This window comes from Mesorhizobium ciceri biovar biserrulae (assembly GCF_001618845.1).
Taxonomy (GTDB): Bacteria; Pseudomonadota; Alphaproteobacteria; order Rhizobiales; family Rhizobiaceae; genus Mesorhizobium; species Mesorhizobium ciceri.
In genome coordinates, this window is sequence record NZ_CP015064.1 from 4,188,118 (window position 1) to 4,298,803 (window position 110,686).

Genomic DNA, 110,686 nt, shown 5'->3' on the forward strand with positions numbered 1-110,686 from the left:
CGCCCAGCGCCATGTCGTCATTGGCGCAGACGATGGCGTCGGGTTTGCCGTTGGCGGCAAGGCCAGCCTCGGTCACCGACAGCGCCTCGGCGCGGGCGAAGTTGGCGGTCTGCTCGAAGACGATCTGATACTTGTCCTTCAGAGGATCGAGCACATTGTGCACGCCCTTGTTGCGGTCGATCGCCGGGCCGGCGCCGGGCTGGCCCTGCAGATGGAACAGCTTGGCACCGTTGGGAAACGCCGCCACCACGGCGTTGGCTTCCGCCTCGCCGCCCTTCACATTGTCGGCGCCAACATGGGCGAGGATGCCCTCGACGCCGTCTACGCGGCGGTCGATCGTCACCACGGGAACGCCGGCCTTGACCGCTTCCTCGATGGCCGGCGCCAGGGCGTTGACGTCGAGCGGCGAGATGACGATGGCGTTGACCTTCTGCACCAGGGCGGCCTCGATGTCGGCGGTCTGCTTGGTGGCCGAGTTCTGGCCGTCGCTTTCGGTCAGATTGACGCCTTGCGTGGCGGCTTCCGCCTTGATCTCGTTCAGCATGTGCACGAAGAACGGAAAGCCGAGACTGGGCACCGAGCCAAGGATAGTGAGCTTGTCCTGCGCAAACACAGAAGGCGCGGCAACCATCATGGCGCCGAAAGCCGCGGACGACAGCAGGAATTCACGTCTGTTCATGGGATCCTCCTCCACAAGAACGCACGACCCGAAAACCGGGATCGGTTTCAGGAAGGATCATGCGTCGGTTCAAAGTGTGGAGCATCCTCCCTGCGCCCGAAAACGCATGCCGCTCCAGCTGGCCGCCGCTGTAAAAAGAGCCTCCCACCGACGCCTGCGCAGGGATGCTAACCCAGGGCCAACCATTTGTGCAACATCGATATAACAGCGGTGCCAGGCAAATTATCGGAATTGTCGGATTTTGGATTTCCGGCGTGGGGGCCGCTTTGTCGGAAGACCTCCATTGCAAGGCCGCCCCTCTGCTTCTCAATCCAGGAACGCCAGAACACGCTGCCAAAGCAGCGCCGCGGCTGTGTCGTTGTAGTCGGGCAGAGCTGGATCCGAGAAATAATGTCCCGAGTTTGGATAGCGGAAGATCCGCACATCGGTTTGCGCGGCCTCGGCGGCGTGCTGCCAGGCGCGGACATCCGGCTCGGGGAAGAACGGATCGGTGTCGGCGACATGCAATTGAACCGGCAGGCCGGGCCGGATGTTCGCAGGCACGGTTGCCAGCCCATGCAACAGCAGCACCTTGGCCGTCAGCGGCCGCAAGGCCCAGACTGACGCGACCACGCCTGCACCCATCGAAATCCCCGCCAGCACCGTATCGCCGGGCGTCGAGGCCAGGGCATCGCGCGCCCTTTGGCAAATGACCTCCCAGCCGATCCGCGCCTTGATCGCGAAGCCTTGCTCGAGATCGTCCGTCGCCACGCCCCCATAGAGGTCCGGCAGCGAAACGGCGTGACCGGCGGCGCCCAGCTTTCCAGCGAGATGCCGCTCGTGCTCGCGCAGCCCCAGAACCGAATGAAACAGGATTATGTTCGCGGACATCCGGTCATGATACCTGCCGGCACATGCCGTCTCAACGGCTGGGTACGTCATGAGGCGTGCGGCTTCCATTCTCCCGGCGTGGCACTACTTTGGACTGAACCCAAAGCACTCGACTGGAGAACAACATGAAGCCGCAAATCATCTGCCATATGCTGGCATCCCTTGACGGCAGCCTCCACCCCAGCCGCTATACCTCGAGCCCCGATGGCACCCGGGCCGAGTGGTCGAGCCTCTACGAGCATATCCATAATGATCTCGCGGCTGATGCCTGGATCGTCGGGCGCGTCACCATGGCCGAGATGAGCAAGGCCGGCGCGCATCCGCCGGCCAATGCCGGCAAGGTCGACCGGCCCTATCATTTCGCGCAAATAGGTGCGGGCAGTTATGCCGTGGCGCTCGATGCCTCGGGCAAGCTTCACTTTTCCAAACCCGACATCGGTGGCGACCATGTCGTGGTGCTGCTTGGGCGCGACGTTGCCGACAGCCATTTGGCAGAGCTTGCCGCCGACGGCGTGTCCTATATCGTCGCGGAAACCGGCGATATCGATCTCGCCGCCATGCTTGAGGTCCTCGGACGCGAACTCGGCATAAGCCGGCTGCTGCTCGAGGGCGGCGCCAGCATCAACGGTTCCTTCCTCGCCGCCGGGCTCGTCGATGAATTGAGCCTTCTCGTTGCACCCGCGATCGACGGGCGGGCCGCCAATCAGGGTTTCGTCGAGTTCGGCGAGAGCGGCCTGGCGGGCAAGACGCAGCTGTCCCTGAAGAGCTGCGAGGCGCTGGCGCATGGGCTCGTCCATCTGCGCTACGCGGTCAGCCCTGGAGCATAATCCCGAAAGGTCGCGGCGTGGCCCAGGGTCTCCGCGACGGAGCTGCGCTCCTGCTTCGTCTAGGGAGGGATGACGAAGTCAGAGACTTCAGCTCACCTCGAGCGTTGCTAAGCGCATCAATACCGCATGGCGTCGAGATCGGCGATCAGCGTCGGGCCGGTGGGGTGCCAGCCGAGCCGTGCCTGGGTCAGAGCGCTGGAGGACGGCAGATCCATCGGCGCGAACATCGCCATCCAGCCGAAATGCTCCGCCGCCTTTTCCGGCGCAATGGAAACCACCGGCAATTTCAAACCCCGGCCGAGCGCCTCGGCGATAGCGCGCACTTCGACACCTTCCTCGCCGACCGCGTGATAGCGCGCGCCCGGCTGCCGCTTTTCCACGGCGAGCCGGTAAAGCCGCGCCGCATCGAGGAGGTGGCCCGCGGAGTAGCGATTGCGGCCTTCGCCGACATAGGCCGAGACGCCCCTTTCACGCGCGATCTCGATGAGCGGCGTGATAAGGCCTTGCTTGACCGGATTGTGGACCTGCGGCAGCCGCACCACCGACACATTGATGCCGGCGTCCAGCAAGGCATTGCCGGCCAGCTCCGAGGCGATGCGCGGATTGGGATGACTGGCGTTGAAGACGTCCTCGATCGCCAACTGGCCATGTCCGGGGCTGCCCATGCCGACGCCGGAGGTGATCACCAGCGGCCGGTCGGAGCCGGCGAGCGCGGCGCCCAGTGCCGCGATGACGCGTTTGTCCTTTTCGCAATTCTCGGCAAACCGCGAAAAGTCGTGGTCGAATGCCGTGTGGATCACGCCGTCCGCCTTGGCCGCGCCATCGCACAGCCCTTCGGGCTCCTCGAGCGTTCCGCGATGCACTTCAGCACCGGCGGCGGCCAGCGCCTCGGCGCCGGCGTCGGAGCGGGTCACGCCGACCACCTGGTGGCCTGCCTTGATGAGTTCGGGAACGATCGCCGAACCGATGAAACCGGTCGCGCCGGTGAGAAAGATACGCATGCAAAATCTCCTGTACAGTTGCCTGCGTAATATTGCTGGTCTATTATTCTATTAAAGTAGTGATCTTATCGTGGTATAATGGCTAACAGGATGCCTTCCAATTCCGGCTCACTAGCAGCGTTCCTCAAAGACCGGCGTACCCGGCTTGATCCCGCATCATTCGGGTTTTCCGGACGCAGACGCACGCCGGGGCTGCGCCGCGAAGAGGTCGCACAGCGCGCCAACATCAGCCCGACCTGGTACACATGGCTGGAACAGGGCCGCGGCGGCGCACCCTCGGCCGATGTCCTCAACCGCATCGCCAAGGGGCTGCTGCTGACCGAGGCGGAGCGCGAACATCTTTTCATGCTCGGGCTGGGGCGCCCGCCCGAGGTCCGCTACAGGGGCGTCGAAGGCGTCAGCCCCCGGCTGCAGCGCCTCATCGACACGCTCGATGCCAGCCCCGCCATAGTCAGGACCGCCACCTGGGACGTCGTTGCCTGGAACCGTGCCGCGAGGGTCGTGCTGACCGACTACAGCACCCTGCCCGAGGGCGAGCGCAACATTCTGCGCTTCATGTTCCTCAGTCCCCATATCCGCGCCAGGCAGCACGACTGGCAAAACCTCGCCCGTTTCGTGGTGGGCGCGTTCCGGGCCGATGCGGCACGCGCCGGCGCTGTCTCCGAGGTGCGTGAACTCGTCGACGAACTCTGCAGCGCCAGCCCCGAGTTTGCCGCCCTGTGGCGGGAAAACGGCGTGCTCAGCCATGGCGACGGGACAAAGCGCCTGAAGCACCCGGAACTTGGCGATATCGAGCTGGAATATTCGGGCTTCGCGGTCGACGGCCGGCCGGATCTGAGCCTGACCGTCTACAACCCGGTCGACAGCGCCGTCGCCGACCGCATCCGCGCGCTGGCTCTCGCCCGGCACCCCAAAGAGTAAGGGCAGGACGACCCATCCGCTGCGATGACGCCCGCCCTCAAGCGCGCTCGCAGACCGCCTTCAGCATCTGCAAGGTCGGACCCCAGTAAAGATTGGCATGCGGACGGATTGCCGGTTCGGCGAAGTCGCTGAGCGTCAGCGTCAGCAGCGTCCCCCCATCCACCGGCGCGAGATAGAAGCTGACCACCGTGTGGTTTTCGGGCACGTCCGCCAGCCGCGAGGCCGACAGCGTGCTCCAATAGCTGTAGGCGAAGCTCATTCCCGGCTCAAAAGTGCGGATGGTGCCGTGGTTTTCGAACGGTATTCCGTGCAGCAGTCCGCGCATGACGATCGCGCCGCCGGCCTGCCCTTGCAGGCTGACGGTCAACTCCTCGTCGGACATCCATTGCGGGATCATTTCTGGCGTCGTTAGTATCCGCCAGACCTTGGCCGGCACGGCACCGATGACGACGGTCTTGGTTATCGGCGCAGCGGACTCACTCATGGGGTGCAGATTATAGCGGATGCGGCGGCGACAATATCGCTGTTCCAAGCGGTACGGATGCCGCCATTGCCCCTTGCCCTGTATAGGAAGACAGCACCACGCTTGCGAAGCCATTGCAGCCCGTGGCATCTGTCGGCTCCACCAGCGCAGGCGGCACCATGACACCACGGCAGACACGGCAGAGCGGCAGGCAGGCGGCGCCCGGCGTCAGTCTCAACCGGGCGCTGTCGAAGCTCGGCCTGTGCTCGCGCACGCAGGCCGAGGTGCTGATCGCCGAAGGCCGCGTGCGTGTAGGCGGCAAGGTGGTGCGCGATGCGGCGCTGCGCGTCGACCTCGACCGCGACCGCATCGTCGTCGACGACAGGCCGGTGGTTGCCGAGCGCAAGGTCTACCTCATGCTCAACAAGCCGCGCGGGCTGGTCACCACCCGCGACGACCCGCAGCAGCGCGACACCGTCTATGCCTGCCTCGAAGGGCTCGACTTGCCCTTCGTCTCCCCGGTCGGCCGCCTCGACAAGGCGAGCGAAGGCCTGCTGCTGATGACCAACGACACCCGGTTTGCCAACCGGCTGATGGACCCGGCTTCGCATCTGCCGAAAACCTATCACGTGCAGATCGGCACGGTACCGGATGCTCCGATGCTGGAGACGTTGCGCGCCGGCGTGATCGTCGACGGCGAGGTGCTCACCGCGAACGCGATCGAACTTTTGCGCAGTGGCGGCCGCACCGCCTGGCTGGAGATCGTGCTCGACGAAGGCCGTAACCGCCACATCCGTCGCCTGCTCGCCGCGCACGGCGTCGAGATCCTGCGCCTCATCCGCATCGCTATCGGCCGCCTGCCGCTCGGCGACCTCGCCAAGGGTACGGCACGGCATTTGACAGCAGAAGAGTTGGCGCTGCTGAGGGGGTAAGCAGGGCGTGCCACTGGTGCAGCCGCACGGCGATCCTTCCTGACGGAAAGCTGTCAGGAGGCCTGGCCTATAGGTCGGATGGGAGCCGGCCACGGCTTCAACGATCAGGGAGCCAATGCAATGAATTTCGTCTCCGTCCGCATCATCACGTCGGACGTCCAGCGTCTCGTTCACTTCTACGGTGAGATCACCGGCATGCCCGTGACGGTGTACACGGAAGACTTCGCCGAACTGGCGACGCCGACCTGCACGCTGGCGATCGGCAGCACGCGCACCTTGATGCTGTTCGGCGGCGACATCGCCCGCCCCGCCGACAACCACACCGCCATCATCGAGTTCCGCGTCGGCGACGTCGATGCTGAATTCGCCAGGCTCTCGGACCTCCTCAGGAATATCACTGTGCAGAAGCCGACCACCATGCCCTGGGGCAACCGCTCGCTGCTGTTTCGCGACCCTGACGGCAATCTGGTGAATTTCTTCACGCCGGTAACCGCTGAGGCGATCAGGAAATTCAACAGATAGGCGTAAGCGGCGCCGCTGGCCGAAGCTGCTCTATTTCTGGTTCCATTTCCGGATGACCGGCTCGCTCAAATCATGCTCGTAGCCGAGCACGCTGATGCTGGCCGTATCGAGCACCAGCAGCGCGCCGCCTTCCGGCGGCAGCCCGATCCAGCGCGCCGCCAGCACGCGCAGAAAATGCGCGCTGGAAAACACCAATATGCTGGCATTGGCCTCGCGCAGCCCAGCGATAATCCTGTCGGCCCGCGCGCCGACATCGGCCGCCGTCTCGCCCTTTGGACACCCATCGCGAAACACATTCCAGCCGCGGCGCTCGGCCAGGATCTGTTTTGTCGTCAGCCCCTCATAGGCGCCATAGTCCCACTCCTGCAGATCGTCCTTCTTGACGCTCTGCGCGCCGAAGCCGGCCAGTACGCTGGTGTTGTAGGCGCGCTGCGACGGGCTCGACCATACCGCCGAAAAAGACAGGCCCTCGAGCCTGTCCGCGAGACCCCGCGCGGCGGCCTCGCCAACCGGGCTCAACGGCATGTCGGTGCGGCCGGTATGCTGCCCCGAAAGGCTCCATGCCGTCTCACCATGCCGGACCAGATGGATTTGGGGATACGGGTTGCTCATGGACTGCCTTTCAATGTCACCCGCACCTTAGGCGACGATGCGGCAAAGGGGAATCCGCTTGGTACAAAACTGCGTGGTCGCCTGGCCTTGATCCGCGGCGGGGCCGGCCCTGTGATCGGCCCGAGGCCGCAACTATATCAAGGCCAGCCTCCACAAGGCTCCCGCCACCTCAAGGGCATTGGCCCTTGCGCAACAGGTCATGTCATCATGTACAAACATTTGCTCATCGCCACGGACGGATCGGAACTGGCCGACAAGGGCGTTACCCACGGCCTGACATTGGCCAAGGGCCTCGGCGCCTCTGTTACTTTCATCACCGTCTCCGAACAATTCCCGATCTTCGCCTGGGGCGGCGCCATGGCCGGCTACGCCGCCGGCGATGAACTGGCCGCCTATCAGGAAGAGGCGCGCAAATACGCCAAGGAAGTTCTTGACAAGTGCAAGGCATCGGCCGACGCCGCCGGCGTCTCGGCGGAGGTCGTGCATGTCGAGGACAAGCGGCCCGCCGAAGCCATTCTGGAACTGTCGCAGGCCCTGGGCTGCGACCTGATCGTCATGGCTTCGCACGGCCGCCGCGGACTAGGCAAGCTGCTCCTCGGCAGCCAGACGGCGGAAGTGCTGTCCTACACGGAGATCCCGGTGCTGGTCGTGCGGTAGGGCTACTACGGATCGCGCTCTATCGGACCGGGTAATGACAATGTCGTTACGCTGTGCTAGATATGCGCAACGAAGGAGCCGTCCATGCCAACGTCACATCATCCGGTGCCGAAGAGCGTTCCGCTCAACATCCGCGTCAAGCCGGAAGTTCGCAATCTGATCGACCGCGCAGCCGAATTGCTCGGTAAGAATCGCACCGACTTCATGCTTGAAGCCTCGCAACGCGCCGCTGAGGAAGCGTTGCTCAACCGTCTCGTGTTTACCGTCGAACCGGATGTCTACGCTGCGTTTCTGGCACGCCTCGACGCGCCGCCGCAGCCCAACGACCGATTGCGCCGCACGATGACGACAAAGGCTCCGTGGGAAGCTGCGTGACGCTGTCGGTCCCGGTTCCACTCGCGGATCATCACGAACTCGGGGAATTTTCGTCGGGCATTACAGCGCTCGACGATTGGTTGAAAAAACGTGCTCGCACCAATCAAGCGGGCGGTGCATCCCGGACCTATGTGACTTGCAAAGGCAACCGTGTGATTGGCTACTATGCCGTTGCCAGCGGCGCCGTGAAAATGGTCGAAGCTTCCAGCCGTTTCCGGCGCAACATGCCCGATCCGATCCCCGTCGCAGTGCTAGGCAGGTTGGCCGTAGACCAAGCCTATCACGGTCGGGGCATCGGTCGGGCGCTGGTAAGGGATGCCGGTCTACGAATTCTCCAGGCTGCTGAAATACTGGGCATCAAAGGCATAGTGGTGCATGCGATTTCCGACGATGCCCGAGCTTTCTACATCACCATCGGGTTCGAGCCCTCGCCGGTCGAGCCGTTGACACTCATGGTCACGCTCGCTGATCTCAGCGAAAGCATTGGCTGACGACTTCCTGCCAGTGCTCTGGGGAAGTCCGGCGCCTAGAACAGCAACTCCCCCACGAGATAGACCCCAAGCGCCAGCAACCCCGCGAAGAACACTTTGCGGAAGGTTTCGACGCTCATCTTCTGGCGCAGCGCCTGGCCGGCGAACATGCCGGCCAGCGCCGGCACAAGGGCTGCGACCGACCCCACCAGTTGCGCACTCGGCGACGCCAGGGCGCCTGCCTTGAACAACCCGATGGCGAGCGCCGCCGTCGACACGGTGAAGGACAGGCCGAGCGCCTGGATCAGGTCTTCTTTCTCCAGCCGCAGCGACTGCAGATAGGGCACCGCCGGGATGACGAAGACGCCGGTGGCGCCGGTGACCAGCCCGGTCGCCACCCCGACCAGCGGTGACATCAAGGCTTCGCGGCGCGCCGGCGTGGTGAAGCCAAGCTTGAGCAGGCCGAGAATGGCGTAAAGCACCAGCGCCGCACCGAGCCCGGCCGAGGCAACGCCAGAGTGTGTGCCGGTGAGCAGGCCGGCGCCGGCAACGGTGCCAAGCATCACGCCGGCCATCATCGTCCACAGCCGCTTGCACAGCCGGCCGAAGGATGGGCCGGTCAGCAATTGCCAGAGGTTGGTAACCAGCGACGGGATCAGCAGCAGTGCCGCGGCCTGTGCTGGCGGCATCGTTACCGCCAGCAGCCCCATCGCCACGGTCGGCAGCCCCATGCCGACGACGCCCTTGACGAAGCCGGCGGCGAGGAACACGGCGCCGATCCAGGCGAGGATGCCGGCGCTCAGCATGATCGTATCTTCAGGGCCGGATCAGTCATGCAGCAGCATATCGGTTGCGTCGGCATTCGGGCTGGCGGCCTTTGCCGGCGCCGCATCGCGGCTGGTGGATACGACCGTCGCCGCGCATCCCCGCAGGCCTGATCCCGCTCGCGCCATGGCAAGGCCGGCCACGGCAATGGCCAGCACGATCGCCGTGCTTTCAAGAATGCCGAGCCGCCCTGATGTTCGTTCGTTCATCGCAATTCTCCTTCGAAACTGTTTGACGAAAATCCTGGGCGATCACAATGTGGAAGTTGCGCTGCCAGCCTTCGGCCAGGACGAAGGCTGGTTGGCCGACCGCCTTCCCGGCGCTGAATATTCGCAGGAGCAAGAGAATGCGCTTCGATCTGGTCGATCTCCGCCTGTTCCTGCTGGTCGCCGAACGCGGCAGCATCACCCATGGCGCCGAGCTTGCCGGACTGGCCTTGGCGTCGGCCAGCGCCCGCATCAAGGGCATGGAGGAGCGGCTCGGCGCGCCGCTGCTGGAGCGCCGGCGCCGTGGGGTGGTGCCGACGGCGGCCGGACAGGCGCTGCTGCATCATGCGCGCGCCGTGCAGAACCAGATCGAAGCGATGGCCGGCGACCTCGCCGCCTATGCCACCGGCCTGCGCGCCCGCGTCCGGCTGATGGCCAACACCGCCGCCACAGCCGAGTTGCTGCGCGAGATCCTGCCCGCCTTCCTTGTCGCGCACCCCGGCATCGACATCGAGCTCGACGAGCGCCCCAGCCATGAGATCGCGCAAGCCGTGGCCAGTGGTGCGGCCGATCTCGGCATCGCCGCCACCTGGGCCGGCCTTGCGCACCTCGAGCAGAAACCGTTCTTCATCGACCGGCTGGTGGTGATCGCCGCGCGAAACCGGCCCGGCCTTGAAGGCCGCACCGTCAACCTCACTGAGCTTCTCGGCGAATCTTTCGTCGGCCTCAGCACCGGCCATGCGCTGCAGGAGCACATCGCCCGCCAGGCGGCCCGCCTTGGCGGCCATCTGCATGTCCGCATCCGCGTTCCCGGCCTCGACAATGTCTGCCGGCTGGTCGCGCAAGGTGCCGGCATCGCCATCGTGCCGGAAAGTGCCGCCCGCCGCTCGGCGCGGACGCTACGCACACTGCGGCTGACCGATGATTGGGCAACGCGCCAGCTCAACCTCTGCGCCCGCCGCTTCGACGAGTTGACACCGCAGGCAAAATTGCTCGCGACAGCGCTGGCGTGAGCCGGACAGCGAGCACCTATCCTCATCAGCGCTGAATCATTGCCTTGCTTTTCAAATATTCGTGACGTAGCTTGTTTGCACATTGGCAAAAAAATCGCCAAACTTTTTTCCTTTTGTGAAAGACGGGGACTTTGCGGGAACATCTCGATCTGACCGATCGGCGGCTGGTCAAACAGCTGTCGCAGGACGCCCAGCCGGGCATCAACCGGATCGCCGAGATATTGGCGATTTCGGTGCCGACGGTGCGCTCGCGGCTGCGCAACCTGCTCGACCGCAACCTGCTCAAGATCGTCGGGCTGCTGAACCTGACCGAGCGCCCCGAGCTGATCTCCGCCATTGTCGGCATCAATGCCCAAGGGCGCGGCCGGGCCCGCGAACTGGCGCAGCGCATTGCCGAACTGCCCTTCGTCAACTCGGCTTCGGTGGTCACCGGGCGCTTCGATATCATCGTCGACGTGACGGTGGCCGGTGACGTCGCCGACCTCTACCGCGTCACCAGCGAACTGATCCCCGGCGCCGGCGAGCCGGGCGAAGTGGTGCGCAGCGAGACCTTCGTCGTCATGGCGTCCTGCAACAAATGGGTCAGCCTGCCGGAAGGCTGCTGGTCGGACGATCGTAAGGAGCCGGCATGAAGATCGCGGTACTCGGCGGCCTTGGCCTGCAAGGCCGGGCGGCAATCGCCGACCTCGTCGCCAGTGACGGCGTCGAGGAAATTGTCTGCGTCGACACCGCGCCGGACGGCCCTGCCCGGCTTGCCGGCCTGACCGATCTTGCCCGCGTGCGCTTCGTGGTGCCTGAGGGCGCGATCGGCCAGGCCCTGGCCACTGTGCTTGATGATGTCGACGCCGTCATCGACCTGTTGCCGCAGCCGCTGATGCGCGAGGCGGTAACGGCCGCGATTGCCACGCGCACGCCGCTGGTCACCACCAACTACGCCAAGTCGATCGCCGACCTGGCGCCGGCCGCCGAACAGGCCGGTGTCTCGATCATGACCGAATGCGGGCTCGACCCCGGCATCGACCTCGTGCTCTACGCGCGCGCCGCCAGGCAGTTCGACTCGATTTCTTCGATCGATTCCTATTGCGGCGGCATCCCCGAGCCGAAGGCGATGGCCAAGCCGCTGTGCTACAAGGTGAGCTGGAATTTCGACATGGTCCTGGTCAGCCAGAACCGCGACAGCGTGATGATCGAGGACGGGAACCGTGTCGCAGTGCCTGCCGGCCAGCAGCACGACAATCCGTTCATCCATGAAATCGAGGTTGCCGGCCTCGGCAGGCTCGAAGCCTTCCCCAATGGCGACGCGCTGCACTATGTCGAGATGCTGGACGCCGCAAAAGGGCTGCGCCGCTCCGGCCGCTACACACTGCGCTGGCCGGGATGGTCGGCCTTCTGGGCGCCGTTGAAGGAACTCGGTTTCCTCTCTGAGGACAAGGTGCCCGGCACCTCCAACAGCCCGCGCGAATTCCTTGGCCGGCTGCTCGGCCCGCAATTGCAATACGGCCCCGGCGAAAAGGATCTTTGCGTGATGCGCAATGTCTTTTCCGGCCTCGAAGGCGGCCGCGCCAAGACGGTGACGTCGGACCTGATCATCGAACGCGATCTCGTTTCCGGCCTGTTCGGCATGAGCCTCGGCGTCGGCTATCCCGCCAGCATCGTGGCGCAGATGCTGGCGAGGGGCGAGATCACCAGACCCGGCTTTTTGAACCCGCTGCTGGATGTGCCCGACATCAGGTTCTTCGATGAATTGGCCAGGCGTGGCATCACGGTTTCCGAGACGGTGGCACGGGACTGAGGCGAAAGATTTTCGAACGGTGGCTGCCGCCGGCAACGGCGCTGCCGCTCAAAAAGGAGCCCAAGGAGAACCGCGGGCACACATTAACGACAACAGGGAGGAATACCGAAATGAAGATTGCCAGACTTTTCATCGCCGGAAGACTTTTCATCGCCGGGCTTGCGCTCGCCGGGCTCACCGCTGCGGCCAGTGCGGGTACGCTCGACGACATCACCAAGCGCGGCGAATTGCGCGTCGCCGTGCAGACCCAGGGACCGCCCTTCTCGCTGGTCGGCGCCAATGGCGAACGCACCGGCAGTTCGGTCGAACTGGCCGAACTGATGGCCAAGGAAATGGGTGTGAAAATCACCTTCCTCGACTTCGACTGGGATGGTTTGATCCCGGCGCTGCTGTCGGGCAAGGCCGACCTGCTGGTCGCCGACATGACACCGACGCTGGCGCGCGGCATGAAGGTCGCCTTCACCACGCCTTACATGTACACGGGCAGCACCGTCTTCACCAAGGCCGACAGCAAGTTCAAGACCACCGAGGACTGCAAGGCCAAGGGCACCAAGATCGCCGTGCTGCTCGGCGCCACCGGCGAGAAGGAAGCCAAGAACGCCTTCCCCGATGCCGACATCAAGAGCTACAAGGGCGGCGGTCCGCTGCTGCTTGACGCTGTCAACAACGGCCAGGCCGATTGCGGCGTCAACGACGTCTCGGCGGTCAAAGGCCAGTCGACCGCCTATCCGGCCGGCACCTTCACCATCATGCCGGACCTTCTGTCGAAGGAGCCGCTTGCCTTCGCCACCCGCTATGATGAGCCGGACCTGTTGATCTGGATGAACCTGTTCCTCAACCAGGTCACTATCGACGGCCGCCTGCAGAAGAACCTCGACTACTGGGTCAATTCCGACGCCTGGAAGAAGGATCACTAAGCAGCGATAAATCCAGGCGGTTTCGCGCGCATCTTAAACGCCGCGAAGCCGCCCGGAATTTCGTTTCATCTGTCGTTGCCTGCGCTCTGGGGATTTCACCCAACGATGCTCGAAAATTTCAGTTTCCGCACCATCGTCGAATACCTGCCGTTGTTCGGACAGGGCCTGGTCACGACCGTTTGGCTGTCGGCGCTGTCCTTTGTCGGTGCGCTCATCGTCGGCATCGTGCTGTGCGCCATGAATCTGCAGCGCGGCTGGCTGTTTCGCGCCCCGGCCAAGGCCTATATCGATGCGGTGCGTGCCACGCCCTTGCTGGCGCAGCTCTATTTTCTTTATTTCGGCCTGCCCCGGCTCGGCTTCGTTCTGCCGGAACTCGTCGTCGGCATCCTCGCGCTGTCGCTGAACAGCGGCGCCTATATCGCTGAAATCATTCGCGCCGGTATCCTGTCGATCCCGCGTGGCCAGGTCGAGGCCAGCGTCGCTTCGGGCATGACCTATGTCCAGCGCATGCGCCTTGTCGTCCTGCCGCAAGCCTTCAAGGTGACGATCCCGCCGCTGCTCGGCCAGGCGATCGTGCTGGTCAAGGATTCCGCCCTTCTGTCGCTGATCTCGGTTTCCGAACTGACGCGCGCCGGCCAATTGCTCGCCTCCGACCGCTTCATGCCGGCGGAAGGTTTCCTCACCATCGCCGCCTTCTATCTGCTGCTCTATTACGGCCTGAAAGGACTGGCTGGGCTCTCCAGCCGCTGGCTCGGCACAGCGGGGGCGCGGACATGATCTGGCAACAACTGCAAAGCCTCGCCGGCTCCTATCCACTGGCCCTGCGCGGCCTCGGCATGACCGTGTTGCTGTCGCTGATCAGCCTGGTGCTCGGCACCATGCTCGGCTTCGGCCTCGGCATCTTGCGCACCGGCGGCAACCGGCTGATCTCGGGCTTGATCGGCGCCTGGGTCGACCTGATCCGCGGCACGCCGTTCCTGGTGCAGATCTTCCTGATCTTCTTCATCCTGCCGGAGTTCGGCATCGAGCTCGACGCCTTCACCGCCGGCATCATCGCGCTGACCAACCTCGCCGCCTGCTTCATCTGCGAGATCGTCGTCGCCGGCATCCGCTCGGTACCGACCGGCCAGGTCGAGGCGGCACTGGCGTCCGGCCTGTCGCGCTGGCAGCGCATGCGCCAGGTGGTGCTGCCGCAGGCCATGCGCATCGTGCTGCCGCCGCTGGTCGGGCAGTATGTGCTGCTGATCAAGGATTCTTCCGTCGTCTCGGCCATCGGCCTCACCGACCTCACCCGCGTCGGCTGGCTGGTGGTGCAGCGTGTGCCCAACGGCCTGCTGGTCTTCTTCCTTGTCGGCGCCGGCTATTTCATCGTCTGCTATCCGCTGATCATGCTGGCCCGCCGGCTGGAGCAGCGCATGGGCGCGGCGCATGGCGAGGTGCAGTTGTGACTTCCAACCTCAAAGGTCCAGAAAACATGACCAAAACGGGCCTTGCCAAAACCGGCATGATCGACTTTCGCGGCGTCAACAAATGGTTCGGCTCGCTCAATGTGCTCAAGGACATCACGCTCAGCGTCGAACCGCGCGAAGTGGTCGTCGTCTGCGGCCCGAGCGGCTCGGGCAAAAGCACTCTGATCCGCTGCGTCAACGGCCTGGAGGCGATCAAGAACGGCGACCTCGTCGTCGACGGCCAGCGCCTGGGCGACCCCGCCACCAACATGACTCAGCTGCGCACCGAGATCGGCTTCGTCTTCCAGTCGTTCAACCTCTACCCGCACAAAACCGCGCTCGAGAATGTGACGCTCGCTCCTATCCATGTCCGCAAGATCCCGCGCGCCGAAGCCGAAAAGGCCGGCCGCGAATTGCTGGCCAAGGTAGGCCTCGCCGACAAGGTCAATGCCTATCCAGCACAGCTCTCCGGCGGCCAGCAGCAGCGCGTGGCGATCGCGCGTTGCCTCGGCATGCGGCCCAAAATCATGCTGTTCGACGAGCCGACCTCGGCGCTCGATCCCGAGATGATTTCCGAAGTGCTCGACGTCATGGTCGCGGTCGCCGAGGAAGGCATGACCATGATGGTGGTGACGCACGAGATGGGCTTTGCCCGCAAGGTCGCCCAGCGCGTGGTGTTCATGGACGCCGGCGCCATCGTCGAAAGCGGCACGCCCGACGAGTTCTTCTCACACCCCAAGACCGACCGCAGCCGCGCTTTCCTGAGCAAGATTCTGCGGCACTAAAGGCGGGCGGTCAGGTCGCCTCTTCCGCGCTGCCGCCAATCGCAAACGCTGCCGGGCCACCGCGCCGCCTGAGCAGCGCGATGGCGAGGAAGGCGATGACCCCGCTCGCGGCGACGACCACCAGCACCCACAAGGAATTGGCGACGGATGTTCGTGTCATCATGAAGGCGAGCGCGAACGGCGCGAAGGCCGAGGTGAACTGACGGGCGGCGCTCGCCCATCCCAGCCGCGCGCCATAGCCTTCGCGGCCGAAGAGTTCGAGCGGCAAGGTGCCGCCGACGATGCTGGTGAGGCCGGAGCCGAGGCCGAACAGGAACACGAACACGAAGGCGCCGGGCAGCCATGGCGTGGTCAGCAACAGCGCACACAGCCCGGCCGTGAGCAGTGACGCGGCAATGACGGCAAGGTGCGTCTGCTGCAGCCGCCCGCCAAACAGCATGTTGATCAACCGGCTGGCGACCTGCGCCGGCCCGAACAGGGTCGAGACGAAGAGGCCTGCGGTGCCGAGCCCAAGGGCCGCCGTCAGCGGCACCATGTGGATGAGGATCGCCGACAGCACGAAGCCCTCGGTGGCGAACCCCGCCAGCATCAGCAGGAATGCGGCCCGGCCGCGCCGCGCATCGAGCGGCATTCCCGCTTCATCGGGAGCGGAACCGCGCTCATGCGGCGTGACCGTCGCCTGCCGGCGCGACAGGCGCATCAGCCAGGCGTGGATCGGCAGGCATAGGCCGAGATTGAGAGCGGCGAACAAAAGGTAGACCTCGCGCCATGTGAGATGCGCATGCAGCGCCGAGGTCAGCGGCCAGAACAGGGTAGAGGCAAACCCGGCGATCAGCGTCAGATGGGTGATGCTGCGTTGCGGCCGGGGAACCCCGACCTGCACGATCGCCACGAAGGCAGCGCTGTAGAGGACGAAGCTGGAGGCCAGTTCCATCGCCAGCAATCCCAGAACGAAGCTCACGCGGCCGGGTGCGACGGCGCACAGCGCCAGCGCCACAGCCGCCGCGACCGAGCCGACGGTCATGATGCGGCCGGCGCCGAAGCGGTCGGCCCACCGCCCGGCAGTCGGCGCGAACAGGCTGCCGGCAAACAGCGAGGCCGACAGGGCTGCGAATACCCAGCCTTCCGTGAGCCCGAACTCGCGTGCCATTGCCGGCGCCAGGATCGAGAAGCTGTAATAGAGCGTGCCGTAGCCGATGATCTGGGTCAGCCCAAGCGCCCAGATTGCCTTGCGCAGGACGGATCGGTCAGGCATCGATGCCGGCCGATACGGCTCTTCTCGGCTCGGCATCGGTTGCGCAGCCGCAACCCGACGCGCCCGTTGTCTTGGCGGCCGCATCCCTGACGCAGCAGGCATCGACAGCGGCGGGAGCAGGCCCGCCACAGCAGCCGGCGCTTTCCGATACCGTCGCGACACCGACGGCGCTGCACACGCCGGTCTCCGGCAGCACCAGCCGCACCTCGCGGGCCGCGGCATGGTCTCCGGCAATATCGGCCACCACCGAGCGGACCTGCTCGTAGCCGGTCGCCATCAGGAAAGTCGGGGCACGGCCGTAGGATTTCGAGCCGACGATGGTGAAACCGGGTTCGGGATGCGCGAGTTCCGCAATGCCATGCGCGGGAACCGTGCCGCATGAGTGGAAGTTCGGATCGATCAGCGGCGCCAGTGCCGGCGGCGCTTCGACGACGGGATCGAGCGCGATGCGGATTTCGCCGAGGAACGACAGGTCTGGCCTGAAGCCGGTGGTGACGACGATGCGGTCCACGGCCATGCTGAACGGCTTGCCGGCGAGGTGGGCGTCGACGGCAAGCTTCTCGCCTTGCGTCTCGATGCGTTCGACGGCGAAGCCCGTCAGCATGTTCAGCCTGCCGTCCGCCATCGCCTGCCTGGCGGCCAGCCCGAGCGCACCACGTTCCGGCAACTGGTCGTTCAGCCCGCCGCCGAGCAATCTCTCGATGCTGGCGTGCCGCAGCGCCCAGAAGATCTCGGTGCCAGGCGCGCCATCCTGCAGTTCCATCAGCGCCAGGGCGACGTTGATGGCCGAGTGGCCGCCGCCGATGACCAGGACGCGCTTGCCCGCATAATCTTCTCTCGCCTTGCCGACCACGTCGGGAATGCCATAGGCGATGCGCGCCGACGCCGCGCCTTCGCCGGCAACCGGCAGCCCGTCGATGCCGATCGGGTTTGGCCGCCACCATGTTCCGGATGCGTCGATGACGGCGCGTGCGAGAAAGCGGTGCTCACCGCCGCCATCGCGGTAGCGGATGACGAAGGGCGCGTCCTTGCGGCCTTCATTGGCGACCTTGTCGTGCCCCTGACGGGTGATCGCGGTGACCTCGGCGCCGAGCTTCAGATTGGCGGCGATCGCCGGAAGCCGGCCAAGCGGCGCCAGATAGTCGCGCACGATCTCGCCGCCGGTCGGCAGGCCCTGGCTGTCCGGCGCCGTCCAGCCGGAGCGGTCGAGCAGCGCCCGCGCCGCCGCGTCGATGTTGTATTCCCAAGGCGAGAACACCCGCACATGGCCCCATTCGAGCAGTGCGGCCCCAACACTTTCGCCGCGCTCCAGGATGAGCGGACGGATGCCGCGCTCGACCAGATGCGCCGCGGCGGCAAGGCCGACCGGGCCGGCGCCAATTACCGCGACGGGAAGGTTTGCCATCATGTCCATAGATTCGATCCTTCCGGTATGTTCGAATTATAAGCGCAAAAAAATCAGGCCAGTGCTTTGCCGACGGCGGGCGCGCAGACAGCATCCGCGCAGCACTCGTCGGCGAGATAGCCGATCAGCGCATTCATGCCGGGATAGTTGGCGCGGCAGATCAGCGTCGTCGCTTGCCGTTCCTGCGTGACAAGCCCGGTATCGACCAGCCGTTTGAGGTGATGCGACAGCGTGGAGGACGGAATGTCGAGCCTGCCCTGGACGCTGCCGACGGCAAGCCCGTCATCACCGGCCCGCACCAGGATGCGATAGAGCTGAAGCCGCGTCGGATTGCCGAGCGCTTCAAGCTGCGCGGCTGCTTTTTCGAGTTTCATGGAAATAAGCTACGCGGCACTTTTCGCGCCGTCAACCCAATTTCAAAAATTATGGAAATAGCATCAGCCGGCGCGCTTGCCCGAGGCGTAAATGACCACCTCGCCATCCTCCTTGGTGAACGTGCCGATGTCCGGATTGGGCAGAATGTCCAGCACCTTTTCCGACGGCCGCGCCAGCACGACGCCGAGCGGACTGACGACGATCGGCCGGTTGATCAGGATCGGATGTGCCAGCATGAAATCGAGGATCTGCTGGTCGGACCATTTCGGGTCGGCAAGGCCGAGTTCGGCATAGGGTGTGCCCTTCTCGCGCAGCAGGGCGCGCGGTGTAATGCCCATCGCCGCGATCAGGTCGACCAACCTTTCGCGCGATGGCGGCGTCTTCAGATATTCGATCACCTCCGGCTCCTCGCCCGACTGGCGGATCATGGCCAACGTGTTGCGCGACGTGCCGCAATCGGGATTGTGGTAGATGGTGATGGTCATTTCGAGGTCCTCTCAGCCGACATGGTATTCCGGACGGCGCCGCCCATCTCGTACCAGCCCTTGCTGCGGTTCACGATCCACACCACCGACAGCATGACCGGAACCTCGATGAGCACCCCGACCACAGTGGCAAGGGCCGCGCCAGAATTCAGCCCGAACAGCGCGATCGCGGCGGCCACCGCCAGCTCGAAGAAGTTCGACGCGCCGATCAGCGCCGATGGTCCAGCCACGCAGTGTCGTTCGCCGCTGAGGCGGTTGAGCAGATAGGCAAGACCGGAATTGAAATAGACCTGGATCAGGATCGGCACCGCCAGCAGCACGATCACCAATGGCTGCGCGATGATCTGCTCGCCCTGAAAGCCGAACAGCAGCACCAACGTCGCCAGCAAGGCAACCAGCGACAGGGGCTGCAGCGTGGCAAGCAGGGCCTCAAGCCCGGCCTGTCCCCTCGCTGCCAGCAGCCGGCCACGAACCAGTTGCGCGACGATCACCGGCGCGACGATGTAGAGTGCGACCGACAGCATCAGCGTGCCCCATGGCACGGTGATCGCCGACAGGCCGAGCAGCAGGCCGACGATTGGCGCGAAAGCAACGATCATGATAGCGTCGTTGAGCGCTACCTGCGACAGCGTGAAATTCGGCTCGCCGCGCGTCAGGTTCGACCAGACGAAAACCATCGCCGTGCAGGGCGCCGCGGCAAGGATGATCAGCCCGGCAATGTAGGAATCGATCTGCACGGCGGGCAGCCACGGCCGGAACAACCAGCCGATGAAGAGCCAGCCCAGCAGCGCCATCGAGAACGGCTTCACCGCCCAGTTGATGAACAGCGTCACGCCGATGCCGCGCCAATAGGTGCCGACCTTGGCCAGCGAGGCGAAATCGACGCGCAAGAGCATCGGCACGATCATCAGCCAGATCAGCACGGCGACAGGAATGTTGACCCTGGCGATCTCGGCCAACGCGATGGCGCCGAACACGCCCGGCAGCAGATGGCCAAGCGCGATGCCCGCGACGATGCACAGTGCCACCCACACCGTCAGATATTTCTCGACGAAGCCGATGCCGGGCCGCACCGCCTCAGCTGTGTTCAGAGCATGATCGGTCATGATGGCTTCCTTGTTCGAACGGCGCGCGGCGGACAGTCACAAGCCCCTCAGCAGTCACAGGTCACGGCATTGATGACCGGGCGGCAGAGCTCCGGCGCGCCATTGCAGCAATCTTCCATCAGATAGGCCAGCAGGTCGCGCAAGCCGGTCATGTCGGCGACATAGCGCACGGTCCTTCCGTCGCGTTCGGGACGGATCAGCCCGGCATGGGCGAGCACCTTCAGATGCGCCGACATGGTGTTCTGGACCGTGTCCAGCCTCGTTGCGATCTCGCCGGCTGGAATGCCTTCCGGACCGGCACGCACGAGCAGCCGGAAGACATCCAGCCGCGTCTCCTGGCCAAGTGCGGCCAGCGCGTTCAAAGTGCCCTTCCTATTCATATATCCGAATCCTTGGATTTATGGATTCGTGAATATCGACTCCCCCGCGATCTGTAAAGGGTGTCCGCCGCTATGATGTGACGGCAAGCACCTTTCCCGTATCGTGCTGGCGCACGAAGTCCACCCGGGCACCATCCCAGTGGTAGCTGTAGTGGCGGCCCTGCACTGGAACGGCAATGACGTCGGGCCAGAAGATGCCGATGCAGCCACCGCCCGGCATGCGCACGCTGTTCCACACCAGCCCGTCGCTGCCTGCTGCCCGCAGCGCCCGCCCTTCCGCCTGCGAGGCGGAATAGTCGTCCGGGTCGAGCACGCCGGGCACGGCGTTGACGTCATCGAGATCGCGGTCGACGTTGCCGATCAGCACGCGGAAATCCGCCGTCCAGCCCGGCCCTTCGTCTGTGGCGCGCATGAATTTCTGATGGTGGTGAATGGTCTCGGCCAGCGCCACCTCCTCGCTGTCACCCGCATAATAGATCCCGTAGCTGCCATCCGAGAAGCGGCCTGGTCTGAGCGTCGAGCAATGCACGAAGGGCGCCATCACGAAACTGGCGCCGGGGCCGGAAATCCGCCTTGCGGCCGAAACCTTGCCGAGATCGCCGATCTCGAACCTTATGCGTGGGTTTGTCTTCGCCTCGACGGCAGCAAGCGCCTCCCAGTCGCGCGGGTCGGCAATGTCTTCGAACAGGTCGATCGGTGGGTGGATGGAACGGATGATGCGGAAGGTCTGGTGCCAGTCGACGCGGCGACGGACCGCAAGCCCACTCACCATGCACCACGCTCCGCATCGAGCCATTCGCGCATCGCCGAGAGATCGGAGATTTCGCCGCGCAGCATCAGGTCGAGCGCCGACTGGCCGCCAAAGGTGGCATTGGGCTTGCGGATCCAGGCATAGCCGCGCGCCGGCTCCGTGAAAAGGTAACGCAGGCCCTTATGGATGCCCATCAGGTGCGCCATGCGGGTGCGCAGGTCACGGTCGATCCTGCCGACGCCACCTTCCTTCGCCCCAGTCTTCCAGCGTGCCCAGGTGCGCGCCGACATGCCGCCGAGCAGGATGCAGGCCTCCAGGTCGGTGAGATTCCAGGCCTTGAACAGATTGACCGTGGTGCGCGCCAGCGCGCCCGCTTCTTCATCCGAGATAGCGGCTCCGAACGTGGCCGGCGTGGTGACGATGGACTGAAGCTGCATTGCGTTCACCTTGCTGATTGGCAGATATATAGCATGTATTTGCCAATTGGCAAGAATGCGGAGATGGCAAGGCTTGGCTGCAAAATGAAAGGGCGCGGCCCACACCGCAGGCCGCGCCCTTTATTGCATCACACTGTACGGTGCCTACTCAGCCGCCTCATACCCCGCGATGCCCTTGATCTCGAGGAAATCCTCAAGTCCGTATTCGGCATATTCGCGGCCATTGCCCGACTGCTTGTAGCCGCCGAACGGCAGGCCGGCGTCCCACTGGGGATAGTTGATGTAGACATTGCCGGTGCGCATGCGCGCCGCGACTTCGCGCGCCTTCTTCATGTCCTTGGCCTGGATGTAGGAGGCGAGGCCATAGACGGTGTCGTTGGCGGTCTCGACCACCTCGTCGACGCTGTCATAGGGCATGATCGCCAGCACCGGCCCAAAGATCTCCTCGCGCGCGATGCGCATGTCGTGGGTAACGTCGGCGAACACCGTCGGCCTGACATAGTAGCCGCGGTTGAGTTCGGCCGGACGGCCGGGGCCGCCGGCGACCAACGTCGCACCCTCGTCGATGCCGGCCTGGATCAGGTCCTGGATCTTGTCGAACTGAACTTGGCTGACGACCGGGCCGAGCTTGGTGCCGGCAGCGTCGGCCGGACCGACGGTGAATTTTTCCGCCGCAACCTTGGCATAGCCGGCCGCCTCGTCATGGCGCTCGCGCGGCACGAACATGCGCGTTGGCGCGTTGCAGGACTGGCCGCTGTTGCTGAAGCAACCGGCCACGCCCTTGCTGACCGCGCTTGCGAGGTCGACGTCGGGGAACAGAATGTTGGCCGACTTGCCACCAAGCTCCTGATGCACGCGCTTGACCGTGTCGGCGGCGGCCTTGGCCACCAGGATGCCGGCGCGGGTCGAACCGGTGAACGACATCATGTCGATGTCAGGATGGCTGGACAACGCCTGGCCGACGCCCGGTCCGTCGCCATTGACGAGGTTGAAGACGCCCTTCGGCACGCCGGCCTCGTCGAGGATCTCGGCGAAGATGATGGCGTCGAGCGGCGCGATCTCGGATGGCTTGAGCACCATGGTGCAGCCGGCGGCGAGCGCCGGACCCACCTTGCAGGTGATCTGGTTGAGCGGCCAGTTCCACGGCGTGATCAGCCCGACGACACCGATCGGCTCCTTGACCACGAGATGATTGCCCTTCACGTGGCGGAATTCGAAAGCCTTCAGCGTCTCGGCCATTTTGGTCAGATGCGCCAGCCCAATGCCGACCTGGCTGTCCAACGCCATCTGGCGCGGCGCGCCCATCTCGCGCGACACGGCAACCGCAAGATCGCCACTGCGCTTCTTGTAGACCGCGATGATGCGATTCAACAGGTCGAGCCGCTCGCTAACTTCGGTGAAACCAAAGCTGTTGAAGGCGCGCTTGGCGGCAGCCACCGCCTTGTCGACATCGGCCTTTGAGCCGAGCGAAATCTGCGCAAAAGCGTCCTCATTCGAGGGATCGATGACGTCCAATGTGTTGGGCACAACAGGATCGACCCACGCGCCATCGATGTAGAACTGCAGATTGTGTGACATGGTTTTCTCCTTGGCCGCATGGTCGCGCCGGGCCGTCATATCTGGCTGGAGATAACGATGCACAAACGCCGCTGTCAAACACAACCCCCGAAGTGGTTGAGCCAGTGCGGCAGTGATTGAGCCAGAGCGGTTGGGCAGCAACCGGCTTGGTGAGGATGGACTACAGCAAGGTATGCCCGGCCTCGACCAGAAACCGCCTCGCCGCGGCCTGATCCGTGGCTTTCACCAGGAGATGGTCGCCATCGAAAGTGGACACCACGAAGATGCCCAACCCGTTTTCCGACAACGGCCTGATGACCGACAGCACGATACCGGTTTCGTCGAAGGCGAACGGGCCCAGGAGCTTGAAGGCCACCCAGTCGATATCCTGCTTGACGGCATGCGGCACGCGGTCCTGCAGGCAAACGATCGAAAGCTCGTCGTCGGTCCTTGTGATGCTGACGAAGCCTGGTCCGTCCGCCCAACCGGGAATGGTTTCGCCCGCCGCCAGCCGGGAAACCGCGTAAGACCCCGGGAGTTGCTTAAGCCTGACCTTGGCAGCCATTATCGAAATCCTTCCTCAGATCGCCGGTGATCCCGCTAGCCTCTTGCTCATATAGACCGTCATGCCGCCCATGAACGGCTCGTCCCGATCCACGATATAGCCCTGCCTCTTGTAGAGCGATACGTTCGCCTCGAACGCGCCATTGGTCAGCAGGCGAAGCTCGTCGCGGCCCGACTCGATCGCCTTGCGCTCGGCCCACTCCAGCAACAGCCGGCCAATCCCCCTGCCCTGCGCATCCGGTGCGACACAGACATTCTCGATCCACAGGTGATCCTCGGCCAGCATGGTTTCAATCAGTCCCACGATCCGATCATCCTCGACGGCGAGATCGAACGGATGCTCGGCAACAGCCTTCTCGTAGTCGGCGCGCATCGGCAGAGGCTCGCGGCCGATCACCGCTACCCATTTGGCATAGGCGGCGCGCACGATATCCCGGATCGCGGCGGCGTCAGCGGGCGCGGCCGGCCGAAGCCGGATGGACGAATTGTTGGTCATCAAACTGCTCCAGACATGAAAAATCCCGCCGGCGGTTTCGCGGGCGGGGCTGGAAACGAAAGAACCGGGTCTATCCTGCCGGTCTTTGTCGTCGCGCAATCAGCTTGCCGCTCCGCACTGTGCAGGGGCGACGTCGCTTGGTGTTGGCGGGCGCGAAAACGAACATGGCGCCAAGTTGGAACAGGAAGCGCGGCGATGTCAAGGCGACCGCTCGATCGACAGTGTCTCGCATGGCGACAAGGTTCTGGTCCTCGCGCCCGCAGGGCATAGAATCGCTATATGCTTTGTGCCAACGGCAGCTAATCGATGGGCGAACTATGACCGGGACGCTGAACAAAGCGGTGCGGATGGTGGCCATCCTGAACCTGGCCTATTTCGGGATCGAATTTGCCGTAGCCGTTTGGATCGGATCGGTATCGCTGTTCGCGGACAGCATCGATTTTCTGGAGGACGCATCCGTCAATCTCCTGATCATGGTCGCGTTGGGCTGGACCGTCCGCAATCGAGCGCGGCTCGGAATGGCGCTGGCCGGGATACTTCTGATCCCCGCTTTGGCGACCCTTTGGACAGCCTGGGAGAAATTCAACATTCCAATTCCGCCAGCTCCCGTTCCGCTAACGCTCACAGCGGCTGGCGCGATGCTCGTCAACCTGTCGTGCGCGCTCATGCTCGCTCGCTATCGCCATCACAGCGGCAGCCTCACCCGCGCCGCCTTCCTGTCGGCGCGCAACGACGTCCTGGCCAATGTGGCAATCATTGTCGCCGGCCTGGTCACGGCATTTGTGTGGAATTCGGCCTGGCCAGATATTGTCATTGGGCTGGCAATCGCCATCATGAATGCGGATGCTGCCCGCGAGGTTTTCACGGCCGCAAGACGCGAGTTCGCAGAAGGCCAAATTTCAAACTGAAACGCTGCCGCCCGATCCGCGCACGATCCCCTCAACTCCTGCGCCGTCGGCCGGAATGGCTACCCGGTCGTCGAGTGCCCTCAGCCTGCGCCTGGCTCTAGCGATCGATCCTTGCTTCCTGTTGCGGAGAATAGCGCGCTCCCTGTACGGCGATCGCCGAGACCGCGTCCTCGATGTCGGCAAGATCGTTCGCCGTCAGCGCGACAGTGACCGATCCGATGTTCTCTTCGAGGCGATTGAGCTTGGTGGTGCCGGGGATCGGAACGATCCAGGGCTGTATCTGCCAAGCGCGGGAGCGATATCGGAGAATGGGCTTTTCAGCCTTGGAACATCGGTCATGGTGGTCTCCTTCGTAGAGTTCGGGCGTTGAACTCGGCGCCACGCGCCGATACCTGGTCAAATCCCGTATTGTTCGTCGCTGACATGCTCCAACCAGTCGACGACCTTGCCGTCGAGCGCTTCGGCGATAGCGATGTGGCTCATCGCCGTGGTCGGCGCGGCGCCATGCCAATGCTTCTCTCCGGGCGCGAACCAGACGATGTCGCCGGGCTGGATCGATTCGATCGGGCCGCCCTCGCGCTGCGCCAGGCCGGCGCCCGACAGGACGATCAGCGTCTGGCCGAGCGGATGCGTGTGCCAGGCGGTGCGCGCGCCGGGCTCGAAAGTCACGGTGGCGCCGCCGACCCGGGCGGGCTCGCTGCCCTTGAACGGCGCGTCGATACGCACCGCACCGGTGAAATAGTCGGCCGATCCCTTGGCCGATGCCTGAGAGCCGTTTCGCGTGATGTCCATGGTTTTGTCCCTTCCTGGCAACAGCCATGACACGACCCGCCCGGCTTTAAAGACGGCCGGAGGTGCCCGGTGTGATAACGCCTATCTAGGGTCTGCGATTGGTGCCGATTAGGTGCTATATCCAGCATGATCTTATGAAGGGGGCTCATGAATGCCACGTGACAACCTGAATGAGCTAACCGCCTTCCTCGCTGTGGCGCGCGAGGAAAGCTTCACCAGGGCGGCGGCCAAGCTCGGGGTTTCCCAATCGGCGCTCAGCCACACGGTGCGGGCGCTGGAGGAGCGGCTGGGTGTACGGCTCCTGACCCGCACCACGCGCAGCGTGTCGCCCACCGAAGCCGGGGAGCGGCTGCTTCGCACCGTCGGGCCGCGGCTGGACGAGATCGAGACCGAGCTCATTGCCTTGAGCGCATTGCGGGAAAAACCCGCCGGCACCATCCGCATCAGCGCCGGTGAGCACGCCGCCGATGCGGTCCTGTGGCCGGCGATCGCCCCGCTGCTGCCCGACTATCCCGACATCAAGGTCGAGATCATCGTCGACTATGGACTGACCGACATCGTCGCCGAGCGCTTCGACGCCGGCGTGCGGCTGGGCGAACAGGTGGCGCGCGACATGATCGCGGTGCGCATCGGCCCCGACATGCGCATGGCGGTGGTCGGCTCGCCAACCTATTTCGCTACCCGACCAAAGCCGCGCACGCCGCAGGACCTGACCACCCACAATTGCATCAATCTGCGGCTGCCCACCTATGGCGGGCTCTATGCCTGGGAGTTCGAGAAGGCCGGACGCGAGCTGAAGGTTCGGGTCGAAGGCCAGCTTGTGTTCAACACGGCCGCGCTGCGCATGAACGCGGTGCTCGCCGGCCTCGGCCTTGCCTATCTGCCTGAGGAGCAGGTGACGGCCCATCTGGCCAACGGCCGGCTGGTGCGTGTGCTCGCCGACTGGTGCGGGCCCTTCCCCGGCTACCATCTCTATTACCCCAGCCGCCGGCAAGCCACGCCGGCCTTCTCGCTGCTGGTCGAAGCGCTGCGCTACCGGGGCAAGGAGTAAGTCGGTGAGCAGCTTCCACCCGGCTTTGACTCGCCGCCGCCTGCGGTGACTATCCCCGGAAATGGTCGCGGAACCATTTCCGCGGCACCGCGTTCACTGCGGTTAACTGGAACTCCTATACGTGGCGCAAGTGACGAAAACCTCGAGCTCGACCTTTGATCTGCCCCACCAAATCCTCGATAATCTTCCCGTAGCAATCTACACCACCGACACCGAAGGCAAGATCACCTATTTCAATCGGGCCGCGGCAGATTTCGCTGGGCGCGAACCCGAGCTCGGAAAAGACCAATGGTGTGTGACGCACAAGCTGTTCACGACCGACGGTGAAGTGTTGCCGCATGACCAATGCCCGATGGCTGTCGCGCTAAAGGAGAACCGGCCGGTCAGAAACCAGTCGGCTATCTCCCAACGCCCGGACGGCACGCGTGTGCCGTTCCTTCCCTATCCCACACCGCTTCATGACGAGCAGGGCAGACTGGTCGGCGCCGTCAATATGCTGTTCGATCTCACTGACCGCCATCATGCCGACGAGGCCAGGCATCATCTGTCAGCCATCGTGGAGTCTTCCTTCGATGCCATCGTCAGCAAGGATTTGAACGGAGTCATCAGGAGCTGGAACTCAGCCGCCCAACGTCTGTTCGGTTACACCGCCGACGAAGCAATCGGAAGGTCGGTAACTATGCTGATACCGGACGACCATTTTGGACGAAGAGCCGCGCATATTGGAGCGCATCCGCAAAGGCGAGCAGGTCGAGACCTACGAAACCATCCGCCGCCGCAAGGACGGCAGCCTTGTGCCCGTATCCCTGACAATCTCGCCGGTGCGCAACGCCGTCGGGCAGATCGTCGGCGCCTCGAAGATCGCCCGCGACATATCAGTAGCCAAGGAGAACGAATATCGCATCCGCATGCTGATGCGCGAGGTCAACCACCGGGTGAAGAACCAGTATTCCGTCATCATCTCGATGATCCGGGAGACCAGCAAGCGGTCATCGACGCCGGCCCAGTTCGAACGTCAGGTGCGCGAGCGCATCATGGCGTTGTCGCTCTCGCATGACCTTCTGGTTTCCGGCGACTGGAAGGGCGCCACGATCTTCGAACTGCTGCTTGCGCAGGCCAAACCGTTCGGCAACGAGGAGCGGATCTCAATGTCGGGCCCTTCCCTGACGCTGAGCCCCAATGCCGTCCAGTACCTCGGCATAGCGTTTCATGAACTCGCGACCAATTCCGCTAAATACGGCGTCCTTTCGGCCGCAGAGGGAACGATAACGGTGCAATGGAAGGTAACCGGACTGGTCGGCCAGAAACAGTTCCAGCTGATCTGGAAAGAGAGAGATGGTCCTGAAGTACAGACGATCGGCCATGGTGGTTTCGGCAGCGTGGTGCTGCGGCGCGTCGCTCCAGCCGCGGTGAGCGGCACCGGTGTTCTCGAGCATGATAGCCACGGTGTCACCTGGACGCTGCAAGCACCGTTGACCCAACTTGAGGCCTCGGTTGACAGCGAGCACGTTGATCAGCGTGCGTTGGACCAGGTGATGAGCGGACACGAATTCGGAATTGTTCCCTGAACTTGGGCACTGGCAACAGGACTACGGCCCGCTATGTGTTGCTTTTATTGTACGTCCTGGCCTTCAGCCCTGTCGCAATATGGCGGGCATCAGCACCGGAGCCATCGCCGTGACCGTGACCGACCTCTATCGAGGCTACATCGCCTGCCTCAACAATCAGGACTGGCAGAAGCTGCATCGCTTCGTTCATGACGAGGTGCACTACAATGGCGACCGCGTCGGACTGTCGGGTTACCAGGACATGCTGGAGCGCGATTTTCGGGAAATCCCAGACCTCTATTTCGATATCCAGTTGCTGATCGCCGAACCGCCGTTCCTAGCCAGCCGGCTTCAGTTCAACTGCACGCCGAAGGGAACCTTCTTCGGGCTCCCTATAAACGGCAGGAAGGTGTCCTTCAGCGAGAACGTCTTCTATGAATTCCTCGACGACCGGATCAGGAACGTCTGGTCGGTGATCGACAAGGCCGCGATCGAGGCGCAGCTTTAATCCAGGTCGCCCAGAAAGCGACGTCTGCGCGGCAGCGTCCGTGGATCGTTCGTAAAAATCGATCATTCTAACGAAAATAATTCGTTGGAAAGATTGGTTTAGGAATGGCATTCTCCCGGCATACTCGCCTGGAGCATTGCATTGTCTTCCGTTTCCCACTTCGCGAACGATATTCCAAAAAGCGCGTTTCCTGCCGATGTCGCGCAAGGGCGAAAATCCCTTAGCTGGAATGGCATCGTCCCCGGCATCGTGCTGGTCACGATGATCACTGCCGTCGCCTTCTCGGCGCGCAATGTTTCCGGCTTCGCGCTGTTCAGTCCAATGATCCTCGCCGTCGTCGCCGGCATGATCTACTCCAACGTGCTCGGCACGCCCGTGCACGCCAAAGCCGGTATCGCATTCTCGCAAAAGCGCCTGTTGCGCTTCGCCATCGTGCTGCTCGGCTTCCAGCTGACGCTCGGCCAGGTGGTCTCGATCGGCGCCGGCGGCGTCGGCATTGTCGCGGCGACGCTTGGCGCCACCTTCGTTTTCACCATCACGCTTGGCCGGCTGATCGGCGTCGACGCCAAGCTGGCGCAGTTGATCGCCGCCGGCACCTCGATCTGCGGCGCTTCGGCCATCGTCGCCACCAACATCGTCACCGATGCGCGCGACGAGGACGTCACCTACGCCGTCGCCTCGATCACCTTGTTCGGCACCGTCGCCATGCTCGGCTTCCCGCTCATGGCGCCCATGCTCGGCCTCGACCAGCACGCTTTCGGCCTGTGGGCCGGCGCCTCGATCCACGAGGTGGCGCAAGTCATCGGCGCCGGCTTTCAGAACGGCACCCAGTCCGGCGAGATCGCCACCGTCGCCAAGCTGACCCGCGTCGCCATGCTGGCGCCGATGGTCGTCGCGCTCGGCCTGATGGCGCGCGGCAGGAGCAGCAGTGAGGTGGCGGCGCGGCCGCCCATGCCGTGGTTCGTCGCCGCCTTCGTCGCTGTCGTGGCGTTGAACAGCTTGGTCACGGTGCCCACCGAGATGAAATCGGCAATGGCGCTCGCCACCACCATAATGCTGACCATGGGCCTGGCCGCCATGGGCCTGCAGGCCGACATCTCTCAGCTGCGCTCGCGCGGCCTGCGCCCGCTGGCGCTCGCCTTCTCGGCCTTCCTGTTCATCGGCTGCTTCAGCCTGATGCTGGTGAAGTTCGTAGGCTGATCAGTCCTCGAACGAACTCGCCGCGGCATAGATCGCCGCCAGCGTCTCGATGCCGGCCTGGTCGGCCTTGTCGAAGCGGCCGGGCAGCGGGCTGTCGAGATCGAGCACGCCGAAGACGCCTTCATCGTCCTCGAGCAGCACCACCAGTTCCGAGCGCGAATCGGCATCGCAGGCGATGTGGCCGGGAAAATCATGCACGTCCTTGATCAGCATCGAGGTGCCGAGTTCGACCGCCGTTCCGCACACGCCCTTGCCGACGGCGATGCGCACACAGGCCGGCTTGCCCTGGAACGGCCCGAGCACCATTTCCTCGTCCGACTGCAGGAAATAGAAACCGGCCCAGTTGAGGTCCGGCACCATCTGGAAGATGAGTGCTGCGGTGTTGGCGGCGTTGGCGATCGAATCGCGCTCACCCTCGAGCAGCGCCTTCAATTGGGTGGCGAGGTCGCGGTAGAACGTGGGCTTGTCTGAGGTGTCGATGGCCTTGGCCGCAAACATGAACGTGTCTCCGTGTCGGGGATGGCGGTTCGTCCGATCGCTTGCCAAAGTCCGGCGAGCTCCGCAGCCAGACGGCCGCCTGGACAGTCTAGCGTGGATTGCGTCCCCTTCGAAAGCCGCAAGATCATGATTGCCTCCCGGGACTGAGCCGGGCGACTGCGTAAACTTTGCGATGATCATCTTGAGAATCGTAGCGGCCCCGATCGGGGCCGCCATTCACATCTCCAACAGATCGGACAAGTCCTGGGTTTTAGTAGCCGCCCATGCCGCCACCGCCGCCACCCGCAGGTGCTGCATCCTTGGCCGGAACGTCGGTGATCATCGCTTCGGCGGTGATCAGAAGGGCTGCGATCGAACCGGCATCCTGGAGTGCGGTGCGCACCACTTTCGCCGGATCGACGATGCCTGCCTTGATCATGTCGACATAGACCTCGTTCTGGGCGTCAAAACCCTGATTGTGGTCCTTGCTGTCGGTGAGCTTGCCGACGACGATTGAGCCTTCGACGCCGGAATTCTCGGCGATCTGGCGGATCGGCGCTTCGAGCGCCCGCAGCACGATCGTGATGCCGGCCGTGACATCGGCATTGGCGCCGGTCAGGCCGCCAAGCGCCGAGCGGGCACGCAGCAGAGCGACGCCGCCGCCGGGCACGATGCCTTCCTCGACCGCCGCGCGGGTGGCGTTCAGCGCATCGTCGATGCGGTCCTTCTTTTCCTTGACTTCCGACTCGGTGACGCCGCCGACGCGGATGACGGCAACGCCGCCGGCGAGCTTGGCCAGCCGCTCCTGCAGCTTTTCCTTGTCGTAGTCTGACGTCGTCTCCTCGATCTGGCCCTTGATCTGAGCGACGCGCGCCTGGATGGTCGCCTTGGTGCCGGCACCGTCGATGATCGTGGTGGTGTCCTTCTCGATCAGCACGCGCTTGGCGCGGCCGAGCATCTCGATGGTGACGTTTTCAAGCTTGATGCCGAGATCTTCCGAGATCATCTGGCCTGATGTCAGCACGGCGATGTCTTCCAGCATCGCCTTGCGGCGATCGCCGAAGCCAGGCGCCTTGACGGCCGCGACCTTGAGGCCGCCGCGCAGCTTGTTGACGACCAGCGTCGCCAGAGCCTCGCCCTCGACGTCCTCGGAGATGATCAGCAGCGGCCTGCCGCTCTGCACCACCGCTTCGAGGATCGGCAGCATCGCCTGCAGATTGCCGAGCTTCTTCTCGTGGATGAGGATGTAGGGTTCTTCCAGCTCGACGCGCATCTTGTCGTCATTGGTGACGAAATAGGGCGAGAGATAGCCGCGGTCGAACTGCATGCCTTCGACGACGTCGAGTTCGGTCTCTGCGGCCTTGGCTTCCTCGACGGTGATGACGCCGTCATTGCCGACCTTGTCCATAGCCTTGGCGATCATCTCGCCGACGCTGGCATCGCCATTGGCGGCGATGGTGCCGACCTGCGCGATCTCGGCCGACGACTTGACCTTCTTGGCGCGCGCCTGGATTTCCTTGACCACGGCGGAAACCGCCTGGTCGATGCCGCGCTTCAAATCCATGGGATTCATGCCGGCGGCGACCAGCTTGGCGCCTTCGCGCAGGATCGAGGCGGCCAGCACCGTGGCGGTGGTGGTGCCGTCACCGGCGAGGTCGTTGGTCTTCGAGGCCACTTCGCGCACCATCTGGGCGCCCATGTTCTCGAACTTGTCGGCAAGCTCGATTTCCGTGGCGACGGTGACGCCGTCCTTGGTGATGCGCGGCGCGCCGTAGGCCTTGTCGATGATGACGTTGCGGCCCTTGGGGCCGAGCGTGACCTTCACCGCATTGGTGAGGATCTCGACGCCGCGCAGCATGCGGTCGCGCGCGTCGGTGGAGAATTTGATTTCCTTGGCAGACATGATTTTTATCCAGTACGTTCGGAGAAAATAAGGTCAGGCAGCTTTCTTGGCGGCCACGGTCTTGTCGGTTGCAGCGGTCTCGCCCTTGTCGATGATGCCAGTCTCGTCCTTGTCGATGACGCCCATAATGTCGGCTTCCTTCATGATCAGAAGGTCCTCGCCGTCGATCTTGACCTCGGTGCCCGACCATTTGCCGAACAGGATGAAGTCGCCGGCCTTGACGTCGAGCGGAACAAGCGCGCCGTTTTCGTCGCGTGCGCCAGGGCCGACAGCGATGACTTCGCCCTCCTGCGGCTTTTCCTTGGCAGTGTCGGGGATGATGATCCCGCCCTTGGATTTGATATCGCCTTCGGCGCGACGAATGACGACGCGGTCGTGGAGTGGCCGAAATTTCATGGGAACTTTCTTTCTGGGGGCCGGCACAGGCGGCCACGCCCCTCCTCTATAGACGCGTTGGCACTCGATAGATAGGAGTGCCAAAAATTATTCGCGTACCAAATTAAATATTCAAAAGTATTATTTCAGCTGGCCGTTTCGTGATATCCGCAGAATGTCAAATAATTCAAAAGATTGAATTTTGCCGATCGAGTGCCTATTTATAGGACAAGTTCACTTTCACGATTTCAGGCACAAGGGAGATTTCTTCGATGGCCGAAGGCAATCAGACGATCATGGAAAAAGCTGAAGCCCGCTTTGTCGACAAGCAGAAGAAGACAGCGGAGAAAAACAAGGCGACCGCCGAATATATGTCCGAGGCAAGAGCCAGGGAGATCAAGACGGCAAGGCTGAGGGAGCTTCGGCTGGCCAAGGAAGAGGCCGATCGTATCGCCGAGGCCCTCAATCCGACGCCGAAGAAGAAGCGGGTGACCAAGAAAGTTACGGAGGCCAAGACATGAGCCTCACCTTCCCCAACCGCAGCCGCAGCTATGACGAGGCGGGCCAGCGCATCCGTTTCGTCGGCCATGACGGCATGTTCCAGATCTCGTTCTCCGTCGCCGCCGACGCCATGGCCAAGATGCGGCCGGGAACCGCGGCCGATGAAGCCGGTTATCTCCAGACATTCGACACCGAGAGCAGCGCCATCCGCGAAGTGGCGTCGAAGGCCTACGACCGCACCCACAAGAGCATGTATGTGCTGACGGCGTCCGATTTCGGCTGATCAGTCCATTGCATGTCGCTCAAAACGACGATTAAAGATCCATCCCCTCGACCATCGCGCGTATCTTCGCAGCCTTTTCGAAATGGTCGAGGCGGTGGGTTCTGATCCACCATTCGGCGGCTTCCATCAGGAGTTCGGGGTTGTCGTTTCTGTTGGCGAAAAACGCATAGAACGACACGCCGACGCCGGCCCCCTTCTCGGAGATCTTGGTCGCAAATCTCCAGTATCTTCTGCTTCAGGCTGGCTCTCACGGGAATCCCTTGATTTGCGGTGCGGCAGGCTTCCGCCGGCGGGCCGCTACGGATCAGGCCTTGCGCTCGGCCCGTTCGCGGCGTTTGACATCGCGGACATTCATCTGCACGACCATGTCCTCGGCCTCGCGCGGCCCCATCCCGACCATCACCTTTTGCCGGACCACCGCAGGCTGGCCGGTGAAGACATCGATGATGCTCCAGCTCTGGGGAAGCTCCATACGCAGCGTGTAGCGGTTGGCCATGCCGGTCAGCCTTGCATCGTGAAAAACACGGCGCCCAGGATCAGCACCGTCCAGGCGACGACCGACAGTTTCAGCACCATGCCGCCATGCACGGCCAGAAGCTTCCGCAGGTGCGACACACCTGCCGACGAGGCCGGTGCCGCCTCCAGGGCGGCAGGAGCCTTGAGGCCAAGTTTTCCAAAGACGGGCAGCAGCGACGGTTCACGCACGAAAGGCCTCGAATGTCAGGAAAAAGCGAAGCAAGAACGCTCGGCTCCCTTCCATACCACTCTTTTCGCGTGTGCCGGCATGCCAAATGCAAGACAGGACTGCTTTAACGTCCGGTCCGCACCGCCTTCGTAACGCACAAATCTATTCGTGGGGACTGACTGCCCTTGGGGCAGATTGGGATTGCTGTTCGACACGAAATTTTGGAGGCCTCGCCTCGGAATCGAACCGAGGCTTCAGAGATTTGCCGTCTCCAGCGTAGCCGCTCCGCCACGAGGCCATGGCTGTTGAAGTAGCGGCCAAATATTTACGGAAAGGTTAATCCCGAGGGACTGTTCAGAATTTTCGGCACGATCTTCAGACCGTCCGCCAGCACATATTGCGGCCAGGTTTGCTGCCCGGCAGCGCCAACCCTTTGCCGGACCTCGCATCCCGCGCACGCTGCGATCCTTCACGCCTCAAGCGGCAGCCCGCCCCGTCTCGACCGAGGGCCTCCAGCACTGCGACTGGCGCTCTTCCCCTGAGCTAAGTGCTGCCGGCGCTGCTTTAACCCGCGTTTGCATTCGAAGGAAGAGAGCAGAGGCCCAACCAGCTTTTCCCTTGAACGGCGATCCAATCTGGTCTAGCCTCAGCTGAGAAAAGGTTTTCTCAAACAATTTCAGTCGGGCTCGGCCACCTGCCGGGCCTCTTTCAGATCGGGAAGAGAAAACCTTTTTCCAACTAAGGACTCTCGGCGCGATGCCATCGGACGATCTGCCTGTTCCGGTCTTTTCCAAGCCAGTCACCTTGCGTGACGTGGCCGCGCAGGCCGGAGTCAGCGTCGCTACCGCATCCAAGGCGCTCAACAGCCAGGGCCGGATGACAGCCGAGACGCGCGAACGCATTCGCGAGACCGCCCGGCGGCTTGGCTTCCGGCCCAACAGCCTGGCGCAAAGCCTGCTCCGACGCCGCAGCTTCACCGTCGGCCTGCTCACCAACGATACCTATGGCCGCTTCTCGCTGCCGCTGATGTCGGGCATTTCGGACGCGCTGGTCGACAATGGCGTCTCGGTGTTCCTGTGCAATGTCGAGGAGGATCCGCGGCTGGGCCAGATGCATGTCGACGCCATGCTCGACAAGCGCGTTGACGGCATCATCGCCACTGGCAAGCGCATCGATCGCCATCTGCCCGTCGACCTCTCCAATCTGCGCGTCCCGGTGATCTATGCCTTCACGCAGCCCGACCCCGACGCCGTTGCATTCGTCTCGGACGATGTTGGCGGCGCCCGGCTGGCCGTCGAGCATTTTTGCCGGCTTGGCCGCAAGCGCATCGCCCACGTCACCGGGCCGGCGAGCTTTGCCGTGGTACACGCGCGCGTTCAGGCTTACCGCGACGTGCTCGCCGAAAACGGCCTGACGGTCAGCGAGCCGCTGCTCGGCTCCTGGTCGGAAGCCTGGGGTCACCAGGCGGTTGCGCAACTGTTCGACGGCAAAAGCGAAAGGCCGGACGCGGTCTTCTGCGGCAACGACCAGATCGCGCGCGGCGTCATCGATGCTCTGCGCGAACGCGGCCTCGACGTCCCCAGTGATGTCGGCGTCATCGGTTTCGACAATTGGGAGATCGTGGCCGAGGCGACGCGCCCGCCGCTGACCTCTGTCGACATGAACCTGGTCGCGCTCGGGCGCGAGGCCGGGTTGACCCTGCTTTCGCTGGTCGGCGGCAAGCCCGCCGCGCCCGGCATTCGAAAACTGCCGTGCCGGCTGGTGGTGCGGCAGTCATGCGGCCATCCGCCGGGTGGCTGAAAACGAAGCGCCGCGCAATCGGCGCCAAGCCGCGGACCGCGGCCAACCTTGGAGGAGGAGAACATGAGGAACCTGATTGCCAAACTGGCCCTGGCCGCTGCCGTTCTGGGCGGCGGTCTCGGCACTGCCGCCGCCGAGACGGCCAACATATGGGTGCGCGCCGACGGTTCGAATTTCATGCCGAGGATCGTCGATGCCTACAACAAGGCGCACACCAACCAGGTCAAGCTCGATATCATCCCCAATGCCGAGATCATCCCCAAATACGGTGCCGCGGCCGCCGGCGGCACAGCGCCCGACGCGCTGTCGCTCGACCTGATCTACACGCCCTCCTTCGCCGCAGCCGGCCAATTGGAGGACATCACCGACTGGGCAAAGTCCCTGCCCTATTTTGCCAGCCTGTCGCCGGCGCATGTGAAGACCGGCACCTACAAAGATCACATTTACGGCCTGCCCTTCTCCGCCGACGCCTCGGTGCTGATCTGGAACAAGAAGCTGTTCAAGCAGGCCGGCCTCGATCCCGAAAAAGGCCCGGCCAACTGGGCCGAGATCGCGGCCGATGCCGAGAAGGTCAACGCGCTCGGCGGCAACATCAAGGGCTTCTACTTCTCCGGCAATTGCGGCGGCTGCAACATCTTCACCTTCACGCCCCTGATCTGGGCGTCTGGTGGCGACATCCTGAGCGAAGACGGCTCGAAGGCGACGCTGGACAGCCCGCAGCTGCGCGGCGCCATCGATCTCTACCGCTCGATGGTCAAGAAGGATCTGGTACCGGCAGGCGCACAGACCGACACCGGCGCCAATTTCTTTGCCGCCTTCGCCGCCGGCAATATCGGCATCTCGCCGTCCGGCGCCTTTGCCATCGGCGCGCTCAACACCCAGTATCCCGACATCGATTACGGCGTCACCTTCCTGCCGGGCAAGGACAGCGGCTGGTCGTCCTTTGCGGGCGGCGACAATTTCGTCGTCACCAAGGGCACCACGAAACTGCCCGTGGTGAAGGAGTTCCTCGACTTCGCCTATTCGCTCGAGGGCCAGACCATCCTTGCCAAATACGGAAGCCTGCCGGTGCGCGGCGACATCGCCAAGGACGCGTTGAAGGATCTCGATCCGCGCTACCAGATCGCCGCCGAAGCCATGGCCAGGGGCAAGACGCCCTATTCGGTGGTGTTCAACGACCTGATCAACTCCGCCAACGGCCCGTGGACGCAGATGATCAACGAGGTCTTCTTCGGCGACGATGTCGATGGCGCGATAGCCAATGCGCAGGAAACGATGCAGTCGATCATCGACCAGGCGCCGCAGAAGTAGCGGACGCCTGCCGGCCGCCCGCCTGTCTCCCTGGGCGGGTGGCCGGATACCGCATCGCCAACGGCAGGGCTATCGCGTTGAGAAAAGACCCCCTCATCCGGCCGCTTCGCGGCCACCTTCTCCCCGCTGGGGAGAAGAGGCTGGCACCATCCCCGGCAACCTCCTCTCCCCTCGGGGAGAGGTCGGATTGCCCCGAATTGCTCTCTTCAATTCGGTTGGCAATCCGGGTGAGAGGGTTCTTTGCCAATGTCCCAATAGCACCGAGCGCGCAGCCATGACCGTCATCACCGCAGCAACCCCTGCCCCGCCCCGCGCCCGCAAGGTCGCCAGCCGCCACCAATGGATCGGCCTGCTCTATGTCGCGCCGGCTGTCGCGCTGGTCGTCGTCTTTTTCCTGATCCCGCTCGGCATGACGGCGTGGATGTCGCTGCACAACTGGCCGCTGATGGGCGAGCACAGCTTTATCGGCCTCGGCAACTATGTCGCCATCCTGCGCGACACCCGGTTCTGGAACGCGCTGCGCTTCACCGCCTACTACACCGTGATCGTCACCATCGCGATCTTCGTGGTGGCGTTTCCGCTGGCGCTGTTCGTCGAAAGGCCGCGGCCGCTGACCAATCTCTACCGTACGATGTTCTTCATGCCGGCGGTTGTCGGCTTTGCCTCGGCCAGCCTGCTCTGGTCATGGCTGTTGAACGTCGATTCCGGCCTGTTCAGCCCGGCCGCCTACGACCTTGGCCTGATCGACAGGAAGTTCAACCTTTTGGCCACCTTCCAGCCGGCCTTCTGGTCGATCATCGCCATGGTCGTCTGGAAGGTCGCCGGCTTCACCATGATCATTCTGATGGCCGGCCTGCAATCGATCCCGCAGGATCTGCAGGAGGCGGCCGTCATCGACGGCGCCGGTCCGTTCGCCAGGTTCAGGGCGATCACTTTGCCGCTGATGCGCCGCACGCTGGCGCTGGCCCTGATCCTGTCGGTCGCCGGCTCGATCCTCGCCTTCGACCAGTTCTACATCATCCTGCGCGGCGGCCCACGCAACCAGACGCTGACGGCGGTCTACTGGATCTTCAACCAGTCCTTCGTGTCGTTCAAGCTCGGCTACGGCGCGGCTTTGTCGATGGTGCTGCTGGTGATCCTGGTGGCGCTCAGCCTCGTCCAGCTGTGGCTGCTGCGCAAGCCGGAGGGGCTCGACTGATGGCGCAGGCCGCTTCCCGCAACCGCCGGCTCTTGAGCCGCATCGGCGAGCATTCGACCGGCATCGTCGCCTCGGTGCTGTTTGCCGCGCCGATCGTGTGGGCGGTGCTGTCGGCGTTCAAGCCAGCGGCCGAAGCGCGCCTGCCGCCGCTGCCGCCCTGGCCGACATCAGGCTTCTCGCTGGAGAACTACGCCACGCTCAACAGCTTCGGCGACGGGCTGTGGGTCTCGGCGCAAAACAGCATCTACGTCTCGGTGATGACCGTCGTGCTGTCGGTCGCCGTCAGCGTGCTGGCCGGCTATGGCTTTTCGCGGTTCCGGTTTCCGTTCAAGAACCTGTTCTTCATCCTCATTCTGTCGACGATCATGATCCCGTTCCAGTCGATCCTGACGCCGATCTTCCTGGTGCTGACCAAGCTTGGCCTGCACAACACGCTGACCGGCCTGGTCGGCGTTTATGTGACGCTGCAACTGCCGTTCTCGATCTTCATGATGCGCAACGCCTTCGACGCGGTGCCGCGCGAGATCGAGGAAGCCGCCCGCATGGACGGCGCCGGCAATCTCACCATGCTTTGGAAGGTGATGCTGCCGCTGGTCTGGCCGGGCGTCGTCACCATCGCCCTGTTTGCCTTCCTCGGCGCCTGGAACGAATTCCTCGCCGCCCTCGTGCTGATGACCGACCAATCCAAATTCACGCTGCCAGTGATGATGACCGCACTGCAGTCGGGCCGCTTCGGCGCCATCGACTGGGGCGCGGTGCAGGCGGGCGTCACCGTGATGATGGTGCCGTGCCTCATCCTGTTCCTGGCGCTGCAGCGCTTCTACATCCGCGGCCTGATGGCCGGGGCCGTCAAATAGAATGGAGTAAATTCATGACCGCATCGCCATCCGCAAAAACCGGGAAACCGAAGCTCGCCTTCCGCCCGCTGCTGGTGCCGCAGGTCGACGTGCACGGCTTCTGGGGCGATCGCGCCGACGCTGTCGCCGCCCGCACCGCCGATATCCTTTACGAGCGCTGCGTGGAGGCCCGCATGCTGGAGCAGATCGATCCGGACCGTCCCTCGCCCGGCATAGTCATCCCCTTCCATTCGCCCTCTCCCGACGAAGCCGACCGCCAAGGCGCGGAATTCACCGGATCGACGGTGACCACGCAGATGTTCTGGGATTCCGATCTCGGCAAGACGATCGAGACCGCGGCCTATTCGCTGTACCGGCGCAAGAATCCCGAACTGGAGAAGAAGATCGACGCCGTCATCGACATGTATGGCAGGCTGCAGCAGGAGGACGGCTATCTCTCCAGCTGGTACCAACGCATCCAGCCCGGCAAGCGCTGGACCAATCTGCGCGACTGCCACGAGCTCTATTGCGCCGGCCATCTGATCGAGGGCGCGGTCGCCTACTACCAGGCGACGGGAAAACGCAAGCTGCTCGATATCATGTGCCGCTATGCCGACCACATCGCGTCGGTACTCGGCCCGGAGCCCGGCAAGAAGAAGGGCTATTGCGGCCACGAGGAGATCGAGCTGGCGCTGGTCAAGCTGGCACGGGTGACCGGCGAGCGGAAATATATGGAGTTGGCCAGATACTTCATCGACCAGCGCGGTCAGCAGCCGCATTATTTCGACGAGGAGGCCCGCGCCCGCGGCGCCGACCCGAAGGCCTATCATTTCAAGACCTATGAATACAGCCAGTCGCATATCCCGGTGCGAGAACAGAACAAGGTCGTCGGCCATGCTGTCAGGGCGATGTACCTCTATTCCGGCATGGCCGATATCGCGACCGAATATGGCGATGATACGCTGCGAGCAGCACTCGACCTTCTGTGGGACGATCTCACCACCAAGAGTCTCTACATCACTGGCGGACTGGGGCCGTCGGCGCACAATGAGGGCTTCACCAGCGACTACGACCTGCCCAACGAAAGCGCCTATGCCGAGACCTGTGCGGCGGTCGGCCTGGTGTTCTGGGCCAGCCGCATGCTCGGCATGGGGCCGAACGCGCGCTACGCCGACATGATGGAACGCGCCCTCTACAACGGTTCGATCTCGGGCCTGTCGCTCGACGGCTCGCTGTTTTTCTACGAGAATCCATTGGAAAGCCGGGGCAAGCACAACAGGTGGAAGTGGCACCGCTGCCCGTGCTGCCCGCCCAATATCGGGCGCATGGTCGCCTCGATCGGCAGCTATTTCTACAGCCTGGCCGACGATGCGCTGGCCGTCCACCTCTATGGCGACTCGACCGCGCGCTTCGATATATCGGGCGTCCCGGTGAGCCTGACGCAGGTCAGCAGCTATCCCTGGGACGGCGCCGTCGACATCATGCTCGAACCGCGGGCGCCGGTCGAGTTCACTTTGCACCTGCGCATTCCCGCCTGGAGCGCCAGTGCCGGGTTGAAGATAAACGGCGAAGCCATCAGGCTGGCGGATATCACCAGCGACGGCTACGCCGCGATCAAGCGGACATGGAAAAAGGGCGACAATGTCCGGCTCGATCTCGAAATGCCGATCGAGCGGCTTTATGCCAACCCGCAGGTGCGCCAGGATTCTGGCCGCGTCGCGCTGTCACGCGGCCCGCTGATCTATTGCGTCGAGGCATCAGACAATGACAGCCAGCCGCATCGCCTGACGCTGCCGCGGACGGCCACCATCGAAGCGCAGCACCGGCCGGAACTTCTCGGCGGCGTGGTGACGCTGTCGACCGCGGCACTTGCCGATGTCTCCGACGGCTGGCAGGACGGGCTCTACAGGCCCGAGCCGCCGGCCACCGCCGAGACGCGACTGACCGCCATTCCCTATTTCGCCTGGGACAATCGCGAGCCCGGCGAGATGCTGGTATGGCTCAGGGACGGCTGAACGAGGTCGGTGTATCGGCGATGACCGATCCAAGCTCAGCCGCGGTCGATGCCGCGGTTTCGGGCTTTTGGTCCATATAGCGCAGACGCAGGCGCAGGAATGGCGCCTCGACGCAGGTATAGCTGAGATAGCCGATCGGGATCGTCGCCACGAAGCACAATGCGGACCAGAGGCATGCGACGTAGAAATTGCTGATGCTCATGACATTCGTGTCTATGAACGCTGCCAATTGCATGACGAAGAACAGGTGCAGAAGATAGATCGAATAGCTGTAGGCCCCAGCCTTCTCCAGTACCCTGAATGGCGGGCTTGTTCGCTTTCTCGAAAAGCTCGTGTCGTAGTAGGCGATGCCGAATGAATAGGCTGTCGCCTCCAGGGTCGGCAGGATGATCCATATCCAATGAGGCGACGGATAGCGGCCCAGTTGGTAAAATCCGCCGGCTGCATCGAACCACCAGAAGAACCCCGAAAAAGCCATGAGAACGGCCAGCGCCAGCCAGTGTTGGTTCTTCGCGTGGGCACGCAGGTGAAAGGCAAGAATGCCGGCCAGGAACTGATCCGCATGGCCTATGATGGTTGCGGACGCCGCCGACTGCACTTCGCCGATCTGCACATACAGGACGGACCTCAGCACAATGGCTGCCGCGATGAACAGCAAGGGCGCGAACACAAACCGCCTGGATACCATCAGCAAGAACGGCAGCAACAGGTAGAAGTGCGCTTCGATCGTTATCGACCAGCCGCCATTCGGGAGGGTGGGAAAAAGAAACCCCAATCCGACGCCCGTGAAATACCCGTCGAGGGACTGGCCGGCCACGTACCTGCGGCAGGCCTCGATGCATAGCACGACCAGGAGAAGCGGAAGCAGCCTGAGGGCCCTGTTGGCAAAGAAGGGCAGATAGTTGATCTGCTTTCCATCGAGCAGCTTGGCGAACAGGTAGCCGGAAAGCGCCATGAACAGGGAAACGCCAGTATGCCCTTCATCCAGAACGCTGAAGATAGGAAGAGCCGGCACGAAGTCATAAGGCACGGGGCCTTCAGGAGAAGCATGAAGGAAATGCCAGGTAAAGACAAGAAAAGCCGCCAGGCCACGAACATGATCCAGCGCTGGGTAGTGCTCTCCGGTCGAGGATTTCATGATTGGCCCACGCGCACCGTGTCCTGCGCCGGTGTTCAGGTCATCGTTGGCCCAGAACTGTTTTCAATTCATTAAACCTTCACTGCGGAGACTTCCGAAATCAGAGATTTGCTTCGCAAGGTGCTGTGGCCTGCAAGCATCCGGAGCCAAACACGACTGAAGCGTGCCGCGTCTGAGCGGATCACTTCTGGGCGGATCACTTCTGAGCGACGGTCAGCCCGATCTCTTCCGCCACCAGTTCCTGCAGCCGCCACAGATTGCGGTCGCGGATGCCGCAGGCTTCGAGGTGGCGGATCGTCTCGAATAGATATTGCGCGCCCGAGCCCCAATGACCGACGGCTGTCACCAGCGTCGCCGCGATCGCCTGCTTGTCGAGCTTGCCGGCATAACGCGGATTGGCGGGATCGACGACGAAGCCAAGCGCGCGACATGGGCCGCCTTCGGTCCTGACCTGCAGCCAGCGCGGCACGTTGACGGCGGGCAGGATGGTCATTTCGCGGCGCAGCAGCGCTTCGAGGTTGGCCGCCACCGGTTCCGCGATCTCGAACACCACGCCCTGGCACTGGCCGCCGCGATCGAGCGCCATCATCAAACCGGGCTGCTCGACCGTGCCGCGAAAACGCTGCACCGTGAAGCAGAACGAACGATGCCAGCCGCTGGCCACCGCGCGTTCTCCGCCCCTCACCTCGCCGGCGGGCTTCCACAGCAGCGAGCCATAGGCAAATAGTTTCAGCGGCCCGGCCGGAGCGCCGGCCAGCACCTCGTCGCGGATACGCGCATAGTCGGCATCGGTCATGTGAACCATGCCCGGCGTCGGCCCGGCATCCTCGACAGCACGCATAGTGCGCGCGACCAACGCCTCGGTCAGCGCCATCGGCGTGTTGCGCGGCACGGACTTGCGCGGCGATATGGCAGAAATCGGCTGGTTCATTTCATACCCTCTACCGTCGCCGTCATGTTGCCGAAGGCAGAGGGATTCTCAAGGGTCCATGTGACCGGCGCAAAATTCAACGGCCGATGCCGGGCGGGTGACCCTCCCGCCCGGCATCCAATCATTCTAGTGCTTGGTGCTCTTGCCGCCGATGGGGATGCGCCTCATCTTGTTCTGTGCCTTCTCGGATTTCGGCAAGGTGACGAACAGCACGCCGTTGCGGAAATCGGCAGCGACCTTGTCTTCTTCGACTTCGAAGCCGATCGGAATGCGACGTTCGAAGCGGCCGTAGAATCGCTCGGAGAACTGACGTTCCTTGTCGTCGGTTTCGGCGTGTTTTTCACCGCGCAACGTCAGGACGCCGTCATCGAGCAACACCTCGATGTCCTTTTCCTCCATGCCGGGTATCTCGGCGGTCACGCGGATTTCCTTGTCCGTTTCCGAGATTTCCACGCTAGGCCAGCCACCGCCCGCTGAAGAGAGCCCGCCCAAGGATGGAAGACGTGAACCGAAACCGCGGAACATGTCGTCAACAAGGCGGTTCATCTCGCGATGCAGGCTCATGAATGGGTCCTGATCGCGGTCGCCTGAGAGGGTCTGAACCTGGTTCGGATCGCGACCCCATGGCATCAGATCACGAATGGTCATTGCATTTGCTCCTTTCTTGATCCTGTCTATCGTTCGTTTGCATGCTCTGGTTGCCATGCTCGGACGATGCGCGTCTGCGCCATTGGCGCTCCGGTCCCGTTGGAAACGCCTGGATCAGTGGCGGGGGCTCGCGCACCTGAGCCTGCCCGAGGGCCACCGCCCCTGACCCGCGCGGCGCCCGTGAAGCCGGCGCCTCGTCGGCACTGGTGCGGAGGATTTTGGACTCCGTCGCGGGTGGGTCAAGACCTCGTAATGTAATGTGATTGGTGCATGCAGGTGCCTGCGTCACCGGTGCTGTCCACATCAGTCGTGCCCTTCGATCGGCACTTCGCGAAACAGTGGTCAACCGCCGGCTTGATGTCTGCTGGACCGGAGCCGCCTCGGCCTCAACGCGCGGCTGGTCGGCTGGATCGGCGGTCTCGAGGACAGGGAACAATGCCGCTGGCCGGCCGTTCTGTTCCTTGCCGGAGGATGCCATGAACGACGCGTCGGCAAAGCCCGCTGGCCCCGTCCTTTCATCGGCGGAGCGCGTCAACACGCTGTCGCATTTTCACCGCGCCGAGATCGCTCGCATGGCGGGATGGCGCGACCGGCTGGACAGGACAACCAACTGGGCAATCACGGTGGTGGCGGCGCTGCTTTCGGTATCGCTGTCGACGGCCAGTGCGCATCACGGCGTGCTGCTTTTCGCCATGCTGCTGATCCTGCTGCTGCTATGGATCGAGGCGCGCCGCTATCGGTTCTTCGATTTCTATAGGGCGCGCGTACGCCAGTTCGAGCGCCACTATTTCGCGCAGATCTTTTCCCCACAGCCCGACTTTGCCTCGGACTGGCTGCTCATCGTCGGGGAAGGCCTACGCGCGCCGAAGTTCCTGCTGTCGCAGCGCGTCGCGCTGGCCCGTCGGCTGCGGCGAAATTACATCTACCTGTTCCTGATCCTCTTGCTGGCCTGGGTGCTCAAGATATCCACGCCCAGCCTTCAAACCGTGGGCGTCAGGACCGGCTTTGCCGGTTCGCTTCGCGAAGCCGTAGACAGCGCCGCCCTTGGCCCCGTTCCCGGTGTGGCGATCGTGGTTGTCGTGGCCGCATTCTATGTCGGGTTGCTTGCCATCGTCTTTTTCACGGCCGATAACGACGGCGAACTGTCCTTTGGCGACGTGCATGTTTGACGTTGATGCCCGGCAACACGCCGCTGCAACGCAAACGGCGGCCCGCGCGCTGAGATGGTCGGTCCGCCGAGACGTTTGAGGGAACGGAACTTCGCGCCTAGATGCCGAAGAACTGCTTGCCAACCATGTAACCCAGTGCCGCCACGACCAGCGGAAACAGCGCCGGCGCGGCTTTGCCCAGAAGGGAGACCTGCGGGTCCTTCGCCGGCGTATGACGTGCATTGCCGAGATTCTTGGTCATTGCTTGCCTCAGGTTCGAAAGACTCATTAGCAAATGCTGATTAACAGCATGACCGCATTAACGGCTTGATAGGAAATCAACTCTGATCAGATGCAAATTCTAATGATCGGCACATGGACGGCAAAGACGCGCTGCCCTATTTGGCGGCGTTCGAAGCATTGACGGGGACGCGCGGCCGTTCGCGGCAATCGACAAAAACACGCCCGAACAACAAGATGGCTCAGGAACTCGATTTAGCAGGTGAGCGCCAGCTCCGAAGCCGGTGCAGTTCATCCGCCGTCTCGCCCGAGCTTCGTGTTGATAGCTCGGGGTCGAACGCATGTCCGCGGCGTAGGCAGGCCGCCTCCCGTCAAAAAATTCGCAAACCAATGTCGGACTGGCTAGGCTTCGTCCGTCCTTGGGGTATCGAACAGGCATTCATGAAAGGATCCAGCAATGCCCGGCACCGTACGTTTGCACCGCGTTCTGACGACCAGCCCTGAAAAGGTCTATCGCGCCTTCGTTGAAGCGGACGCGCTGGCCAAGTGGCTTCCGCCAAACGGCTTCACCTGCACGGTCCATAATTTCGAGGCAAAGGTCGGAGGCACGTTCAAGATGTCGTTCCGCAATTTCACCACCGGCGACAGCCACGCCTTCGGCGGCGAATACCTTGAACTCGTTCCGGGCGAGCGCCTGCTCTACACCGACAGGTTCGACGATCCCAACCTGCCCGGCGAGATACGGGTGACCGTGGTCTTGAAAAAAGTGTCGGTCGGCACTGAAATCGACATTACCCAGGCCGGCATTCCGGACGTCATTCCGGTCGAGGCCTGCTATCTCGGCTGGCAGGAATCGCTCAGAAATCTGGCAAAGCTCGTCGAGCCCGAGATCAATCAATAGGCTGCGGATGGCCGGGAGAACGGCCGTTTCTGGCCTGCCGAAGCCTGAAACTTGGACTGTGGCGGGAACTGCCCTTTGTCGCTAGCAATTCATCATTGCGGCACCCCTGTGCCTGGACGTGTCGATGAAGAATGCAGCGGAGGTTGAAAAAGCATGACTCTGACCAACCGAGACATCGTCGAGTTGACGGCGTGGCGGCGCCAGCTGCACCAGTATCCGGAAATCTCGAATGAAGAGGAGAAGACGGCAAAGGAGGTCGTCGCCTTCCTCGCCGATACGGGGCCGGACAAGGTGCTGACACAGCTCGGCGGGCACGGCGTCGCGGTCACATATGACAGCGGCAAAGCAGGGCCGACGGTGCTGTTCCGTTCGGAACTCGATGCCTTGCCTATCGAAGAACTTTCAGGCGTGCCGCATGCGTCGCGCGTGCCGGGCAAGTCGCATATGTGCGGCCATGACGGACACACCGCCATCCTGGCATCCCTCGGCCGGCAGTTGGGGCGCGAGCGGCCTGCAAGCGGCCGCGTCGTGCTGATGTTCCAGCCGGCGGAGGAAACCGGCAATGGCGCAGCCGGCGTCGTTGCCGATCCCCGCTTCGGCGAGATCGCGCCGGATTTCGCTTTCTCGCTGCACAACCTGCCTGGCGTGCCGTTCGGCGAGGTGCGGCTCAAGCCCGGCGTGGTCAACTGTGCGTCACGCGGCATGCGCATCGTGCTGGAGGGCAAGACCGCCCATTCGTCCATGCCGGAGACCGGCACCTCGCCGATGCTGGCGATCAGTGAGCTGATGCCGGCGCTGCCGGCGCTCGGGCGCGGAACCTTCGCCGACGACGACTTCTCCATGCTGACCGTCACCCATGCCGCGATGGGCGAAGCCGTGTTCGGCATCGCGCCTGCTCATGCGCAGGTGTGGGCAACGCTGCGCACCCGGCGTGACGAGCGCATGGCGAACCTTTGCGCTGCTGCCGAAGCACTGGTCGCCAGGATCGCCGGCGAGCATCGCCTTACCGCCCGCTGGGACTATCACGAGATCTTCGTCGCCAGCGTCAACGCGCCGGACGCGGTGGAGCATCTGCGGCGCGCGCTCGATGAAGAGGGCGTATCGCACGGCGAAGAGGCCCTGCCGATGCGCGCCTCGGAAGATTTCGGCCTGTTCGGCCATAGTGCCAAGTCGGCGATGTTCTTCCTCGGTGCGGGCGAGCGGCACCCCGCCTTGCACAATCCCGACTATGACTTTCCCGACGACCTGATCCCGATCGGGTCGAGGATCTTCATGCGCACGGCACGCAATCTCCTGGGCTGACCTCCGCCAACTCCAACGCCGAAAGGAACATGCAATGCCAAAGATACCGAAGAACACGATTTGCCTTTGGTTCGACAAGGACGCCGAGGCTGCGGCGCGCTTCTACGCAGAGACCTTTCCCGACACCAGCGTGGGCGCCGTTCACCGTGCGCCGAGCGACTTTCCGTCCGGCAAGAAAGGCGACGTGTTGACGGTCGAATTTACCGTCGCCGGCATTCCCTGCATCGGATTGAACGGCGGCTCCACATTCAAGCAGAACGAGGCCTTCTCGTTCCAGATCGCCACCGACGATCAGCAGGAAACCGACCGCTACTGGAATGCCATCGTCGGCAATGGCGGCCAGGAGAGCGTGTGCGGCTGGTGCAAGGACAAATGGGGCGTGTCTTGGCAAATCACGCCGCGCACGCTGACCGAGGCCATGGCGGCCGGCGGCGAGGAAGCCAAACGCGCCTTTGATGCGATGATGGAGATGACAAAGATCGACGTCGCGGCGATCGACGCAGCCCGGCGCGGCTGACCTCGATCGGGGCTGAGTTGCTATCTGACCTTGATGACGACCTTGCCCTTGGCGCGTCCTGTTTCGACATAGGCCAGCGCCTCATTGGTCGCCTCGAAGGGAAATATCCGGTCGACGACCGGGCGGATCGCGCCGGATTCGATGAGCGATGCGATCTTGCTCAGCTGCTCGCCCTGCGCCCACATGAAAAGGAACGAGAACGTCACGCCACGGCGCTTGGCTTTCGCTCGAATACCGCGGCTCAGCAGGCGAAGCACCAGCCTCAGCACCACGTTCAGTCCCTTTTCCCTGGCAAATTCCGGATCCGGTGGGCCGGAGATGGAGATGAGCTTGCCACCCGGTTTCAGCACATTCAGTGATTTTTCAAGTGTCTTGGCGTCCTGGCTGTTCAAGACGACGTCGTAGCCCGAAAGGACTTTCTCGAAATCGTCTTTCCTGTAGTCGACGACGATATCGGCGCCGAGCCCCTTGACCAGACCGGCACTCGCCGCGCTGGCGGTGGTCGCAATGGTCGCGCCGAGATGCTTTGCCAGTTGGATGGCGAATGTCCCCACGCCGCCGGAACCGGCTTGAATGAAGACCTTCTGTCCCTTCTTCAGCTTGGCCCTTTCGACGAGCGCCTGCCAGGCGGTCAGGCCGACCAGCGGGATCGAGGCCGCCTCCTCCATGCTGAGGTTCCCGGGTTTCAGGGCCACGTCGGCTTCATCCATGGCTATGAACTCGGCGAACGTCCCGATCCGGCCATCGCGCGGCCGCGCATAGACGTCGTCGCCGAGTTTGAATTTGCGGACTTTCGATCCCACGCGCACAACCCTCCCGGCCACGTCGTGACCCAGGATAAAGGGCCGGCGATAGGGCAGGATCAGCTTGAACTCTCCGGTTTTGACCTTGGAATCGAGCAGGTTCACCGCCGCTGCGTGGACCTCGACCAGGACATCGCTGTCCCCGAGTTTCGGCTCCGGCATTTTGGCTAGCCGCAGAGTGCCGTTCTTGCTGTACTTGTCGACGACGAATGCCTTCATGGCAGTGACTTTCTGAGAGTGATTTTGGTGTGTCGCATGTGCGTGAAATCCTCTGCTCGCTGCGTTCAAACGGGCAGGCGGAATTGTTTCCGCAGGCTCTTGTCGAATATCCCCGCGGGAGCAAAGCGACGCAGCAGGCTGACCTGGCGCGCAGCCTTGCCGGCGGTGTAGCGCCGTTGCGGACGGGCATCGGTCGCTGCCTTGACGACCACTTGCGCCACCATTTCCGGCCGGTCGGCGACAGGCATCACGTCGCGAAGCAGCGCTTCCAGCGTAGCGCGGGCCTGATCGTATTCCTGCAACGGCGAATCCCGCTGGATCCCGTTCTGGTCGAAGACAGTACGAACGAATGCCGGCTCGATGACCGAAACGCGGATGTTGAAGGCGCGAACCTCGTGGTCGAGCGATTCCGAATAGCCCTCGAGCGCGTGCTTGACCGCCGAATAATGCGCTGAATACGGCGCCGGCACCAGTCCCAGCACAGAGCCGATATTGATGATGCGCCCCTCGCCACGCTGCCGCATCGACGGCAGCACCGCATTGGTCATGCGGATGACGCCGAACAGATTGACGTCGAACAGAGCCTGCACCTGGGCAATCGAGAATTCCTCGGCGCCTCCAAGCTGGCCGACCCCGGCATTGTTGACCAAGAGGTCGATCCGGCCGGTCTGCGAGAGCACCGTCGAAACGAGTGCGGCAACGGCCTCACTGTCGGTCACGTCGCAGATCAGCATGGTCACCCCGTCCGGATCGTTGCCGGCCTTGCGCCGGCTGGTTCCGAAGACGGTGAACCCGGCCCGCGCAAGGGCTTCGGCACTGGCGCGGCCGATGCCCGAAGAGGCTCCGGTCACAACAGCGGTTTTTCCGGCATTCGTTTTCATTTCGTGCTCCAAACTCATGGGGGCTAGCTTTTTTGCATCTGTTAAATTACAGTCGTAATATCAGATTATGATCATAATGCAATAGCAGAAAGGAATAGCAGCCATGCGCTACGAAAAGGGCAGGAAGGACGCCTCGCGCGGCCGGATCCTGGAGGTCGCCGCGGAACGCTTTCGGAAAAACGGCATAGCGGCGTCCGGACTGGCAACCATCATGGGCGACGCCGGGCTGACGAACGGGGCTTTCTATCCCCACTTTCAATCAAAGGCGGCGCTTGTCCGTGAAACGGTCGCTGCAGCTCTCGAGGATCAATCCGACGAGATACGGCAAGCATTGGCCTCCGGCGGCTTGGCAATGGCCATAGACACATATCTGTCTGCGGCGCATCGGGATAATCCCGGGAAGGGCTGCGCCTCTGCCGCCTTGCTGGCGGAAATCGCCCGCGAGCCACCCGAAACGCGTCAGCTTTATACCGAGCGTTTGCTGACCCAGGTGCGCCAGGTGTCGGTAGAGCTGCCGCCGCAAACTCCTGATCCGGAGGGCGTTGCGTTCGCTATCTTTGCGACCCTCATTGGCACGCTTCAACTGGCCCGTGCCGTGGAGGGAACGGAATTGTCGGATCGTATCCTTGCGGCAGGGAAAGCTGCGGCGCGCGCGCTGATCGAGCAGAGTTAAGGGCGTACCACGCGTGGGCACGTCAAAGTCATTCTCATGCGGTATGACGCCCAGCCCCGCATCGGCCCCTTGGCAGGAACAGCACCGCCCGTATGATGGTCAGATGCGCGCCCGCTCTTCAGTGCCCGGTGCCGCGACCGAAGGACCTGGCGTCCTTGGCCAGCACCAGCTCGGCATCGTCGGTAACATAGCTGACATAGCGATAGTCGCGGATGAAGCTGATCTGACCTTCCCGCCACTCCAGCCACATGAAATGATGCGGTTTCTGGTCGGCATGGTTTTCGAACACAGCGATCACCTCGCGGCCGTCGAGCCAGGCCGGCGTCAGCCACACGCGGTCGCTTTTGGCGTAGATCGTGAAGAACATGCCGACCTCCGCCGCACCCGAGCGCGGCGCATGCAGGGACTGATGAAGCCTGACGTCGTCGGCAAGCAGGGCGCGCAAGCCGTCCCAATCGCGCTGGTTGAACAGGGTCGCATAACGGACCACGGCGGCCGACGCGATACGCGCATCGGGAGCCGAGCTGGCCTGCGCACTGACTTCCCTAAGCCGGGCGCGGCCGCGCGCCAAGTGCCCTTTCACCGCATCGACCGTGATGCCGAGCAAAGCAGCGATCTCGGCCAGCGGCTCGTCGAGCACATCTCTGAGGATGACGACGCTGCGCTGGAGCAGCGGAAGCTCCGCGAAGCGCGACACTGCGGTCTGTATAGCTTGCCTGCGCATCAGCGTCTCCACCGGGTCGGCTTTGGTGTCGTCGGCAATTTCAAGCGCCGCCTCGATAGGCTCCGCCGCGCGGATCGCGCGGCTGCGCAGCAGGTCAAGCGCACGGTTGTGGGCGACGCGGAACAGCCAGGGCCTGAGCTGCGGCACCTCGCCCAGCTCATTCAGCGCAACGAAGGCCCGCGCAAACGTGTCCTGCACGACATCCTCGCCGTCGATGACCGAGCCCATCAGGCGCGCGCAATAGCGGTGCAGCTCTGGCCGCATCGCGGCGGCAAGGGCAAGCAGCCCTTCCCGTCGGTCGCGGTCCACGGCAGGATCTCGTTCGCTCAAGCCGCAGCCCCCTCCATCACGGTTACGCCCGCGTCGCCATTGAGGCCGAAGACGATGCCCTCCGCATATTGCGGGTCTTCCAGCACGGAAACCACCCTGTCGCCGAAGGTCCGGGGCGGCATCGGCGCACCGAAGCGGGTGACGAATTGTTCGGGCGTGATGCCCATGGATCCGGAATAGGCGCCGGCCGCCGCATCGCCTGTTCCGGTGCCGAGGATCATCTGCCGCGGCACGATCGCCTGAAAGCGGATGCCGAGCTTCTTCTCCAGCGAAACGCCATTGGCGTACTTCGCCATGAACCACAGCATGCGCTTGGCGCCGCCATAGCCCCCCGACAACTGCGACCCGGTGACGGCGGCACCGCTCGATCCCACCAGAACACGGCTGCCCGGCTTGAGCGGCAGGTTGAGCGCCGCCTGCAGCCAGTATAGCCCGGCCTTGACGTCGGTTTCCCAGGCGATTGAAAAATCTTCCCAGCTCAGTTGGTCCAACCGGCGCATCCGGGGCGTGGCACCAGCATTCAGGACCACGACGTCAGGACGAACCTCGCTAAGAATGCGATAGGCCGCGCCCTCCTCCGCAACGTCGGCGCGGATAGTGGCGACTCCAAGCCGCGCACCGACCGCATCCAGCGCCTCGACGCCACGGGCAACGACGGTCACGCTGGCGCCCTGTTCGACCAGCGCCTCGACCAATCCGAGGCCAAGCCCACGGCTGCCACCGGTGACCACGATTTTTTTATTCCTGAGGCTCATCGACCCTGCTCCTTAGCTTCACTGTAGCTAAGACGTTTGAGGGTCGGAAAAAGAGCCAAGGTTTGGCGAGGCGCGCTGTCGCGGCGACGATCCGCGACATGCCGGCAATGCTGGCGATCGGGCGGAAAGCTGCCTGTCCGCTTTCGGCCTAAAATGCGATGCCCGATATTGGACGCAGTAAGGTTAGAGGCTGCCGGCGATGAAAGCGCTGCCGGTCCATGCTGCGGCATCCCAGCCGGATATGTTCAGAAGTCGAGAGCGACCATCATGCCGCGGACTTCGGCCATTTCCAGCAGCAGGTCTTGGAGTCTTTCGTCCAGTGCGGCACCGGTCAGCGCCAGAAGCTCGGTGACGCTCTCTCTCATCGATATGACGGCGGCGCCTGTCTTCTCGGCGAGCAGCCGTCCGATGGCAGCTCGGATCAGGTCGTCCTGATCAGACATTGCTTCACCTCCCAACGCACTGCAACCTCCCCTTGCTTTCCATGCCTCACCGCCGCTTTCGACAACAGGACGTGATTTCCCATACCGTATGATTTTTGATGCGACATCGGGCAGCTTTGCTCATGCCAGCAGATCGTCTCGATGAGCCCGCCAGTCGTTCAACACCGACAATGAGGGCAGGAGCGAAAAATGGCCGGGCTGGACCGTTTCAACCGCCGCAAGCAGTGCCAGAGGCACTTCGTGCCGATAAAGCCCAATGCACACGCCCCCTTTGGCCGTTGCCGGCAATTCCGTGACGGTGTCGAAAATCGAAAACGTACCCGTTGGCTCTTCCACGATTTCGAAACGCCCCACCCCAAACCTCCCTCTGCACAAAAGTAGCGACCAACGCGGACATCCCCCTAGTGGTTCCCTAGGCCGGCAGTTTTTTTCGCGCCTTGGTTGTAGCGCATGCCGGCAGGACAGTCATGCCCGCAGGGCGCGCAATCAAAAATCGCTACGCACATTTTAAATCTTGACGCGTGTCAATTTTTTATAAAACATGCGCAAATGCCGGCATGGCATCGGCCGGCGCTCTGGGAGGAGCAATGCCTGACATCGAAAAGCGCCCGAACCGGGCCTGCAGTCCGCACATCCGCAGGCTGGCAGCAGTCCGTTGGCGGATCGTCGCGCCAGGGGCCGGGGTCGCTTGCGCGCCGTCGGACATTGCAGTCGCCGGACGGCGACATTGATGCAGCCCATAAACAATCAGGAGGAGGAAAAACCATGCGCATGTTCAATTGCCTGAAACTCGGCACGAGCCTGCTTGGCGCCGGCATGCTTGCAACCATCGTCTCGGCACCCGCCCAGGCCGAGGATACGGCGAAAGTCGCGGCCATCGTCAAAGGCCTCGACAATCCATTCTTCCAGACCATGCAGAAGGGCATCGAGGAGCAGGCCAAGGCCAACGGCGTCAGTGTCAGCGTCCAAGCCGCCGCCAACATGGATGACGCCACCGGCCAGGCCGACCGCCTGACCGCCATGGCCATGCAGGATTTCGATTGCTACCTGGTCAACCCGATCAGCGTCTCCAACCTCGTCCAGGCGCTGGTGCCGGTCGCCCAAAAGAAGAAGCCGATCGTCAACATCGACTCGACCATCGACCCCGAGCAGGCCAAGGCCGCCGGCTTTGCCGTCTCGACCTATATCGGCACCGACAACGTCGCCGCAGGCGTGCTGGCCGGCGAAGAGATGCTGAAGCTGGTGCCTAAGGGTTCCAAGGTCGCGCTGGTCGCCGGCATCGTCGGCGATGTCGGCTCCAACGCCCGCATCAAGGGCTTCAGGCAGGCCGTCGAAGGCAAGCTCGAAATCGTGGTGATGGTCAGCGCTGACTGGGATCGCGAAAAGGCGTTGACCGCCGCCACCGATATCCTCGCCGCCCATCCGGACCTCGCCGGCTTCTTCGCCGCCAACGACATCATGGCCCTTGGCGTCGAGCGCGCCGTGCGGACGTCGGGCAAGGACGTCAAGGTGATCGGCCTAGACGGCATTGTCGATGCGCTGAAGTCGATCGCATCAGGCGAACTCACCGCCACCGTCGCCCAATACCCCTATGTCGTCGGCGCCATGGGCGTCGAAGCCTGTGCGGTCGCGGCCAAGGGCAAGGAACTGCCGGCCAACGTGCCGGCACCTGTGCTGTTGATCAACAAGGACAATGCCGAAGCGTCGCTAAAGAATTTTCCGCGTCCCGGCGGCGACTATCCCGATCCCTTCCGCGAGATGCTGAAGTGAGCACACCTGCAGACAACGCACCCGCCGCCCATTCGGCGGGTGCGGAGGAGAGCCGTCCCTCCCTGGCGGCTCTCCTCCTCGATCCCTCCTTCTGGGCCGACTGGGCATCCGTCGTCGGCCTGGTCGGCCTCGTCATCGTCTTCGGCATCGCCCAGCCGGTCTTTCTCAGCGTCGCCAATCTGCAGGCGCTGCTGCTGGCGGCTGCGATCCTGGTCGTGCTGTCGATCGGCCAGACCTTCGTCATCGCCACCTCGGGCATCGATCTGTCGTTGGCGGCAGCCGTCATGCTCGGCGCCATCATCCTCGGCCTCGTCAATGCCGCCGGCTACGGCATCTTCATCGCCTGCGTGCTCGCGGTTCTCGCCACCAGCGCGGTGGGCTTCCTCAACGGGCTGATCATTACGGCAGGCAAAATCCCCGATTTCGTGGTGACGCTCGGCACGCTGTCGGGCATCACTGGCCTTGGCCTCATCCTGTCGGGCGGTGAACCGACCATGGTCGGCTCGACCTTCCTGCTCAGGCTCGCTTCCGGCTCGTTCGGACCGTTCGGCTATCCCGTATGGGTGGCGATCGCAGCCGTCATCGTCGCCCATATCGCGCTCTACCACACGCGTTTCGGCGTGCATCTGCTTGCCACCGGGGGCCAGGCCGAAAGTGCCGGCGCGCTCGGCATCCGCACCAACCGGGTCAAGATCGCCGCCTATACGATTTCCGGTCTCTGCGCCGGCGTCGCGGCCATTCTCCTGGTCGCCCGCATCGGCTCGGCCGAACCGCAGATCAACACCAGCCTGCTCTTGAATTCGGTGGCGGCGGTGGTGCTGGGCGGCGTCAGCCTGTTCGGCGGCCGCGCCAGCATTCTTGGGCCCGCCATCGGCGCGCTGATGCTCACGGCACTCGTCAATGGCCTGACCTTGCTCAATGTGTCGGCTTTCTACCAACCGCTTGCCGTGGGAGCCATCGTGGTGCTGGCGGCGCTGATCATGCGGTATCAGAAATGAGCGCTCCCCATCACATCCCCGCCGCTGAGGCGATCATCGCCTGCGAAGGGCTGAGCAAGCATTTCGGCGGCATCCGCGCCTTCACCGACGTCGCCTTCCAGGCCCGCCGCGGCGAGGTCACCGCCGTGATCGGCGACAATGGCGCCGGCAAGTCGACGCTGGTCCGCAGCCTGGTCGGCGTGCATCAGCCCGACGCCGGCGATCTGTTCTTCGACGGCCAGGCGCGGCCCTTCGCCAATCCCGACGAGGCGCGCAAGGCCGGCATCGAGACCGTGCACCAGAACCTGGCGCTGATCGACGAACTGACGGTCGCACAGAACCTGTTCCTCAACCGCGAGATCGTGCGCCGCATCGGTCCCTTCGCTTTCCTCGACCGCAAGGCGATGAAACGCGAGGCCCGTTCCATGCTGTCGCGCCTGTCGATCAACGTGCCGTCGATCAACCAGCGTGTGCGGCGCCTGTCGGGCGGCCAGCGGCAGGCGATCTCGATCTGCCGCGCTGTCGGCTCCGGCGCCAAGCTGGTGGTGATGGACGAACCGACGGCGGCGCTCGGCGTGCAGGAGACGGCCAATGTCGAGGCGCTGATCCGGCGCCTGCGCGAGCAGTCGGTCTCAGTCATCCTGGTCAGCCACAATTTCGATCAGGTCCGCCGCCTGTCCGACCAGATCTGGGTGATGCGGGCGGGAAAGATGGCGGCGACCGTGCGCGCCTCGGAGACATCAGGCAACGAGCTCGTCGCGCTGGTCACCGGCGCGGCATAGTCCTGCAGCATCAGACTTGAAATCAAAGGGAGTTTGCCGGTGGCACCAATTCGTGTCGGACTTATAGGTCTTGGAGAGGTCGCCCAGTCGATCCATCTGCCGGTGCTGAGCGATCAGCGCGAGCGCTGGGTGATCGCGGGCGTGTACGACGTGTCGCCCAGCCTGGTGGCGCTGTGCACCTCGCAACACCCGACGGCAAGAACCTTCGAGACGGCCGAGGCGCTAATAGCGTCACCCGACATCGACGCGGTGTTCGTGCTGTCATCCGACGACACCCACAGCCGCTTCGTGCACGCGGCGATTGCCGCCAACAAGCACATCCTGCTGGAAAAGCCCGCCTGTCTGACGGTGCGCGAGATCGACGATCTGCTGGCGCTGATGCCGGGCTACGACAAGATCCTGTTCGTCGGCTATATGCGCCGCTACGCGCCGGCATATCTGGCCGCCAGGGACGAGCTGCCGGCCTTCGCCGACATCACCCATGTCCGCATCTTCGACCTGATCTCGGAGGGCCGGCATTTCCTCAAGAAGAGCCAGAACGTCCTCTATCCCAACGAGATAGACCCGGCCCTGCTGGCGCGTGGCGCCAAGGAGCGCGACGCGCTGATCCGCGAAGTCGTCGGTGCCGACGCGCCGGCCGACCTGGTGCGCGCCTATCGCGGGCTGACGGCGCTTTCCTCGCACCACATTTCGGCGATGCGCGGGCTGATCGGCGAGCCGGCGCGCGTGCTGGCCGCGCACCGCACCAATGGCGGCGCCAACACATCGGTCACCTTCGACTATGGCCATTTCGCTTGTCTCTACGACGCGGTGGTCGACGATCTCGGCCTGTTCGACGCAATGATCGAGGTGCGCTCCAACACCAGGCGCGTGCGCATCATCTACGACACGCCCTATATCCGCAGCCTGCCGACGCGGCTGGAGGTCACCGATGCCGGCCCGCTCGGCCCGGTGACGAAAGCCTTCGGCCCTCTCTACGGCGATGCTTTCTCGAATGAACTCGAGATTTTCCACCGCCACATCGCCGAAGGAACAAAGCCGCTGACCGACCTCGCCGATTCCCGCCACGACCTGGCGCTGATGGCCGAAATCATCGAGCGTATGAAGGAGAGCGGCCAGCGTTGAGGCGCTCCCTACTGCCCTACTGCCCTACTGCCCTACTGCCCTACTGCCCTACTGCCCTACTGCCTTATTTCCCGCAGTGATGATCGTTGATCTTGTTCAATGCATTCGCGTCGGGTCCAACGCGATGGTAGGAGCACGCGCCAGCCGCCGTCGTCACCAACTGCTGATCGTAGTAGTGCGGGCCGCCGAACAGGATATCGATGAGATCGCCTTCGGCGGGAACGTAGCGTTCGGAGTGGACCCGGCGGTCGTAATGCCGGTCGCCAGCCAAGGCCGGGGCGCAAAGACTCGCGCCCGTAGCAACCGCGAGAGCTAGGATCGCAACGCATTTCGTGGTCATCGGCACACCCTTCTGGCCATTCCGGAATCGCACCATACATCCAAAACCGCCAGCCGGACAAAAGTTCCGAGAAGACCGCGATAGGCTCTTGCCGAAGCCTGCGGCCTCGCTCATCCATGGTGCGTGGAAATGTGGGATCCGTGATGACCGACGCCAGCCTTCACCTCGTCGAAGCGACGATCGACCAACTGCGCCGCGCGCTCGATCACGGCACCGTCACCAGCGTCGAACTGGTCGGGGCGTATCTCAGGCGCATCGCGCATTTCGACCGGCACGGCATCAGCCTCAATGCCGTCCCAGTGCTCAACCCTGACATGTTTGAGCAGGCGGCGGCCTCCGACCAGCGGCGCCGCAACGGCGCCGTGCTCGGACCGCTCGACGGCATCCCCTACACCGCCAAGGACAGCTACAAGGTTGCAGGCCTGACGGTGGCCGCCGGCTCGCCGGCCTTCGAGCATCTCATTGCCAATGAGGATGCCTTCACCATAGCCCGGCTGCGCGCCGGCGGTGCGGTGCTGATCGGGCTGACCAACATGCCGCCAATGGCCAATGGCGGCATGCAGCGCGGCGTCTATGGCCGCGCCGAAAGTCCGTACAATGGCGATTATCTCACCGCCGCCTTCGCATCGGGTTCGTCCAATGGCTCCGGCACGGCGACAGCGGCCAGCTTCTGCGCCTTCGGGCTTGGCGAGGAAACCTGGTCGTCCGGCCGCGCGCCGGCCACCAACAATGCGCTGGTCGCCTACACGCCGTCGCGCGGCGTCATTTCGGTGCGCGGCAACTGGCCACTGGTGCCGACCATGGATGTCGTCGTGCCGCATGCGCGCAGCGTGCCCGACATGCTCGAACTGCTCGACGTGATCGTCGCCGACGATCCCGAGACACGAGGCGATTTCTGGCGCGCGCAGCCCTGGGTCAAGCTGCCGAAAAGCTCCGATGTGCGGCCGCCCCGCTATACCGATCTCGCACTGGCGGGGTCGTTGAAAGGCAAGCGGCTCGGCGTGCCCAGAATGTATATCGGCCGCGACAGCGAGGCCGATGCGCCGATCGAAACCCGCGCCTCGGTGCTTGCCCTGTGGGAGCAGGCAGCGGCCGATCTCAAGCGGCTTGGCGCCGAGGTGATCGAGGTCGATTTCCCCGTCGTCTCCAACTACGAACGCGACCGCCCCGGCGCGCGCACCATGGTCGAGCGCGGGCTGGTGCCGCAGGACTTCGCCGAGCGCGAACTCTGGGATCTCAGCATCTGGGGCTGGGACGACTTTTTGCGCGCCAATGCCGACCCGGCCGTGCCCGATCTCGTCTCCGTCGACGGCCCAAAGATCTTCCCGCAGCCGCCCGGCACGCTGCCCGACCGCTATGAGGGCGGCTTCGATCTGAGAGAATATGTGGAACGGGCGCGGTCCGGCGTCACGCCGTTCGCAGACATTCCAACGCTGGAAGACGGACTGAAGGGCCTCGAAGCAACAAGGCGGATCGATTTCGAGGACTGGCTGGACGCCCATGGCATCGACGCCGTGGTGCTGCCCGCCGCCGCCGATGTCGGACCGGCCGATGCAGACATCGACCAGGCGTCCGCCGTCCTTGCCTGGCGCAATGGCACCTGGGTCGCCAACGGCAATCTGGTCTGGCGCCATTTCGGCATCCCGACCGTCACCGTGCCGATGGGAACCATGGCCGATATCGGCATGCCGGTCGGCCTGACCTTCGCCGGTAAGGCCTATGACGACGAAAGGCTGCTGCGCATGGCCGGCGACTACGAACAGTCGACCCGGCGCCGCACCCTGCCCCCACGCACGCCGGAACTGACTGAAGATGTATTTTCCCGCCGGCCCACGCAAACCGGTAACGGCAAGGCACCTCCGCTCGTCATCGCGCTTGCCGCCGAGACGCGCACGACCGGCGATCAGGACGAGATCACCATCACCCTCGACCTGCCGATCGACGCCGAGGCGGAAAACGCCAGCGTCAAGGTGCATGTCAACGGCGAGCCTGTCGCCATGCAGCGAAGCGGAGCGCGCTGCTGTGGACAGGCATTGGTTCCGGCCGCAGAGCACCAGCGGTTCCACAGCGTCTGGCGTGGCTCGTATGGCTCGATCGTGACGGCTATTGTGCGGCTGGAGGATGGGCGCAGCGCCGGCGCCTATCTGGTTACGGGCGGGATTGGATGAACGCCAGCAGCTAGGAAGGCAGCGAAGTCAGCCATTCTTCCCAAAATTCCTGCTGCATATGGACGAAAACCGGAACCACGTCGACGCCATCATCAAATATGTCGACCAGATCGCTCTCTTGCGGAAATTGCCCCGTCTTCACCTTGCAGGCTATCAATCCGCGACTTTTCTCCATCACGGTATTTTCCGGATAAACATTGGCGCTTGCTCCGTAACAGAAGGGTAGCAGGCCATCGACTTCGAGTGCCTGACGGATTTGGAACAGAGCCTCGAAAAAGTCTTCCTCTTCTGCCTCGATCACCTTGTCCCGATAACTGCATTTCAGATTGCAGGCAGCGCCGTTCACGTGCAGCGTGAACACGGCTTGCTCGTCGTCACCAACGGAACCTGCTCCGATCAGAAAAACAGTACGCTGATGGTCCATCTCATCCCCCTCGCCATGTGACGGGATGGTAGTACGACAACGGCCACTTTTCCAGCATGGCAGGGATTGGGACGCGGCCGCACTCCCTGCCGTCGTCATCCGCTGGCCGGGCGTCCCGCCGCAAAGGCAAGGTCCCGCCGAATGGCGTCCAATTTGTCTTGCGACAGACCGGCAAGCAGCTTTTCATCGAGGTAGCCTGCTCGGATGAGATGAGTGAAGACATAAAGGAGCTGCGAATAGCGGTAGTCGAACGTCCGATCGATATCCCGCCGCTGTTCACGCAAATAGGCTTCCAGCTCCCACATCTGGGAGGGAGCCGTCACCGCACTGGCCTTGCTCTTGAATTCGGCCATCGTCTTTGCGAGGGCCGCCTCAAGAGCCTTATCGAAGGCGTGGCGGGCGAGCTTCTTTTCGGAAGCGGACCAACTGAAATCGTTCATTGGATATCTCCGTAGATGTCCTGTGAATTCCACCAGATTTTCACGAACTTCGCCTGCTTCTACCCCCGCGCCGCCCAAAGCAAACCCCGCTCCACCATCAGCGCCATTTCCGGCACCGCGAACTCATCCGCCGTGTGACCAAGGGAACTGTAGAAAACCTTCCCCGCCCCATAGCGCCGTTTCCAGACGACCGGCATGACGACGCCGCCTATCCCCGGAAAATGCGCGTCGGTGAAGGTGGTGGTCGCCAGCACCTCATTGCTTGGGTCGACATGCATGTAATATTGCTCCGATCGGTAGGCGAAATCGCTGATGCCTTTTGTGATCGGGTCCTCCGGCCGGGTGATGGCGACGTGATAGTCGATGATGTTGCCGGGATGCGCCACCCATTGGCCGCCGGTCATGAACTGATAGTCGGGCTCATTGCGGAAACTGTCGCCCATCGTCCCGTGGAAACCGCCGAGCCCGCTTCCCCCGCGAACCGCAAGCGTCAGGTTCTGCAACTCGGCCTTTTCGATCGTCGACATCGTGATGACAGGCACGATGAGATCGAAGGAAGCAAGCTCCGGACCGGCGAACATCGCGGTGCCTTCGCCGAGCGCGACGTCGAAGCCGTTTCGCTCAAGCAAGGTGCGAACGAGCTTCGCGCTCTGCTCCGGCGTATGGCCCTCCCAGCCGCCCCAGGCGATCAAGGCCTTCTTTGGCATTGTGTACCTCCCTGGAAAACTCGGCCCTGATCGATCCGGCGTCAGCGCCAGCCCAGCGCTGGAGCGACATGGGTCAGGATCGCCTCGATGACATGCGCATTGTAGTCGACGCCGAGCTGGTTCGGAACGGTGAGCAGCAGCGTATCGGCTTCGGCGATCGCCTCGTCCTGCGCCAATTCCTTGATCAGCACATCCGGCTCGGCCGCGTAGCTGCGCCCGAAAATCGCCTTGGTGTTCTCCTCGATGAAGCCGATCTGGTCGCGGCTCTCATTGCCGCGGCCGAAATAGGCGCGGTCGCGATCGTCGACCAGCGCGAAGATGCTGCGGCTGACCGAGACGCGCGGCTCGCGCTTGTGGCCGGCTGCCTTCCAGGCCTCGCGATAGATGCGGATCTGCTCGGCCTGCTGGATGTGGAACGGCTTGCCGCTCTCGTCGAATTTGAGTGTCGAGCTCTGCAGGTTCATGCCGAGCTTGGCTGCCCATTCCGACGTGGCGTTGGTAGCCGCACCCCACCAGATCCGCTCGCGCAGACCCTCCGAATGCGGCTCGAGGCGCAAGAGGCCGGGCGGATTGGGGAACATCGGCCGCGGATTGGGTTGGGCGAACCCCTCGCCCCGCAGCGTCTCGAGGAAGACCTCGGCATGATGCCGCGCCATGTCGGCGTCGCTTTTGCCTTCCGGCGGCGCGTAACCGAAATGGCGCCAGCCATCGATCACCTGCTCGGGCGAGCCACGGCTGATGCCGAGCTGCAGGCGCCCGCCGGCGATGATGTCGGCAGCACCGGCATCCTCGGCCATGTAGAGCGGATTCTCGTAGCGCATGTCGATGACCGCGGTGCCGATCTCGATACGGCTGGTCTTGGCGCCGACCGCCGCCAGCAGCGGGAACGGCGAAGCGAGCTGGCGGGCGAAATGATGCACGCGGTAATAGGCGCCATCCGCGCCCAGTTGCTCGGCGGCGACGGCGAGGTCGATGGATTGCAAAAGCGCGTCCGAAGCCGAGCGCACTTGCGATTGCGACGAGGGCGTCCAGTGCCCGAACGACAGGAAACCGATTTTCTTCATAGTCATGCGATATAAGGATGCGCGTCAGGCTTCAATGCAAAAGAGATTTTTTGGCGCCCGGATCAAGGCTCATGCATCGCTATTCTCGAAGGCGCCAATGCCCTGCGCGATCAGGTTGGTCGCCATCACCAGCGAGACGATTGCCGCGGAATTGAAGACGACGACCCACCATTTTCCGCCGGTCAGGAAGCCATAGCCGTCGGCGACGGCCAGTCCCCAGTCGGCCGATGGCGGCTGAATGCCGAGGCCGAGAAAGCTCAGCGTCGCGATCGAGAAGAACGCGTAGCCCAGCCTTGTGACGAGCTCGATGAGGATCGTTTCCCTGATGTTGGGCAGTATCTCCAGGAACATGATGGCGAGCGCGCCCTCGCCGCCGAGGCGCGCGGCGCTGACATAGTCGCGCTGCTTCTGCTCACGCACGGCGGCGCGAACGGTGCGCGCCACCAGCGGCGCGTAGGCGATGCCGATCACCAGGATGACGGTCAGGTTCGACGGGCCGATCGCCACCAGCGTCATGGTGACGAGAACGATGAACGGAAACGCCATCAGCGTATCGAGCAGCCGCGCGCCGATGGCATCGGTGAGGCCCTCGAAATAGCCGAGCACCAGGCCGATGATGCTGCCGGCGGCAACCCCGGCCAGCGTCGCCAGCGGCGCAACCAGCAGGATGTCGCGCGAACCGACGATGATGCGGGACAGCACATCGCGGCCGAGCTGATCGGTCCCGAACCAGTGCAGCGCATCGGGCGGCGTCAGCGTCGCCAGGAAATCCTCGGCATAGGGATCGTAGGGAACGAAGAGGTTGCCTGCTATGGCGCAAACGACCCAGAACAAAAGCAGCAGCAATCCGACCACGACCGACGGCGGCAATCCGGCGAAAGCACTGCGAATCCGGCGCACTGCCGAAAAGCCCGCCACGGCGCGCTGCAGTGCGGGAAACTCGGCCAGATCCGTCATGGCGAGGTCCGGCGGCGTTGCCGCGGATCGAGCAGCGCCAGCAAGAGGTCGCCGGCCGCCGCCGACAGCACGAAGATGGCCGCCATCACCAATACGCCTGCCTCCAGCATCGGGAAATCACGGGCCTTGGCCGCGTTCAGGACCAGATTGCCAAGTCCCTGAATGCCGAACAACGCCTCGATTACCACCAGCCCGCCAAGCATGTATCCGGTCTGCGTCGCCAGCACCGCGATGGTCGGCGTCAGCGCATTGCGCAGCACGTGCCGAAGGATGATCTCGCGCCGCTCGAGCCCTTTCAGGACGGCCGTGCGCGTGTAATCGGCGGCGATCGCCTCGATCACCCCTGCCCGCGTCATCCGGGCGATGTAGCCGGCAAGGTTCAGCACCAGCGGCAATGCCGGCAGGATCAGATAATAGCCATGCGTCCAGAAGCCAGCGCCATCGGGCGCAACGCCGGAGATCGGGAACCAGTTCAGCCACAGGCCGAAAACGATGAGCAGCATCAGGCCGGAGACAAAGTCCGGGACGATGCCAAAGGAGACGCCCGCCATCACGATCAGCCGGTCAATGAGGCGGCCCGCATTGAGACCGGCGACGACGCCGGCGCCAACGCCAAGCGGAACGAGAAAGATCAAAATAATGCCGGCAAGGGCCGCGGAACGCTTGAGGCTTTCCAGCACGAACGGCGCCACCGGCCCGCGCATCGACAGCGAGGTGCCGAAGTCACCGGTGACCGCTTTGCTGAACCAGAGCCAATACTGGACGAGAACCGGCTGGTCGGCGCCTACCCGCTTGTTCAGTTCCGCCACCGCTTGCGCGTCGGCAAAAGGCCCGAGCATGACACGGCCGACATCGCCGGGCAGGACCTGCCCGGCGAAGAACACCAGAATGCTGACCAGCCACAGCGTGAGGACAAGTGTGCCCAGACGCGCTGACAGAATGCGACCGGTCAGCATGTCGCGATCATGCCTGGACGAAGGAAACGCGGTCGAGCAGGAGATGCGAAATCGCGGTGAAGCGCACGCCCTCGACCTTGGAGCTGACGATGCGGCTGTATTGCGAGAAGTAGCTGATGATCGCCGGCGTCTCGTCGAGCAGCAAGGTCTGGATCTTGCGGGCAACAAGGCGCTGTGCCTGCAGGTCGCGCGCCTTCGAGTAGTCAAGCAGCAGCGCGTCATAGGCCGGGTTGTTGAAATGTGCCGCGTTCCAAGCTCCCGAACTCTTTAGCGTGGCGTTGAGGAAGATGTCGGGCGTGCCGCGGTGGCCATAGTCGGTGATGCCGAGCACCGAATCCAGCCATGGCGAACTGCCAAACGTCGCCGAGCCGTAATAGGCGTCCTGCGGCAGGACATTGAGCTTGACGTCGATGCCGGCCTTCTTGGCGAAGTTCTGGATGATGACCGCATAGTCGGGAATGTCATAGGCGCGTTCGGTGGTCAGCGTCACCTCGAAGCCGTTGGGCACGCCCGCCTCGCCAAGCAGCCGCTTGGCCTCGGCAATGTCCTGCTTGCGCTGCGGCACCGATGGATCGGCCGAGGGGAAGATCGGCGCGAACGGCGTGTCGTTGCCGACGATGGCGCGGCCCTTGAGCAGGCCCTTGACCACAGCCTCTCGGTCGATCGTGAGCGCCAGCGCGCGGCGGATGCGCTTGTCGGTAAACGGCGCCTGGTCGGTCCTGAGATGCACCTGGTCGTGCGAGCTCGCCTGCACGCTCAGCAGCTTGAAGTTGGGATTGCCCTCGATCGCCAGCTCCAGCCGCGTCGTGCTTGGGATCACGTCGAGCTGGCCGGCCTGCAAAGCCAGCACCTGTGCCTGCTCGTCGTCGAAGAACTTGATCTCGATCCGGTCGGGCAGCGCCTTGTCGCCCCAGTAATTCTCATTGCGCACGAAGCTGGCGCCTTGCTTGGGGCGGAAGGATTCGAGCTTGAACGGACCGGTGCCGTTGAAAGTCTTCTCGAAATCACCGGCATAGTCGGCAGGCAGGATGACGGCATTGTAGACGTCGGAGGAGACATAGAACGGGAAGTTGCTGTTCGGACCGTCGAGATCGAAGGCGACGGTTTCGTCGTCGACCAGCTTGGCGCCGCCCTTGGACAGGATGCCCTTGTAGGCGGACAACGCCGACGAGCCGCTGGCCGGATCGACCAGCCGCTCGAAGCTCGCCACAACGTCTTTGGCGGTGACCGCGCGGCCATCGTGGAATTTTACCCCTTGCCGCAATTTGAAGGTCCAGCGGCTGGCTGTCTCGTTGGCCTCCCAGGACAGAGCCAGCTTCGGCTGCAGACCATCCTTCGGATCGTCGAGGATCAGATACTCGCCGACCTGGCTGATCACCCCGATGCTGGCCGGATCGGTGACCGAAACCGGATCGATCGCCTTGGTCGGCTGGCCGAGCCCGACGCGAACCGTGCCGCCGCCGGCAGCCGCGGCGCGTGCGCCTCCCAACCCCTGCGAGGCGGCAAAGCCGGTCAGGCCGAGCAGTGCGGCATATCTGAGGAGATCGCGGCGCTTGAGAAAGCCGCCCTGATGTTCGTCGACGGCGACATTCCAGATGTCCCCCGACAGATTGCGAACTGCGTCGATATCTCTGCGTCTGGTCATTTTGAAACCCTGCTTTGAAATGAAGATTGAAAATCTATGCGACGGGCTCGCCGTCGAGATGGATGCGGTCGACGGCCTTCGGATAGAAGGCGATGAGGCCCTTGATCTTCGGCATTTCCTCAATGGGATCCCGGTAGCTCCAGGCGATATCAGGGCGCACCGAACCGTCGCTCAGCAGGCCGGACCAGTAAGAGGCGATGCCCTTGTAGGGACATCGCGTCGTGGTGACGGACGCCGTCAGCCGCTCCAGCCGGATGTCTTCCGCGGGCAGATAAAAACGCGTCGGCAGATGCGTCTCGAACAGCAGCACCGGGCGGTGGCTGTCGGCGATCGGCTCGCCGTCGAACCAGATCTGCAAATGGCTCGAGCTTTGCAGAACATCGATGCGTGCATAGGGATCGCGGGCGTGGACGAAGACTTCCTCTTCCTCCTCGAACCACTGGTCGACGGCCTTCCAGGTGAATGCAATGCGGCCGGCCAGCGGCGCCAGGTTTTCATCCGGCGGCGACACGAACGACCACGCCGCGTTGGCGCTGCGCCTGTCGCCGCTGTCGATATCCCAATAGGCGGTCTCGCCACCGACCGGATGCGGCTCGCGATGCAGCGAAGGTTTCAGCACCGATGGGTCGACCGCTGACGGCGGGAAGAAATAGATCGGCAGGAAATGGTTGGAGCGCAGCGCCAGCACGTTGCGGCTGTCGGCGATGGTGCGGCCGCCGAATTTGACGCGCACACGCTTGGGGCTGTGCAGGACATTGACGAGCTGCGGCGCGGTCGCTTCGCGTGGCTGCAATCTTGGTGCGACGGTCATGATCGTTCTTCCGGTCAGGACACGGCACGCGCATTGTCGCGCTGTTCGGCGAAGCGGTTGGCGGGCCGTGCTAGGCCGAAACGATCGCGCAGCGTTCCCGGCCCGTATTCGGTCGGGAAGACGCCGCGCCGCTGCAGCTCCGGCACCACCTGTTCGGCAAAATTCACCCAGTCTTCTGGCAGCAGCGGGAACATCAGGTTGAAGCCGTCAGCGGCACCCGAAACGAACCAGTCCTGCAACTGGTCCGCGATCTGTACCGGCGTGCCGGCAACCGTCGGCACCGAACCGCTGTTGGCGAGCTTGCGCGCGATCTCGCGCAGGCTGAGATTCTGCTTCGCCCACTGCTTGACCCGGTTGAGCGATGTGCGCCCGCCATTGAACGTGCTTTCGTCCGGCAGCGGCGGCAGCGGCCCGTCCGGCGGGAACAGCGACAGGTCCAACCCGCTCCAGCTCGACAGAAGGTCGATGCCGACCTGATCCGGCAGCAAGGTCTGCAGGTATTCCTGCTTTTCCCGGCCTTCCGCTTCGGAGGCGGCGACGATCGGCAGGATGCCGGGCAGGATCTTGAAGCTCTCCGGCCGCCTGCCGTGGCGGGCCAGCCGCTCGTTGATGTCCTGACGGTATTTGATGCCATCCTCCTTGGTGCTGTAGATGGCGAAGTGCGCATCGGCCTGGGCGGTGGCGAAGTTCTTGCCATCTTCGGACGAGCCGGCCTGGACGATTAGCGGATGGCCTTGCGGCGGCCGCGAGACGTTGAGCGGCCCACGCACCTTGAAGTGCTTGCCCTTGTGATCGATAGGATGGACCTTGTCGGGGTCGGCGAAATGGCCTGACGCCTTGTCGATCAGCAGCGCCTCGTCTTCCCAGCTGTCCCACAGCGCCTTGACGATATCGAGGAATTCGGCCGCGCGCTCATAGCGGAAAGCATGTTCGATATTGCCGTCGCGGCCGAAATTGCGCGCCTCCTCATCCATGGCCGAGGTGACGACGTTCCACGACGCCCTGCCCTTGCTGATATGGTCGAGCGAAGCGAACATGCGCGCCACATTGTAGGGCTCGCTGTAAGAGCTCGACGCGGTGGTGATCAGGCCGATATGCCTAGTCACGCCAGCCAACGCCGACAGCAGCGTCAGCGGTTCGAGGCGGGCATTGGCGTAGTGGGCAACGCCACTCTTGACCGAATCCCAGATCGACACATGATCGGCGACGAAGATGGTATCGATCCTTGCGCGCTCGGCCGCCTGCACGAGTTCGCGGTAGAATTCGAAGTCCAGCACCTCCCGGCCCGGCGCCCTCGGATGGCGCCACGACATCCGGTGATCGCCCTGCGGGTTGAAGAAAAATGCGCTGAGGATCATGTGGTCTCGAGCCATGCCGGCCTCCTTCCAGATCTGCCTCCGGAGACCGTCGCGCTGCTTGCGCAAGCGGTGACAATCTCTGCTGATCCGAGAAAGGTAGATTGCACTCCGGCTTAATCCGAGTAATTTTATAGAGATAATGCATTGCGAAAGCGGAAGCGATTGCCCTCGATGGCAGCGCTCAAAGAAAGTGGTTTCAAGCTCCCATGTCCTCCTCGGTTCTCAAGGTCGACCAGCTGTCCATCGCCTATGACGGGCGCAAGGGGTCGCACCCCGCCGTCAGCGGCGTGTCGCTGCACATCGGCGAAGGCGAGGCGCTCGGCCTGGTGGGCGAGTCGGGATCGGGCAAAAGCTCTGTGGCGCTCGCCATCCTGCGCTATCTGCCGAAGAACGCCCGCCTCGCCGCGTCAGCGCTGGAATTCCAGGGCCGCGAAATCCGCGACCTTTCCGCCGAGCAGCTGCGCCGGCTCAGGGGAAATCATATCGCCGCCGTCTACCAGCATCCCGGTGCTGCCCTCAATCCAAGCATGACGATCGGCCGCCAGATCACCGAGACGGTCATGCGGCATCGCCCGGTTCGCCTCGAAGAGGCGCGCGGGCGCGCCGCCGAACTGCTCGGCCGCGTCCGGGTCAGCCATCCGGAGCGGGTGCTGGATCTCTATCCGCACGAACTCTCCGGCGGCATGCAGCAGCGCGCCAACATCGCCATTGCCATTGCGCTCGACCCATCGCTGCTGGTGCTGGATGAGCCGACGACGGCGCTCGACGCCAGCGTCCAGTCCGAGATCATCGCCATCCTCTCCGACTTACGCAAGGATCACAAAACCAGCATCCTGCTGATCAGCCACGACATCAATATGATCCGCCGCTCCTGCGACCGGGTGGCGGTGATGCAGGCGGGAACCGTGGTCGAAAGCGGCGTTGCGAGCGATGTCTTCGACAACCCCTCTCACGCCTACACCAAGGCGCTCATCGCCTCGATCCCGGCGCTCAACTACACCAAGCGGGACGGAAGACTGGCGGAGACGGACGGCGTGCCAGCGCACCCAATAGTCCAAGGCGAAGACGCCGGCCTGCCAAAAGAACGCCGCATCGCGATCGCCTGCAAAGGCATCAGTCATGCCTTCGGCAGCCAGCCAGTGCTGCACCACGTCGATCTCGACATCGGCCAGGGCGAGACCTTCGGGCTGATCGGCGAGTCCGGTTCTGGCAAGTCGACCCTGGCACGGATCGTCACCGGCCTGCAGACGCCAAGCGCCGGATCGGTCGAACTGTTCGGCAGGACGGTCGCGCCGCGCGTCGAGAAGAGAAACCTTGCCGAACGCCGCGACGTGCAGATGGTCTTCCAGTCGCCGGATCGCACGCTCAATCCGCGCCAGCGGATCGGCACGATCCTCGGCCGCCCGCTGCGCAGGCTCGCCGGCCTGCGCCGCAGCGAAGTGAGAGCCCGCGTCGGCGACCTGCTGCAATCGGTTCGCCTCGCCGGCGCCACGGCCGAGCAGAAGTCGCGTTCGCTGTCCGGCGGCCAGCGGCAGCGGGCGGCAATCGCGCGCGCCTTCGCCGGCGTGCCGAAGGTCGTCGTGCTCGATGAACCGACCTCCGCGCTCGACGTCTCCGTCCAGGCGACCGTTCTCAACCTGCTCAACGACCTGCAGCGCGACAAGGACACGACCTATCTGTTCATCAGCCACGACCTCAGGGTGGTGCGCTACATGGCCGACAGGATCGGCGTGCTCTATCGCGGACGCCTGGTCGAAACCGGCTCCTCCGACCAGATTTTTCGCGGCCCCAACCACCCCTATACGGCCCTGCTTTTGGCTGCGTCCTCCGACGAAGCTGCGCCGAGACTATCCGCTCCAATCGAGATCGAGGCAGCCGGCGTCCCGAATACGGGGTGCTCCTTCGCCGACCGCTGCCCGCTGGTCCTGCCCGACTGCCGAAAGGCGGAGCCGCCGGCCCGAGAGGTCGCGGCCGGCCACCGGATCGCCTGCTGGCGGCACGGCCAGGGTTTTTGAGCGGCTCAACAGCAGTCCGAAGGTCCGCCGCGGCGGGGTTTTTGCGGCAAGCAGATGGTCGATGTGCGAACCTCTCTGACGGCTGCCGCCAAGTTCACGCGGCTATGCCGGGGTTGGGCGCTTCCTCGCATACAATTACATTCGTTTATGCTAATATATTTCAGCCATGCACATTCGTTCATGGCGAACATGTGGGAGGATGCGATGAAAACCATGAATCGCAGGTCTGCAATTGCTCTCGGTGTGACGGCTGCCGCGATAACGCCTCTGTTCACCCTGGCGGCATCAGCGAAGAAATACGGCCCGAAGGAAGGCAAGGAGATTGCGCCCGGTGTCAGGGTGGTTGAGGTCAGCACCGGCAACTCCGACATTCCCGCCTACAAGAGCATCGCAATTGTCGACGTGGTGTTTCAGCCCGGCGCACACGCGCCTCAGATGGTGATGGACAACGATATGGTCTGCACCATTGCTTCAGGTGCGTTCACGATCAAGAAGGCCGACAAGGAATTCAAGCTCAAGACGGGTGACATGTACACCTGCGCCAAAGGCAAGACCGACGAGGCGACAAATACAAGCAAGGAGGTCGGCGTGCATCGGATCGCCGTCCTGATACCTGCCTAGCAAACCGGATTCCGGCCGGATGGAAGGTCGCATGCCGTCCGGCCGGCGCTTGCGTACAGCCGGGCGCTGGCCTCGTCCGGCCAACGCCCTTCGGCAAGATCGGCAGGATTCCGCCGCTGGTGCCAGCCGGGTCACAGCCGCATGTTCGCTTTCCTTCAGGCACAGTGCGATGCCGGCATTGGCTCTTGAAGGGCCAAGCCAGACCCGCGTAGCATAGCGCCAAGTCAACCGCTCACATTGAGTCTGCTTTATTAGTCCGGGCTAACGTCCGGATTGGTTTGGATATTTTCCTTGAACACGCAAGCAACCAGCAGCGCGCCGGAGCGCGGCAAATCGTTTGCTCACGTCGCGGAAGCGTCCTGGGGCAAGGGCCTCAGCACCTTGGTTCGTATCGTGCGCATGACACTGCGCCATCCCTGGCAGGTCGCCATCACCATCGTCTCGACCTTCATTGCCGCGACGCTGCAGCTTTTCATTCCACGCCTGCTGGGACGCGCCATCGACCAGGCGCAAGGTGTGATGGCCGCGGGTGCCGGCGCTGCGGCGGAACAGGCGCTGTGGAACACGGCGCTGACGCTGCTCGTCGTCTCGATCCTGCGCGGCCTCTTCACCATGGCGCAGAACTACTATGGCGAGGCCGTCGGTCATCGCACCGGCTATGAACTGCGGCTGGCCTTCTACGAGAAGATCCAGCGCCTGAGCTTCGCCTACCACGACAGGGTCCACACCGGCGATTTGATCACGCTCGGCCTGCTCGATCTCGACGGCGTGCGCATGTTCTTCTCCACCGGCATTTTGCGTGTGGTGCTGCTCGGCGTGCTGATCGGCGTCGGTGCCTATCTCCTGATCAGCACCGATCTCATGCTCGGGCTGCTCAGCCTGAGCTTCGTGCCGTTCGTTGCCTGGCGGTCCTCGGTCACCCAGCTCAAACTGCGCAGCACCTGGCTGACGTTGCAGGAGCGGCTGTCTGTGCTGAGCCGGGTGATGGATGAGAACCTCGGCGGCATCCGCGTCGTGCGGGCCTTTGCGGCACAGCGGCATGAGCTGGAAAAATTCGACCGCGCCAAGCGCGATGCGCTGGACCTCGCCAATCAGCGCGTCGACATCCGCGTCTCCAACACCAGCGCCATGAACTTCTCGTTCCTGGCCGCCATGGGGCTGGTGCTCTGGTTCGGCGGCCAGAAAGTGATTGCAGGCCAGATCAGCGTCGGCACGCTCGCCCAGTTCCTCACCTTCATGACCATCCTGCAGATGCCGGTGCGCCAGCTCGGGCTGATGGTCAATTCCTTCGCCCGCGCCTCGACCTGCGGCACCCGGCTATTCGAACTGCTCGACGCCGAGCTCGACATCGAGGACGCGCCCGGCGCCAAGGATCTCGTCGTCACCGATGGCGTGCTGCGCTTCCACAATGTCGGCTTCCGCTACGAGGGCGCGGGCGACCGGCCGACTCTGTCGGGCATCTCCTTCGAGGCGAGGTCCGGCGAGACCATCGGCATCGTCGGTCCGCCGGGCAGCGGCAAATCGACGATCGCGCACCTGATCCCGCGTTTCTACGACGTCACCTCAGGCGCGATAACCATCGACGGCCAGGACATCCGCAAGGTGACGCTGCAATCGCTGCGCAAGGCGGTCGGCGTCGTGCAGCAGGACGCGTTCTTGTTCACCACCTCGATCGAGAACAACATCGCCTACGGCAATCCCTGGGCGCGCGAGACCCGCATCGGGCAAGCCGCCGAGTACGCGCAGCTGCACAACTACATCATGGGCCTCCCAGCCGGTTACACCACGGTCGTCGGCGAACGCGGCGCCTCGCTTTCCGGCGGCCAGCGGCAGCGCCTGACCATTGCGCGCAGCCTGATGCTGCGGCCATCGGTGCTGGTCTTCGACGATTCAACCGCGGCCATCGACGCCGGCACCGAGCAGCGGATCCGGGCGGCCATGAAGCGCTTCGCCAGGGATCGCGTGACACTCATCATCTCGCACCGGCTGAGTTCGCTGATGCATGCCGACCAGATCCTGTTCGTCGAGGGCGGCCGGATCGTCGAGCGCGGCACGCATGAGGAGTTGCTGGCGCTCGGTGGACGCTACCGCGCGCTCCATGACCTGCAGTTGCGGCCGGACGATGAGCGGCCCGTGGCGGGAGCCGCGTGATGCAGACATCGGCCGACGACGAGAAGGAAGACACCAGCGGGCCACCGACAAAGGCGGTCGTGGGCTCGCACCGCGACGACGAAGAGGTCTTCGGCAAAGCTTATGACCCGCGCATCGTGCGGCGTATCTGGAGCTTCGTGAGGCCGTATCAGAACCGGATTTTCATCTCACTCGCCGCGGTGCTGGTGTTCACGCTGACGCAACTGGCGATCCCGCTGGTCATCCGCTACGCCATCGACCACGGCATGACGGCTGGCAAGCTCGACCAATCGGTGATGATCGCCGCGATCAGCGCTTTCGCCGTGATCATCCTGATCAACTATGCTGCCAGCTATGTGCAGGAAAGCGTCGTCGGCAAGGTGGCCGAAAACGTGCTGTCGGACCTGCGCCGCGCCATGTTCAGCCATCTGCAACGGGTCTCGCTGAGCTTCATGGACAAGACCGAGGTCGGGCGGCTGATGTCGCGCCTGCAGGGCGACGTCAATTCGATGCAGGAATTCCTCGAAACATCGGTGATGTCGGTAGGCGACATCGTGCTGTTGTTCGGCATTGTCAGCGTGCTTTTGTGGCTCGATTTCCGGCTTGGCCTGCTGACGCTGTCGACCATGCCGGTGCTATTCATCGTGCGCCTTTTCTGGCTGCCGCGCGCCAAGGTCGCCTTCATGGCCGCGCACGAAACCAACTCGATCGCCAACGGCGCACTGGCCGAAGGCATCCATGGCGTGCGCACGGTGCAGAGCCTCGAGCGCCAGCACGTCAATTTCGACCTCTACGACGAAAAGGTGCTGGCCAACCTCAATGCCCATTTGAGGTCGGCGAAATACGCGCAGGTAATGGTGCCTATCGTCGACACGCTGACCGGCATCGCCATGGCAACTGTCATCGTCGTCGGCGGGTCGATGGTGCTCTCGCACAGCCTCGACATCGGCGTCATGGTGGCGTTCCTGTTCTACATCCAGCGCTTCTTCGACCCGATCCGCTCGCTGACCATGCAGTACAGCGTCATGCAGCGCGCCATGGCTTCGGGCCAGCGCATCTCCGAAGTGCTCGACGTGCCGGTCGATGTCAGCGACAGGCAAGGCGCTATCGCGTTGTCGCGCGATATGGACGGCTCGGTCGAGTTCAGGAACGTCACTTTCGGTTATAGGCCGAACCAGCCGGTGCTGAAGAACATCTCCTTCCGCGTCAACCCGGGCGAGACCGTAGCCCTTGTCGGCCCGACCGGATCGGGCAAATCCAGCTCGATGGCGCTGGTGCACCGCTTCTACGATGTCTGGTCGGGTGAGGTTCTGGTCGGCGGCCATGATGTGCGTGACCTGACCCAGGATTCGCTCGGCGATCAGGTCGCGATGGTGCTGCAGGAGCCGTTCCTGTTTTCCGGCTCGGTGCTGGAAAACATCCGCTACCACAAGACATCAGCCAGCCGCGAGAAGGTGGTCCGAGCCGCACAAGCCGTCGGCGCGCACGATTTCATCGAGAACCTGCCAGATGGCTACGATACCGAACTCGAGCAGCGCGGCGGCAATCTCTCGCTGGGCCAGCGCCAGCTGATCAGCTTCGCGCGCGCGCTGGTGGCGGATGCAAAGATCCTGGTGCTCGATGAAGCCACGGCCAGCATCGATTCCTACACCGAGATGCTGATCCAGAAGGCGCTGATCACGCTGCTGGAAGGCCGCACCGGGCTGGTCATCGCCCACCGTCTGGCCACTATCCGCGGCGCCGACCGCATCATCGTGCTGCAGAACGGCGAGATCGTCGAAAGCGGCAACCACGAACAGCTGATGGCAAGAAAAGGCCTCTACGCCCGCCTCTACAACATGAACTACGCCTCGTTCGACGACATTTCCGAAGGCGAGCTGGAACTGGACGCGGCAGTCGGCAAGGCGACGTGATTGGACCTGCAAACGACCGCAAGCGCCTAGGCCATTTCGGGGCGTCTTGACCCCTCGCGGATGGCCTTGTGCACGCCGCGTTGCAGATCCATGAATGCAGGGCTTTCCATCACCTCTTCGCGGCGCGGGCGCTCGATATCCACGTTGAATGTCTGCGTGATACGTCCCGGGCCGATGCCCATGACGACGATGCGGTCCGACAGATAGACGGCCTCCTCCACATCATGGGTGACAAACAGGACGGTCAACCTGTGTTCCTCCCAGATCTGGGTCAGCAATTCCTGCATCTGATGCCGGGTCAAGGCATCGAGCGCGCCGAAGGGCTCGTCCATCAACAGCATCTTGGGCCGGTAGGAAAGCGCGCGCGCAATGGCGACGCGTTGTTTCATGCCGCCCGAGAGTTCGGCCGGATAGCGGTCCGCACTACCAGACAGCTTGACGAGTTCGAGATGCTCCAGCGCGATCCTGCGGCAGGTCGGGCGATCGTAACCAGCGGCCTTGAGGGCAAACTCGATGTTCTGCCGCGCCGTCAGCCAGGGAAGCAGCGTGTAGGACTGAAAGACGACGCCACGGTCGAGACCAGGCTGCAGGATCGGCGCGCCATCGATGCTGAGATCGCCCGCGTCGAAGTCCTGCAGTCCGGCCACGATCGACAGCAGCGTGCTCTTGCCGCAGCCCGACGTGCCGACCAGGGAGACGAACTCGTTGTCGGCAAGATCGAGGTTGATATCGCGCAGTACTTCCGTGCGCCGCTCGCCCGTGCCGAAGCTCTTGTGGAGACCGGCGATCCGCAATTTGGGGCTCATCGGCTGGACCTCATTGCGAGCGGCCCTCTTGCTTGAACAGCACCTTTTCCAGCGCCTTCATCACCTGGTCGGTGATGAGGCCGAGCAGGCCGAGCAGCAGGATGTAGCCGATGATGGTGTTGGTCTGGAAATAGCGCTGGGACACGGTGATGCGATAACCGAGCCCCGAAGTGGCGGCGACGAGTTCGGCCAGCACCAGCCAGGTCCATGCCCAGCCCAGGCTGATGCGCAGCGTATCCCAGATGCCCGGCAAGGCACTGGGCACGACGATGCGCGTCAGGATCTTGCGATCCGGCAGGCCTAGCGTGCGCCCAAGGCCGATGAAATCGGCTGGAACCCGTTTTACATTGTCCATGATCATCAGCACCTGCTGGAAGAACGTGCCGATAAAGATGATCAGGAATTTCTGCGAATCGCCGGTGCCGGCCCACAGGATGGAGAGCGGCACGAAAGCGACGACCGGCATGTAGCGGATGAAATCCACCAGCGGCTCGATGGCCGCTTCCCAGGAACGGAAACTGCCGATCAGCACGCCGATCGGTATCGACAGGGCCGAGGCGATGAGGAAGCCGATGGAGATACGGTACATCGAGGCTTTGAGGTCCAGCCACAACGTGCCGTCGGCCGCGAGCTTGGCGATCTGCATAGCGACGCTGCCCGGCGATGGCAGGAAGATCGGCTTTACCAACCCCAGTCCGGTCGCCGCCCACCAGGCAAGGCCGAGCCCGACGAACACGGCCACCGCGATCACCAGGAAGCGCGACCTGGCGATGGGCACGCCGATGCCGGAGGATCGGCGACGCCTCGCCTGTTTCGTGGGACGAGCCGGATCCGTTTGAGCGGGACGCTCCCCGGGCATCTGCGTCACCACCGCGATCCGGCCTTGGTCATTCCGCCGCCTTGACGAATGACGGGTCGATCATCTGCTCCGGCGTCACATCGGCCTGCAGCAGCTTGGCGTTCTTGGCGGCGGCTTCGACATCGGCGAAGGTCTTGGTGGTGAAATCACCGGTCAGCGCCGCCTTGTTTTCGGCGAGTGAGTAGTAACGCACGCCGTCAAAGGCGGTGTTGAGGTCCTTGACGTCCGAACCGACAGCCTTGGCGATGATGGCGCGCCCACCGGGCGTATCGGCATTGTAGTCCTTGAGCGCTGCGTCCCAGCTCTTGATCATGGCCAGCACTTGGCCGGGCCGCGACTTGATCACCTCGTCACGCACCACCAGCACGTCGCTGATCAGGCCGGGATCCTCGCCGGCGGTGAACAGCAGCTTGAGGTCCTTGTTCTGCGCCATGGCGACGGTGAGGTACGGTTCATACGTCACCGCGACCGGCACCTGGCCGGCGATCAAGGCGCTGCCGGCGTCGGACGCAGGCATCGGAACCGGCTTCACATCGTCGATCGACATGCCGTTCCTGGTGAGCGCGTATTTGAGCAGGATGTCGCTCGTCGTGCCTTCCTCGAAGGCCACCTGCTTGCCCTTGAGGTCTGCGATGGAGGTGACGTCCTTGCCGGCGATGATCGCGTCGGCGGTCATGGAGACGTCGAGCAGCAGCACGATCTTCACCGGCAGGCCGGCCGCAACCATGCCCATCGCCGTGTGGGTGGCGATGTTGGCGGCGTCGAGCTGGCCGCTTGCAAGTGCTGCATTGATGTCCTTGTCCTCGGCGAAGTTGACGATCTGGACGTCGCTCAGCCCGTTCGTCTTGAACAGGCCCTTGGCCTCGGCGACATGCCACTGGCCATAGCCGAGCCAGGGCTCGATGCCGATCTTGAACGCTCCTGCCTCGGGCGTGGTGGGAATGGCCGCATCGGCCGCGTAGGCCGCCGGGGCGGCGGCGAGCCCGATGGCGGCGGCCATCACGAGCGCGCGAAATTGTCCTGTTGGGTTACGCATCATCCTTGTTCCCCTTGATGATCGGACCGCTTTTTCTGACTGAGGTAGCCGGTCCGGTGAGACTGCGGGTTTCTGCTCTTGCGGCACTGTGCCTCGGCGTCTTACCTGCCACTTCATGGTGAAGTGCGCGGATATTTCAGCGTCAGCGGGAGCGGATGTCAAGACTAAAATACATACATGCATATACAAGTTGGAAAGACTCAAATTTTACGCTCTCCGGGATCGATCCGGTCTAGAAAATCGGTCACCCGATCGGTTCCGGCAACAGGTTCGCTGCCGACCATGACCGCCACCGAAAAGGCAATAAGGGAAGAAACCGGCGTGTGGCTGCGTGCGCCGGCGCGCAGGTTCATGACCAGCGTCGGCGACAGGAAGAGACCGGCCCGGAGCACCGCGCGCCAATCGGCCGGCAGCATGCCGCGCCGTTTGAGCTCAAGCAGCAGTGGCCGCCACAGCGCTGTGGCCTTGACCTCCAGCAGGTCGCGGCGGACGGGGCTCAGGTCCCAGTCCGTGTCGACATGGAGCAGGTTTCCGTCCAGCCGCGCATGGGCGCGAAAAGCCTCGGTCGCGGTCGCCGGATCATAGAGCCAGAACGGGTGGGCGAAGATGTTGTGGAACGTCGCCTTCACCTCCGCCAGCAGCGTGGGGATATGCGAGCCTGCAAAGGCAGGATCGAAGAAGGACAGCTCCGCCCTCCCCGCCTTCGCCGTGTACCAGACATTGGCGTTGTGGGCGTCGCCATGCGCGACCACGCCGCCTGCATCGGTAAGCCGGTCCGGCCGCAAGCGCACAGCGGCGGCATCGAAAAGCTCACCGACGCTGTCGGTGTACTGCTCGCCATTGATGACGAATTTCAGCCGGGAAAACCTATCCCAATCCAGCTCGGCACCGGGAAAGACGAACGGCTTGCCGACATAGAAATCGGCCAGCCGGCCGCCTGGCGGCAAGCGCGTGTCGGCATCGATCAGCCGCTCATGAAACAGCCTGTGGATCGGTTCCGCCGCCACGTCCTCGACGGTTACCGGATGCAGCGTTTCGAGATAGACCTTGAGCAGCCTGGCCGACAGGTCGCGCTCGGCAAGAACGGCTTCTCGCCGTTTGCCGGCGTCGTCCTGCGCATCCAGCGCGAACAGCACATCCGAAAACCTCGGATCCGTGCGCCGGCGATAGACAAGGATCTGCTCGCCCGGTTGGACCGACATATGCACGGGTTGATCAACCGGCAGGCCGGCGCGCGACAGAATCTCGGCGCGGTAATACTCGCCCGTCATCGCCTCTTCCCGCTCCTCCTGATGGAACTTGAAGAAGTAGGCCTTGCCGTCGTCCTCGAAGAAGCCGTTCAACGAATTGAGGCTGTATTTATCGAAGTTGATGCGGACATTGCGGGGACGCATCGCGAACAGGTCGCCCAGCAATGCCGCCAGCGCGCTTTGTGCTTCGGCAACATCATGCTGCGCGAGTGCCCGGATCCGCGCCGTGCGGCTCGGCGCCGGCGTCATCTGTCGCTCTTGCATTCGACCTGCTTCCGTCAGCTGCTTTTTGAAGGGGAATAGCGGCTGCCGAGCGAGTAGCGGCTGCCGGCATAAGTCAGCTTGCTGATCGTCGCCACCACCGCGCCCGTCCATGTCCGGCGGTGCAGGAAAAGGCAGCAGGCGCCGACATCGATGCCCAGATGCCGCGCCGTCTCGGCATCCGCCGGGATGGCGGAAATGATATGCTCGACCTCGGTCACCGGGGTTTTCTGCATGAGGTAGTCATAGGTCGCCGTCTTCGAAAAATCCTGCTTGTCATAGTCGGGGATAAGGCTCGGATTGACGAAGCGCTCTTCGAGTTGCACCGGCAGATCGTTCTCGAAATTGACGACGACGGAATGATAGATCGAGACGCGCTTTGGAAATTCGAACGACAGCGCCAGCTCTTTTGTCGGCATGATGGTTTCGAGGACGAGGACTTCGGAACGATGTCTGTTGCCGCGCTCGACGATCTCGGCTGCGATGTTGTTGATCTCGATCAGCGTCGACTGTGGCCGCGGTGGCGCGATGAAGGTTCCCACACCTTGCAGGCGGATCAGAAACCCGGCCGAGGTCAATTCTCTGAGCGCCCGGTGAACCGTCATCCGCGAGACGCCGAGTGAAGCGACCAACTCATTCTCGGACGGCAGCTTGCGATCTTTGCCCCACCGGCCCGTTCCGATGTTTGCCAGGATGTAGTCCTTCACCTTCTCGTAAAGAGGGCTGGCGGTGTCGGGCAAAGTGATCATTTCAAAAGTCCTTTCCGGCGATTCATCGGAAATCACGACTCGACAGGTTGCCGCATGCGGATAATTGTTTTCAAGCCGTCGCTGCGCCCCGCCAACAGCCGCTCATAGGCAGCCGGAATGTCATCCAGGCCGATCTCCTGGTCGATCAGCGCCAGCAGCGGTTCGCTCAATTCACCCAGCATCCGCACGGCCTCGGGCAGTTCGTCGGCAAAGGCATGGCATCCCAGCAACCCGATTTCGCGTTCGACCAGCGTATTGGGATCAATGTCGAGGCGGCCGTGGAAGATGCCGACCATGGCGATCGTACCGCCGGGATCGAGAACGCCGAGCAGCTGATTGAGCGCCGCGACGCTGCCGGTCGCCTCGATGGCCGCGAGCAGCGGGGCATTGGCAGTTGCGGCGGCAACGGCGTCCCGGCTCAGATCGACGATCCGGGCACCCGTCACCCGCGCCACCCGGGCACAGCGGCTCTGGTTGCGGTCGGCGATCAGCACGGTGCCGGCGAAGGTCCGCGACAACAGCAGGGCGGCAAGACCGCCGATCGGCCCGCAACCGACGACCAGCACGGAGCCTGTCGTTTTCGGCAGGCGCCGCACCGCGTGCAGCGCCACCGCCAGCGGCTCGGCCATTGCCGCGACCCGCTCGTCGAGCCCGGCACCGATGATATGCAAAAGCCGTGCAGGCAGCACCGCCTGTTCGGCAAAACCGCCGTCGCAGACCTCTCCGACGAAGCCCAGTGACGCGCAGAGATGACGCCTGCCGGCTTGGCATTGCGCGCAGTCTCCGCACCAGAAGCGGGAATCGGCGACAACCCTGTCACCGATAGCGAAGGCGTCGACGCCCGCGCCGATGGCGGTCACCGTGCCGGTGAGTTCATGGCCGGCCGTCGAAGGCGACCGGCTTATCCACTGTCCCGTGCGGAAATTGTGCAGGTCCGAACCGCAGATGCCGGCGGCATCGACCCTCAGCTTCACCCAGCCTGCATCCGGCGCGCCCGGCGTCGCGATGTCTTCGACGCGCAGATCGCCGGGCCCGTAAAGTCGTGCCGCCTTCATCGCGATCGGTTCCGCTTAGCCGGCAAGATAGCGGTCGCGGATCTCCGAGACCGCGTTCTCATGCGAGCTGAAGCCCTCGTAGCGGGCGAGCCTGCGGGCGTGCAGAGCGAGTTCCGGATAGGCCACCGAGGTGACATAGCCGACCGACGAGCGCTTGACGAAATCCGTCACCGAAAGCGGCCCGTAGGTCCGCGCCCAACGGCTGGTCGGCAGCACCGCATTGGGTCCAAGCACGAAATTGGCCAGCGTCACCGGCGTGTGCGGCCCCATCAGGATTTCAGCCGCCTCGGTGATGCGCCCGAGATGCGCGAACGGCTCCTTCGACAGGATCTCGAGATGTTCGGGCGCATAGTCGTTGATGAAGCGGTAGCTGTCTTCCAGCGACGCGGTCAGCACGATGCCACCGCGCTTGCCGGTCAGCACCGCGCGTGAAAACTCGACACGCTGCTCGGTCATCCGCGACCAGTGCTCCGGTATTGCAGCCAATGCGGCTTCGGCGATCTTGCGGCTGTGCGTCACCAGATAGGCCGAAGAATCCGGCCCGTGTTCGGCTTCGATCAACAGGTCGAGCGCAGCAAGCCCGCCGTCGACGCTGTCATCGGCAAAGATGATCGCTTCGGACGGCCCGGCCGGAAGGCCTGTGTTGATGACCGAAGACAGCACGCTCTTGGCCGCCACCACCCAGGGGCTGCCGGGGCCGACGATCTTGAGCGCGGGCTTCACCGTCTCCGTGCCGTAGGCGACGGCGGCAACTGCCTGAGCGCCGCCGCATTTGTAGACGGTTCCGACGCCGGCGAGGCGTGCGGCGACGAGCGTTGCCGCATCCACCGAACCATCCGATGTCGGCGGCGTCACGATGGCGATTTGCGGCACGCCGGCAATCACCGCCGGCACCGACGTCATCATCGTCACCGACGGAAAGGCGCCCTTGCCGCGCGGCACGTAGAGCGCAACGGAAGCGATCGGCGTGTACCGGTCGCCGGCATAGGCGCCCGGCCGGACTTCCTTGAGCCACATCGTTTCCGGCTTCTGCTCCTCATGGAAATGCCTGATGTTGTCGATGCCGAACTGGATGCTCTCGACGACGTCCTTTTCCACCTTGTCGAACGCCGCGTCGAACTCGGCTTCCGACACCTGCAGCTCGCCCTCGGCGACATTGGCCTTGTCGAGTTCCCTGGCGAAGCGGATCAAGGCGGCGTCGCCTTCGTCCTTGACGGCCTGGATGATCGGCCGGACCTTCTCGACGAAGACCGTCAGATCGGCCTCGGCGCGCTTCAGCAGACTGGCGCGCTGGTCGGCATCGATGGATGACAAATCGTGGAAGCTGATGTCGGACATGGCTGCTCGTTCTCCTGGAACTCTTGGAACGCAATGACGGCTGGCGCAGGCCGGCCATATGCTGCGGGCCGACAGGTCGACCCCGGACAAGGATCAAAGCCGTCGAGAGGCTTCACTCGGGCAAAAGTATATACATGTCTATGTGACGGTCGCCAGCGATTTTTCCGTCATCCTTCCCGTCGAAACTACCGAGACAAACCTGCCTCATCAGATCGAGGCGAGAAAGCCGCCATCGACCGGAATGGACTGGCCGGTTATGTAGGCCGCCGCATCCGAAGCGAGGAACACGGCGATGCCATGCAGGTCGGAGAGATCACCGAAACGCCGCTGCGGGATCTTGGCCAGCATGGAGTGCTGCCATGCCTCGTTGTTGTAAAAAACGTCCGTCATCGCCGTCCTGAAATAGCCCGGCGCGATGGCGTTGACCCTTATGCCAAGCTCCGCCCACTCGGCCGCAAGCGCCCGCGTCATGCCGAGCAGGCCGGACTTCGACGAGCCATACGGCACCGCGGTTGGGATTCCGACTTCCGATGTCAGCGAGCACAGGTTGATGATGGTGCCGGGACGGCCGGCGTCGCGCATCTGCCGCGCGGCGGCCTGGGCGCAGAAGAACGCTCCCTTCAGATTCGTGTCGACGATCCTGTCCCACAGCGCCTCGTCGACATCGAGCGAGGGCCGCACCTCCTCCATCCCGGCATTGTTGACGAGAATGTCGAGACCACCAAGCAGGCTGGCAGCCTCGTTGGTGGCTGCGCGGCAGCGGCCGACATCGGTGACGTCGAGAGCGACGGCATGCGCCACCCCACCGGCCGCGCGGATGGCGACCGTCGTGTGCTCCAGCGCGGCCAGGCTGCGCGCCGTGACCGCGACCTCGGCGCCGGCAGCACTCAGCGCTTCGGCGATGCTGCGCCCGATGCCACGGCTGGCGCCGGTGACAAGCGCCTTCCTGCCGGAGAGATCGAAGAGAGAAGCGTTGCGCATGTGATCCTCCTGGTCGGTGTCGGTTTCCGCTTCGGCGTAGAGACTATCAGGTCAGCTTACATATACAAGCATATACAAAGCATTTCAGCTGCGGTACGGATGACGAAATCCACCGCAGAGGAGCCAGCCCGTGTCGAAAGCCTCGGATATGGTCCGCACCGAAGTCAACCGCCTGTCGCCCTACAATTCCGGACTGACCATTGACGAGGTGCGGAAACGATACGCACCGGCCAGAATCGCCAAACTGGGCTCGAACGAAAACCCGCTCGGGCCCAGCCCGACCCTCGCCGCGACGGTGCATGCCGGCTCCGAGATGTTCCGCCTCTATCCGGACCCTGCCGGGCGCAAGCTGCGCCAGGCGATCGGCGACAAATATGCCGTCGCCGAGGACCAGATTATCCTCGGCAACGGTTCCGAAGATCTTCTCTCCGTCATCAGCCGCGCGGTGTTGCGGCCGGGCGACGCCGCCGTCACGCTCTATCCGTCATTTCCGCTGCATGAGGACTACACGACGTTGATGGGCGCTACCGTCAAGCGCGTTGTCGTCAACGACGATCTGACCATCAATGTCGATGCGCTGGTCGAGGCGGTGCGCGAACGGCCGCGCATGCTGCTGTTCTCGAACCCGATGAACCCGGTCGGCAGCTGGCTCTCCGGCGGCGATCTGTCGAGGGTTCTGGATGCGACGAGCGACGAGACGCTGATCGTCATCGACGAAGCCTATGCCGAATATGCCAAGGGCGACGACTATGCGTCATCCCTGCCCTACCTGGGAAAGCTCGACCGGCCCTGGATCGTGCTTCGGACCTTTTCCAAGGCGTTCGGCCTGGCCGGATTGCGGATCGGCTTCGGCATCGTCGGCGACCCGGAGCTGCGCGCGCTGCTGGACCGCGTCCGCACGCCTTTCAACGCCAACGGCATGGCCCAGGCCGCAGCATTCGCGGCGCTGGCCGATGAAGAACACCTCGCCAGGGTCGTAGCTCTGGCCAGGGCGGAGAGAAAACGCGTCGAGACTTTCCTGGCAAGCAAGGGCCTCGACGTCGCCGCCTCCAGAGGCAATTTCCTGTTCTTCAACTGCCGGCAGGATGCCTCCGTCTTCGTCGAAGGCCTGCTGCGGCAAGGGGTCATCGTCAAACCGTGGAAGCAGCAGGGCTTTGACACCTATGTGCGTGTCAGCATCGGCTCGACTTCGGAAAACGACCACTTCATGGCCGCTCTGTCGGCGCTGTTGTGAATGCACGTCTGGGCGGATCTCTCCGCGCTTGGGAGCCGATCGCTGCCGCCCTATTTCGCCCAAGGCCTGGACCGACGCTTGGCTTGGCTGCCGTGCGGATCGTCGATGACCACAGCGTATTTATTTGGCTTCGGACCAGCCGCAGGCCTTAACTTTCGCAGCGTGGGTTTTTACATCCGAGGGGTCTGCAAACGATCGACGCTTGAGGAGGCTCCCTTGCAGCAGCCAGATGACATAGCCGCCCGCCGATTGGGCATTCTCATCGAGCAATATGTGGAAGCGCGTAAAAAGCGCTATGACTATGTGTCGACCGAGCAGGCCTATCGGGCCATCCGGCAGGTCCTCAAACCCGCCATTCCCGATCGCGAGCTCGACGACATGGTCGCCTCACTTGCCGTCAAGAACGGCCTGGCGGTCGTCTTCGATCGTCAAACCAAAGCATCGGCCGATGATGTTCCGAGGCCAAGCCCCTAGATCGACGCACATCTGCCGGTGCCGGGCGCCATATCAACGCGGGGCCAAACGCATCGTTCGGCCCCGCATCGATGTGCATCGCCGGAGGAACCTGCGACACACCTGCGCCGTGGGCCTGTGTGCCGCAAGCCGACGGGCGTGGCGGCTTCAAGCGGCGGTGCTGACCTGGCCCGGCTCGAGGATCGACTTGACCTTGTCGGCGACGGCGCGTCCCAGATCGGCGTTGTTTGCGGCGGTGAAATGAATTCCGTCGACACCGTCCGTGGTGAGGTAATCGCCGGCATTGAGGAAATCGATCTTCATGAAATCCGCCATCGCCTTGTACTGCCTGGCCAGGTCCCTGGATTTTTCGTGCCCGCCGCCGAACATGCCCTCGAACCATGGATCGGGCATCGGGGTCAGCGGCGGCGGCGCAATGACCAGCGCCTTGGGGGCCGGATAAGGGGTGCCGATGCCGCCGGCACTGGTCAGGATCTGCCCGACCAGTTTCGCCATTCCATTGGCGATCTCATAAGGCGTCCGGCGGAAATAGGACTTGGTGTCGTTGGTGCCGAGCATGACGATGACCAGGTCCAGCGGCAGATGGCTGGCGATGGCCGAGGGCAGGTAATTGGCGCCGTTCAGGCGCGGATCGTTGGGGTCGTCGAGACATGTCGTGCGCGCGCTCAGGCCTTCCTCGATGATGTGGTAGCCCCCTCCCAGCGCCGCCGCCATCACACCGGTCCAGCGCTGGTCATAGGGGTAGCGGTAGGTCGGCGACCCCTCCTTGACCGGAACCCAGCCCCAGGTCAGCGAGTCGCCGTAGCACATGATGTTTTTTGGCGGTGACATCCATGTTTCTCCATCTGTTTGCAATTGTCTGAACGCGTTGATTTGTCAGTCCCGGCGAACGCCGGTCGGCTTGCTTTTCGCCGTCTCAGGTCAGGGGTTTCGCACCCGCACTCCGTAGAAGATCGCGGCACCCAGGATGATGACGCCCTGCGCGATAAGCTTGCCAGGCTCGTCGATGCCGAGCACGGTCATCACCACGAACAGCAGCGCAAAGCACAACGCCCCGAAGAAAGGTCCCCAGACGCCACCGTCGCCGCGACCGAAGACGACGCCGCCGAGGATCGTTGCCGCGACCGCCAGGATCGGCAGGTCGAGGCCGACACGGACGCTGCCGACGGCGATCGAACCGGTCTGCACCAGGGCCGCGATCGCCGCGATCAGGCCGGCGAGCGTGTGCGCAAGGATCACCGTGCGCTGGACCGGCACGCCGGAAAAATGCGCGGCTTCGGCATTCTCCCCGACCGAGGCGACGTAGCGGCCAAAGACGGTCCGCGACAGCAGCAGCCACACCAAAGCGGTCAGCAGGACCCAGAACAGCACCGGCGTCGGAACCGACAGGAATTTCGTGTTGTAGAGGTCGTTGAACAGCTTCGGCACATCGCCGGGCGGATTGCCGCTCGACAGGAACTGCACCAGCCCGACCAGGATGATGCTGACCGCCAGCGTGACGATGACCGCCGACACCCGCCGGCTCCCTATCATGAAGCCGTTGAACAGGCCGATGGCGAGGCCGGTGGCGAGCGCCAGCACGACGAAGAAAGGCATCGACGCGCCGGGGAAAGTGCCCGACGAAATGAAATAGTTGATGAGCAGGATGATGCCGCCGCCGGAAAGGTCGATCGACTTCACCCGCATGACGACGAGCTGCCCCAGAACCAGGATGCCGAGCGGGACGATCTGCCTGACGAAGATACCCATGATGTTGAGGTTGAGCATGTTCGGCCGTGCGATCCACAGCGTGGCCAGCAGCACGAGGAAGACAAAATAGGACGGCGGTATGCGCAGCAGGCGCCGGGCGATCGGATTTGCGAGAACGGCAGCCATCTTTCAGAGCCCCATCTTCTTGCGGGATTGCAGCCCGACCACCGCCAGCAGGATGCCGCCCTTGATCGCGGTCTGGACGAACGGCGAGACGTTGGCGAGGTTCATGCCATTGGCCAGCAGCGCCATGACCAGTGCGCCGATCACGGTGCCGTGCAGGCTGCCTATGCCACCGGAAAGCTGGGTGCCTCCAAGCGCCACGGCGGTGACGGTATCGAGTTCGAAAAGCAGCCCGACATTCGGATCGCCCGACACGATGCGCCCGGCGAGGAAGACACCGGCAACGGCTGCGAAACAGGAACAGATCACATAGGCGAGGATGATGTTGCGGCGGTCGGAGACGCCGAAATTGCGGGCAGCACTCTCGGCGCCGGACGCGATGCCGCCGCCGATCGCAAACAGATGCAGCCCATACCGGGATCCGTAGAGCAGTTTCCACGCTGCCAGGATCACGACGATGCCCCAGAAAACCGGATAGGGAATGCCGAGGAAACTGCCCGAGACGGCATCGATGACGATCTCCGGCACCGTGCCGCCGGAGACGGGCCGCAGGATGCGCGTGATGCCGAGCACGATGTACTGCGTCGACAGCGTCGCGATGATCGGATGGACGTTGAAACGGGTGATCGCCAGACCGTTGATCAGCCCGATGACTGCCGCCAGCACGAAGACCGCCGGGATCAACACAATCGCTGGCTGGTCGAGCGCCAGCACCGCGGTGGTGAAGCTGATGACCGAGCCGACCGACAGGTCGAGCCCGCCGATGAGCACGACGACGAGCTGTCCGATCGCCGCGATGATCAGCGGCATCGCCTGGGCAACCAGGTTGAAGAGGTTTTCGGCCGTGGCGAACTGCGTCGTCTCGACAGTCAGCCACAGCGAAATGAGCAACGCGACCAGCAGCGGCAGGCCCCACAGGCCCTGCCGCGTGTTCCAGCCATTCAGGATGTTGAAAACCGAACGAACCATGGCAGGCCCCTAATGCTGGCGCGTGGAGCCGCCCATGAGGGCCGCGTCGAGAATCTTGTGTTCGCTCGCCTGCGCTGCCGGCATTTCGGCCACGATCGTGTCGTGATGGACGACGTAGATGCGGTCGCAGAGCCCGATCAGCTCGATCGTCTCGCGCGAGAGCACCAGCACCGCGCCGCCCTTCGCGGTGAAGTCCCGCAGAAGATGGTAGATCTCGGACTTGGCGCCGATGTCGACGCCGCGCGTCGGCTCTTCGACCAGCAGAAGATCGAGATCGGCGGCAAGGTAGCGGCCGAGCAGAACCTTTTGCTGGTTGCCGCCCGACAGCGAACCGACCGCAGCCGACAGGCCCGCCGCCTTTATGTTCATGACCTCCATCATGCGGGCGATGACGTTTCGATATGGCCGCGCCGGCGCAAGTTCAGGGCGCCTCGAATGCAATCCGATGGCGATGTTGTGGGCGATCGGCAAAGCGAGGAAGAGCCCCTCTTCCTTGCGGTCCTCGGGAACGAAGCCGACCTTCAGCTGCTGCAAATACCGAACGCCCGCCGACGCCGGGAGCGGCATCTTCAGCGCCTTGCCGTTGATGGAAATCGTCCCGGCGAAGGGATGGTAGCGGCCAATCAGCGATCGCAGGAAGCGCTGCTGGCCCTGCCCTTCCAGCCCGGCCAGGGCGACGATCTCGCCCTTGTGCAAAGTCAGCGACAGCGGCTGCGATGTCTCGGTGATCTTGAGGTTTTCGACGCGCAGTATCTCATCGCCTACATCGCCCGTACGATCGGGAAAAAGGTCCTGGAGTTCGCGTCCGACCATCATGGCGATGAGTTCGTCGGTGGTGATCTCGGACACCGTCCTTGTGCCGACCAGTGCGCCATCCTTCAGCACCGTCACCGTGTCGCACAACTCGAAGATCTCCTCCATGCGATGCGAGATGTAGACGATGGCTTTTCCCTTGTCGCGCAGCCGGCGGATGTTGCGGTTGAGCACATCGACATCGGCCGCGTTGAGCGCCGCCGTCGGCTCATCGAGGATGAGCACGCTGGCGTCGGCCTGGATGCAATGCGCGATCTCGACGAATTGCCGCTCGGCGATCGTCAGGTTGGAAACGAGTTGCGACGGGTCGAGCGTGAGGCCGAGTTCGCCAAGCGCCCTGGCGGTCTGGCTTTTCATCGCGGGATAGTCGATCGAGCCAAACCGGGTCGTCGGCTCCCGGCCGAGGAACATGTTCTCGGCGATCGACAGATTGGGCAGCAGCGAATGCTCCTGGAAAACGGTCGAAATGCCGGCATCGAGCGCGGCGCGCGGCGACTTCAGATCGAGCTTCTCGCCGCTCATGAAGATCTTGCCGGAATCGGGCTGATGCACGCCCGCCAGAATCTTCATCAACGTCGATTTGCCGGCACCGTTCTCGCCCATCAGGGCATGGACGCTGCCCGCCTTGAGGTCGAGGGAAACGGAGTGGAGCGCCTTGCTCCCTCCGAATGCCTTCGAAATGTGGGACATCTCGACAAGATTGGTCACGAAACCCTCGAACGAACCGGATTCAACACATGGAACGGCCTGCGGGGAATGTTTGTCCACTCCTCGCCAGCCACGGCGCCGTCACTTCTTGCCGTAGTATTCCTTGAGCTTGTCTTCCGGCAGTTCGCTTGGCCACCAGACATTGGCGGTCAGGTCGTCGCGATAGTATTTCTTGGCCTTGTCCTGGTCCCATCCGTCGGGATTGTAGACATAGCGCTTGTAGAGCTGCTTGCCTTCCAGAAGGGCAACGGCGGCGCGCACGCCGGCAGCGCCCTGGGCGGGACTGTATTCCGGAGAGATCGACTTGAACCCATCCGTAATCCACTGGCCGAAATAGCCATTGTTGCCCTCGCCCGAAATCGGCGGAATGGGTGTGCCGAACTGCTTGAAGACATCGACGCAGGCGCGCGTCATGTCGGCACCGGACGACCAGATGCCGTCGACCTGCGGATTGTTCAGATAGAGCGTCTCGCACAGCTTCTTGGCCTTGTCGTACTGCCAGTCGCCATGCTCCTCGGCAATGATCTGCACATGCGTGCCCTTGAGCGATTCCAGGAGGCCGTTGTAGCGGTTGGTGTCTTCCGGATGGCCGGCCAGGCCACGCAGGACCCAGATCTTGCCGTTGTCGCCGACGGTCTTCACCAGCCAGTCGCCCATCACCTTGCCGAAGTGCTCGGCGCCGCCCTGGATTTCGGTGGTGTAGGCGTCGGAATCGATACGCCCGGTGTGAAGGATGACCGGGATGCCGGCGGCGACCGCCTTGGCGATGCTGGCATTGGCCGACGTGCTGGTCACCGGTTGAACGATGATGGCGTCGACATGCTGTGCGATCAGGTCCTCGATATCGGCCACCTGCTTCTTCTGGTCGAAGCCGGCATCGAGCAGGATGAATTTCGAGATACGCTTGTCCTTGGCCGCGGCGTTCTCCGCCTCATGCGCCACCTGCACCGTCCAGGTGTTGGCGTTGACACCGAAGTCGCTCATGCCGATGACCCAGGGCGGGTCCTTCTTGAACGCACCGGCGGCGGTCATGCGCGTGTCGTCGGGGCGCGGCGCCACGCCGTCCATCAGCTTGACGTCTTGCGCATGCGCCAGGGACGTCACGGCAAGCGTGGACGCAACGAGCATCCCCAGGCCGACGGTTTTCAGCAATCCTAACATTGAACACTCCTCCTTGTGGTTGCTCCGGCCTACAAATTCGTATGGCCACGAGACGCTCTCCCAATGCATGCCCCCGTCACAAACCGACCGATGCGCGCAATTCTCCCGCCCCCGAACACATGCGTGTCGAAGCCCAACTTCTGCTGGACGATGATGACGGTCGAGAACTCCTCCGGCCACTTTAGAAGCACAGCGAATACGCCCTGTCAATAGTTAGTCATGTTGAATGACTATTCCCTTGCTTGCCTTTCACCACTCCTCTATCCATCATGATTGGCGCTCGCCGGCATCGGCGCGCTGTCAGTCCCGGCGGGAAAAAACATGCGATCAGTCTTGTGCTACGGCGACTCCAACACGCACGGCCAGATCCCCGGCAGGGGGCCGCTCGAGCGCTATGGTCCGGGTGAACGCTGGCCGGGCATATTGCGTTCTCAGCTGGGCCCTGACTGGTATGTCATCGAGGAAGGATTGAGCGGCCGAACCACTGTCCATGACGACCCGATCGAGGGCGCCCACAAGAACGGCCGAACCTATCTTCGTCCTTGCCTGCAGAGCCATGCGACGCTCGACCTCGTCATCATCATGCTCGGCACCAACGATCTGAAGATCCGCTTCAACAAGCCGCCGTCGGAAGTGGCGATGGGGATCGGCTGCCTCGTCTATGACATCAAGGAGCTGGCGCCCGGTCCGGGCGGCACCACGCCCGAAATCATGATCGTGGCGCCGCCGCCGATGCAGGACGACGTCAAGGAATGGAAGTCCATCTTCGCCGGTGCGCCGGAGAAATCGCGCCTGCTCGCGCTCGAGTTCGAGGTTCTGGCGGACTCGCTCGAACTGCACTTTTTCGATGCCGGCTCGGTGGTGTCGTGCAGCGAGGCGGACGGCTTTCACATCGATGCCGAGGCGCACAGATTGCTGGGCACCGCGCTCGCCCGCGCGGTCGATGCCATCGGCTGGAGCCGCTCGACATGAGCAACCATACCGCCGCCAGGCAACGCGCTCTTACCGACGGGGCGACCTTTGCCTGACATGAGATTCGCACCACCCAATCCCTTGCGCATCGCCGATCGTGCGAGCGGGCTGAATGCATTGAGCGTCCGCAGCTACAACGAGCGGCTAGTGCTATCCCTGCTGCTTCAGAACGAAGGCATTTCGCGGATGGAAATCGGCGAGAAGACCGGCCTGTCGGCGCAGACGGCTTCGGTCATCGTTCGCTCGCTCGAGCAGGAAGGCCTGGTCTCGCAGGGCGAGGCGCAGCGCGGCCGCGTCGGGCCGCCGACGATCCCGCTTTCACTCAACCCGGAGGGCGCCTATGCGGTTGGCGTCGGCTTCAGCCGGCGCAGGATCGACATCGCGCTCATCGACTTCATCGGCACGGTGCGCTTCCACACGCAGTTGCCGGCGGATGAAGCCAATCCGTTTCCGCAAAGCAGCGATCTGTTCGGCGCGATCGGGCAAGCCATGACCAGCCTGCCGGTCGAGGCGCGCAGCCGGGTTGCCGGCATCGGCCTGGCGGTTCCCGACGATGTCGACACGATGGCTGCAACCCGCAACGGATCGAGCACCTCGCTCAAGGCCTTGCAGGCCGAGATCGAGGCACAGATCAAGCTGCCGGTTTTCGTGCAGAACGACATCACCGCTGCGGCCGGCGGCGAGAGCATGTTCGGCGTCGCAAAGCCGCTCAACGATTATCTGTTCTTCTATCTCGGAGCACGGCTGCAGAGCAGGCTCATCCTCAACCACCAGATCTACAAGGGAAACTCCAGCGCCAGCTTCGATCACGGCCTGATGCGCCTGGAGAGCGAACTGGCCATGCGCGGGCGCCCGTCCGAAATCATCTGGAGCAGCAGCCCTGAGTGGCCCGATCTGGGCGAGGCCTACAGCGCATGGCTGGGCGAGTGTTCCGACCGCTTGAAAGCGTCGATCTCCGCGCTGACCCAGTTTGTCGAGTTCAGGACGGTCGTCCTGTCCAGCTATGCGCCGCAAAAGATTGCCGAGGCCTTGTGCGACGACATCGGCCGGGAATTCCCCGGCATCGAAGCGCTGCCGGCGCGCGTCACCATCAGCCCGAAGGCCGTCGGCGCGGCAAGCCTGCCATTCAGTTCGCGCTTCATGATCCAGTGATCGAGCTGAACCGGGTTGCCGGTCGGCCGATCATGCCCTCTGCAGGTCCATCGATGATTTTCAGGTGACCAGGCGAATCCGCTTGCCAGGACGCCCCACTTAATAGCATGTTAAGTGAACCCTGAGATCGCCATGAAAATCGCTGCGGATCACGCACTCAACGACAATGCCGCGACCAGCGCCGAAGCGCGCCGCTCGACGGTATTGGGCGATCGGATCAAGGCCTATCGCACGACGCGGCGCCTGACGCTGCGCCAGCTCGGCGACATGATCGGCACCACCGCCAGTTTCCTGAGCCAGCTCGAGCGCGGCCTTTCCGGCGCCAACACCAGCACGCTGATGCTGATTGCCAATGCACTCGGCATCAGCCTCGCCGATCTTTTCGACGAATGCGAAGTGTCGCCGCACGCGGTGCTGACACGCAGCGAGCGGCCGGCGCTGCCGACCAGCGAAGGCTACCGCAAGACGCTGCTGTCGCGCCGGCCGATCCGCGAGATGGAAGTCTATTGCGGCGAGTTCGCCGTCGGCGGCTCGACCGGCGACGTGCCCTACACGCACGGCAACGCGAGCGAGATGTTCCTCGTGCTGCGCGGACGCGTGCAACTGACGCTCGGCGAGGAGAGCTTCACCCTCGAAGAGGGCGATAGCATCGAATATTCGACCTCGACGCCCCACCGGACGATCAATGTCGGCGATACGGTGGCCGAAGTGCTGTGGATCATTGCGCCGCCGACCAGCGGCGCCGTCGACCTCGACCAATATGTAGCCCGGAAAACGCTCGCGCCCGGCCTACCAAAATCAAACAGCGAGCCATCGGAGGGTTAGAAAATGGGAAGCAGATCAAGATTGGCCGGGTTCGTCGGCGCACTGGCCTTGCTCGCGGCCGCCGCTCACGCGCAGAACGCACCGCCGGCCGGGACCGTGGTGGACGGCTCGCTGAAGGGAAAGACGCTGACCTTCGTCTCCTATGGCGGCATCTACCAGGACGGCCAGGTCGCCGCCCTCAAGGAATTCGTCGACAAGAGCGGCGTCAAGCTTTTGAACGACGGGCCGACCGAAATCGCCAAGCTCCAGGCGCAGGTCGAATCAGGCAATGTGACCTGGGATGTCGTCGATACGGACGATTTTCCGCCCTTCGTGCATTGCGGAAAACTGTTCCAGAAGCTGGATTTGACCAAGCTCGACATCTCGCACATCCCGCCCGGACAGGTCGGCGAGTGCAGCGTGCCGGCGATGAACTACGGCATGGTCCTGATGTACAAGAACGACACGTACAAGGACAATCCGCCGAAGGACTGGAAGGACTTCTTCGACACCGCGAAATTTCCCGGCACCCGCGCCATCGACGGCAGCGGCAGCCCGCTCGGCGGTCTGATCGAACAGGCCATCCTGGCAGACGGCGGCAAGGTCGACGCCATGACGCCGGCCGACATCGACAAGGGCATCGCCAAGATCAAGGCGATCGGTCCCGACACCATCTTCTGGAAGACCGGCGCCGAATCCCAGCAGCTCGCCGAATCCGGCGAGGCCGACATGATCATCATGTGGACCGGCCGCGCCATGACGGCGGTCAAGAACGGCGCTGCCTACACGCCGGTGTGGAAGGACTGGCTGGTCGTCATGGACCAGCTGACCATCCCGGTCGGCGCCAAGGATACCGACGCTTCCTACGCGCTGATCAACGCCTATCTCGGCAAGAAGTCGCAGGAGATCCTGACCGAGCAGACCTCCTACTCGCCGATCAACAACGAGGCACAGCCGAAGGTCGACGCATCCGTCGCCGCCTTTCTGACCAACACGCCGGACCACGCCAAGCTCGGCTATCAGCAGAACATCAAGTTCTGGGTCGCCAACTTCGCCGCCGCGTCCGACAAGTGGACAGCGCTGATGGCCGGCAACTGAGCCGGCTACCGCTAAGGTGACGGCGTGAGCCAGACATCGCATACGCCGACGGCCGGGGGTGATCATCCTCGGCCGCCAGGTGCCGTGCGGGCGCCGCAGCGGCGCCCGCGCCTTGCTGCCTATCCTTCGCTGCTGGCGATGCCCGCCTTGGCTTTGCTCATCGCCGCGATGGGCTATCCCTTGCTGACCGTCACGCTGCGCAGCTTCTCGGACCCATCCTGGGGCTTGCAGAACTATGTCTGGTTCTTTTCCACCCCGGTGAACGTCACCGTCCTGTGGCGCACCTTTTCCATCGCAGCCTGGGTCACCATCGTTTGCGTCATCGCCGCCTACCCCTATGCCTATCTCATGACGGCGGTCGGACCGCGCCTGAGGCTGGTCCTCATCCTGTGCGTTTTGGTGCCGTTCTGGGTCAGCGGCGTGGTGCGCACCCTGGCCTGGGTCATCCTGCTGCAGGATTCCGGCATCATCAATTCGGTCATCAGGCTGCTCGGCTTTGACGGCGTGAAGCTGATCCGCACGCAGACCGGCGTCGTCATCGGCATGGCGCAGGTGCTGCTGCCGTTCATGATCCTGCCGCTCTATTCGGTCATGCGCGGCATCGATCTGCGCCTCGTGCAGGCGGCGCGCAGCCTTGGTGCGCGCCCGGCACGCGCCTTCCTGCAGATCTATCTGCCGCTGTCGCTTCCCGGCGTTTTCGCCGGCGCCATCATCGTCTTCATCCTGTCGCTCGGCTTCTACATCACGCCTGCCCTGCTCGGCGGCCCGCGCAGCACCATGCTGTCGACGCTGGTGCAGAGCCAGGTGCTCAGCCTGCTCAACTGGGGCCGCGGCGGCGCCATGGGCGTCGTGCTGCTGGTCGCGACCTTCGTGCTTCTGGCGCTCGCCGCCCCGCTGATGCGCCAGCGCCACAAGCAGGCGTCCAGATCATGAGACTGGCACCATCCCGCCTTCTGCTCGGTCTGTTCTGCCTGCTGGTCGCCGTCTGGCTGGTGATGCCGACGCTGGTCATCATCCCGATGTCATTCAACGAGAAGAAGTCGCTCGCTTTCCCGCCGTCCGGTTTCTCCTGGCAATGGTACGAGAATTTCTTCACCAACCCCGATTGGCTGTCGAGCTTCTTCAATTCGCTGAGGGTCGCGGGCCTCGTCGCCGTCGCCGCCACGCTGATCGGCACGCTGGCGTCGCTCGGCCTCAGCCGCATGAAACATTCCGGCGCCGGCCTGCTGCGCGCCATCCTGATCACGCCGATGATCGTGCCCGGCGTGGTGTTGGCGATCGGCATCTATGCCGTCTATCTCGACTACCAGCTCGTCGGCACCACCACCGGCTTCGTCATCGCACATACGATGCTGGCGATCCCCTTCGTCATCATCGCCGTGTCGGCAAGCCTCGAAGTCTTCGACGCGCGGCTGGAGACGGCGGCGGCAAGTCTCGGCGCCAACCGCTTCACCACATTCCGCACCGTGACCTTGCCGCTGATCGCGCCCGGCATCCTGTCCGGGCTTTTGTTTGCCTTCGTCACCTCCTTCGATGAGATCATCGTCGCGCTGTTCATCACCAGTCCCTACCTGAAGACCTTGCCGGTGCAGATCTTCACCAGCATCACCCGCGACGCCGATCCGACGGTGACGGCCGTCGGAACCATCATCTTCATTGCCACGACGCTGATTATCAGCGCCGGGCTGATCATCAGCTCGAAATCGACGAGGAGTTGAGATGACTGCGAGGAAACGCGGCGCGGCCATCGACATCAGGGGCGCAACCAAGCGCTACGGCAATTTCACCGCACTCGACGATGTCAGCCTGCATATCGAGCCGGGCGAGTTCATGACGCTGCTCGGCCCCAGCGGCTCGGGCAAGACCACGACGCTCAACGTCGTGGCGGGCTTCACCGACCTCACCTCCGGCGACCTCGCCGTCGGCGGCAAAAGCATCGTCGCCCTGCCGGCCCACAAGCGCAACATCGGCGTTGTCTTCCAGCACTACGCGCTGTTTCCGCATATGACGGTCGGCAAGAACGTCGCCTATCCCCTCACCTTGCGCGGCATGGACAAGCAGGCGCGCGACCGTCTCGTCGTGCGCGCGCTGGACATGGTCAAGATGGCCGACTTCGCGCATCGCTATCCCTCCGAACTTTCCGGCGGCCAGCAGCAGCGCGTGGCGCTGGCGCGCGCCATCGTCTTCGATCCGCCGCTGCTGTTGATGGACGAACCGCTCGGCGCGCTCGACAAGAAACTGCGCGAATGGCTGCAGCTGGAGATCAAGCGCATCCATCGCGAACTCGGCACCACCTTCGTCTATGTGACGCACGACCAGGAAGAGGCGCTGGTCCTGTCCGACCGCATCGCCGTCTTCAATCAGGGCCGCATCGAACAGGTCGGAACCGGCCGCCAGCTCTACGACGAGCCGACGACCCTGTTCGTGGCCAAGTTCATCGGCGAATCGACCAGTTTGCGTGGCACCGCCCAGACGTCCGGAAGCGAGACCAGCCTGACGATCGCCGGCCAGAAGATCGTGGCCAACGGCAAGCTCGCCAGCGGCCGCAAACCGGTGGTCCTGCTGCGGCCGGAGAAGCTTTTGCTTGCTGGCACCAACACGCCTCCCGCCGCCGGGCAGAACAGCCTCACCGGTCAAGTCAGCGAGGCGATCTATCTGGGCTCCGGCTCGAAATACCAGGTGACGTTGCGCGACGGCTCGGTCGCCATCGTACGCTCGTCGCTGGAAGCCACACCGTTCTCGATTGGTGACACGGTCGATCTGCGCTGGTCGGTCGTCGATGCAAAACTTCTTGCCGACGACGACCGCGCCGACATGACGATGACCTGATCGCTCTTTCCCCGCAGGATTTTTAGACATGGACGCCAAAGTCAACGGCAACGTCTCGTTCTGGTATGCCGACATCGGCCTGCCGGCCTATCGCGCGCCGCTTCCGGGCGATCTCGAAGCCGATGTCTGCATCGTCGGCGCCGGCTACACCGGCCTGTGGACCGCTTATTACCTGAAGAAGGCCGATCCATCGATCCGCATCGCCATCGTCGAGCGGGAGTTCGCCGGCTTCGGCGCGTCGGGCCGCAATGGCGGCTGGCTGTCCGGCGGCTTCAGCTGGTCGCGCGAGAAATATCTGCAGACCTCGACGCGCGGCGCTGTCATCGACATGGAAACGGCCATGCATGGCACGGTCGACGAAGTGATCAAGGTGACCGAAGCCGAAGGCATCGATGCCGACATCCGCCGCGTCGACAATCTGACGGTGGCGACCAACCCGCCGCAGCTCGAACGGATCAACGCCGCCTATGCCGATGCGATCGGCTGGAGCGTGCCGAGCGAGCGTGTCAGCCTGATCGGCCAGGCAGAGGCCAAGGCCCGCATCAACATCAGAAATGTGCTTGGCGGTTATATCCACCACGGCACCGCGCGTGTGCAGCCGGCCAAGCTGGTGCGCGGCCTGTCCGAAGCCGTCGAGCGGCTCGGTGTGCCGATCTACGAGCAGACCACCGTGACCGGCATCGAGAAGGGCAAGGTCACGACGAACCGCGGCACCGTGCGCGCGCCGATCATCATCCGTGCCACGGAAGGGTTCACGGCCGGCATACCAGGCAATGAACGGCTCTGGCTGCCGCTCAACAGCGCGCAGATCATCACCGAGCCGCTGCCGCAATCACTGTGGGACGAGATCGGCTGGGAGGGCCATGAGCTTCTGGGCGACTCCGCGCACGCCTATTGCTATGCGCAGCGCACCAGGGAAGGCCGCATCACCATGGGCGGACGCGGCGTACCCTATCGTTACGGCTCGCAAACGGATGTACGCGGCCAGACGCAGCAGGCGACGATCGAAAGCCTGCACGCGATCCTCACCCGGCTGCTGCCGCAGACAGCCAGGCTTCGCATCGACCACGCCTGGTGCGGCGTTCTGGGCGTGCCGCGCGACTGGTGCACGACGGCAGGGCTCGATCTTGAAACCGGCATCGGCTGGGCCGGCGGTTATGTCGGGCTCGGCGTCTCGAGTTCCAACCTTTCGGGGCGCACGCTGCGCGACCTTATCCTGCGCCGCGACACCGAACTGACCCGCCTGCCCTGGGTCAACCGAAAGGTCAGCAAATGGGAACCCGAGCCGATGCGCTGGCTCGGCGTCCATTCGATGTATCAGCTCTATCGCGTTGCCGACGAGCGCGAGGAAGCCGGCCTCCAGCACACGTCGAAACTGGCCGCGATCGCCGACCGCATCACAGGACATTGAGAGACTGCCATGACCGACTTCCAGACCTTCGCCCACCTCGCCTCCATCGACCTCGGCGAGCCTGAGCCCAAGCCGACCTCGATCAGCGGCGATCAGTTCGAAGCCTCGACGACGCTGTGGACCTCGCCGGATGGCGCACTGGAAGTCGGCGTCTGGGAGTGCACGCCGGGCCGCTTCTCGGCCTCGCGCGAGACCAATTCCGAAACCTGCCACATCGTGTCAGGCCGGGTCTCGCTGCATGGTCCCGATGGCCGCAGCGAGGACGTTGGTCCGGGCGAAATGCTGGTGCTGCCGAAAGGCTGGAAAGGCGAATGGACGATCCACGAGAAGACGCGGAAGCTCTACATCCTGCACTTCGAAGCGTGAGCCGGCTGGAACAGCCGCTACTCGTCGTCTGAACGATCACCCCCGGTAACGATCGGCTTGCCTTCTATCACACGCCGCAAGGCGTCGTTGATGCGGTCCTGCCAGCCGGGTCCATCCTCCTGGAAATGGTCCAGCACGGCGCGGTCGATTCGGATCGAAACAAGCTCTCTGACGCCTGGAGCGGCCGTGGGCTCTCGGACCGGGGCAGCCGGCTTCTTCACCGGCTTGAAAGCCGCCTCGGCGGCCGCCATCGGATTTGTCGGTCGGCGCGGAGGATTTGCCATTGGATGACCCTGACTGAGGATGATTCGTGCGCGACGTAGCACGCCTGAGCCACCATAGCCCAACCAGCACCGTCGCGCAGGCCCCTTTGGTCAGGACGATCACTCGGCTGCTTGGAGGCTCTGTGCGTCGATGATGACCCTGATCTCGGCGCGGCAGGAGCCGCAATTCGTGCCGGCATTCAGGGCCGCGCCGATTGCCGCAACGCTGCCGCAGCCGCGGCGTACCGCTTCCGCGATCTGGTTGGCGCCAACGCCGAAGCAGGAGCAGACGATGGCGCCGCGATCGACGTCGATCCCGCCCGGCCGCCCGGCCACGATCGCCAGCCTGTCGCGCCGGTCGACATGATCGACACTCAATTGTTCCGCCGCCCAGCCGCGCGACACGGCGACCGGGCCGGGCGCGACGAACAAGGCGCCTGACAGTTGGTCGTCGTCGAAGGCGGCGATGCGGTGCTGGCCGGCGTCGCGGTCGTGATAAGCTGATATTTCGGCACCCAATGACGTACCGAACAGCGACCCGGCAAAGCCCGCCCAGTCGATGTCGTCATCGGCAAAGGCAAGCTCGACCCGCCAGCCGCCCTTGCACTTGGCCACGGCCCAGTAGGGCGCAGTATTAGGCTCCGGCCGCTGCCGGGCCACCGCAAAGCCAAAGGCCTTTGCCGCGAATTTCTCGATGCGGACGGCGACATGTTTCAGCGCCGGCTGACCGGAAATGGGATCGGTCAGCGGCGCGGTCAGCGTGTCGAGCCGGCCCTTTGCCGAGAACTGATCGGTCCAGTGCATCGGCGCAAACAGGCTGCCCTGGCGCTGGCGAGCCGTCACCAGCGCGCGCACCAGCACATCACCGCGCGGGCTGGAAACGCGCGCTATGTCGGCGTCACCGATGCCGAAGCGCTGCGCATCCGCCGGGTGGATTTCGACGAAGGGCTCGGCGATGTGCTGCGAAAGCCGCGGGCTTTTCCCCGTCCGCGTCATGGTGTGCCAATGGTCGCGGATGCGGCCGGTGTTGAGGATCAGCGGATAATCGGGGCTGGTGCGGATTTCCGTGGTGGGACGGATGGCGATGAAGCGCGCCTTGCGGTCGGGTGTGAAGAAGTTGCCGTTGGCGAAGAAGCGAGCCTGGAGCCCAGTCGTGCCGACCCCTTCTGGCCAACCTCCAGCTTGAGCGCCCCCCTCTGGCCTGCCGGCCATCTCCCCCTCAAGGGGGGAGATTGGCAGCTTCGCCGACTGCTTTCGCTTTGCGATGTTGTGAATTGGCGAGGACGGCCATGACAGCCGATCTCCCCCCTTGAGGGGGAGATCGCCGGCAGGCCAGAGGGGGGCGCCTTGGCTCGGCGCTGGCCATTGGAACGGCTCAAGCGCCTTATATCCCTCCGCATCAACCCCGGCATAAACCCCGATGTCGAAATCCCGCGCACCATCATTCTCGAACCCCGACAGCGCGGCATGCTCGGCAAACACCTCCGCCGGCGACGCGTAGGAAAACGCCTCACCAAACCCCATCCGTTTGCCCACCTCGGCAACAATCCGCCAGTCAGGCAGCGCATCTCCGGGCACGCGCAAAAACGCGCGCTGGCGCGACACACGGCGTTCGGAATTGGTGACGGTGCCATCCTTCTCGCCCCAGGCGGCGGCGGGCAGCCGGACATGGGCGTGGCGGACGGTATCGGTCCGGGCCAGCACGTCCGACACCACCACGAACGGGCACGCCTTGATCGCCGCTTCGACGGCATAGGCGTCCGGCATCGAATCGACCGGGTTGGTGGCCATGATCCACAGCGCTTTGATGTGCCCGTCGGCAACCGCCTTGAACATCTCGACTGCCTTCAGGCCGGGCTTTCCGGCAACGGCCGGCGCGTTCCAGAAGCGCTGCACGCGGTCGCGATGATCGGGGTTTCCGATCTCCATATGGGCGGCCAGCATGTTGGCCATGCCGCCGACCTCGCGCCCGCCCATGGCGTTGGGCTGGCCGGTCACCGAAAACGGCCCTGCCCCTGGCTTGCCGATGCGGCCGGTGGCCAAATGGCAGTTGATGATGGCATTGACCTTGTCGGTGCCCGAAGACGACTGGTTCACCCCTTGGCTGTAGACGGTCACGGTCTTGGAGGTCGCCGCGAACAGGCTGTAGAACCGGTCAAGCTCGTCCTCGCTCAGGCCCGTGGCGGCGGCGACGCCGACCAGGTCGAGCGCCGATGCGGCGAAAAGCGCTTGCCCGAAGCCGGTCGTGTGCGTCGTGATGTAGGCGCGGTCGAGCGCATTGTGCCGGCCGAGATAGGCGAGCAGCCCGGTGAACAGAGCGACGTCGCCATCGGGCGCGATCGCCAGATGCATATCGGCAATGTCAGCGGTCATGGTGCGACGCGGGTCGACCAGCACGATCTTCATCTCCGGCCGCTTTTCCCGGGCCGTGGCGATGCGCTGGTAGAGCACCGGATGGCACCAGGCGAGATTGGAGCCGACCAGCACGATCAGGTCGGCAAGCTCCAGATCATCATAGGTTCCGGGCACGGTGTCGGAGCCGAAAGCGCGGCGGTGGCCGGCGACCGAAGAGGCCATGCACAGGCGCGAATTGGTGTCGATGTTGGCGGAGCCGACAAAGCCCTTCATCAGCTTGTTGGCGACGTAGTAGTCCTCGGTCAGCAACTGGCCGGAGACATAGAAGGCGACCGCATCGGGCCCGTGCTCGGCGATGGTTTGCGAGAAGGTCGAGGCGACGAGGTCGAGCGCCTCGTCCCAGCCGGCGCGGCGGCCGTGGATCTCCGGATGAAGCAGCCTGCCGTCGAGATCGATGGTCTCGGCCAGTGCCGAGCCCTTGGAGCAGAGCCGGCCGAAATTGGCCGGGTGGTCGGGGTCGCCGCGCACGGACACTTGCCCGTCCGCGGCGACCTTCGCCAGCACGCCGCAGCCCACCCCGCAATAGGGGCAGGTGGTCCTCACCTCGCGCGCTTCATCGATCTCCATGGGGTCAGGCCGCGCGGCTGGCCAGCGCTTCCAGCGCAATGAACAGATGCTCGCCTTCGATCCGCACCGGAATGGTGCGCACCGCGCCCTCGTCGGCGCCGAGCGCCTTGCCCGTTTCCAGCGAAATCACCCAATTGTGCAAGGGACAGGTCACCGCCGTGCCGTGCACGATGCCCTGGCTGAGCGGTCCGCCTCTGTGCGGGCAATGATCGTCGATGGCATAGACCTGATCATCGGCGGTGCGGAAGACGGCGATCTTGCCTTCCGGGGTGGCGACGCAGCGCGCGCCGCGGCGAGGGATGTCGGAGATAGAGCCTATTGATACCCAGTTCATGATGGTCACTCCGCCGCCTGCGCAAAACCGACCGAAGCCATTGGCCGGAATTCGTGCTTGTCCTTGCCGGAAACGCGTTCCGACCACGGGTCGACCTGGGCGAATTTCTGGCTGAAGATGAAGCGCTCGTAATAGGCCTTGCGCTTGTCGCCATCGTCCATGATCTGGCGCTTGATCTCGGGGATGCCGATGCGCTTGGCCCATTTGTAGATGCGCTCGAGGTAGCGGCCCTGCTCGCGGTACATCTGCGTCAGCGCCACGATATGCTCCAGCGCCTCGTCCTCAGTCTTCACAAGCCCGAGTACTTCGGTGCCCTTGATGTCGAGGCCGGCCGCGCCGGCAAAATGGATCTCGTAACCGGAGTCGACGCAGATGACGCCGACATCCTTGCAGGTCGCCTCGGCGCAGTTGCGCGGACAGCCCGACACCGCCATCTTGACCTTGGCCGGCGTCCACGAGCCCCACATGAATTTTTCGATGCGGATGCCGAGGCCCGTCGAATCCTGCGTGCCGAAGCGGCACCAGTCCGAGCCAACGCAGGTCTTCACCGTGCGCAACCCCTTGGCATAGGCGTGGCCGGAGACGAAGCCGGCCTGGCCGAGATCGGCCCACACCGCCGGCAGGTCTTCCTTGCGGATGCCGAGCATGTCGATGCGCTGGCCGCCGGTGACCTTGACCATCGGGATTTCAAACTTGTCGACAACGTCGGCGATGGCGCGCAGTTCAGCGGCATTGGTCACCCCGCCCCACATGCGCGGCACCACCGAATAGGTGCCATCCTTCTGGATGTTGGCGTGGACGCGCTCGTTGATGAAGCGCGACTGGTAGTCGTCGGCGTAGTCGTCCGGCCAGTCGCAGACGAGATAGTAATTGAGCGCCGGCCGGCATTTGGCGCAGCCGCAGGAGGTCGTCCATTCCAGTTCCTGCATGACGGCGGGAATGGTCTTCAGGCGCTTGGCGATGATCAGCCGGCGGACCTCGTCATGGCCGAGCGTCGTGCAGCCGCACATCGGCTGCACCGCCGCTGGATTGTATTTGTCGCCGATGGTCAGCACCATCAGCTTCTCGACCAGCCCGGTGCAGGAGCCGCAGGAGGCCGACGCCTTGGTATGGGCGCGCACGTCGTCGAGCGAGGTCAGGCCCTTGGCCGTGATCGCGCCGGTGATCTTTCCCTTGCAAACGCCGTTGCAGCCGCAGATCTCCGCATCATCCGGCAAGGCTGCAACGGCCGCCATAGGGTCCAGCGGGGCACCCCCCTGGTAGGACTGGCCGAAGATGAGCGTATCGCGCATCTCGGATATGTCGGTCTGCTTTTTCTTGAGATCGTTGAACCAGGCGCCGTCGGCCGTCTCGCCATAGAGCACGGTGCCGATGATGCGGTCGTCCTTCAGCACAAGTCGCTTGTAGACGCCGGCCGCCGCATCGCGCAGCACGATCTCCTGGCGGTCCTCGCCCTCGGCGAAGTCTCCGAGCGAGAACAGGTCGATGCCGGTGACCTTGAGCTTGGTCGGCGTGTCCATATGGACGAAGGCAGCAGCCTCGTCGCCGGCAAGCTGGCTGGCTGCAACGCGCGCCATCTCGTAGAGCGGCGCGACGAGGCCATAGACCTGGCCGTTGACCTCGGCACATTCGCCGAGCGCGTAAATGTCGGGATCGTTGCTGCGCATGCCGGCATCGACGACGATGCCCCTGTTAACGGCGATGCCGGCCTGTTTGGCCAGCGCCGAATTCGGCCTGATGCCGACGGCCATCACCACAAGCGTTGCTGGGATAATGGTGCCGTCAGCAAGTTCCACCTGCCCGACCTTGCCGTTGCCGGTGATAGCCTGTGTGTTGGCCTTGGTGATGACCTTGATGCCGCGCTGCTCCACCGCACGCTGCAAGAGATAGCCGGCGGCCGGATCGAGCTGGCGCTCCATCAAGGTCGGCATGACATGCAGCACGGTGACGTCCATGCCTTGCGCGTTGAGGCCCGCCGCCGCCTCCAGACCCAGCAGGCCGCCGCCGATGACCACCGCCTTGGCCCGCGACTGGGCAGCGAGCATCATCGCCTGCACGTCGTCGAGATCGCGATAGGTCAGCACGCCCGGCAGGTCATGGCCCGGAACCGGAATGATGAACGGTACCGAGCCGGTGGCGATGACGAGCTTGTCGTAGGGCTCGGTGACGCCGTGATCCGAGGTGACGGTCTTCGCCGTCCGGTCGATGGCAACGATCTTGTGGCCCTTGTAGAGGGTGATGTTGTTGGCGATGTACCAGCCGTCGCCATGGATGATGATCTCCTCATAGGCCTTCTCGCCCGACAGCACCGGCGACAGCATGATGCGGTCGTAATTGACGCGCGGCTCGGCGTTGAAGATGGTGACGGTGTAGCGGCCCGGAGCCTGTTCCAGCAGGTGCTCCAGCATGCGCCCGGGGGCCATGCCATTGCCGATGATGACAAGTCTTTCGCTCATGGTGCTACTCCGCGGCTTCGACGAAGCGGTGGCGTTCGTAGAGGAACTTCAGAACCGCCTCGCGGCAGCGCAGGAAGGTCCGGTCGGAAGAGAGTTCGACGCGCCGGCGCGGCCGCGCCAGCGGCACGGCAAGCACTTCGCCGATGGTCGCCGCCGGACCGTTGGTCATCATGACGATGCGGTCGGAGAGCAGCACCGCCTCGTCGACGTCATGGGTGATCATGATCGTCGTCGAGCCGAGCCTGGAATGGATGTCCATCACCGCGTCCTGCAGATGGGCCCGCGTCAGCGCATCGAGCGCGCCGAACGGCTCGTCGAGCAGCAGGATCTTCGGCTCCATCGCCAGCGCCCGGGCGATGCCGACGCGCTGCTTCATGCCCCCGGAGATTTCCGCCGGGCGCTTGTCCTTGGCATGCGCCATCTGCACGAGGTCGAGATTGCGCATGATCCAGTCATGCCGCTCGACTTTGCTCTTCGAACGGCCGAAGACCTTCGACACCGCCAGGTTGATGTTTTCGTAGACGGTCAGCCACGGCAGCAGCGAGTGGTTCTGGAACACCACGGCGCGTTCCGGTCCAGGGCTGTCGACCTCCTTGTCCTCGAGCAGCACGGCGCCGGCCGACACCTTGGTCAGCCCGGCGATCAGATTGAGCAGGGTCGACTTGCCGCAGCCGGAATGGCCGATGATGGAGACGAATTCGCCCTTGTCGATGGTCAGCCTGATGTCCTTCAACACCTCGCTGACCTGGGCACCACGCGTGAAGGATTTGTCGATATGGTCGAGCTTCAGATAGGCCGTCATCGCCCCTCTCCTCACTTTGCCGTTGTGCCGCGGGTGACGAAGGCGCCGACCGCCGCGACCAGCCGGTCGAGGCAGAAGCCGGTGACGCCGATATAGGCGAGCGCGACGATGATGTCGGGCAGCCGCGACGAGTTCCACGCATCCCAGATGAAGAAGCCGATCCCGACGCCGCCAGTCAGCATTTCAGCCGCGACGATGGCGAGCCAGGACAGGCCGATGCCGATCCTCAAGCCGGTGAAGATGTAAGGCGCGGCGGCCGGCACCATGATCTTGACGAAGAATTCGAACTGGTTGAGCCGCAGGATGCGCGAGACGTTGCGGTAGTCCTCGGGAATGTTGCGCACGCCGACCGCGGTGTTGATGATGATTGGCCAGATCGAGGTGATGAAGATGACGAAGATCGCCGACGGGCTGGAATCACGGAACGCCGCCAGCGACAGCGGCAGCCAGGCCAGCGGCGGCACCGTGCGCAGGATCTGGAACACCGGGTCGAGGCCGCGCATCGCCCAGATCGACTGGCCGACCAGCGCACCGAGCGCGACGCCGACGACCGCCGCCAGGCCGAAGCCGACGGCGACGCGCTGCAGCGAGATCAGCACGCGCCAGGCCAGACCTATATCCTGCGGGCCATTGTCGAAGAACGGATGCGCTATCAGGTCGTAGGCCTCGTTCCACACCTGGGTCGGCGGCGGCAGGCTCGATGTCGGCGACGAACAGGCGATCTGCCAGACGACCATCATCAGCGCGATGACGATGATGGGCGGCACCAGCGCGCTCGCCAGTTTGCCGGCGATGGCGAGCGGCTCGAAGCGGCGCCGTGCCTTGGCAGTGAAGGCGATGACCTCCGCCGGCTTGGCGGGAAAGGCCTTCACCTTGGTGTCCTCGATAGTCTGGATCGACATGTCTGGGGAAAACTCCTTGGGGCAGGTAGTGATCGCAAGCGGCGCATGCACCGCTTGCGATCAGGCTACGCCGATGCCTTGATCTTCAGGCTGTCGAGATAGGCGGACGGGTTGGCCGGATCGAAAATCTTGCCGTCGAAGAAGGTCTCGACGCCGCGCGACGACGACGCCGGAACGTCGGCTGCCGCGACGCCGAGATCCTTGGCCGTCTCGCGCCACAGATCCTCGCGGTTGACCTGGTCGACCAGCGCGTTGATGTCGGTGGTCGGCGCGAACTTGCCCCAGCGGATGTTCTCGGCAAGGAACCACGCATCATGGCTCTTGAACGGATAGGAGACGCCGCCCTTCCAGAACTTCATGGAGAGATCGGTGCCGTTGGCGACGCGGCCATTGCCATAGTTGATGTCGCCCTTGAGGCGGCCGATGATGTCGGCGACGGGCACGTTCATCCATTGCCGCTTGCCGATGATAGCGGCCATCTCGTCCTTGTTCTCGGTGGCCTCGCACCATTGCTGCGCTTCCATGACGGCCATCAGGATCGCCTTGGTGGCGTTCGGATATTTCTCGATGAATTCGGCGCGCAGGCCGAGCGCCTTTTCGGGATGGCCCTTCCACAATTCGCCTGTCGTGGCGGCGGTGAAGCCCACGCCCTGATGGACGAGTTGCTCGTTCCACGGCTCGCCGACGCAGAACACGTCCATATTGCCGACCTTCATGTTGGCCACCATCTGCGGCGGCGGCACGACGATGGTCGAGACGTCCTTGTCGGGATCGATGCCGCCGGCGGCCAGCCAATAGCGCAGCCACAGATCATGCGTACCGCCCGGGAAGGTCATGGCGGCCTTGATTTCCTTGCCGGCCGCCTTCTTGGCGACGAACGCGTCTTTCAGCTTCGAGGCGTCGAGGCCGACGCCGGTGCCGGCATATTCCTGGGCGACCGAAATGCCCTGGCAGTCGTAGTTGAGCCGCGCCACGATCGCCATCGGCATCGGCTGGTTGTTCTGCGTCACCTTGCCGGTGTGCATGAGGTAAGGCAGCGGCGTCAGGATATGGGCGCCGTCGATGCCGTTGGCCGCGCCGCCCAGCATCAGATTGTCGCGTGTCGCACCCCAGGAGGCCTGCTTGAGCACCTCGACGTCAGGCATGCCGAACTTGGCGAACAGCCCCTTCTCCTTGGCGATCATCAGCGGTGCCGCATCGGTGAGGGCAATGAAGCCGAGCTTGGCGCCGGTGACCTCCGGAGTGGCGGTCGCGGCATAGGCGCCGGAAGGGAAGAGCTTGCGGGCCGCCACGAACAGGCCGGCCGTCATCGCGCTGCTGACCAGAAAATCGCGGCGCGTCATGTCTTTGAGGGTCGTTCCAGTCCTGATCCGTTTCGTCATCGTCGTCTCCGGTTGGGCGCGGCTTGAGATCCGCGTCGTCGATTGCGTGTTGATCAAAACAAAAAAGCCGCCAGCCAGGTCTTCGCGTCCGGGTGACCGGGAGCGCGCATGAACCTGAGCGGCAGCTTTGCCTGTGGCGCCCGCCATTGGACGCCTGTTCCGTGACCCGCGAAGGGCCTGTCTATTTCAAAGCAGGAACCGTGCCAGTTTTGAGAGAGGTGAAAAAGGCCAATGAAATCAGCAGCCTGCGCTGATCGCCGGCGCACTGAACCCTATGGCCGGAAGGCCAAAGATTGTTCATTAGGGCAATCGCGCGCACAATTTTTGTGCAATGCACAAGGATGGCGCGGAAATGATCAGGCCTAAATCTCGGCAGATTTCTGGCCGGTAATGTACGCATCGATCTCGTCAGGATCGAAGATCTGACCGTCGAAGAAACCGTCCGGACCGAGCACAAGGCCGGCGCCTGTCGCGCCGACCGCGGTGGCAATTTGGAGCGCACCCTCGACTTTCGAATTGGCGCCGGGAAGCGCGACGCCGAGCGGCTTCAGCGCCGAACGGTAGAGGTCGGGACGGTAGCAATCGCGGGCGATGGCGAGATTTTCAGGCGTGTGCGCCACGTGCCCCCAGCGCACCATCTGCGTGTAGAACCACAGCGCATGGCTCTTCCACGGAAAGTTCGCCGCCTTGTCGAAGGGGAGGAAGAAGTCGTCGATGGTCCGCTCCGCACCGCCGCCCAGTTGGAGATGGCCGGTCAGGATCGGCATCTGCACGGTCGGCGGCAGGCCGAGGAAGCCGGCCTGCGCCATCACCCCGGCCAGTTCGCCATGGTTGGCCGGATCCTGGCACCAGCGCGCCGAGTGATGCAGCGCGCGCAGCAGCGCCGCCAAGGCCTCGGGGTTTTCGTCTGCCCAAGCCTTGCGCACGCCGATCACCTTCTCCGGGCTGTTGCGCCATATCCGCGCCTTGACGGTGACGATGTGGCCGGTGCCGGCGGCCACCGCAGCGCTGTTCCAGGGTTCGCCGACGCAGTAGCCGTCGATACGGCCGGCGGCCAGCGCATCGGCCATGAAGGGCGGCGGTACGATGACGATCTCAATCTCTTGGCTCGGATCGATGCCGCAGGCGGCGAGCCAATAGCGCAATTCGTAATTGTGCCCGGAATGCGGATGCACCACGGCAAAGCGCAGCGGATCGCCACCGGCCGCAGCGCGCTCGCGAATGAGCGCGCCAAGTGCGGCACCGGCGCGCGCCGGGTCTAGGTCGGCCTCGGCGCCGTGTGCCGCCATACCGGCCCAAACGGCATTGGAGATGGTGACGCAATTGCCGCCGAGGCCGAGCGAGAACGGCACGATGGTTTCCGAGGCCAGCGGCGTCAGCCCGAGATTGCAGGCGAGCGGCATCGGTCCCAGCATATGCGCGAGATGGAAGTGGCCGATGGCGATGCGGTCGCGGATGTTGGCCCAGGATGTCTCGCGGTGCAGCTTCAGATCGATGCCTTCTTGCGCGGCGAAGCCAAGCTCGCCGGCCGCGACCAGCACGGCGCTGTCGAAAAGCGGCATGAAGCCGGCGGTGATCTGGTGCTCGGCAGTCATGCTCATTCGTCCTCCGCCGGTCCCAGCAGCCCCGCGGCAGTCACCAGGCTTTGGGCGATGTCGCCGATCTTGCGGTTCTGGTTCATCGCCGTCTTGCGCAGCAGCGTGTAGGCCGCCTCTTCGGAGAGGCCGCGCGATTTCATCAGGATGCCCTTGGCACGGTCGATCACCTTGCGGCTCTCGAGCTCGCCGCGAACCTCTTCCAGTTCGCGTGCCATGCGCGAAAAGGCGTTGAAGCGGCTGACCGCCATGTCGAGGATCGGCTTGACGCGCTCTTGCCGCAGACCGTCGACGACATAGGCCGAAACGCCGGCATCGACCGCCGCCTCGATCGAGGCCTGGTCCGACCGGTCAACGAACATGGCGATTGGCCGCTTCACCGCGCGCGACAGCTGGAACA

118 protein-coding genes, 1 tRNA gene and 2 pseudogenes (2 of these 121 running past the window's edge) are annotated in these 110,686 nt (G+C 63.6%); 52 read left to right on the forward strand and 69 right to left on the reverse strand.

Annotation, left to right across the window (positions count from 1 at the left end):
- Together A4R29_RS19665 and A4R29_RS19670 are read right to left on the reverse strand one after the other, a co-directional pair.
- A protein-coding gene (locus A4R29_RS19665) for a substrate-binding domain-containing protein (RefSeq protein WP_013530574.1) crosses the window boundary here: on the reverse strand, nt 1-679 show its 5' portion. The gene continues 269 nt to the left of window position 1, outside the view; 679 of the gene's 948 nt are visible here — the first part of the coding sequence; its start codon is at nt 677-679; its stop codon lies beyond the left edge, outside the window.
- A gap of 306 nt (nt 680-985) precedes the next feature.
- Nucleotides 986-1,549 carry a dienelactone hydrolase family protein gene (locus A4R29_RS19670; protein WP_063172658.1) on the reverse strand — a complete coding sequence of 188 codons (564 nt, stop codon included), beginning with the start codon at nt 1,547-1,549 and terminating at the stop codon, nt 986-988.
- A gap of 125 nt (nt 1,550-1,674) precedes the next feature.
- On the opposite strand from A4R29_RS19670, the gene A4R29_RS19675 reads away from it, so the two are divergent.
- Nucleotides 1,675-2,376 carry a RibD family protein gene (locus tag A4R29_RS19675; RefSeq protein ID WP_013530572.1) on the forward strand — a complete coding sequence of 234 codons (702 nt, stop codon included), beginning with the start codon at nt 1,675-1,677 and terminating at the stop codon, nt 2,374-2,376.
- A gap of 116 nt (nt 2,377-2,492) precedes the next feature.
- Here the strand turns inward: A4R29_RS19675 and A4R29_RS19680 are convergent, their stop codons facing one another.
- Nucleotides 2,493-3,377: an SDR family oxidoreductase gene (locus tag A4R29_RS19680; protein WP_024501766.1), complete on the reverse strand. Its 885-nt coding sequence runs from the start codon at nt 3,375-3,377 to the stop codon at nt 2,493-2,495.
- Between the two features lie 78 nt (nt 3,378-3,455).
- On the opposite strand from A4R29_RS19680, the gene A4R29_RS19685 reads away from it, so the two are divergent.
- Nucleotides 3,456-4,298, forward strand: a complete 843-nt coding sequence (locus tag A4R29_RS19685) for a helix-turn-helix transcriptional regulator (protein ID WP_063172659.1) — start codon at nt 3,456-3,458, stop codon at nt 4,296-4,298.
- A 37-nt stretch (nt 4,299-4,335) separates the two neighbouring features.
- Here the strand turns inward: A4R29_RS19685 and A4R29_RS19690 are convergent, their stop codons facing one another.
- Nucleotides 4,336-4,782 carry an SRPBCC family protein gene (locus A4R29_RS19690; protein WP_063172660.1) on the reverse strand — a complete coding sequence of 149 codons (447 nt, stop codon included), beginning with the start codon at nt 4,780-4,782 and terminating at the stop codon, nt 4,336-4,338.
- Nucleotides 4,783-4,940: 158 nt separating this feature from the next.
- Here A4R29_RS19690 and A4R29_RS19695 point away from each other — a divergent pair, with 158 nt between their 5' ends.
- Nucleotides 4,941-5,693 (forward strand): pseudouridine synthase, encoded by a 753-nt coding sequence (locus tag A4R29_RS19695; RefSeq protein ID WP_063172661.1) that lies wholly within the window; start codon nt 4,941-4,943, stop codon nt 5,691-5,693.
- Nucleotides 5,694-5,813: 120 nt separating this feature from the next.
- Nucleotides 5,814-6,215, forward strand: coding sequence for a VOC family protein (locus A4R29_RS19700; protein WP_063173748.1), 402 nt, complete (start codon nt 5,814-5,816; stop codon nt 6,213-6,215).
- Between the two features lie 30 nt (nt 6,216-6,245).
- Here the strand turns inward: A4R29_RS19700 and A4R29_RS19705 are convergent, their stop codons facing one another.
- Complete coding sequence (locus A4R29_RS19705) at nt 6,246-6,827, reverse strand: histidine phosphatase family protein (protein WP_063172662.1); 582 nt, start codon at nt 6,825-6,827, stop codon at nt 6,246-6,248.
- A gap of 207 nt (nt 6,828-7,034) precedes the next feature.
- Here A4R29_RS19705 and A4R29_RS19710 point away from each other — a divergent pair, with 207 nt between their 5' ends.
- From A4R29_RS19710 to A4R29_RS19720, 3 genes are all read left to right on the forward strand, one after another.
- Nucleotides 7,035-7,484, forward strand: a complete 450-nt coding sequence (locus tag A4R29_RS19710) for a universal stress protein (protein ID WP_027160859.1) — start codon at nt 7,035-7,037, stop codon at nt 7,482-7,484.
- Between the two features lie 84 nt (nt 7,485-7,568).
- A complete protein-coding gene (locus A4R29_RS19715; RefSeq protein WP_013530564.1) occupies nt 7,569-7,859 on the forward strand; it encodes a type II toxin-antitoxin system TacA family antitoxin in 291 nt (96 codons plus the stop codon).
- Complete coding sequence (locus tag A4R29_RS19720; RefSeq protein ID WP_063168651.1) at nt 7,856-8,350, forward strand: GNAT family N-acetyltransferase; 495 nt, start codon at nt 7,856-7,858, stop codon at nt 8,348-8,350. Before A4R29_RS19715 ends, A4R29_RS19720 begins: the two co-directional genes overlap by 4 nt.
- Nucleotides 8,351-8,385: 35 nt before the next feature.
- On the opposite strand, the gene A4R29_RS19725 is transcribed toward A4R29_RS19720, so the two are convergent.
- Together A4R29_RS19725 and A4R29_RS19730 are read right to left on the reverse strand one after the other, a co-directional pair.
- Entirely contained in the window at nt 8,386-9,135 is a 750-nt protein-coding gene (locus A4R29_RS19725; protein WP_063172663.1) for a sulfite exporter TauE/SafE family protein, read from the reverse strand.
- 21 nt (nt 9,136-9,156) lie between these two features.
- Nucleotides 9,157-9,363 (reverse strand): hypothetical protein, encoded by a 207-nt coding sequence (locus tag A4R29_RS19730; RefSeq protein WP_063172664.1) that lies wholly within the window; start codon nt 9,361-9,363, stop codon nt 9,157-9,159.
- Nucleotides 9,364-9,500: 137 nt separating this feature from the next.
- Here A4R29_RS19730 and A4R29_RS19735 point away from each other — a divergent pair, with 137 nt between their 5' ends.
- From A4R29_RS19735 to A4R29_RS19765, 7 genes are all read left to right on the forward strand, one after another.
- Nucleotides 9,501-10,373 (forward strand): LysR substrate-binding domain-containing protein, encoded by an 873-nt coding sequence (locus tag A4R29_RS19735; RefSeq protein ID WP_013530561.1) that lies wholly within the window; start codon nt 9,501-9,503, stop codon nt 10,371-10,373.
- Nucleotides 10,374-10,504: 131 nt separating this feature from the next.
- Complete coding sequence (locus A4R29_RS19740; protein WP_024501775.1) at nt 10,505-11,005, forward strand: Lrp/AsnC family transcriptional regulator; 501 nt, start codon at nt 10,505-10,507, stop codon at nt 11,003-11,005.
- A complete protein-coding gene (locus tag A4R29_RS19745; protein WP_013530559.1) occupies nt 11,002-12,165 on the forward strand; it encodes a saccharopine dehydrogenase family protein in 1,164 nt (387 codons plus the stop codon). Before A4R29_RS19740 ends, A4R29_RS19745 begins: the two co-directional genes overlap by 4 nt.
- A gap of 110 nt (nt 12,166-12,275) precedes the next feature.
- Complete coding sequence (locus A4R29_RS19750) at nt 12,276-13,082, forward strand: ABC transporter substrate-binding protein (RefSeq protein ID WP_013530558.1); 807 nt, start codon at nt 12,276-12,278, stop codon at nt 13,080-13,082.
- Nucleotides 13,083-13,187: 105 nt separating this feature from the next.
- Complete coding sequence (locus A4R29_RS19755) at nt 13,188-13,859, forward strand: amino acid ABC transporter permease (RefSeq protein ID WP_013530557.1); 672 nt, start codon at nt 13,188-13,190, stop codon at nt 13,857-13,859.
- Entirely contained in the window at nt 13,856-14,530 is a 675-nt protein-coding gene (locus A4R29_RS19760) for an amino acid ABC transporter permease (RefSeq protein ID WP_063172665.1), read from the forward strand. The genes A4R29_RS19755 and A4R29_RS19760 overlap by 4 nt, the downstream gene beginning before the upstream one ends.
- Nucleotides 14,531-14,556: 26 nt before the next feature.
- A complete protein-coding gene (locus A4R29_RS19765; RefSeq protein ID WP_013530555.1) occupies nt 14,557-15,315 on the forward strand; it encodes an amino acid ABC transporter ATP-binding protein in 759 nt (252 codons plus the stop codon).
- 10 nt (nt 15,316-15,325) lie between these two features.
- Here A4R29_RS19765 and arsK read toward each other — a convergent pair whose 3' ends face one another.
- From arsK to A4R29_RS19820, 11 genes are all read right to left on the reverse strand, one after another.
- Nucleotides 15,326-16,570, reverse strand: a complete 1,245-nt coding sequence (gene arsK, locus A4R29_RS19770; protein WP_063172666.1) for an arsenite efflux MFS transporter ArsK — start codon at nt 16,568-16,570, stop codon at nt 15,326-15,328.
- Nucleotides 16,563-17,984 (reverse strand): NAD(P)-binding domain-containing protein, encoded by a 1,422-nt coding sequence (locus tag A4R29_RS19775; protein ID WP_082827458.1) that lies wholly within the window; start codon nt 17,982-17,984, stop codon nt 16,563-16,565. Before A4R29_RS19775 ends, arsK begins: the two co-directional genes overlap by 8 nt.
- Nucleotides 17,985-18,028: 44 nt before the next feature.
- Nucleotides 18,029-18,349: an ArsR/SmtB family transcription factor gene (locus A4R29_RS19780; RefSeq protein ID WP_013530552.1), complete on the reverse strand. Its 321-nt coding sequence runs from the start codon at nt 18,347-18,349 to the stop codon at nt 18,029-18,031.
- Between the two features lie 63 nt (nt 18,350-18,412).
- Nucleotides 18,413-18,835, reverse strand: a complete 423-nt coding sequence (gene arsC, locus A4R29_RS19785; RefSeq protein WP_063172667.1) for an arsenate reductase (glutaredoxin) — start codon at nt 18,833-18,835, stop codon at nt 18,413-18,415.
- Nucleotides 18,832-19,941, reverse strand: a complete 1,110-nt coding sequence (gene arsB, locus A4R29_RS19790; RefSeq protein ID WP_063168659.1) for an ACR3 family arsenite efflux transporter — start codon at nt 19,939-19,941, stop codon at nt 18,832-18,834. The genes arsC and arsB overlap by 4 nt, the downstream gene beginning before the upstream one ends.
- A 47-nt stretch (nt 19,942-19,988) precedes the next feature.
- Nucleotides 19,989-20,321: an ArsR/SmtB family transcription factor gene (locus A4R29_RS19795; RefSeq protein WP_013530549.1), complete on the reverse strand. Its 333-nt coding sequence runs from the start codon at nt 20,319-20,321 to the stop codon at nt 19,989-19,991.
- Between the two features lie 70 nt (nt 20,322-20,391).
- Complete coding sequence (locus A4R29_RS19800) at nt 20,392-21,093, reverse strand: RES family NAD+ phosphorylase (protein ID WP_063172668.1); 702 nt, start codon at nt 21,091-21,093, stop codon at nt 20,392-20,394.
- Complete coding sequence (locus A4R29_RS19805; RefSeq protein WP_063172669.1) at nt 21,087-21,509, reverse strand: MbcA/ParS/Xre antitoxin family protein; 423 nt, start codon at nt 21,507-21,509, stop codon at nt 21,087-21,089. The genes A4R29_RS19800 and A4R29_RS19805 overlap by 7 nt, the downstream gene beginning before the upstream one ends.
- Before the next feature lie 144 nt (nt 21,510-21,653).
- Nucleotides 21,654-23,087, reverse strand: coding sequence for an aldehyde dehydrogenase family protein (locus A4R29_RS19810; RefSeq protein WP_063173750.1), 1,434 nt, complete (start codon nt 23,085-23,087; stop codon nt 21,654-21,656).
- Between the two features lie 160 nt (nt 23,088-23,247).
- Nucleotides 23,248-23,631, reverse strand: coding sequence for an ACT domain-containing protein (locus tag A4R29_RS19815; RefSeq protein ID WP_063172670.1), 384 nt, complete (start codon nt 23,629-23,631; stop codon nt 23,248-23,250).
- 15 nt (nt 23,632-23,646) lie between these two features.
- Nucleotides 23,647-24,126, reverse strand: a complete 480-nt coding sequence (locus tag A4R29_RS19820) for a GNAT family N-acetyltransferase (protein WP_013530544.1) — start codon at nt 24,124-24,126, stop codon at nt 23,647-23,649.
- 317 nt (nt 24,127-24,443) lie between these two features.
- Here A4R29_RS19820 and A4R29_RS19825 point away from each other — a divergent pair, with 317 nt between their 5' ends.
- Complete coding sequence (locus tag A4R29_RS19825) at nt 24,444-25,034, forward strand: cation efflux transmembrane domain-containing protein (RefSeq protein WP_063172671.1); 591 nt, start codon at nt 24,444-24,446, stop codon at nt 25,032-25,034.
- Nucleotides 25,035-25,131: 97 nt separating this feature from the next.
- Here A4R29_RS19825 and A4R29_RS19830 read toward each other — a convergent pair whose 3' ends face one another.
- A complete protein-coding gene (locus tag A4R29_RS19830; RefSeq protein ID WP_063172672.1) occupies nt 25,132-25,416 on the reverse strand; it encodes a hypothetical protein in 285 nt (94 codons plus the stop codon).
- Between the two features lie 14 nt (nt 25,417-25,430).
- Nucleotides 25,431-25,826, reverse strand: coding sequence for a (R)-mandelonitrile lyase (locus tag A4R29_RS19835; RefSeq protein ID WP_027160872.1), 396 nt, complete (start codon nt 25,824-25,826; stop codon nt 25,431-25,433).
- 151 nt (nt 25,827-25,977) lie between these two features.
- Between A4R29_RS19835 and A4R29_RS19840 the strand changes: the two genes are divergently transcribed.
- The 5 genes and pseudogenes from A4R29_RS19840 (at nt 25,978) to A4R29_RS19855 (ending at nt 30,132) form a co-directional block, all read left to right on the forward strand.
- Nucleotides 25,978-26,877, forward strand: a complete 900-nt coding sequence (locus A4R29_RS19840; protein WP_063172673.1) for a LysR family transcriptional regulator — start codon at nt 25,978-25,980, stop codon at nt 26,875-26,877.
- A gap of 130 nt (nt 26,878-27,007) precedes the next feature.
- Nucleotides 27,008-27,529: pseudogene (locus tag A4R29_RS35475) on the forward strand (PAS domain-containing protein); the annotation flags it as partial.
- A 49-nt stretch (nt 27,530-27,578) separates the two neighbouring features.
- Nucleotides 27,579-28,445, forward strand: a complete 867-nt coding sequence (locus tag A4R29_RS35480; protein ID WP_338039713.1) for a sensor histidine kinase — start codon at nt 27,579-27,581, stop codon at nt 28,443-28,445.
- A gap of 109 nt (nt 28,446-28,554) precedes the next feature.
- Nucleotides 28,555-28,932: an ester cyclase gene (locus A4R29_RS19850; protein ID WP_024501791.1), complete on the forward strand. Its 378-nt coding sequence runs from the start codon at nt 28,555-28,557 to the stop codon at nt 28,930-28,932.
- Nucleotides 28,933-29,073: 141 nt separating this feature from the next.
- On the forward strand, nt 29,074-30,132 hold the full coding sequence (locus A4R29_RS19855) for a YeiH family protein (protein ID WP_063172674.1): 1,059 nt from the start codon (nt 29,074-29,076) through the stop codon (nt 30,130-30,132).
- Here A4R29_RS19855 and A4R29_RS19860 read toward each other — a convergent pair whose 3' ends face one another.
- The 3 genes from A4R29_RS19860 to A4R29_RS19870 form a co-directional block, all read right to left on the reverse strand.
- Complete coding sequence (locus A4R29_RS19860; RefSeq protein ID WP_013530535.1) at nt 30,133-30,630, reverse strand: GAF domain-containing protein; 498 nt, start codon at nt 30,628-30,630, stop codon at nt 30,133-30,135.
- A 250-nt stretch (nt 30,631-30,880) separates the two neighbouring features.
- Nucleotides 30,881-32,512 (reverse strand): chaperonin GroEL, encoded by a 1,632-nt coding sequence (gene groL, locus A4R29_RS19865; protein WP_063172675.1) that lies wholly within the window; start codon nt 32,510-32,512, stop codon nt 30,881-30,883.
- Nucleotides 32,513-32,545: 33 nt separating this feature from the next.
- The gene (locus A4R29_RS19870) at nt 32,546-32,908 is read right to left on the reverse strand and encodes a co-chaperone GroES (protein ID WP_013530533.1); all 363 of its coding nucleotides are present in this window, start codon (nt 32,906-32,908) and stop codon (nt 32,546-32,548) included.
- 251 nt (nt 32,909-33,159) lie between these two features.
- Here A4R29_RS19870 and A4R29_RS19875 point away from each other — a divergent pair, with 251 nt between their 5' ends.
- Together A4R29_RS19875 and A4R29_RS19880 are read left to right on the forward strand one after the other, a co-directional pair.
- A complete protein-coding gene (locus A4R29_RS19875) occupies nt 33,160-33,408 on the forward strand; it encodes a hypothetical protein (RefSeq protein WP_063172676.1) in 249 nt (82 codons plus the stop codon).
- A complete protein-coding gene (locus A4R29_RS19880) occupies nt 33,405-33,671 on the forward strand; it encodes a DUF1488 family protein (protein ID WP_013530531.1) in 267 nt (88 codons plus the stop codon). Before A4R29_RS19875 ends, A4R29_RS19880 begins: the two co-directional genes overlap by 4 nt.
- Before the next feature lie 31 nt (nt 33,672-33,702).
- Here the strand turns inward: A4R29_RS19880 and A4R29_RS19885 are convergent.
- The 4 genes and pseudogenes from A4R29_RS19885 to A4R29_RS19900 form a co-directional block, all read right to left on the reverse strand.
- Nucleotides 33,703-33,922 (reverse strand): annotated as a pseudogene (locus A4R29_RS19885) (DUF6500 family protein).
- Nucleotides 33,923-33,975: 53 nt separating this feature from the next.
- Nucleotides 33,976-34,167 (reverse strand): hypothetical protein, encoded by a 192-nt coding sequence (locus A4R29_RS19890; RefSeq protein ID WP_027160878.1) that lies wholly within the window; start codon nt 34,165-34,167, stop codon nt 33,976-33,978.
- Between the two features lie 5 nt (nt 34,168-34,172).
- Complete coding sequence (locus tag A4R29_RS19895; protein ID WP_063172677.1) at nt 34,173-34,376, reverse strand: hypothetical protein; 204 nt, start codon at nt 34,374-34,376, stop codon at nt 34,173-34,175.
- Nucleotides 34,377-34,578: 202 nt separating this feature from the next.
- Nucleotides 34,579-34,654: transfer RNA gene (locus A4R29_RS19900), tRNA-Cys, on the reverse strand.
- 458 nt (nt 34,655-35,112) lie between these two features.
- Here A4R29_RS19900 and A4R29_RS19905 point away from each other — a divergent pair.
- From A4R29_RS19905 to A4R29_RS19925, 5 genes are all read left to right on the forward strand, one after another.
- On the forward strand, nt 35,113-36,156 hold the full coding sequence (locus A4R29_RS19905; protein WP_063172678.1) for a LacI family DNA-binding transcriptional regulator: 1,044 nt from the start codon (nt 35,113-35,115) through the stop codon (nt 36,154-36,156).
- Nucleotides 36,157-36,219: 63 nt separating this feature from the next.
- Nucleotides 36,220-37,467, forward strand: a complete 1,248-nt coding sequence (locus A4R29_RS19910; protein WP_063173751.1) for an ABC transporter substrate-binding protein — start codon at nt 36,220-36,222, stop codon at nt 37,465-37,467.
- A 274-nt stretch (nt 37,468-37,741) separates the two neighbouring features.
- Nucleotides 37,742-38,665: a carbohydrate ABC transporter permease gene (locus tag A4R29_RS19915; protein ID WP_024503911.1), complete on the forward strand. Its 924-nt coding sequence runs from the start codon at nt 37,742-37,744 to the stop codon at nt 38,663-38,665.
- On the forward strand, nt 38,665-39,522 hold the full coding sequence (locus tag A4R29_RS19920; protein ID WP_063172679.1) for a carbohydrate ABC transporter permease: 858 nt from the start codon (nt 38,665-38,667) through the stop codon (nt 39,520-39,522). The genes A4R29_RS19915 and A4R29_RS19920 overlap by 1 nt, the downstream gene beginning before the upstream one ends.
- Before the next feature lie 14 nt (nt 39,523-39,536).
- Nucleotides 39,537-41,516 (forward strand): glycoside hydrolase family 127 protein, encoded by a 1,980-nt coding sequence (locus tag A4R29_RS19925; protein WP_063172680.1) that lies wholly within the window; start codon nt 39,537-39,539, stop codon nt 41,514-41,516.
- Here the strand turns inward: A4R29_RS19925 and A4R29_RS19930 are convergent.
- The 3 genes from A4R29_RS19930 to A4R29_RS19940 all read right to left on the reverse strand — a co-directional run bounded on the left by A4R29_RS19930 (nt 41,503) and on the right by A4R29_RS19940 (nt 44,233).
- Nucleotides 41,503-42,654 (reverse strand): acyltransferase family protein, encoded by a 1,152-nt coding sequence (locus tag A4R29_RS19930; RefSeq protein WP_063172681.1) that lies wholly within the window; start codon nt 42,652-42,654, stop codon nt 41,503-41,505. The two genes, A4R29_RS19925 and A4R29_RS19930, sit on opposite strands and share 14 nt — an antisense overlap.
- A 196-nt stretch (nt 42,655-42,850) precedes the next feature.
- Entirely contained in the window at nt 42,851-43,585 is a 735-nt protein-coding gene (locus A4R29_RS19935; protein ID WP_063172682.1) for a gamma-glutamylcyclotransferase, read from the reverse strand.
- A 126-nt stretch (nt 43,586-43,711) separates the two neighbouring features.
- The gene (locus tag A4R29_RS19940) at nt 43,712-44,233 is read right to left on the reverse strand and encodes an Hsp20/alpha crystallin family protein (RefSeq protein ID WP_063172683.1); all 522 of its coding nucleotides are present in this window, start codon (nt 44,231-44,233) and stop codon (nt 43,712-43,714) included.
- 476 nt (nt 44,234-44,709) lie between these two features.
- Between A4R29_RS19940 and A4R29_RS19945 the strand changes: the two genes are divergently transcribed.
- Nucleotides 44,710-45,402, forward strand: coding sequence for a DUF2270 domain-containing protein (locus tag A4R29_RS19945; RefSeq protein WP_063168672.1), 693 nt, complete (start codon nt 44,710-44,712; stop codon nt 45,400-45,402).
- A gap of 97 nt (nt 45,403-45,499) precedes the next feature.
- On the opposite strand, the gene A4R29_RS33285 is transcribed toward A4R29_RS19945, so the two are convergent.
- Nucleotides 45,500-45,643 (reverse strand): hypothetical protein, encoded by a 144-nt coding sequence (locus A4R29_RS33285; RefSeq protein WP_013530518.1) that lies wholly within the window; start codon nt 45,641-45,643, stop codon nt 45,500-45,502.
- A 435-nt stretch (nt 45,644-46,078) separates the two neighbouring features.
- Here A4R29_RS33285 and A4R29_RS19950 point away from each other — a divergent pair, with 435 nt between their 5' ends.
- The 3 genes from A4R29_RS19950 (at nt 46,079) to A4R29_RS19960 (ending at nt 48,341) form a co-directional block, all read left to right on the forward strand.
- Nucleotides 46,079-46,522 (forward strand): SRPBCC family protein, encoded by a 444-nt coding sequence (locus tag A4R29_RS19950; protein WP_013530517.1) that lies wholly within the window; start codon nt 46,079-46,081, stop codon nt 46,520-46,522.
- A gap of 153 nt (nt 46,523-46,675) precedes the next feature.
- Nucleotides 46,676-47,824, forward strand: a complete 1,149-nt coding sequence (locus tag A4R29_RS19955; RefSeq protein WP_013530516.1) for an amidohydrolase — start codon at nt 46,676-46,678, stop codon at nt 47,822-47,824.
- Nucleotides 47,825-47,867: 43 nt separating this feature from the next.
- Nucleotides 47,868-48,341, forward strand: coding sequence for a VOC family protein (locus A4R29_RS19960; protein WP_027160885.1), 474 nt, complete (start codon nt 47,868-47,870; stop codon nt 48,339-48,341).
- A 20-nt stretch (nt 48,342-48,361) separates the two neighbouring features.
- Here the strand turns inward: A4R29_RS19960 and A4R29_RS19965 are convergent, their stop codons facing one another.
- Entirely contained in the window at nt 48,362-49,363 is a 1,002-nt protein-coding gene (locus A4R29_RS19965; RefSeq protein ID WP_063172684.1) for an NADP-dependent oxidoreductase, read from the reverse strand.
- 65 nt (nt 49,364-49,428) lie between these two features.
- Nucleotides 49,429-50,244 (reverse strand): oxidoreductase, encoded by an 816-nt coding sequence (locus A4R29_RS19970; RefSeq protein ID WP_063172685.1) that lies wholly within the window; start codon nt 50,242-50,244, stop codon nt 49,429-49,431.
- A gap of 103 nt (nt 50,245-50,347) precedes the next feature.
- Here A4R29_RS19970 and A4R29_RS19975 point away from each other — a divergent pair, with 103 nt between their 5' ends.
- A complete protein-coding gene (locus A4R29_RS19975) occupies nt 50,348-50,917 on the forward strand; it encodes a TetR/AcrR family transcriptional regulator (RefSeq protein ID WP_063168675.1) in 570 nt (189 codons plus the stop codon).
- Nucleotides 50,918-51,035: 118 nt separating this feature from the next.
- Here A4R29_RS19975 and A4R29_RS19980 read toward each other — a convergent pair whose 3' ends face one another.
- The 4 genes from A4R29_RS19980 to A4R29_RS19995 all read right to left on the reverse strand — a co-directional run bounded on the left by A4R29_RS19980 (nt 51,036) and on the right by A4R29_RS19995 (nt 53,523).
- A complete protein-coding gene (locus tag A4R29_RS19980) occupies nt 51,036-51,971 on the reverse strand; it encodes a sigma-70 family RNA polymerase sigma factor (protein ID WP_063172686.1) in 936 nt (311 codons plus the stop codon).
- Nucleotides 51,968-52,726: an SDR family NAD(P)-dependent oxidoreductase gene (locus tag A4R29_RS19985; protein ID WP_063172687.1), complete on the reverse strand. Its 759-nt coding sequence runs from the start codon at nt 52,724-52,726 to the stop codon at nt 51,968-51,970. Before A4R29_RS19985 ends, A4R29_RS19980 begins: the two co-directional genes overlap by 4 nt.
- A 245-nt stretch (nt 52,727-52,971) precedes the next feature.
- Nucleotides 52,972-53,169 (reverse strand): hypothetical protein, encoded by a 198-nt coding sequence (locus tag A4R29_RS19990; protein ID WP_013530509.1) that lies wholly within the window; start codon nt 53,167-53,169, stop codon nt 52,972-52,974.
- A gap of 120 nt (nt 53,170-53,289) precedes the next feature.
- Nucleotides 53,290-53,523, reverse strand: coding sequence for a hypothetical protein (locus tag A4R29_RS19995; RefSeq protein WP_013530508.1), 234 nt, complete (start codon nt 53,521-53,523; stop codon nt 53,290-53,292).
- Between the two features lie 411 nt (nt 53,524-53,934).
- Between A4R29_RS19995 and A4R29_RS20000 the strand changes: the two genes are divergently transcribed.
- The 4 genes from A4R29_RS20000 to A4R29_RS20015 are packed head-to-tail and all read left to right on the forward strand — an operon-like array spanning nt 53,935 to nt 57,823.
- Nucleotides 53,935-54,939, forward strand: coding sequence for a sugar ABC transporter substrate-binding protein (locus A4R29_RS20000; RefSeq protein WP_063172688.1), 1,005 nt, complete (start codon nt 53,935-53,937; stop codon nt 54,937-54,939).
- A complete protein-coding gene (locus A4R29_RS20005; protein ID WP_013530506.1) occupies nt 54,936-55,937 on the forward strand; it encodes an ABC transporter permease in 1,002 nt (333 codons plus the stop codon). Before A4R29_RS20000 ends, A4R29_RS20005 begins: the two co-directional genes overlap by 4 nt.
- Entirely contained in the window at nt 55,934-56,698 is a 765-nt protein-coding gene (locus A4R29_RS20010) for an ATP-binding cassette domain-containing protein (protein WP_013530505.1), read from the forward strand. The genes A4R29_RS20005 and A4R29_RS20010 overlap by 4 nt, the downstream gene beginning before the upstream one ends.
- Before the next feature lie 39 nt (nt 56,699-56,737).
- On the forward strand, nt 56,738-57,823 hold the full coding sequence (locus tag A4R29_RS20015) for a Gfo/Idh/MocA family protein (protein WP_063172689.1): 1,086 nt from the start codon (nt 56,738-56,740) through the stop codon (nt 57,821-57,823).
- Nucleotides 57,824-57,887: 64 nt separating this feature from the next.
- Here A4R29_RS20015 and A4R29_RS20020 read toward each other — a convergent pair whose 3' ends face one another.
- Entirely contained in the window at nt 57,888-58,163 is a 276-nt protein-coding gene (locus A4R29_RS20020) for a hypothetical protein (protein ID WP_024503933.1), read from the reverse strand.
- A 143-nt stretch (nt 58,164-58,306) separates the two neighbouring features.
- Between A4R29_RS20020 and A4R29_RS20025 the strand changes: the two genes are divergently transcribed.
- Entirely contained in the window at nt 58,307-60,331 is a 2,025-nt protein-coding gene (locus A4R29_RS20025; RefSeq protein ID WP_063172690.1) for an amidase, read from the forward strand.
- A gap of 10 nt (nt 60,332-60,341) precedes the next feature.
- Here A4R29_RS20025 and A4R29_RS20030 read toward each other — a convergent pair whose 3' ends face one another.
- The 9 genes from A4R29_RS20030 to A4R29_RS20070 all read right to left on the reverse strand — a co-directional run bounded on the left by A4R29_RS20030 (nt 60,342) and on the right by A4R29_RS20070 (nt 68,708).
- Nucleotides 60,342-60,755: a hypothetical protein gene (locus A4R29_RS20030; RefSeq protein WP_063168681.1), complete on the reverse strand. Its 414-nt coding sequence runs from the start codon at nt 60,753-60,755 to the stop codon at nt 60,342-60,344.
- Nucleotides 60,756-60,850: 95 nt separating this feature from the next.
- Complete coding sequence (locus A4R29_RS20035; protein WP_063172691.1) at nt 60,851-61,195, reverse strand: hypothetical protein; 345 nt, start codon at nt 61,193-61,195, stop codon at nt 60,851-60,853.
- Between the two features lie 59 nt (nt 61,196-61,254).
- The gene (locus A4R29_RS20040) at nt 61,255-61,902 is read right to left on the reverse strand and encodes a ThuA domain-containing protein (protein WP_063172692.1); all 648 of its coding nucleotides are present in this window, start codon (nt 61,900-61,902) and stop codon (nt 61,255-61,257) included.
- A gap of 41 nt (nt 61,903-61,943) precedes the next feature.
- Nucleotides 61,944-62,966: an LLM class flavin-dependent oxidoreductase gene (locus A4R29_RS20045; RefSeq protein WP_024503936.1), complete on the reverse strand. Its 1,023-nt coding sequence runs from the start codon at nt 62,964-62,966 to the stop codon at nt 61,944-61,946.
- A 69-nt stretch (nt 62,967-63,035) separates the two neighbouring features.
- Complete coding sequence (locus A4R29_RS20050) at nt 63,036-63,923, reverse strand: ABC transporter permease (protein WP_063172693.1); 888 nt, start codon at nt 63,921-63,923, stop codon at nt 63,036-63,038.
- Nucleotides 63,920-64,879: an ABC transporter permease gene (locus A4R29_RS20055; RefSeq protein ID WP_063172694.1), complete on the reverse strand. Its 960-nt coding sequence runs from the start codon at nt 64,877-64,879 to the stop codon at nt 63,920-63,922. The genes A4R29_RS20050 and A4R29_RS20055 overlap by 4 nt, the downstream gene beginning before the upstream one ends.
- Before the next feature lie 7 nt (nt 64,880-64,886).
- Nucleotides 64,887-66,524: an ABC transporter substrate-binding protein gene (locus A4R29_RS20060; RefSeq protein ID WP_024503938.1), complete on the reverse strand. Its 1,638-nt coding sequence runs from the start codon at nt 66,522-66,524 to the stop codon at nt 64,887-64,889.
- Between the two features lie 34 nt (nt 66,525-66,558).
- Complete coding sequence (locus tag A4R29_RS20065) at nt 66,559-67,335, reverse strand: DUF427 domain-containing protein (protein WP_063172695.1); 777 nt, start codon at nt 67,333-67,335, stop codon at nt 66,559-66,561.
- Between the two features lie 14 nt (nt 67,336-67,349).
- Entirely contained in the window at nt 67,350-68,708 is a 1,359-nt protein-coding gene (locus tag A4R29_RS20070) for an LLM class flavin-dependent oxidoreductase (RefSeq protein ID WP_063173752.1), read from the reverse strand.
- Nucleotides 68,709-68,899: 191 nt separating this feature from the next.
- On the opposite strand from A4R29_RS20070, the gene A4R29_RS20075 reads away from it, so the two are divergent.
- The 4 genes from A4R29_RS20075 to A4R29_RS20090 all read left to right on the forward strand — a co-directional run bounded on the left by A4R29_RS20075 (nt 68,900) and on the right by A4R29_RS20090 (nt 75,372).
- Nucleotides 68,900-70,708, forward strand: coding sequence for a dipeptide ABC transporter ATP-binding protein (locus A4R29_RS20075; protein WP_063172696.1), 1,809 nt, complete (start codon nt 68,900-68,902; stop codon nt 70,706-70,708).
- 180 nt (nt 70,709-70,888) lie between these two features.
- Nucleotides 70,889-71,329 carry a cupin domain-containing protein gene (locus A4R29_RS20080; protein WP_244506844.1) on the forward strand — a complete coding sequence of 147 codons (441 nt, stop codon included), beginning with the start codon at nt 70,889-70,891 and terminating at the stop codon, nt 71,327-71,329.
- Nucleotides 71,330-71,620: 291 nt separating this feature from the next.
- The gene (locus A4R29_RS20085) at nt 71,621-73,480 is read left to right on the forward strand and encodes an ABC transporter ATP-binding protein (RefSeq protein WP_063172697.1); all 1,860 of its coding nucleotides are present in this window, start codon (nt 71,621-71,623) and stop codon (nt 73,478-73,480) included.
- Nucleotides 73,480-75,372 carry an ABC transporter ATP-binding protein gene (locus A4R29_RS20090; protein ID WP_063172698.1) on the forward strand — a complete coding sequence of 631 codons (1,893 nt, stop codon included), beginning with the start codon at nt 73,480-73,482 and terminating at the stop codon, nt 75,370-75,372. Before A4R29_RS20085 ends, A4R29_RS20090 begins: the two co-directional genes overlap by 1 nt.
- Nucleotides 75,373-75,398: 26 nt before the next feature.
- Here the strand turns inward: A4R29_RS20090 and A4R29_RS20095 are convergent, their stop codons facing one another.
- The 8 genes from A4R29_RS20095 to A4R29_RS20130 all read right to left on the reverse strand — a co-directional run bounded on the left by A4R29_RS20095 (nt 75,399) and on the right by A4R29_RS20130 (nt 83,707).
- Nucleotides 75,399-76,178 (reverse strand): ABC transporter ATP-binding protein, encoded by a 780-nt coding sequence (locus tag A4R29_RS20095; protein WP_013530488.1) that lies wholly within the window; start codon nt 76,176-76,178, stop codon nt 75,399-75,401.
- Nucleotides 76,179-76,188: 10 nt separating this feature from the next.
- Nucleotides 76,189-77,037: an ABC transporter permease gene (locus tag A4R29_RS20100; RefSeq protein ID WP_013530487.1), complete on the reverse strand. Its 849-nt coding sequence runs from the start codon at nt 77,035-77,037 to the stop codon at nt 76,189-76,191.
- A 28-nt stretch (nt 77,038-77,065) separates the two neighbouring features.
- Nucleotides 77,066-78,073 (reverse strand): ABC transporter substrate-binding protein, encoded by a 1,008-nt coding sequence (locus A4R29_RS20105; RefSeq protein ID WP_063173753.1) that lies wholly within the window; start codon nt 78,071-78,073, stop codon nt 77,066-77,068.
- 200 nt (nt 78,074-78,273) lie between these two features.
- Nucleotides 78,274-79,572: a hypothetical protein gene (locus A4R29_RS20110; protein WP_063173754.1), complete on the reverse strand. Its 1,299-nt coding sequence runs from the start codon at nt 79,570-79,572 to the stop codon at nt 78,274-78,276.
- A gap of 29 nt (nt 79,573-79,601) precedes the next feature.
- A complete protein-coding gene (gene hutC / locus A4R29_RS20115) occupies nt 79,602-80,333 on the reverse strand; it encodes a histidine utilization repressor (RefSeq protein WP_013530484.1) in 732 nt (243 codons plus the stop codon).
- Between the two features lie 32 nt (nt 80,334-80,365).
- Nucleotides 80,366-81,388: a zinc-dependent alcohol dehydrogenase gene (locus tag A4R29_RS20120; RefSeq protein WP_063172699.1), complete on the reverse strand. Its 1,023-nt coding sequence runs from the start codon at nt 81,386-81,388 to the stop codon at nt 80,366-80,368.
- A gap of 15 nt (nt 81,389-81,403) precedes the next feature.
- Nucleotides 81,404-82,726 carry a histidinol dehydrogenase gene (hisD, locus tag A4R29_RS20125; RefSeq protein ID WP_063172700.1) on the reverse strand — a complete coding sequence of 441 codons (1,323 nt, stop codon included), beginning with the start codon at nt 82,724-82,726 and terminating at the stop codon, nt 81,404-81,406.
- Nucleotides 82,727-82,933: 207 nt separating this feature from the next.
- On the reverse strand, nt 82,934-83,707 hold the full coding sequence (locus A4R29_RS20130) for an SDR family NAD(P)-dependent oxidoreductase (protein ID WP_063172701.1): 774 nt from the start codon (nt 83,705-83,707) through the stop codon (nt 82,934-82,936).
- Between the two features lie 130 nt (nt 83,708-83,837).
- Here A4R29_RS20130 and A4R29_RS20135 point away from each other — a divergent pair, with 130 nt between their 5' ends.
- Both A4R29_RS20135 and A4R29_RS20140 read left to right on the forward strand, forming a co-directional pair.
- Nucleotides 83,838-84,941, forward strand: a complete 1,104-nt coding sequence (locus tag A4R29_RS20135) for a histidinol-phosphate transaminase (protein WP_082827461.1) — start codon at nt 83,838-83,840, stop codon at nt 84,939-84,941.
- A gap of 105 nt (nt 84,942-85,046) precedes the next feature.
- Nucleotides 85,047-85,415 carry a hypothetical protein gene (locus A4R29_RS20140; protein WP_224620654.1) on the forward strand — a complete coding sequence of 123 codons (369 nt, stop codon included), beginning with the start codon at nt 85,047-85,049 and terminating at the stop codon, nt 85,413-85,415.
- A 147-nt stretch (nt 85,416-85,562) separates the two neighbouring features.
- On the opposite strand, the gene A4R29_RS20145 is transcribed toward A4R29_RS20140, so the two are convergent.
- From A4R29_RS20145 to A4R29_RS20165, 5 genes are all read right to left on the reverse strand, one after another.
- Complete coding sequence (locus tag A4R29_RS20145; RefSeq protein WP_013530477.1) at nt 85,563-86,246, reverse strand: SGNH/GDSL hydrolase family protein; 684 nt, start codon at nt 86,244-86,246, stop codon at nt 85,563-85,565.
- 90 nt (nt 86,247-86,336) lie between these two features.
- Complete coding sequence (locus tag A4R29_RS20150) at nt 86,337-87,290, reverse strand: ABC transporter permease (RefSeq protein WP_063172702.1); 954 nt, start codon at nt 87,288-87,290, stop codon at nt 86,337-86,339.
- Between the two features lie 3 nt (nt 87,291-87,293).
- Nucleotides 87,294-88,256 (reverse strand): ABC transporter permease, encoded by a 963-nt coding sequence (locus A4R29_RS20155; RefSeq protein ID WP_063172703.1) that lies wholly within the window; start codon nt 88,254-88,256, stop codon nt 87,294-87,296.
- A gap of 9 nt (nt 88,257-88,265) precedes the next feature.
- Nucleotides 88,266-89,777: a sugar ABC transporter ATP-binding protein gene (locus A4R29_RS20160; protein ID WP_063172704.1), complete on the reverse strand. Its 1,512-nt coding sequence runs from the start codon at nt 89,775-89,777 to the stop codon at nt 88,266-88,268.
- An 81-nt stretch (nt 89,778-89,858) separates the two neighbouring features.
- On the reverse strand, nt 89,859-90,905 hold the full coding sequence (locus tag A4R29_RS20165) for a substrate-binding domain-containing protein (protein ID WP_395316698.1): 1,047 nt from the start codon (nt 90,903-90,905) through the stop codon (nt 89,859-89,861).
- A 354-nt stretch (nt 90,906-91,259) separates the two neighbouring features.
- Between A4R29_RS20165 and A4R29_RS20170 the strand changes: the two genes are divergently transcribed.
- The 9 genes from A4R29_RS20170 to A4R29_RS20210 all read left to right on the forward strand — a co-directional run bounded on the left by A4R29_RS20170 (nt 91,260) and on the right by A4R29_RS20210 (nt 99,570).
- Complete coding sequence (locus A4R29_RS20170; RefSeq protein ID WP_063173756.1) at nt 91,260-91,910, forward strand: SGNH/GDSL hydrolase family protein; 651 nt, start codon at nt 91,260-91,262, stop codon at nt 91,908-91,910.
- Nucleotides 91,911-91,967: 57 nt separating this feature from the next.
- The gene (locus A4R29_RS20175) at nt 91,968-93,062 is read left to right on the forward strand and encodes an ROK family transcriptional regulator (RefSeq protein ID WP_027160913.1); all 1,095 of its coding nucleotides are present in this window, start codon (nt 91,968-91,970) and stop codon (nt 93,060-93,062) included.
- Between the two features lie 132 nt (nt 93,063-93,194).
- A complete protein-coding gene (locus A4R29_RS20180) occupies nt 93,195-93,887 on the forward strand; it encodes a helix-turn-helix domain-containing protein (protein ID WP_024503956.1) in 693 nt (230 codons plus the stop codon).
- A gap of 3 nt (nt 93,888-93,890) precedes the next feature.
- Nucleotides 93,891-94,964: an extracellular solute-binding protein gene (locus A4R29_RS20185; RefSeq protein WP_063172705.1), complete on the forward strand. Its 1,074-nt coding sequence runs from the start codon at nt 93,891-93,893 to the stop codon at nt 94,962-94,964.
- A gap of 24 nt (nt 94,965-94,988) precedes the next feature.
- A complete protein-coding gene (locus A4R29_RS20190; RefSeq protein WP_027160916.1) occupies nt 94,989-95,897 on the forward strand; it encodes an ABC transporter permease in 909 nt (302 codons plus the stop codon).
- Nucleotides 95,894-96,682, forward strand: coding sequence for an ABC transporter permease (locus tag A4R29_RS20195; protein ID WP_027160917.1), 789 nt, complete (start codon nt 95,894-95,896; stop codon nt 96,680-96,682). The genes A4R29_RS20190 and A4R29_RS20195 overlap by 4 nt, the downstream gene beginning before the upstream one ends.
- 1 nt (nt 96,683) lies before the next feature.
- Complete coding sequence (locus A4R29_RS20200) at nt 96,684-97,793, forward strand: ABC transporter ATP-binding protein (protein WP_063172706.1); 1,110 nt, start codon at nt 96,684-96,686, stop codon at nt 97,791-97,793.
- 28 nt (nt 97,794-97,821) lie between these two features.
- On the forward strand, nt 97,822-99,204 hold the full coding sequence (locus A4R29_RS20205; protein WP_063172707.1) for an NAD(P)/FAD-dependent oxidoreductase: 1,383 nt from the start codon (nt 97,822-97,824) through the stop codon (nt 99,202-99,204).
- A 9-nt stretch (nt 99,205-99,213) separates the two neighbouring features.
- A complete protein-coding gene (locus A4R29_RS20210) occupies nt 99,214-99,570 on the forward strand; it encodes a cupin domain-containing protein (RefSeq protein WP_063172708.1) in 357 nt (118 codons plus the stop codon).
- 17 nt (nt 99,571-99,587) lie between these two features.
- Here A4R29_RS20210 and A4R29_RS20215 read toward each other — a convergent pair whose 3' ends face one another.
- The 9 genes from A4R29_RS20215 to A4R29_RS20255 all read right to left on the reverse strand — a co-directional run.
- Nucleotides 99,588-99,854 (reverse strand): BrnA antitoxin family protein, encoded by a 267-nt coding sequence (locus A4R29_RS20215; RefSeq protein ID WP_024503962.1) that lies wholly within the window; start codon nt 99,852-99,854, stop codon nt 99,588-99,590.
- 99 nt (nt 99,855-99,953) lie between these two features.
- Entirely contained in the window at nt 99,954-102,815 is a 2,862-nt protein-coding gene (locus tag A4R29_RS20220; protein ID WP_063172709.1) for a nitrate reductase, read from the reverse strand.
- Between the two features lie 4 nt (nt 102,816-102,819).
- On the reverse strand, nt 102,820-103,149 hold the full coding sequence (nirD, locus tag A4R29_RS20225) for a nitrite reductase small subunit NirD (RefSeq protein WP_063173757.1): 330 nt from the start codon (nt 103,147-103,149) through the stop codon (nt 102,820-102,822).
- A 5-nt stretch (nt 103,150-103,154) separates the two neighbouring features.
- Nucleotides 103,155-105,605, reverse strand: a complete 2,451-nt coding sequence (gene nirB / locus A4R29_RS20230; protein WP_063172710.1) for a nitrite reductase large subunit NirB — start codon at nt 105,603-105,605, stop codon at nt 103,155-103,157.
- Between the two features lie 4 nt (nt 105,606-105,609).
- Nucleotides 105,610-106,407 carry an ABC transporter ATP-binding protein gene (locus A4R29_RS20235; RefSeq protein WP_013530459.1) on the reverse strand — a complete coding sequence of 266 codons (798 nt, stop codon included), beginning with the start codon at nt 106,405-106,407 and terminating at the stop codon, nt 105,610-105,612.
- Nucleotides 106,408-106,418: 11 nt separating this feature from the next.
- Complete coding sequence (ntrB, locus tag A4R29_RS20240; protein ID WP_063172711.1) at nt 106,419-107,309, reverse strand: nitrate ABC transporter permease; 891 nt, start codon at nt 107,307-107,309, stop codon at nt 106,419-106,421.
- A 65-nt stretch (nt 107,310-107,374) separates the two neighbouring features.
- Nucleotides 107,375-108,691, reverse strand: a complete 1,317-nt coding sequence (locus tag A4R29_RS20245) for a CmpA/NrtA family ABC transporter substrate-binding protein (protein ID WP_063173758.1) — start codon at nt 108,689-108,691, stop codon at nt 107,375-107,377.
- 362 nt (nt 108,692-109,053) lie between these two features.
- Nucleotides 109,054-110,286 (reverse strand): CmpA/NrtA family ABC transporter substrate-binding protein, encoded by a 1,233-nt coding sequence (locus A4R29_RS20250; RefSeq protein ID WP_027160926.1) that lies wholly within the window; start codon nt 110,284-110,286, stop codon nt 109,054-109,056.
- Between the two features lie 2 nt (nt 110,287-110,288).
- Nucleotides 110,289-110,686: the 3' portion of an ANTAR domain-containing response regulator gene (locus tag A4R29_RS20255; protein WP_013530455.1), read on the reverse strand. The gene runs 205 nt beyond the window's last position; only the last 398 of its 603 coding nucleotides appear in the window; its start codon lies off the right edge, out of view — the gene reads right to left on this strand; the stop codon is at nt 110,289-110,291.

Excerpts from the sequence above, each read along its gene's own strand:
- A4R29_RS19670 (WP_063172658.1), bottom strand. The coding sequence starts at position 1,549 with ATGTCCGCGAACATAATCCTGTTTCATTCGGTTCTGGGGCTGCGCGAG.
- A4R29_RS19675 (WP_013530572.1), top strand. The coding sequence starts at position 1,675 with ATGAAGCCGCAAATCATCTGCCATATGCTGGCATCCCTTGACGGCAGC.
- A4R29_RS19680 (WP_024501766.1), bottom strand. The coding sequence starts at position 3,377 with ATGCGTATCTTTCTCACCGGCGCGACCGGTTTCATCGGTTCGGCGATC.
- A4R29_RS19685 (WP_063172659.1), top strand. The coding sequence starts at position 3,456 with ATGGCTAACAGGATGCCTTCCAATTCCGGCTCACTAGCAGCGTTCCTC.
- A4R29_RS19690 (WP_063172660.1), bottom strand. The coding sequence starts at position 4,782 with ATGAGTGAGTCCGCTGCGCCGATAACCAAGACCGTCGTCATCGGTGCC.
- A4R29_RS19695 (WP_063172661.1), top strand. The coding sequence starts at position 4,941 with ATGACACCACGGCAGACACGGCAGAGCGGCAGGCAGGCGGCGCCCGGC.
- A4R29_RS19700 (WP_063173748.1), top strand. The coding sequence starts at position 5,814 with ATGAATTTCGTCTCCGTCCGCATCATCACGTCGGACGTCCAGCGTCTC.
- A4R29_RS19705 (WP_063172662.1), bottom strand. The coding sequence starts at position 6,827 with ATGAGCAACCCGTATCCCCAAATCCATCTGGTCCGGCATGGTGAGACG.
- A4R29_RS19710 (WP_027160859.1), top strand. The coding sequence starts at position 7,035 with ATGTACAAACATTTGCTCATCGCCACGGACGGATCGGAACTGGCCGAC.
- A4R29_RS19715 (WP_013530564.1), top strand. The coding sequence starts at position 7,569 with ATGCCAACGTCACATCATCCGGTGCCGAAGAGCGTTCCGCTCAACATC.
- A4R29_RS19725 (WP_063172663.1), bottom strand. The coding sequence starts at position 9,135 with ATGCTGAGCGCCGGCATCCTCGCCTGGATCGGCGCCGTGTTCCTCGCC.
- A4R29_RS19730 (WP_063172664.1), bottom strand. The coding sequence starts at position 9,363 with ATGAACGAACGAACATCAGGGCGGCTCGGCATTCTTGAAAGCACGGCG.
- A4R29_RS19735 (WP_013530561.1), top strand. The coding sequence starts at position 9,501 with ATGCGCTTCGATCTGGTCGATCTCCGCCTGTTCCTGCTGGTCGCCGAA.
- A4R29_RS19745 (WP_013530559.1), top strand. The coding sequence starts at position 11,002 with ATGAAGATCGCGGTACTCGGCGGCCTTGGCCTGCAAGGCCGGGCGGCA.
- A4R29_RS19750 (WP_013530558.1), top strand. The coding sequence starts at position 12,276 with ATGAAGATTGCCAGACTTTTCATCGCCGGAAGACTTTTCATCGCCGGG.
- A4R29_RS19755 (WP_013530557.1), top strand. The coding sequence starts at position 13,188 with ATGCTCGAAAATTTCAGTTTCCGCACCATCGTCGAATACCTGCCGTTG.
- A4R29_RS19760 (WP_063172665.1), top strand. The coding sequence starts at position 13,856 with ATGATCTGGCAACAACTGCAAAGCCTCGCCGGCTCCTATCCACTGGCC.
- A4R29_RS19765 (WP_013530555.1), top strand. The coding sequence starts at position 14,557 with ATGACCAAAACGGGCCTTGCCAAAACCGGCATGATCGACTTTCGCGGC.
- arsK (WP_063172666.1), bottom strand. The coding sequence starts at position 16,570 with ATGCCTGACCGATCCGTCCTGCGCAAGGCAATCTGGGCGCTTGGGCTG.
- A4R29_RS19775 (WP_082827458.1), bottom strand. The coding sequence starts at position 17,984 with ATGGACATGATGGCAAACCTTCCCGTCGCGGTAATTGGCGCCGGCCCG.
- A4R29_RS19780 (WP_013530552.1), bottom strand. The coding sequence starts at position 18,349 with ATGAAACTCGAAAAAGCAGCCGCGCAGCTTGAAGCGCTCGGCAATCCG.
- arsC (WP_063172667.1), bottom strand. The coding sequence starts at position 18,835 with ATGACCATCACCATCTACCACAATCCCGATTGCGGCACGTCGCGCAAC.
- arsB (WP_063168659.1), bottom strand. The coding sequence starts at position 19,941 with ATGACCGATCATGCTCTGAACACAGCTGAGGCGGTGCGGCCCGGCATC.
- A4R29_RS19795 (WP_013530549.1), bottom strand. The coding sequence starts at position 20,321 with ATGAATAGGAAGGGCACTTTGAACGCGCTGGCCGCACTTGGCCAGGAG.
- A4R29_RS19800 (WP_063172668.1), bottom strand. The coding sequence starts at position 21,093 with ATGGTGAGTGGGCTTGCGGTCCGTCGCCGCGTCGACTGGCACCAGACC.
- A4R29_RS19805 (WP_063172669.1), bottom strand. The coding sequence starts at position 21,509 with ATGCAGCTTCAGTCCATCGTCACCACGCCGGCCACGTTCGGAGCCGCT.
- A4R29_RS19810 (WP_063173750.1), bottom strand. The coding sequence starts at position 23,087 with ATGTCACACAATCTGCAGTTCTACATCGATGGCGCGTGGGTCGATCCT.
- A4R29_RS19815 (WP_063172670.1), bottom strand. The coding sequence starts at position 23,631 with ATGGCTGCCAAGGTCAGGCTTAAGCAACTCCCGGGGTCTTACGCGGTT.
- A4R29_RS19820 (WP_013530544.1), bottom strand. The coding sequence starts at position 24,126 with ATGACCAACAATTCGTCCATCCGGCTTCGGCCGGCCGCGCCCGCTGAC.
- A4R29_RS19825 (WP_063172671.1), top strand. The coding sequence starts at position 24,444 with ATGACCGGGACGCTGAACAAAGCGGTGCGGATGGTGGCCATCCTGAAC.
- A4R29_RS19835 (WP_027160872.1), bottom strand. The coding sequence starts at position 25,826 with ATGGACATCACGCGAAACGGCTCTCAGGCATCGGCCAAGGGATCGGCC.
- A4R29_RS19840 (WP_063172673.1), top strand. The coding sequence starts at position 25,978 with ATGCCACGTGACAACCTGAATGAGCTAACCGCCTTCCTCGCTGTGGCG.
- A4R29_RS19860 (WP_013530535.1), bottom strand. The coding sequence starts at position 30,630 with ATGTTTGCGGCCAAGGCCATCGACACCTCAGACAAGCCCACGTTCTAC.
- groL (WP_063172675.1), bottom strand. The coding sequence starts at position 32,512 with ATGTCTGCCAAGGAAATCAAATTCTCCACCGACGCGCGCGACCGCATG.
- A4R29_RS19870 (WP_013530533.1), bottom strand. The coding sequence starts at position 32,908 with ATGAAATTTCGGCCACTCCACGACCGCGTCGTCATTCGTCGCGCCGAA.
- A4R29_RS19875 (WP_063172676.1), top strand. The coding sequence starts at position 33,160 with ATGGCCGAAGGCAATCAGACGATCATGGAAAAAGCTGAAGCCCGCTTT.
- A4R29_RS19880 (WP_013530531.1), top strand. The coding sequence starts at position 33,405 with ATGAGCCTCACCTTCCCCAACCGCAGCCGCAGCTATGACGAGGCGGGC.
- A4R29_RS19890 (WP_027160878.1), bottom strand. The coding sequence starts at position 34,167 with ATGGCCAACCGCTACACGCTGCGTATGGAGCTTCCCCAGAGCTGGAGC.
- A4R29_RS19905 (WP_063172678.1), top strand. The coding sequence starts at position 35,113 with ATGCCATCGGACGATCTGCCTGTTCCGGTCTTTTCCAAGCCAGTCACC.
- A4R29_RS19910 (WP_063173751.1), top strand. The coding sequence starts at position 36,220 with ATGAGGAACCTGATTGCCAAACTGGCCCTGGCCGCTGCCGTTCTGGGC.
- A4R29_RS19915 (WP_024503911.1), top strand. The coding sequence starts at position 37,742 with ATGACCGTCATCACCGCAGCAACCCCTGCCCCGCCCCGCGCCCGCAAG.
- A4R29_RS19920 (WP_063172679.1), top strand. The coding sequence starts at position 38,665 with ATGGCGCAGGCCGCTTCCCGCAACCGCCGGCTCTTGAGCCGCATCGGC.
- A4R29_RS19925 (WP_063172680.1), top strand. The coding sequence starts at position 39,537 with ATGACCGCATCGCCATCCGCAAAAACCGGGAAACCGAAGCTCGCCTTC.
- A4R29_RS19930 (WP_063172681.1), bottom strand. The coding sequence starts at position 42,654 with ATGAAATCCTCGACCGGAGAGCACTACCCAGCGCTGGATCATGTTCGT.
- A4R29_RS19935 (WP_063172682.1), bottom strand. The coding sequence starts at position 43,585 with ATGAACCAGCCGATTTCTGCCATATCGCCGCGCAAGTCCGTGCCGCGC.
- A4R29_RS19940 (WP_063172683.1), bottom strand. The coding sequence starts at position 44,233 with ATGACCATTCGTGATCTGATGCCATGGGGTCGCGATCCGAACCAGGTT.
- A4R29_RS19945 (WP_063168672.1), top strand. The coding sequence starts at position 44,710 with ATGAACGACGCGTCGGCAAAGCCCGCTGGCCCCGTCCTTTCATCGGCG.
- A4R29_RS33285 (WP_013530518.1), bottom strand. The coding sequence starts at position 45,643 with ATGACCAAGAATCTCGGCAATGCACGTCATACGCCGGCGAAGGACCCG.
- A4R29_RS19950 (WP_013530517.1), top strand. The coding sequence starts at position 46,079 with ATGCCCGGCACCGTACGTTTGCACCGCGTTCTGACGACCAGCCCTGAA.
- A4R29_RS19955 (WP_013530516.1), top strand. The coding sequence starts at position 46,676 with ATGACTCTGACCAACCGAGACATCGTCGAGTTGACGGCGTGGCGGCGC.
- A4R29_RS19965 (WP_063172684.1), bottom strand. The coding sequence starts at position 49,363 with ATGAAGGCATTCGTCGTCGACAAGTACAGCAAGAACGGCACTCTGCGG.
- A4R29_RS19970 (WP_063172685.1), bottom strand. The coding sequence starts at position 50,244 with ATGAAAACGAATGCCGGAAAAACCGCTGTTGTGACCGGAGCCTCTTCG.
- A4R29_RS19975 (WP_063168675.1), top strand. The coding sequence starts at position 50,348 with ATGCGCTACGAAAAGGGCAGGAAGGACGCCTCGCGCGGCCGGATCCTG.
- A4R29_RS19985 (WP_063172687.1), bottom strand. The coding sequence starts at position 52,726 with ATGAGCCTCAGGAATAAAAAAATCGTGGTCACCGGTGGCAGCCGTGGG.
- A4R29_RS19990 (WP_013530509.1), bottom strand. The coding sequence starts at position 53,169 with ATGTCTGATCAGGACGACCTGATCCGAGCTGCCATCGGACGGCTGCTC.
- A4R29_RS20000 (WP_063172688.1), top strand. The coding sequence starts at position 53,935 with ATGCGCATGTTCAATTGCCTGAAACTCGGCACGAGCCTGCTTGGCGCC.
- A4R29_RS20010 (WP_013530505.1), top strand. The coding sequence starts at position 55,934 with ATGAGCGCTCCCCATCACATCCCCGCCGCTGAGGCGATCATCGCCTGC.
- A4R29_RS20020 (WP_024503933.1), bottom strand. The coding sequence starts at position 58,163 with ATGACCACGAAATGCGTTGCGATCCTAGCTCTCGCGGTTGCTACGGGC.
- A4R29_RS20025 (WP_063172690.1), top strand. The coding sequence starts at position 58,307 with ATGACCGACGCCAGCCTTCACCTCGTCGAAGCGACGATCGACCAACTG.
- A4R29_RS20030 (WP_063168681.1), bottom strand. The coding sequence starts at position 60,755 with ATGGACCATCAGCGTACTGTTTTTCTGATCGGAGCAGGTTCCGTTGGT.
- A4R29_RS20035 (WP_063172691.1), bottom strand. The coding sequence starts at position 61,195 with ATGAACGATTTCAGTTGGTCCGCTTCCGAAAAGAAGCTCGCCCGCCAC.
- A4R29_RS20040 (WP_063172692.1), bottom strand. The coding sequence starts at position 61,902 with ATGCCAAAGAAGGCCTTGATCGCCTGGGGCGGCTGGGAGGGCCATACG.
- A4R29_RS20045 (WP_024503936.1), bottom strand. The coding sequence starts at position 62,966 with ATGAAGAAAATCGGTTTCCTGTCGTTCGGGCACTGGACGCCCTCGTCG.
- A4R29_RS20050 (WP_063172693.1), bottom strand. The coding sequence starts at position 63,923 with ATGACGGATCTGGCCGAGTTTCCCGCACTGCAGCGCGCCGTGGCGGGC.
- A4R29_RS20055 (WP_063172694.1), bottom strand. The coding sequence starts at position 64,879 with ATGCTGACCGGTCGCATTCTGTCAGCGCGTCTGGGCACACTTGTCCTC.
- A4R29_RS20060 (WP_024503938.1), bottom strand. The coding sequence starts at position 66,524 with ATGACCAGACGCAGAGATATCGACGCAGTTCGCAATCTGTCGGGGGAC.
- A4R29_RS20065 (WP_063172695.1), bottom strand. The coding sequence starts at position 67,335 with ATGACCGTCGCACCAAGATTGCAGCCACGCGAAGCGACCGCGCCGCAG.
- A4R29_RS20070 (WP_063173752.1), bottom strand. The coding sequence starts at position 68,708 with ATGGCTCGAGACCACATGATCCTCAGCGCATTTTTCTTCAACCCGCAG.
- A4R29_RS20075 (WP_063172696.1), top strand. The coding sequence starts at position 68,900 with ATGTCCTCCTCGGTTCTCAAGGTCGACCAGCTGTCCATCGCCTATGAC.
- A4R29_RS20080 (WP_244506844.1), top strand. The coding sequence starts at position 70,889 with ATGGCGAACATGTGGGAGGATGCGATGAAAACCATGAATCGCAGGTCT.
- A4R29_RS20090 (WP_063172698.1), top strand. The coding sequence starts at position 73,480 with ATGCAGACATCGGCCGACGACGAGAAGGAAGACACCAGCGGGCCACCG.
- A4R29_RS20095 (WP_013530488.1), bottom strand. The coding sequence starts at position 76,178 with ATGAGCCCCAAATTGCGGATCGCCGGTCTCCACAAGAGCTTCGGCACG.
- A4R29_RS20100 (WP_013530487.1), bottom strand. The coding sequence starts at position 77,037 with ATGCCCGGGGAGCGTCCCGCTCAAACGGATCCGGCTCGTCCCACGAAA.
- A4R29_RS20105 (WP_063173753.1), bottom strand. The coding sequence starts at position 78,073 with ATGCGTAACCCAACAGGACAATTTCGCGCGCTCGTGATGGCCGCCGCC.
- A4R29_RS20110 (WP_063173754.1), bottom strand. The coding sequence starts at position 79,572 with ATGACGCCGGCGCCGAGCCGCACGGCGCGGATCCGGGCACTCGCGCAG.
- hutC (WP_013530484.1), bottom strand. The coding sequence starts at position 80,333 with ATGATCACTTTGCCCGACACCGCCAGCCCTCTTTACGAGAAGGTGAAG.
- A4R29_RS20120 (WP_063172699.1), bottom strand. The coding sequence starts at position 81,388 with ATGAAGGCGGCACGACTTTACGGGCCCGGCGATCTGCGCGTCGAAGAC.
- hisD (WP_063172700.1), bottom strand. The coding sequence starts at position 82,726 with ATGTCCGACATCAGCTTCCACGATTTGTCATCCATCGATGCCGACCAG.
- A4R29_RS20130 (WP_063172701.1), bottom strand. The coding sequence starts at position 83,707 with ATGCGCAACGCTTCTCTCTTCGATCTCTCCGGCAGGAAGGCGCTTGTC.
- A4R29_RS20140 (WP_224620654.1), top strand. The coding sequence starts at position 85,047 with ATGACCACAGCGTATTTATTTGGCTTCGGACCAGCCGCAGGCCTTAAC.
- A4R29_RS20145 (WP_013530477.1), bottom strand. The coding sequence starts at position 86,246 with ATGTCACCGCCAAAAAACATCATGTGCTACGGCGACTCGCTGACCTGG.
- A4R29_RS20150 (WP_063172702.1), bottom strand. The coding sequence starts at position 87,290 with ATGGCTGCCGTTCTCGCAAATCCGATCGCCCGGCGCCTGCTGCGCATA.
- A4R29_RS20155 (WP_063172703.1), bottom strand. The coding sequence starts at position 88,256 with ATGGTTCGTTCGGTTTTCAACATCCTGAATGGCTGGAACACGCGGCAG.
- A4R29_RS20165 (WP_395316698.1), bottom strand. The coding sequence starts at position 90,905 with ATGCTCGTTGCGTCCACGCTTGCCGTGACGTCCCTGGCGCATGCGCAA.
- A4R29_RS20170 (WP_063173756.1), top strand. The coding sequence starts at position 91,260 with ATGCGATCAGTCTTGTGCTACGGCGACTCCAACACGCACGGCCAGATC.
- A4R29_RS20175 (WP_027160913.1), top strand. The coding sequence starts at position 91,968 with ATGAGATTCGCACCACCCAATCCCTTGCGCATCGCCGATCGTGCGAGC.
- A4R29_RS20180 (WP_024503956.1), top strand. The coding sequence starts at position 93,195 with ATGAAAATCGCTGCGGATCACGCACTCAACGACAATGCCGCGACCAGC.
- A4R29_RS20185 (WP_063172705.1), top strand. The coding sequence starts at position 93,891 with ATGGGAAGCAGATCAAGATTGGCCGGGTTCGTCGGCGCACTGGCCTTG.
- A4R29_RS20195 (WP_027160917.1), top strand. The coding sequence starts at position 95,894 with ATGAGACTGGCACCATCCCGCCTTCTGCTCGGTCTGTTCTGCCTGCTG.
- A4R29_RS20200 (WP_063172706.1), top strand. The coding sequence starts at position 96,684 with ATGACTGCGAGGAAACGCGGCGCGGCCATCGACATCAGGGGCGCAACC.
- A4R29_RS20205 (WP_063172707.1), top strand. The coding sequence starts at position 97,822 with ATGGACGCCAAAGTCAACGGCAACGTCTCGTTCTGGTATGCCGACATC.
- A4R29_RS20210 (WP_063172708.1), top strand. The coding sequence starts at position 99,214 with ATGACCGACTTCCAGACCTTCGCCCACCTCGCCTCCATCGACCTCGGC.
- A4R29_RS20215 (WP_024503962.1), bottom strand. The coding sequence starts at position 99,854 with ATGGCAAATCCTCCGCGCCGACCGACAAATCCGATGGCGGCCGCCGAG.
- A4R29_RS20220 (WP_063172709.1), bottom strand. The coding sequence starts at position 102,815 with ATGGAGATCGATGAAGCGCGCGAGGTGAGGACCACCTGCCCCTATTGC.
- nirD (WP_063173757.1), bottom strand. The coding sequence starts at position 103,149 with ATGAACTGGGTATCAATAGGCTCTATCTCCGACATCCCTCGCCGCGGC.
- nirB (WP_063172710.1), bottom strand. The coding sequence starts at position 105,605 with ATGAGCGAAAGACTTGTCATCATCGGCAATGGCATGGCCCCCGGGCGC.
- A4R29_RS20235 (WP_013530459.1), bottom strand. The coding sequence starts at position 106,407 with ATGACGGCCTATCTGAAGCTCGACCATATCGACAAATCCTTCACGCGT.
- ntrB (WP_063172711.1), bottom strand. The coding sequence starts at position 107,309 with ATGTCGATCCAGACTATCGAGGACACCAAGGTGAAGGCCTTTCCCGCC.
- A4R29_RS20245 (WP_063173758.1), bottom strand. The coding sequence starts at position 108,691 with ATGACGAAACGGATCAGGACTGGAACGACCCTCAAAGACATGACGCGC.
- A4R29_RS20250 (WP_027160926.1), bottom strand. The coding sequence starts at position 110,286 with ATGACTGCCGAGCACCAGATCACCGCCGGCTTCATGCCGCTTTTCGAC.